At 61.5% G+C, this 112588-nt stretch carries 107 protein-coding genes and 1 other RNA gene (2 of these 108 cut by a window edge); 52 read left to right on the forward strand and 56 right to left on the reverse strand.

Annotated features, from left to right (window positions below; translation table 11 throughout):
• Positions 1-566: the beginning of a dicarboxylate/amino acid:cation symporter gene (locus tag WDB86_RS12085; protein ID WP_339108257.1), read on the reverse strand. Its footprint begins 766 nt before the window's first position; 566 of the gene's 1332 nt are visible here — the first part of the coding sequence; it begins with the start codon at positions 564-566; its stop codon lies off the left edge, out of view.
• A gap of 216 nt (positions 567-782) precedes the next feature.
• Here WDB86_RS12085 and aroC point away from each other — a divergent pair, with 216 nt between their 5' ends.
• The 3 genes from aroC to WDB86_RS12100 all read left to right on the forward strand — a co-directional run bounded on the left by aroC (position 783) and on the right by WDB86_RS12100 (position 4631).
• Positions 783-1886: a chorismate synthase gene (gene aroC / locus WDB86_RS12090; protein WP_406736026.1), complete on the forward strand. Its 1104-nt coding sequence runs from the start codon at positions 783-785 to the stop codon at positions 1884-1886.
• 71 nt (positions 1887-1957) lie between these two features.
• Complete coding sequence (locus WDB86_RS12095; protein ID WP_406736027.1) at positions 1958-3670, forward strand: calcium-binding protein; 1713 nt, start codon at positions 1958-1960, stop codon at positions 3668-3670.
• A 289-nt stretch (positions 3671-3959) separates the two neighbouring features.
• Positions 3960-4631: a TetR/AcrR family transcriptional regulator gene (locus WDB86_RS12100; protein ID WP_406736028.1), complete on the forward strand. Its 672-nt coding sequence runs from the start codon at positions 3960-3962 to the stop codon at positions 4629-4631.
• On the opposite strand, the gene WDB86_RS12105 is transcribed toward WDB86_RS12100, so the two are convergent.
• The 6 genes from WDB86_RS12105 to WDB86_RS12130 all read right to left on the reverse strand — a co-directional run bounded on the left by WDB86_RS12105 (position 4628) and on the right by WDB86_RS12130 (position 9642).
• On the reverse strand, positions 4628-5371 hold the full coding sequence (locus WDB86_RS12105) for an NYN domain-containing protein (protein WP_406736029.1): 744 nt from the start codon (positions 5369-5371) through the stop codon (positions 4628-4630). The two genes, WDB86_RS12100 and WDB86_RS12105, sit on opposite strands and share 4 nt — an antisense overlap.
• A gap of 84 nt (positions 5372-5455) precedes the next feature.
• On the reverse strand, positions 5456-6265 hold the full coding sequence (locus WDB86_RS12110; protein WP_339108252.1) for a cytochrome c1: 810 nt from the start codon (positions 6263-6265) through the stop codon (positions 5456-5458).
• Position 6266: 1 nt separating this feature from the next.
• On the reverse strand, positions 6267-7592 hold the full coding sequence (gene petB, locus WDB86_RS12115; protein WP_339108251.1) for a cytochrome b: 1326 nt from the start codon (positions 7590-7592) through the stop codon (positions 6267-6269).
• Between the two features lie 11 nt (positions 7593-7603).
• Positions 7604-8164, reverse strand: coding sequence for a ubiquinol-cytochrome c reductase iron-sulfur subunit (gene petA, locus WDB86_RS12120; RefSeq protein ID WP_339108250.1), 561 nt, complete (start codon positions 8162-8164; stop codon positions 7604-7606).
• 264 nt (positions 8165-8428) lie between these two features.
• The gene (locus WDB86_RS12125; RefSeq protein ID WP_339108249.1) at positions 8429-9142 is read right to left on the reverse strand and encodes a response regulator transcription factor; all 714 of its coding nucleotides are present in this window, start codon (positions 9140-9142) and stop codon (positions 8429-8431) included.
• Positions 9142-9642 (reverse strand): MarR family transcriptional regulator, encoded by a 501-nt coding sequence (locus WDB86_RS12130; RefSeq protein ID WP_339108248.1) that lies wholly within the window; start codon positions 9640-9642, stop codon positions 9142-9144. The genes WDB86_RS12125 and WDB86_RS12130 overlap by 1 nt, the downstream gene beginning before the upstream one ends.
• Positions 9643-9779: 137 nt before the next feature.
• Between WDB86_RS12130 and WDB86_RS12135 the strand changes: the two genes are divergently transcribed.
• Positions 9780-10649, forward strand: coding sequence for a branched-chain amino acid aminotransferase (locus WDB86_RS12135; RefSeq protein ID WP_406721302.1), 870 nt, complete (start codon positions 9780-9782; stop codon positions 10647-10649).
• A 70-nt stretch (positions 10650-10719) separates the two neighbouring features.
• Here the strand turns inward: WDB86_RS12135 and WDB86_RS12140 are convergent, their stop codons facing one another.
• The 11 genes from WDB86_RS12140 to ffs all read right to left on the reverse strand — a co-directional run bounded on the left by WDB86_RS12140 (position 10720) and on the right by ffs (position 20440).
• Complete coding sequence (locus WDB86_RS12140; RefSeq protein ID WP_339108246.1) at positions 10720-10914, reverse strand: hypothetical protein; 195 nt, start codon at positions 10912-10914, stop codon at positions 10720-10722.
• A gap of 98 nt (positions 10915-11012) precedes the next feature.
• Positions 11013-11954 carry a DMT family transporter gene (locus tag WDB86_RS12145; protein ID WP_339108245.1) on the reverse strand — a complete coding sequence of 314 codons (942 nt, stop codon included), beginning with the start codon at positions 11952-11954 and terminating at the stop codon, positions 11013-11015.
• A gap of 30 nt (positions 11955-11984) precedes the next feature.
• Positions 11985-13055 (reverse strand): tRNA epoxyqueuosine(34) reductase QueG, encoded by a 1071-nt coding sequence (queG, locus tag WDB86_RS12150; protein ID WP_406736030.1) that lies wholly within the window; start codon positions 13053-13055, stop codon positions 11985-11987.
• Positions 13036-13701, reverse strand: coding sequence for a glutathione S-transferase family protein (locus WDB86_RS12155; protein ID WP_339108243.1), 666 nt, complete (start codon positions 13699-13701; stop codon positions 13036-13038). The genes queG and WDB86_RS12155 overlap by 20 nt, the downstream gene beginning before the upstream one ends.
• A gap of 58 nt (positions 13702-13759) precedes the next feature.
• Positions 13760-14110, reverse strand: coding sequence for a TfoX/Sxy family protein (locus WDB86_RS12160; protein ID WP_406736031.1), 351 nt, complete (start codon positions 14108-14110; stop codon positions 13760-13762).
• On the reverse strand, positions 14111-14710 hold the full coding sequence (gene recR, locus WDB86_RS12165; protein ID WP_406736032.1) for a recombination mediator RecR: 600 nt from the start codon (positions 14708-14710) through the stop codon (positions 14111-14113).
• 4 nt (positions 14711-14714) lie between these two features.
• Positions 14715-15059, reverse strand: coding sequence for a YbaB/EbfC family nucleoid-associated protein (locus tag WDB86_RS12170; RefSeq protein WP_339108240.1), 345 nt, complete (start codon positions 15057-15059; stop codon positions 14715-14717).
• Positions 15060-15088: 29 nt separating this feature from the next.
• The gene (locus tag WDB86_RS12175) at positions 15089-16948 is read right to left on the reverse strand and encodes a DNA polymerase III subunit gamma/tau (RefSeq protein WP_406736033.1); all 1860 of its coding nucleotides are present in this window, start codon (positions 16946-16948) and stop codon (positions 15089-15091) included.
• A 62-nt stretch (positions 16949-17010) separates the two neighbouring features.
• A complete protein-coding gene (locus WDB86_RS12180; RefSeq protein ID WP_406721298.1) occupies positions 17011-18945 on the reverse strand; it encodes a MacB family efflux pump subunit in 1935 nt (644 codons plus the stop codon).
• 10 nt (positions 18946-18955) lie between these two features.
• On the reverse strand, positions 18956-20170 hold the full coding sequence (locus tag WDB86_RS12185) for an efflux RND transporter periplasmic adaptor subunit (protein ID WP_339108237.1): 1215 nt from the start codon (positions 20168-20170) through the stop codon (positions 18956-18958).
• Between the two features lie 171 nt (positions 20171-20341).
• Positions 20342-20440: signal recognition particle sRNA small type (gene ffs / locus WDB86_RS12190), an RNA gene on the reverse strand.
• A 178-nt stretch (positions 20441-20618) separates the two neighbouring features.
• On the opposite strand from ffs, the gene WDB86_RS12195 reads away from it, so the two are divergent.
• The 5 genes from WDB86_RS12195 to WDB86_RS12215 all read left to right on the forward strand — a co-directional run bounded on the left by WDB86_RS12195 (position 20619) and on the right by WDB86_RS12215 (position 24448).
• Complete coding sequence (locus WDB86_RS12195; RefSeq protein WP_339108236.1) at positions 20619-21401, forward strand: SDR family oxidoreductase; 783 nt, start codon at positions 20619-20621, stop codon at positions 21399-21401.
• A gap of 62 nt (positions 21402-21463) precedes the next feature.
• Positions 21464-22003 (forward strand): hypothetical protein, encoded by a 540-nt coding sequence (locus tag WDB86_RS12200; RefSeq protein ID WP_406736034.1) that lies wholly within the window; start codon positions 21464-21466, stop codon positions 22001-22003.
• A 131-nt stretch (positions 22004-22134) separates the two neighbouring features.
• Positions 22135-22593, forward strand: coding sequence for a DoxX family protein (locus WDB86_RS12205; RefSeq protein WP_406736035.1), 459 nt, complete (start codon positions 22135-22137; stop codon positions 22591-22593).
• Between the two features lie 72 nt (positions 22594-22665).
• Positions 22666-23481, forward strand: a complete 816-nt coding sequence (locus tag WDB86_RS12210; protein ID WP_406736036.1) for a VOC family protein — start codon at positions 22666-22668, stop codon at positions 23479-23481.
• Positions 23471-24448, forward strand: a complete 978-nt coding sequence (locus WDB86_RS12215; RefSeq protein WP_406736037.1) for a glutathione S-transferase family protein — start codon at positions 23471-23473, stop codon at positions 24446-24448. Before WDB86_RS12210 ends, WDB86_RS12215 begins: the two co-directional genes overlap by 11 nt.
• 26 nt (positions 24449-24474) lie before the next feature.
• Here the strand turns inward: WDB86_RS12215 and WDB86_RS12220 are convergent, their stop codons facing one another.
• On the reverse strand, positions 24475-26664 hold the full coding sequence (locus tag WDB86_RS12220; protein ID WP_406736038.1) for a primosomal protein N': 2190 nt from the start codon (positions 26662-26664) through the stop codon (positions 24475-24477).
• Positions 26665-26814: 150 nt separating this feature from the next.
• On the opposite strand from WDB86_RS12220, the gene fsa reads away from it, so the two are divergent.
• Entirely contained in the window at positions 26815-27468 is a 654-nt protein-coding gene (gene fsa, locus WDB86_RS12225; protein WP_339108230.1) for a fructose-6-phosphate aldolase, read from the forward strand.
• Between the two features lie 92 nt (positions 27469-27560).
• On the opposite strand, the gene WDB86_RS12230 is transcribed toward fsa, so the two are convergent.
• On the reverse strand, positions 27561-27887 hold the full coding sequence (locus WDB86_RS12230) for a hypothetical protein (RefSeq protein ID WP_406736039.1): 327 nt from the start codon (positions 27885-27887) through the stop codon (positions 27561-27563).
• Between the two features lie 192 nt (positions 27888-28079).
• Between WDB86_RS12230 and WDB86_RS12235 the strand changes: the two genes are divergently transcribed.
• The 20 genes from WDB86_RS12235 to WDB86_RS12330 all read left to right on the forward strand — a co-directional run bounded on the left by WDB86_RS12235 (position 28080) and on the right by WDB86_RS12330 (position 47441).
• Complete coding sequence (locus tag WDB86_RS12235; protein ID WP_406736040.1) at positions 28080-28823, forward strand: DUF484 family protein; 744 nt, start codon at positions 28080-28082, stop codon at positions 28821-28823.
• A gap of 12 nt (positions 28824-28835) precedes the next feature.
• Positions 28836-29747 carry a tyrosine recombinase XerC gene (locus tag WDB86_RS12240; RefSeq protein ID WP_406736041.1) on the forward strand — a complete coding sequence of 304 codons (912 nt, stop codon included), beginning with the start codon at positions 28836-28838 and terminating at the stop codon, positions 29745-29747.
• A gap of 166 nt (positions 29748-29913) precedes the next feature.
• A complete protein-coding gene (locus tag WDB86_RS12245) occupies positions 29914-30489 on the forward strand; it encodes a hypothetical protein (protein ID WP_406736042.1) in 576 nt (191 codons plus the stop codon).
• Positions 30490-30652: 163 nt separating this feature from the next.
• Entirely contained in the window at positions 30653-31348 is a 696-nt protein-coding gene (locus tag WDB86_RS12250; protein WP_339109543.1) for a CDP-alcohol phosphatidyltransferase family protein, read from the forward strand.
• A gap of 305 nt (positions 31349-31653) precedes the next feature.
• A complete protein-coding gene (locus tag WDB86_RS12255; protein ID WP_406736043.1) occupies positions 31654-33276 on the forward strand; it encodes a BCCT family transporter in 1623 nt (540 codons plus the stop codon).
• 126 nt (positions 33277-33402) lie between these two features.
• The gene (locus tag WDB86_RS12260) at positions 33403-33960 is read left to right on the forward strand and encodes a DUF924 family protein (protein WP_406736044.1); all 558 of its coding nucleotides are present in this window, start codon (positions 33403-33405) and stop codon (positions 33958-33960) included.
• 92 nt (positions 33961-34052) lie between these two features.
• Positions 34053-34763 carry a hypothetical protein gene (locus WDB86_RS12265; RefSeq protein ID WP_406736045.1) on the forward strand — a complete coding sequence of 237 codons (711 nt, stop codon included), beginning with the start codon at positions 34053-34055 and terminating at the stop codon, positions 34761-34763.
• A gap of 24 nt (positions 34764-34787) precedes the next feature.
• Positions 34788-35189, forward strand: coding sequence for a tol-pal system-associated acyl-CoA thioesterase (gene ybgC, locus WDB86_RS12270; protein WP_406736046.1), 402 nt, complete (start codon positions 34788-34790; stop codon positions 35187-35189).
• A gap of 117 nt (positions 35190-35306) precedes the next feature.
• Positions 35307-36002, forward strand: coding sequence for a protein TolQ (tolQ, locus tag WDB86_RS12275; protein WP_339108221.1), 696 nt, complete (start codon positions 35307-35309; stop codon positions 36000-36002).
• 3 nt (positions 36003-36005) lie between these two features.
• Complete coding sequence (locus tag WDB86_RS12280; protein ID WP_339108220.1) at positions 36006-36476, forward strand: ExbD/TolR family protein; 471 nt, start codon at positions 36006-36008, stop codon at positions 36474-36476.
• Positions 36477-36501: 25 nt separating this feature from the next.
• Positions 36502-37833: a hypothetical protein gene (locus tag WDB86_RS12285; RefSeq protein ID WP_406736047.1), complete on the forward strand. Its 1332-nt coding sequence runs from the start codon at positions 36502-36504 to the stop codon at positions 37831-37833.
• Between the two features lie 146 nt (positions 37834-37979).
• Entirely contained in the window at positions 37980-39308 is a 1329-nt protein-coding gene (gene tolB / locus WDB86_RS12290; protein ID WP_406737046.1) for a Tol-Pal system beta propeller repeat protein TolB, read from the forward strand.
• 66 nt (positions 39309-39374) lie between these two features.
• Complete coding sequence (gene pal, locus WDB86_RS12295) at positions 39375-39908, forward strand: peptidoglycan-associated lipoprotein Pal (RefSeq protein ID WP_339108217.1); 534 nt, start codon at positions 39375-39377, stop codon at positions 39906-39908.
• The gene (gene ybgF, locus WDB86_RS12300; RefSeq protein ID WP_339108216.1) at positions 39908-40750 is read left to right on the forward strand and encodes a tol-pal system protein YbgF; all 843 of its coding nucleotides are present in this window, start codon (positions 39908-39910) and stop codon (positions 40748-40750) included. The genes pal and ybgF overlap by 1 nt, the downstream gene beginning before the upstream one ends.
• A 9-nt stretch (positions 40751-40759) precedes the next feature.
• On the forward strand, positions 40760-42064 hold the full coding sequence (tilS, locus tag WDB86_RS12305) for a tRNA lysidine(34) synthetase TilS (RefSeq protein WP_406736048.1): 1305 nt from the start codon (positions 40760-40762) through the stop codon (positions 42062-42064).
• Positions 42065-42157: 93 nt separating this feature from the next.
• Positions 42158-44071, forward strand: coding sequence for an ATP-dependent zinc metalloprotease FtsH (gene ftsH, locus WDB86_RS12310; RefSeq protein WP_339108214.1), 1914 nt, complete (start codon positions 42158-42160; stop codon positions 44069-44071).
• A 198-nt stretch (positions 44072-44269) separates the two neighbouring features.
• Complete coding sequence (locus tag WDB86_RS12315; protein ID WP_406736049.1) at positions 44270-44857, forward strand: MOSC domain-containing protein; 588 nt, start codon at positions 44270-44272, stop codon at positions 44855-44857.
• 163 nt (positions 44858-45020) lie between these two features.
• Positions 45021-45326, forward strand: coding sequence for a chorismate mutase (locus WDB86_RS12320; protein ID WP_339108212.1), 306 nt, complete (start codon positions 45021-45023; stop codon positions 45324-45326).
• Positions 45323-46225 carry a bifunctional methylenetetrahydrofolate dehydrogenase/methenyltetrahydrofolate cyclohydrolase FolD gene (gene folD, locus WDB86_RS12325; protein WP_406736050.1) on the forward strand — a complete coding sequence of 301 codons (903 nt, stop codon included), beginning with the start codon at positions 45323-45325 and terminating at the stop codon, positions 46223-46225. Before WDB86_RS12320 ends, folD begins: the two co-directional genes overlap by 4 nt.
• Before the next feature lie 214 nt (positions 46226-46439).
• Positions 46440-47441 (forward strand): LytTR family DNA-binding domain-containing protein, encoded by a 1002-nt coding sequence (locus tag WDB86_RS12330; RefSeq protein ID WP_406736051.1) that lies wholly within the window; start codon positions 46440-46442, stop codon positions 47439-47441.
• Here the strand turns inward: WDB86_RS12330 and WDB86_RS12335 are convergent.
• The 13 genes from WDB86_RS12335 to WDB86_RS12395 all read right to left on the reverse strand — a co-directional run bounded on the left by WDB86_RS12335 (position 47438) and on the right by WDB86_RS12395 (position 59480).
• On the reverse strand, positions 47438-48748 hold the full coding sequence (locus tag WDB86_RS12335; protein ID WP_339108209.1) for an ATPase: 1311 nt from the start codon (positions 48746-48748) through the stop codon (positions 47438-47440). The two genes, WDB86_RS12330 and WDB86_RS12335, sit on opposite strands and share 4 nt — an antisense overlap.
• Before the next feature lie 117 nt (positions 48749-48865).
• The gene (locus WDB86_RS12340) at positions 48866-49372 is read right to left on the reverse strand and encodes a prepilin peptidase (protein ID WP_406736052.1); all 507 of its coding nucleotides are present in this window, start codon (positions 49370-49372) and stop codon (positions 48866-48868) included.
• A 1-nt stretch (position 49373) separates the two neighbouring features.
• Complete coding sequence (locus WDB86_RS12345; RefSeq protein WP_406736053.1) at positions 49374-50234, reverse strand: tetratricopeptide repeat protein; 861 nt, start codon at positions 50232-50234, stop codon at positions 49374-49376.
• A 24-nt stretch (positions 50235-50258) separates the two neighbouring features.
• Positions 50259-50819: a tetratricopeptide repeat protein gene (locus WDB86_RS12350; protein WP_406736054.1), complete on the reverse strand. Its 561-nt coding sequence runs from the start codon at positions 50817-50819 to the stop codon at positions 50259-50261.
• A gap of 14 nt (positions 50820-50833) precedes the next feature.
• Entirely contained in the window at positions 50834-51814 is a 981-nt protein-coding gene (locus tag WDB86_RS12355; protein ID WP_406736055.1) for a type II secretion system F family protein, read from the reverse strand.
• A 24-nt stretch (positions 51815-51838) separates the two neighbouring features.
• On the reverse strand, positions 51839-52807 hold the full coding sequence (locus tag WDB86_RS12360) for a type II secretion system F family protein (RefSeq protein ID WP_339108204.1): 969 nt from the start codon (positions 52805-52807) through the stop codon (positions 51839-51841).
• 2 nt (positions 52808-52809) lie between these two features.
• The gene (locus WDB86_RS12365) at positions 52810-54249 is read right to left on the reverse strand and encodes a CpaF family protein (RefSeq protein ID WP_339108203.1); all 1440 of its coding nucleotides are present in this window, start codon (positions 54247-54249) and stop codon (positions 52810-52812) included.
• A gap of 27 nt (positions 54250-54276) precedes the next feature.
• Positions 54277-55545 (reverse strand): AAA family ATPase, encoded by a 1269-nt coding sequence (locus tag WDB86_RS12370; protein WP_339108202.1) that lies wholly within the window; start codon positions 55543-55545, stop codon positions 54277-54279.
• A 218-nt stretch (positions 55546-55763) separates the two neighbouring features.
• Complete coding sequence (locus WDB86_RS12375) at positions 55764-56411, reverse strand: OmpA family protein (RefSeq protein ID WP_406736056.1); 648 nt, start codon at positions 56409-56411, stop codon at positions 55764-55766.
• 3 nt (positions 56412-56414) lie between these two features.
• Complete coding sequence (locus WDB86_RS12380; protein ID WP_406721281.1) at positions 56415-57770, reverse strand: type II and III secretion system protein family protein; 1356 nt, start codon at positions 57768-57770, stop codon at positions 56415-56417.
• Between the two features lie 195 nt (positions 57771-57965).
• Positions 57966-58829, reverse strand: a complete 864-nt coding sequence (cpaB, locus tag WDB86_RS12385) for a Flp pilus assembly protein CpaB (RefSeq protein ID WP_339108199.1) — start codon at positions 58827-58829, stop codon at positions 57966-57968.
• 50 nt (positions 58830-58879) lie between these two features.
• Complete coding sequence (locus WDB86_RS12390) at positions 58880-59122, reverse strand: hypothetical protein (protein ID WP_339108198.1); 243 nt, start codon at positions 59120-59122, stop codon at positions 58880-58882.
• Positions 59123-59255: 133 nt separating this feature from the next.
• Positions 59256-59480, reverse strand: coding sequence for a pilus assembly protein (locus tag WDB86_RS12395; RefSeq protein WP_406736057.1), 225 nt, complete (start codon positions 59478-59480; stop codon positions 59256-59258).
• Positions 59481-59977: 497 nt separating this feature from the next.
• On the opposite strand from WDB86_RS12395, the gene WDB86_RS12400 reads away from it, so the two are divergent.
• Positions 59978-60757 carry a lytic transglycosylase domain-containing protein gene (locus WDB86_RS12400; RefSeq protein WP_406737047.1) on the forward strand — a complete coding sequence of 260 codons (780 nt, stop codon included), beginning with the start codon at positions 59978-59980 and terminating at the stop codon, positions 60755-60757.
• 439 nt (positions 60758-61196) lie between these two features.
• Here WDB86_RS12400 and WDB86_RS12405 read toward each other — a convergent pair whose 3' ends face one another.
• The 5 genes from WDB86_RS12405 to tldD form a co-directional block, all read right to left on the reverse strand.
• Positions 61197-61841, reverse strand: a complete 645-nt coding sequence (locus WDB86_RS12405) for a CoA transferase subunit B (RefSeq protein ID WP_406736058.1) — start codon at positions 61839-61841, stop codon at positions 61197-61199.
• A gap of 3 nt (positions 61842-61844) precedes the next feature.
• On the reverse strand, positions 61845-62546 hold the full coding sequence (locus WDB86_RS12410; RefSeq protein WP_339108195.1) for a CoA transferase subunit A: 702 nt from the start codon (positions 62544-62546) through the stop codon (positions 61845-61847).
• A gap of 124 nt (positions 62547-62670) precedes the next feature.
• A complete protein-coding gene (topA, locus tag WDB86_RS12415) occupies positions 62671-65445 on the reverse strand; it encodes a type I DNA topoisomerase (protein WP_406736059.1) in 2775 nt (924 codons plus the stop codon).
• 113 nt (positions 65446-65558) lie between these two features.
• Positions 65559-66671, reverse strand: a complete 1113-nt coding sequence (dprA, locus tag WDB86_RS12420; protein ID WP_406736060.1) for a DNA-processing protein DprA — start codon at positions 66669-66671, stop codon at positions 65559-65561.
• Positions 66672-66843: 172 nt separating this feature from the next.
• Positions 66844-68265, reverse strand: coding sequence for a metalloprotease TldD (gene tldD / locus WDB86_RS12425; protein WP_406736061.1), 1422 nt, complete (start codon positions 68263-68265; stop codon positions 66844-66846).
• A 407-nt stretch (positions 68266-68672) separates the two neighbouring features.
• Between tldD and cyoE the strand changes: the two genes are divergently transcribed.
• The 6 genes from cyoE to WDB86_RS12455 all read left to right on the forward strand — a co-directional run bounded on the left by cyoE (position 68673) and on the right by WDB86_RS12455 (position 74577).
• Positions 68673-69644, forward strand: a complete 972-nt coding sequence (gene cyoE, locus WDB86_RS12430) for a heme o synthase (protein ID WP_339108191.1) — start codon at positions 68673-68675, stop codon at positions 69642-69644.
• The gene (locus WDB86_RS12435; RefSeq protein ID WP_339108190.1) at positions 69641-69805 is read left to right on the forward strand and encodes a hypothetical protein; all 165 of its coding nucleotides are present in this window, start codon (positions 69641-69643) and stop codon (positions 69803-69805) included. Before cyoE ends, WDB86_RS12435 begins: the two co-directional genes overlap by 4 nt.
• Before the next feature lie 113 nt (positions 69806-69918).
• Positions 69919-71316 carry a threonine synthase gene (gene thrC / locus WDB86_RS12440; protein ID WP_406736062.1) on the forward strand — a complete coding sequence of 466 codons (1398 nt, stop codon included), beginning with the start codon at positions 69919-69921 and terminating at the stop codon, positions 71314-71316.
• Positions 71313-72572, forward strand: a complete 1260-nt coding sequence (locus WDB86_RS12445; RefSeq protein ID WP_406721274.1) for a M16 family metallopeptidase — start codon at positions 71313-71315, stop codon at positions 72570-72572. The genes thrC and WDB86_RS12445 overlap by 4 nt, the downstream gene beginning before the upstream one ends.
• The gene (locus WDB86_RS12450) at positions 72572-73156 is read left to right on the forward strand and encodes a GNAT family N-acetyltransferase (protein ID WP_406736063.1); all 585 of its coding nucleotides are present in this window, start codon (positions 72572-72574) and stop codon (positions 73154-73156) included. Before WDB86_RS12445 ends, WDB86_RS12450 begins: the two co-directional genes overlap by 1 nt.
• A 20-nt stretch (positions 73157-73176) precedes the next feature.
• Positions 73177-74577, forward strand: a complete 1401-nt coding sequence (locus WDB86_RS12455; protein ID WP_406736064.1) for an FAD-binding oxidoreductase — start codon at positions 73177-73179, stop codon at positions 74575-74577.
• 298 nt (positions 74578-74875) lie between these two features.
• Here the strand turns inward: WDB86_RS12455 and WDB86_RS12460 are convergent, their stop codons facing one another.
• From WDB86_RS12460 to WDB86_RS12470, 3 genes are read right to left on the reverse strand one after another with little or no spacing between them, the layout of a single operon-like run.
• Entirely contained in the window at positions 74876-75406 is a 531-nt protein-coding gene (locus WDB86_RS12460; RefSeq protein ID WP_339108185.1) for an adenine phosphoribosyltransferase, read from the reverse strand.
• A 31-nt stretch (positions 75407-75437) separates the two neighbouring features.
• Positions 75438-76304 (reverse strand): S-methyl-5'-thioadenosine phosphorylase, encoded by an 867-nt coding sequence (locus WDB86_RS12465; RefSeq protein ID WP_406736065.1) that lies wholly within the window; start codon positions 76302-76304, stop codon positions 75438-75440.
• Between the two features lie 10 nt (positions 76305-76314).
• Complete coding sequence (locus WDB86_RS12470) at positions 76315-76917, reverse strand: flavin reductase family protein (RefSeq protein WP_406736066.1); 603 nt, start codon at positions 76915-76917, stop codon at positions 76315-76317.
• A gap of 111 nt (positions 76918-77028) precedes the next feature.
• Between WDB86_RS12470 and WDB86_RS12475 the strand changes: the two genes are divergently transcribed.
• Positions 77029-77529 (forward strand): GNAT family N-acetyltransferase, encoded by a 501-nt coding sequence (locus tag WDB86_RS12475; protein ID WP_406721270.1) that lies wholly within the window; start codon positions 77029-77031, stop codon positions 77527-77529.
• 57 nt (positions 77530-77586) lie between these two features.
• Positions 77587-78360, forward strand: coding sequence for an EcsC family protein (locus WDB86_RS12480; RefSeq protein WP_406736067.1), 774 nt, complete (start codon positions 77587-77589; stop codon positions 78358-78360).
• Positions 78361-78458: 98 nt separating this feature from the next.
• Here WDB86_RS12480 and ptsP read toward each other — a convergent pair whose 3' ends face one another.
• Entirely contained in the window at positions 78459-80699 is a 2241-nt protein-coding gene (gene ptsP, locus WDB86_RS12485; protein ID WP_339108180.1) for a phosphoenolpyruvate--protein phosphotransferase, read from the reverse strand.
• Positions 80700-80756: 57 nt separating this feature from the next.
• Positions 80757-82019 (reverse strand): aspartate kinase, encoded by a 1263-nt coding sequence (locus WDB86_RS12490; RefSeq protein ID WP_339108179.1) that lies wholly within the window; start codon positions 82017-82019, stop codon positions 80757-80759.
• Positions 82020-82220: 201 nt separating this feature from the next.
• Here WDB86_RS12490 and WDB86_RS12495 point away from each other — a divergent pair, with 201 nt between their 5' ends.
• The gene (locus tag WDB86_RS12495; protein ID WP_406736068.1) at positions 82221-83744 is read left to right on the forward strand and encodes a pyruvate kinase; all 1524 of its coding nucleotides are present in this window, start codon (positions 82221-82223) and stop codon (positions 83742-83744) included.
• On the opposite strand, the gene WDB86_RS12500 is transcribed toward WDB86_RS12495, so the two are convergent.
• The 3 genes from WDB86_RS12500 to WDB86_RS12510 all read right to left on the reverse strand — a co-directional run bounded on the left by WDB86_RS12500 (position 83741) and on the right by WDB86_RS12510 (position 86160).
• Positions 83741-84193, reverse strand: a complete 453-nt coding sequence (locus WDB86_RS12500; protein ID WP_406736069.1) for a DUF1178 family protein — start codon at positions 84191-84193, stop codon at positions 83741-83743. The two genes, WDB86_RS12495 and WDB86_RS12500, sit on opposite strands and share 4 nt — an antisense overlap.
• 127 nt (positions 84194-84320) lie before the next feature.
• On the reverse strand, positions 84321-84788 hold the full coding sequence (locus tag WDB86_RS12505; RefSeq protein ID WP_406736070.1) for an NUDIX hydrolase: 468 nt from the start codon (positions 84786-84788) through the stop codon (positions 84321-84323).
• 61 nt (positions 84789-84849) lie between these two features.
• Positions 84850-86160: a 3-deoxy-D-manno-octulosonic acid transferase gene (locus WDB86_RS12510; protein ID WP_406736071.1), complete on the reverse strand. Its 1311-nt coding sequence runs from the start codon at positions 86158-86160 to the stop codon at positions 84850-84852.
• A gap of 286 nt (positions 86161-86446) precedes the next feature.
• Between WDB86_RS12510 and WDB86_RS12515 the strand changes: the two genes are divergently transcribed.
• Positions 86447-88060, forward strand: a complete 1614-nt coding sequence (locus WDB86_RS12515) for a GMC family oxidoreductase N-terminal domain-containing protein (RefSeq protein WP_339108174.1) — start codon at positions 86447-86449, stop codon at positions 88058-88060.
• 10 nt (positions 88061-88070) lie between these two features.
• Here WDB86_RS12515 and WDB86_RS12520 read toward each other — a convergent pair whose 3' ends face one another.
• The 4 genes from WDB86_RS12520 to WDB86_RS12535 form a co-directional block, all read right to left on the reverse strand.
• Positions 88071-88235, reverse strand: coding sequence for a hypothetical protein (locus WDB86_RS12520; RefSeq protein ID WP_339108173.1), 165 nt, complete (start codon positions 88233-88235; stop codon positions 88071-88073).
• 162 nt (positions 88236-88397) lie between these two features.
• The gene (locus WDB86_RS12525) at positions 88398-88811 is read right to left on the reverse strand and encodes a hypothetical protein (RefSeq protein WP_339108172.1); all 414 of its coding nucleotides are present in this window, start codon (positions 88809-88811) and stop codon (positions 88398-88400) included.
• A gap of 210 nt (positions 88812-89021) precedes the next feature.
• Positions 89022-92090 (reverse strand): efflux RND transporter permease subunit, encoded by a 3069-nt coding sequence (locus tag WDB86_RS12530; RefSeq protein ID WP_406736072.1) that lies wholly within the window; start codon positions 92088-92090, stop codon positions 89022-89024.
• A 12-nt stretch (positions 92091-92102) separates the two neighbouring features.
• Positions 92103-93242 (reverse strand): efflux RND transporter periplasmic adaptor subunit, encoded by a 1140-nt coding sequence (locus WDB86_RS12535; protein WP_406721265.1) that lies wholly within the window; start codon positions 93240-93242, stop codon positions 92103-92105.
• A gap of 313 nt (positions 93243-93555) precedes the next feature.
• On the opposite strand from WDB86_RS12535, the gene WDB86_RS12540 reads away from it, so the two are divergent.
• The 4 genes from WDB86_RS12540 (at position 93556) to WDB86_RS12555 (ending at position 96214) form a co-directional block, all read left to right on the forward strand.
• Positions 93556-93867, forward strand: a complete 312-nt coding sequence (locus WDB86_RS12540) for an antibiotic ABC transporter (protein ID WP_339108169.1) — start codon at positions 93556-93558, stop codon at positions 93865-93867.
• A 94-nt stretch (positions 93868-93961) separates the two neighbouring features.
• Positions 93962-94951 (forward strand): diacylglycerol/lipid kinase family protein, encoded by a 990-nt coding sequence (locus tag WDB86_RS12545; RefSeq protein WP_406736073.1) that lies wholly within the window; start codon positions 93962-93964, stop codon positions 94949-94951.
• A complete protein-coding gene (locus tag WDB86_RS12550) occupies positions 94948-95802 on the forward strand; it encodes a metallophosphoesterase family protein (RefSeq protein WP_406736074.1) in 855 nt (284 codons plus the stop codon). The genes WDB86_RS12545 and WDB86_RS12550 overlap by 4 nt, the downstream gene beginning before the upstream one ends.
• Before the next feature lie 79 nt (positions 95803-95881).
• Complete coding sequence (locus WDB86_RS12555) at positions 95882-96214, forward strand: hypothetical protein (protein ID WP_339108166.1); 333 nt, start codon at positions 95882-95884, stop codon at positions 96212-96214.
• Positions 96215-96228: 14 nt separating this feature from the next.
• Here WDB86_RS12555 and WDB86_RS12560 read toward each other — a convergent pair whose 3' ends face one another.
• A complete protein-coding gene (locus WDB86_RS12560; RefSeq protein ID WP_406736075.1) occupies positions 96229-96990 on the reverse strand; it encodes an alpha/beta fold hydrolase in 762 nt (253 codons plus the stop codon).
• Between the two features lie 100 nt (positions 96991-97090).
• On the opposite strand from WDB86_RS12560, the gene WDB86_RS12565 reads away from it, so the two are divergent.
• Positions 97091-97462, forward strand: coding sequence for a hypothetical protein (locus WDB86_RS12565; protein ID WP_406736076.1), 372 nt, complete (start codon positions 97091-97093; stop codon positions 97460-97462).
• Positions 97463-97540: 78 nt separating this feature from the next.
• Here WDB86_RS12565 and glyA read toward each other — a convergent pair whose 3' ends face one another.
• The gene (gene glyA / locus WDB86_RS12570; protein ID WP_339108163.1) at positions 97541-98833 is read right to left on the reverse strand and encodes a serine hydroxymethyltransferase; all 1293 of its coding nucleotides are present in this window, start codon (positions 98831-98833) and stop codon (positions 97541-97543) included.
• A gap of 181 nt (positions 98834-99014) precedes the next feature.
• Here glyA and WDB86_RS12575 point away from each other — a divergent pair, with 181 nt between their 5' ends.
• A complete protein-coding gene (locus WDB86_RS12575; protein ID WP_339108162.1) occupies positions 99015-99776 on the forward strand; it encodes an NAD kinase in 762 nt (253 codons plus the stop codon).
• Here WDB86_RS12575 and WDB86_RS12580 read toward each other — a convergent pair.
• The 3 genes from WDB86_RS12580 to WDB86_RS12590 form a co-directional block, all read right to left on the reverse strand.
• Positions 99773-101179: a sigma-54-dependent transcriptional regulator gene (locus WDB86_RS12580; protein WP_406736077.1), complete on the reverse strand. Its 1407-nt coding sequence runs from the start codon at positions 101177-101179 to the stop codon at positions 99773-99775. The two genes, WDB86_RS12575 and WDB86_RS12580, sit on opposite strands and share 4 nt — an antisense overlap.
• Before the next feature lie 821 nt (positions 101180-102000).
• Entirely contained in the window at positions 102001-103896 is a 1896-nt protein-coding gene (locus tag WDB86_RS12585) for a propionyl-CoA synthetase (protein ID WP_406736078.1), read from the reverse strand.
• Between the two features lie 246 nt (positions 103897-104142).
• Positions 104143-106419 (reverse strand): NADP-dependent malic enzyme, encoded by a 2277-nt coding sequence (locus WDB86_RS12590; RefSeq protein WP_339108159.1) that lies wholly within the window; start codon positions 106417-106419, stop codon positions 104143-104145.
• A gap of 249 nt (positions 106420-106668) precedes the next feature.
• Here WDB86_RS12590 and WDB86_RS12595 point away from each other — a divergent pair, with 249 nt between their 5' ends.
• The 5 genes from WDB86_RS12595 to WDB86_RS12615 all read left to right on the forward strand — a co-directional run bounded on the left by WDB86_RS12595 (position 106669) and on the right by WDB86_RS12615 (position 111880).
• Complete coding sequence (locus tag WDB86_RS12595; protein ID WP_339108158.1) at positions 106669-107061, forward strand: cytidine deaminase; 393 nt, start codon at positions 106669-106671, stop codon at positions 107059-107061.
• The gene (locus WDB86_RS12600) at positions 107061-108368 is read left to right on the forward strand and encodes a thymidine phosphorylase (protein ID WP_339108157.1); all 1308 of its coding nucleotides are present in this window, start codon (positions 107061-107063) and stop codon (positions 108366-108368) included. Before WDB86_RS12595 ends, WDB86_RS12600 begins: the two co-directional genes overlap by 1 nt.
• A complete protein-coding gene (locus tag WDB86_RS12605; RefSeq protein ID WP_406736079.1) occupies positions 108368-109606 on the forward strand; it encodes a phosphopentomutase in 1239 nt (412 codons plus the stop codon). The genes WDB86_RS12600 and WDB86_RS12605 overlap by 1 nt, the downstream gene beginning before the upstream one ends.
• A 56-nt stretch (positions 109607-109662) precedes the next feature.
• Entirely contained in the window at positions 109663-110295 is a 633-nt protein-coding gene (upp, locus tag WDB86_RS12610) for a uracil phosphoribosyltransferase (RefSeq protein ID WP_339108155.1), read from the forward strand.
• Positions 110296-110371: 76 nt separating this feature from the next.
• Positions 110372-111880: an SPOR domain-containing protein gene (locus tag WDB86_RS12615; RefSeq protein ID WP_406736080.1), complete on the forward strand. Its 1509-nt coding sequence runs from the start codon at positions 110372-110374 to the stop codon at positions 111878-111880.
• Positions 111881-111990: 110 nt separating this feature from the next.
• On the opposite strand, the gene WDB86_RS12620 is transcribed toward WDB86_RS12615, so the two are convergent.
• On the reverse strand, positions 111991-112588 hold the 3' portion of the coding sequence (locus WDB86_RS12620) for a hypothetical protein (protein ID WP_339108153.1). 422 nt of this gene lie beyond the right edge of the window; 598 of the gene's 1020 nt are visible here — the last part of the coding sequence; its start codon lies beyond the right edge, outside the window; the stop codon is at positions 111991-111993.

A 112588-nucleotide genomic window follows, 5' to 3' on the forward strand; every position in this document is an offset into this window, starting at 1 on the left:
ATCATCACCTCGTTCATATATTCACAGCCCTCGACGAATTTATCCGATTTCTCGCCCAGCATCAGCACTGCCACGCCCAGCACGATGGTATAGAAGATGATCTGCAACATCTCGCCGCTGGCAAAGGCCTGAACCGGATTGGTCGGCACGATCGAGGCGAAGACATCCCAGACCGAAGGGGCCGTTTTGGCACTAATGCCCGAGGTGTCGATGCCCTCCATTGTGAAGCCTTGGCCCGGCCCGACAATCTTGGCGATGAGAATGGCGATCGCGATGGCGATGGCGGTGGTCACGATATAAAGCCCGAAGCTTTTGCCGCCAACACGCCCCAGCACGCGGATATCGCCGATCCCTGTCACGCCGCAGATCAGCGAGAAGAAGACCAGCGGCACCACCAGCATTTTCAGCGCGTTGACAAACATCTTCCCGATCATCGCGAGAAGGCCGCCGGTGATATAGGTCGAAATGAAACCGGATTGGATCTGGTTGAAAATGACCCCCAGAACGATGCCCGCGCCCATCGCAACCATGATCTGCGTCGTCAGTGATACGCGTTTATGAACCATGCAACACTCTCCCCCTTTGTGATGCTTTCAGTCTGCCTATAGGTGATCGGCCCGGGCGAGGCCATTAAAACCCAAGCATGCCCATCATGATATCTTCAGCCCTGATTGCCTAGAGGGGATGCAGTTGCTACATCGGTGCCGGGCTTTTATGCAGGCTGGAATCGACCGCCGCAGGAGCTTTTGCCGGATCTGGCGCGCATAACAGGGAGATGCCTCATGTCGTATAATACCTTCGGACATCTGTTCCGCGTGACCACTTGGGGCGAAAGCCACGGGCCGGCGCTTGGTGCGACGGTGGATGGCTGCCCTCCGGGGATCGAGATCTCGGAAGAGTTCATTCAGGTCTTCCTTGACCGCCGCCGTCCGGGCCAGTCGAAAGAAACCACCCAGCGCAAGGAACCCGATGCGGTGCGTATCCTGTCGGGCGTGTTCGAGGGAAAAACCACCGGCACCCCGATCCAGCTGATGATCGAGAATACCGACCAGCGGTCGAAGGATTACGGCGAGATCGCCCGCCAGTTCCGCCCCGGTCATGCCGATCTGGCCTATTTCCAGAAATACGGCATCCGCGATTACCGTGGCGGCGGACGGTCTTCGGCGCGGGAAACGGCGGCGCGGGTGGCGGCAGGGGGTGTCGCGCAGGCCGTGCTGCGCCAGCTGGTGCCCGATCTGAAGATCACCGGCTATATGGTGCAGATGGGCGTGAAACATATCAACCGCGCGCGGTTCGACGAAGCCCAGATCCTGCAGAACCCCTTCTTCATCCCCGATGCGGATGTGGTCGATGAATGGGCCGATTACCTGCAGGCGATCCGCAAGCAGCATTCCTCGGTCGGCGCCAAGATCGAGGTGGTGGCCACCGGCGTTCCCGCAGGGCTTGGCGCGCCGATCTATGCCAAGATGGATACTGATCTGGCGGCGGCGATGATGTCGATCAATGCCGTGAAAGGCGTCGAGATCGGCGAGGGCATGGATGCCGCCAATCTGACCGGCATCGAGAATGCCGACGAGATCGTCATGGGCGAGAACGGGCCGGAATATCTGACCAACCATGCCGGCGGCATCTTGGGCGGGATCACCACGGGCCAGCCGGTTGTGGTGCGCTTCTCGGTCAAGCCGACCTCGTCGATTCTCACCCCGCGCCGTTCGATCAACCTTGATGGCGAGGCGGTCGAGGTGGTGACCAAGGGCCGTCATGATCCTTGCGTGGGTATTCGGGCCGTGCCTGTTGCCGAAGCGATGACAGCTTGTGTCATTCTGGACCATCTGTTGATGGACCGTGGACAAACGGGCGGGATTCGGGGTGAAGTCGGTAAATAAAACTTTACCGCATCCATAAATATTATAATCCTCGCATTATTACGGGCCTTTGCCTGATTGTGGGGATTATTATGTCTTATATTCTGGGGAGCTCTGCGGCTGACGAGATCACCGCCGGTTTTGTTGATGCGAATGGGGTGACGCTCGATTACACGGGCAGCGCCACTTGGGAAACCTTTCTCAATATCTGGGCAGGTCGTGGCAATGACCGCGTGACCGGTGTGGAGGGGCGCACCATCGTTCACGGTCAGGCCGGAGACGATTATCTCTCGGGCAGCAATCTGGTTGCGACGCCCAGCCTCGACCATTTCTACCCCCAGCTTTTTGGCGATGAGGGCAATGACACGATCGAAGGGTCGGGGAATGTGCTGTTCAACGGCAATGCGGGCAACGATACGATTACCTGGTCCGGTCAGGGCTATGCGTCCTTGTCGGGCGAGTATGGCGATGATGTGATCACCGCCAATATGACGGCAGTGGGGGCCGAGTCTGCGCGGATCTTCACCGGACAGGGTGCGGATACCGTCAATATCACGCTGGGCGATAATGATACGGCCTCGGTGTTTCTGGCTGAAACCGAGGCCGCAGCGGATGTTGTCAATGTTACCTCCGATATCGATGCCGAGACGGGTGGCCTTGTCGATTTGGGCAGCGATTTCGACCCCTCGATGGACACGCTTGTTGTGAATGGTGTGACATATAGCGGCGACGATCTGTCGGCATTGGTGGCCGATCCCGAGAATGCGGAAGGGGTCGATATCAGCAGCGCGACCGAATATTCGGGGAATTTCACCTATCTTGCGTTCTCGGGGAACGATGAAGGGGGGCCGGTGACCATCCGTTTGTCTTCCGACATTTTCGCCGATGAGGAATCGAGCGAGGAGGCCGCGACCGATCCGGGCGCGGGCACTGGTGAAGAGGCGACCCTCTCGGACAATCGTGTCGATGGCACCGAAGAGGCGGATTTCATGCAGGATCTCTATGTCGATGCCGATGGCGATTCGACAGCCGATACGGTGCGGATCAACGGCTTTGGGGGCGATGATTACATCCGTGTCAAAAGTGGTCTGTCGCATGTCATCGGGGGCGGCGAGGGCAATGACAGCCTGTATGCGGTCAGCGGCGAGCATCATCTGGCCGGTGAGGCAGGCGATGACCTGATCGTTGGCGGCAATGACACCTGTCTGCTGGAAGGCGGCAAGGGGGATGACACGCTTGTGGGGTATCTCGATCACGGGGCCGATCACGTGATGCATCTGGGCAAGGGCAATGACGTGGTGGATTTGCGCGGCGCTTCCGATACGGCGACATCCAATGTGACGGTCACGGATTTCCGTTTCGGGGAAGATGTGCTGATGTTTGATGGCGAGGCGGTCGATTTCTCGGCTCTGCCCGATGACGTCTCCGGCGCGGATGACGAGGATGGCAATCTTGTCCTGTCGTTCCATGATGATGATAGCGTGACCCTGCAAGGCCAGTCGGTTGCCTCCATGCAAAGCTATGGTGCAAAGTTGCAGGCCGCCAAGGACGCGCAACTGGCGGATGGCTGGTCCGATGACAACGAGGCCGAAGATGACAGCGCCGCCTGGGCCGAGCTGGAAGACGAGAGCACCGAAGCGCAGGCCGATGCCTCTGACAGCGAGGAGAGCACCGAGGCACTCGATGAGACCACGAGCGAGACCCAGACCGCCGCGGCCGATCTTGCCGATATCCCGACTGTGCCGGTTGCCGAAGATGGCGATACCGAGGACGAAGACGAGGACGAGGCACTTGCGGATGCCTAAACGGCCCGCGTTTTACTGATCGGGAAGGCCGCCCCTCGGGGTGGCCTTTTGAGATGGGTCGCCATGAGATTCGCAGCCTCGCCCGTTGGTGTCCTTCTTTCGGACATGCGGCGGATGCCGTGCCTTGCGGATATCGCCCCTGCGCAGGATGTGGGTCGGGCGGTGGCCTATCGCGCCGGCATGATAGGCTTTGGAGACACGGCGGCGGATGGCTTTTCTTGCCCGTCGAAGGGACCCGCTTCCCCTTCTGAACCGTTCTGTCTATCATGATGGAAAGAAGGGGACCTTGATGACGCATTCTCCGAAACAGCCTGCCATGGAAACATGTATCCGCCGAGGGCGGAAATTCGATCAGGTGCTCGAAGGGGCGCGCAAGGTGTTCTTGCGGGACGGGTTCGAGGGAGCCTCGGTGGATGACATCGCCCGCGAGGCAGGGGGCTCCAAGGCGACCCTTTACAGCTATGTTCCTGACAAGCGCTTGTTATTTATGGTTTTCGCCCAGCAGGAATGTGCCATGCAGGCGCAATCCAGCATGTCTCCGATGGAGGCGATGGACGCGCCGATCGAGGTGGTCCTGACAGGGGCGGCAGAAAAGCTGACAACCTATATTTTCTCTGATTTCGGGCGGGATATCTTCCGGATCTGCGTGGCCGAAGCGGAGCGTTTTCCCGAGGTCGGACGGCAGTTCTACGCCACCGGCCATGTCGTTGTCTGCGACAAGCTAGTGGGCCTGATGCGCCGCGGCGCGGAGCGCGGCGAGTTGAAGATCGAGGATTTCGACTTTGCCGCCGAGCAGTTTCTGGAACTGTGCAAGGCCAATCTGCATGCCAAGATCGTCTTCGGCCTGCCGGAGATGCTGACCGAAGACTGCCGCCAGCGCACCGTCAAGGAGGCCGTGGCGATGTTCATGGCGCGCTATGGCACCAAATGCCATTGCCAGACAGAGGGCGGCGCCTCCTAAGCGCGGTCGCGCACCTGAATGTGGTTCCCTTCGCCCTTGCGCACCTCGAAGCGGCCCGTCTGGCGGATCAGATCCGACAGCTTGGCTGCGCCATAGGTGCGGGTGTCGAAATCGGGATTGGCCTGTGTGATGAACTGACCGATCTGGCCAAGGGAATACCACTCCTCTTCCAGCCCGATCCGTTTGATCGCAGCGGCAATCAACGGAATGGCCTCCTTGGCGCCCAGTTTTTCGACGGGGGCGGGACGGGGGGTGATATCGGTGGGCTCGGGGGATGCGGTCTCGCCCAGATTCTCGACATAGATGAAGCGTTTGCAGGCATTGCGGAAGGCCTCGGGGGTCTTTTTCTCGCCGATGCCGAACACATCCAGCCCCTGTTCGCGGATACGCTGGGCAAGGCGGGTGAAATCGCTATCCGAGGACACCAGCACGAACCCGTCGAACCGCCCCGAATGCAGGAAATCCATCGCGGCAATCACCAGCGCGATATCCGAGGCATTCTTGCCCTTGGTATTGGCAAATTGCTGGTCCGCGACCAGCCCCAGAACATTGGCCTTCTTGGCCCAGCCGCCCAGTCGTTGGGCTGACCAGTCGCCATAGATCCGGCGCACGCTGGCCTCGCCCAGCCCCGAAATCTCTTCAAAAATCGCTTCGGCATGGGCGTGGGGCATATTATCGGCATCGATCAGAACGCAAAGGCGGGCGGTGCGGTGAAGCTCGTGGCGTTGGGTGTCGGGCATGTGATCCTCTTTTGCCCCAAGCTAGCGCATTCTATCGCAAAGGAAAACGCGCCCCGAAGGGCGCGTTTCAAGAAGAGGCCGGTTCTAGTCCGGAATATTCTCTTTGTAGTCATCATGACGGAACCGGTCTTTGAACGGTGCCCAGAGCCGCTTGTTTGTCAGGTAGAGCAGCACGGTCAGCAGCGACAGCAGCAGTACCGCCACAAAGCCCCACTCCTTGCGATCCACCAGCTTGGGTTCGGCGGCCCACATCAGGAAGGCCGCGACATCCTTGGCCATCTGCTGGGTCGTGGCGGGCGTGCCGTCCTCGTATTCGATCAGATCGTCCGAAAGCGGCGGCGGCATTTGCAGATAACCCGTCGAGAAGACGTGGTTTTCATAAAGCACATTGCCGGCGGTTTCGGTTTCTTCTCCGGTATAGCTGGTCAGCAGCGAATAGATATATTCCGGTCCGCCCATACCTTGCACGAATTGTGCGATACCGGTGCCGTAGGGCCCGTGGAACCCCGCCCGTGATTTCGCGATCAGCGACAGATCCGGTGCGCCGGCATCCACCACGGTCGGGAAATGGTCGGTTTCCTTGCGCGGGCGTTCATCGTCGAGTTCGGGGTCGTAGATCGACATTTCGGCGGCATAAGCGCGCACCCAATCGGGGTTCATGCCCAGCCCGTCCTTGTCGGAGAGCGTGCGCAGCGCCACATATTTCAGCCCGTGACAGGCCGAGCAGACCTCGCGATAGACCTGAAACCCGCGACGCAGCTGTTGCTGGTCATATTTGCCGAACGGTCCTTCGAAGCTGAAGGCGATATCGGTGACATGGCCGCCCTCATTGGCATTGGCCGCGCCAAAGCTAAGCCCCAAGGCAGCGATGGCAGAGATCAGAAGGGTTTTCATCTTACAGGCCCCTTTCCGCGGCATCAGGGCCGTAATGGGCGTTGAAGTCATCCTCGATGGTGGCGGGGGGAAGCGTCGTTTTCTCGATACGGCCCAGCACCGGAAGGATCACGAGGAAATAGGCAAACCAGTAGGTGGCCCCGATGAGCGAGATATAGGGGTAGATCCCGTCGGTCGGCATTGCCCCCACCCAAGTCAGCACCACGAAGTCGATGGCCAGCAGCCAGAACCAGAATTTGAAGGCGGGCCGGAACATGCCCGAGCGCATCTTCGAGGTATCGAGCCACGGCGCCAGCACCATCACGATGATCGAGCCGAACATGGCGATCACCCCGAAGAACTTGGCGTCGATGAAGCCCATGGTCAGCCAGTTCACCAGCATCACCACCCAGACATCGGCGGTGAAGGCGCGCAGGATGGCGTAGAAGGGCAGGAAATACCATTCGGGCACGATATGGGCGGGCGTCGCCAGCGCATTGGCCTCGATATAGTTATCGGGGTGGCCCAGATAGTTCGGCATAAACGCGACAACCGCGAAGAAAATCAGCAGAACCAGTGCCAGCGCGAAGAGATCCTTGATCACGAAATAGGGCCAGAAGGGCAGGGTGTCTTTCTTGGCGTCTTCTTTCGAGGTGCGGCGCACTTCGACCCCGGTGGGATTGTTGTTGCCGGTGGTATGGAAGGCCCAGATATGCAGCGCGACAAGGGCGGCAATCACGAAGGGCAGCAGATAGTGCAGCGAGAAGAAGCGGTTGAGCGTCGCATTATCGACCGCCGGTCCGCCAAGCAGCCATTCCTGGATGGACGGGCCGATCCCGGGGATCGCGCCGAAGAGGCCGGTGATCACCGTGGCCCCCCAGAAGGACATCTGCCCCCAGGGCAGCACATAGCCCATGAAGGCCGTGCCCATCATGCACAGATAGATGATCATGCCAATGATCCACGTCACCTCGCGGGGCGCTTTGTAGGACCCGTAATAGAGGCCGCGGAAGATATGCAGATAGACCGCGAAGAAGAAGAGCGAGGCACCGTTGGCATGCAGATAGCGGATGAAATAGCCGCCATTCACATCGCGCATGATATGTTCCACGCTGGCGAAAGCGAGGCTGATATGCGGCGTGTAATGCATCGCCAGAATAATGCCGGTCACAATCTGCAGCACCAGACAGAAGGCCAGAACAATCCCCCAGATCCACCACCAGTTCAGGTTCTTGGGGGTGGGAATCATGATGGTGTCATAGACCAGTCCAACGATGGGCAGGCGAGAATGTAACCATTTCTCGAACCCCGATTTGGGTTCGTAATGATCATGGGGAATGCCGGACATAGGTTCCTCCCTCAGCCCAGTTGAATGGTTGTGTCATCGGTGAACTTGGCCACCGGAATATCGAGATTGCGCGGGGCGGGGCCTTTGCGGATACGGCCTGCGGTATCGTAATGCGAGCCGTGGCAGGGGCAGTACCAACCGCCGAAATCGCCCGAGGCATTGCCGATCGGAACGCAGCCCAGATGGGTGCACACGCCCATCATCACCAGCCATTCTCCGGCCTCATCTAGCGTGCGGTTCTCATCTGCCGCATCGGCACCGGGTTTATTGGCGTTTTCGGCAGAATGGTCGATCAGGTCGTTCAACGGCACAGCGCGACCCGCCGAGATCTCGTCTGCCGTGCGGCGGCGGATGAAAACCGGTTTGCCCCGCCATTTCACCGTGATCTGGGTGCCCTGTTCGACCCCCGAGATATCGACGAAAATCGAGGACATGGCCTGCACATCCGCCGAGGGGTTCATCTGGTTGATCAATGGCCAAGCCGCCGCACCGGCGGCCACTGCCCCCGTACTGGCGGTTGCAAAATAAAGGAAGTCCCTCCGGGTACCTTTTTGTTCGTCTGAGTGGGACACGCGTTCCTCTCCCTTGCCTAGACTGTGCTGTGCCTGCTTTCTGCCTGTCCGCCGACCCGACCGGAAGAAGAAAGGCGCAAGCGCCCGATCCTTTCCTGTCATGCGGACACGGGAAAACAGACCGATGCCCTTAGACTGGAACATAAAGTTCCGCCTTATAGCATCCGATACACAGGCAAGGGAGCGGGCCGCATTGATATAGGTCAAGCAAATGTGAAGACCGTGTCGGGCACGGTTTTGCGGTCACAGCCGGACGGGCCGCGTCTAGTCGGGCGTCAGCATATAGCCCAGGCCGCGCACGGTTTGTAGATAGCGTGGCTCTTTCGGGTCGCGTTCCAGCTTGCGGCGCAGGCGGGTGATCTGCACGTCAATGGCACGGTCGCCCGAGGTCTCGTCCGAGGCGGGACGGTCGCGCGACAGCTCGTCAATCAGATCCGCGCGCGAGACAACATCGCCCGGATGGGCGGCAAAGATTTTCATCAGGGCCATCTCGGTGGCTGTCAGGCGGACGATTTCCTCGCCATCCCACAGCTCGCCACGGTCCTGATCATAGCGCAGCCCGCCCAGATGCAGGAATTTCGGCCCTGCCGAGGTCTCTGCCGGCACCCGCCGCAAGATCGCATTGATCCGTAACAGCAATTCGCGCGGCTCGAACGGTTTGGCCAGATAGTCATCGGCCCCCGCCTCCAGCCCCTCGATGCGGTCGCGCGTCTCGCTGCGCGCTGTCAGCAGCAGAACCGGAGTGCGGATCTTTTTGTGCAGGTCGATCGTCAGGCTGATCCCGTCTTCGCCGGGCATCATGACATCCAGCACGATCAGGTTGAACTCCAGCCCGTCCAGCAGCCTGCGCGCATGCGCGGCATCGCGTGCCGTAGTCACGATAAACCCGTTCCGCATCAGGAACTTGCGCAGCAGAGAGCGGATGCGCTCGTCATCATCGACGATCAGAAGATGCGGGGCTGCGGGATCATAGGCCATCAGCTATTGTCTTTCATGGTCTGGAACTGCTTTTGCAAGTCGTGATCCATCATCGCCTCTAGTACCTGCCGGAACCCCTGCACAGCCTGAGGCCCTGCCTGCCGGTAGGCGGCGCGCATTCGGGTGCGCTGCGCATCCGAAATCTCGCGTTCCAGAGCCGAGCCTGTGTCGGTCAGGTACAGATGCCGCTCGCGCTTGTCCTTGCGGCCCACGCGGTTATCGACAAGCCCGTCCTCGATCAGGGTGCGCAGCACACGGTTGAGCGATTGTTTGGTCACCCCCAGAACCGACAGCAGCGCGGTCACCGTCAGGCCCGGCTGGCGGTTGATGAAATGCAGCGCACGGTGATGGGCGCGGCCATAGCCATGTTTGTCCAGAATCCGGTCGGGATCTGCCGTGAAGGCACGATAGGCGAAAAACATCGCCTCGATCCCTTTGCGCAATTGCTCGTCGGTCAGAAACAGCAGGGTCTCGCCGCCCTGAGATCCGATTTCCGCCATGTCTCACCTCATTTTTGACGAGTTTACGTCAACGATGTTGACTTTCCAAGAATCGATTGCTAGCGAATTCTCATCATTTCTGTAATTTTGTGGCTGATTTGGGCCTAATTTTGCAATATTCAAAAAAGAAGGCTGGTGTGGCTGCTGCATATGATGATCGCGATGGCAAGATTTGGGTAGACGGCCAGCTGGTCGAGTGGCGCGAGGCGAAGGTGCATATCCTGAGCCACGCCATGCATTATGCCTCTTCGGTTTTCGAAGGGGAGCGCTGTTATAACGGCAAGATCTTCAAATGCCGCGAACATTCGGAACGGCTGATCCAGTCGGGCCGCCTGATCGATATGGAGATCCCCTATACGCCCGAAGAAATCGACGCGGCCAAATATGCCGTGCTTGCGGCCAATGGCTGGAGCGATGCTTACGTGCGGGCGGTGGCCTTTCGGGGCGCGGGTCTGGATATGGGCGTGTCGGCGGCCCGTAATCCGGTGCAACTGGCGGTGATCGCGTGGGAATGGGGCAGCTATTACGGCGAGGCCAAATGGGACGGCGCCAGGCTCGATATCGCGAAATGGGCGCGTCCCGACCCGCGGACCATTCCGGTGCAGGCCAAAGCCTCGGGGCTTTATATGATCTGCACCATGTCCAAACATGCCGCCGAGGCGAAGGGCTGTTCGGATGCGTTGTTTCTCGACTGGCGCGGCAATGTGGCCGAAGCCACCGGGGCCAATATCTTTTTCGTCAGGAATGGCGAGATCCACACGCCGCTGGCCGATTGCTTCCTCAACGGGCTGACCCGTCAGACCATTATCGGGATGGCGCGCGAGAAGGGGATTGTGGTGCATGAGCGCCGGATCAATCCGCTGGAGCTTGCCTCGTTCGAGGAATGTTTCCTGACGGGCACGGCGGCAGAGGTCACGCCGGTGGCGCAGATCGGCGATATTACCTTTACCGTCGGCCCGATGGCGCGGGCGCTGTCGGAGGGCTACGAGGCTTTGGTGCGCCGCTAGGGTCTGCGGGGCATAACAGAAAAGGCGCACTCTGGCAGTGCGCCTTTTGGCTTTGTTCGGCGGCAGCGGCTTAGACAGACCCGAGGCCTTCATGTTCGATCCGCAGGAAGTGGCTCAGCCTTGGCTGGTCGCTGGATTTGCGCGGGCGTTGCAGCAGGGCGCGGGTATTGCGTGCCATCTGGCCATCATGGTCGATTTTCAGAAACCGGCGGTAACGGCTGTCATCGCTCCGGTTCGGAGCGCGGTCAAGAATATGCTTTGTCATGTGAGGGTCCTCCTTCCCCGACAAGAGCATAGCATGGAATAGGTCCGCACCGGAATTATTTTTAATCTTGCTTGATCAGAGGGAAACCATCTTTGACCTTATCCCTGCGGGGTCTGGGCCTTGCGCTGGCGGTCGCGTTGTAGCCCCAGCTGCCGTTCGCGCCAGATGATGAGGATACCGGCAAAGATGATCACGGCGGCTCCGGCCAGTGTCAGGGTGGTCGGAATTTCGGCAAAGAACACAAAGCCGATGATCAGCGCGAAGAGCATCGAGGCATAATCGAAAGGTGCCACAATAGAGGCGGGCGCAAAACGGTAGGCCGAGGTCAGCAGGATCTGCCCCACACCGCCCAGAAGCCCCGCCACGATCAGCAGCGCGGTATTGGTGGGGCTGGGTATGACCCAGCCAAAGGGCAGGGTGATCAGGGAAAGCAGCGTCGAGGTGATGGTGAACCAGAAGACGATGGCCGAGGTGCGCTCGGTATGCACGATCTTGCGGATGAACACTTGCGCGAGGGCGGCGCAGAGTGCCCCCGTCAGCGCCATCATCGCCCCGAGCGCCTGCCTGTCGGAGGTGTCTCCCACATGGCCCAGATTGGGATAAAGCACGATCAGCACCCCCACCAGCCCCAGCCCGACCGTGCTCAGGCGGAACAGCCGGACCTCTTCCCCCAGAAACATCGCGGCCAGAATGACCACCAGAAGCGGGGTTGCATAGGTGATGGCGGTCAGTTCGGGAAGGGGCAGAAGGCCAAGCCCCGCAAAGTTCAGCGCCATGGCGGCGGTGCCCGCGATCCCGCGCCAGAAATGGCCCATCGGGCTGGCGACCTGAAAGCCCACGCGCAACTGCCCGCGTAGCGCCAGCCAGCCGACGATCACCGGAATCGCGAAGAACGACCGGAAGAAGACCGTTTCACCGGCGGGCACCTCATCGGCGGCGGCCTTGATCAGCGAGGACATCACGATGAAGGCCAGCACCGATCCGAGCTTCAACAAGATCCCCGTCAGGGCGGAGGGCGGCGCGTCAGGTGTGTCGGGCATGGAGATCTGTCCTTCGGATGCTAAGCTTGGCTAGCATGGCTTGGTAAGCCGCTCCAATGCCCAACTGGCCGCATCCGCCACAGTTTCATCGGGGTCCTGCGTCAGGGCGCTGGCTTGCCTAATAAATGTGCTCTGGCCGGAGTTTCCCATTGCGTAAAGCACATTGCGCACCATCCGGTTGCGCCCGATCCTTTTGATGGGCGAGCCCGAGAACCGTTCGCGGAAGGCTGCATCATCAAGGGCCGCCAGTTCTGCCAGATCAGGGGCGCGATGGGAGCCATGATAGCGCATCTCGCGCGCGTCTGCCGCGAATTTGTTCCACGGGCAGGCGGCAAGGCAGTCGTCGCAGCCATAGATCCGGTTGCCCATCATGGCGCGCAGGTCTTCCGGCACGGGGCCTTTATGCTCAATCGTCAGATAGGACACGCAGCGCCGCGCATCCAGTTGGTAGGGCGCGGGAAAGGCCTTTGTCGGGCAGGCATCCAGACAGGCGCGGCAAGACCCGCAATGGCTGCTGTCAGGCGCATCGGGTGCAAGGGGGATCGTGGTGAAGATCGCCCCCAGAAAGAACCACGACCCCAGATCGCGCCCCAGAAGATTGGTATGTTTGCCCTGCCAGCCCAGACCCGCCGCCTGCGCCAAGGGTTTCTCCATCACGGGAGCCGTATCGACGAAGACCTTGATCTGCGGATCGATGCCCTGCTTTGCCGCCTCATCCATCAGCCAGCGCCCCACGCGCTTGAGCCGCTTTTTCACCAGATCATGGTAATCCTTGCCCTGCGCATAGACGGAAATCCCGCCCTGTTCGGGGTGGTTCAAGACCTCCAGCGGGTCGTGATCGGGGGTATAGGTCTCGGCCAGCATGATGACCGATTGCGCCTCGGGCCAAAGCGCATCGGGCGCACCGCGCCACTGCATGCGCTCTTCCATCCAGCCCATATCGCCGTGATAGCCCGCCTCGACAAAGGCGCGCAGGCGGCTCATGGCCTCGGGGATGGCATCGGGGCGGGTGACGCCCATCTTGGAAAACCCCTCGGCCAGCGCCTGTGCGTTCAGGCGCGCCTTGAGGGCAACGAGAGGATCAGAAGTCAAGCTCGGCATATTGCGGGCTGGGCCGCATCCCCGGAAGCTGATCGGCCAGAAGCGAGCGGAAGGCAGGGCGCGATTTGATCTTCGCGTACCAGTCCTTCACATTGCGCGAGCGGTTCCAATCCACATCCGAGATATAGTCCAGACAGCTCAGATGGGCGGCGGCGGTGAAATCGGCCAGAGACATCATATCGCCAGCCAGCCAGCGGCGCTCGTTCAGAAGCCAGTCCATGTAATCGATATGATATTTGATCGCGGCCAAGCCCCCCTTGACCGTGCGGCTGTCGGGATAGCCTTCCTTGCGGACCTTCTTCCAGACGCGCTCGTTCATGATCGGCCCGCTGACCTCTTCGTTGAACTTGTCGTCGAACCAACTGCACAACCGGCGCACTTCATAGCGCCCCATCGGGTCTTGCGGCAGCAGGCGCGGCTCGGGGGCGATTTCGTCAAGGAACTCGCAGATGGCCTGGCTCTCGGTCATCAGCATGCCCTCATAGCGCAGGATCGGCACTTTGCCAGCAGGGTTGCGGCGCATGAATTCGGGCGATTTCTCCCAATAGCGCTCTTCGACCAGCTCGACCTCCATGCGCTTTTCCGCAAGCGTCAGGCGCACCTTGCGGCAATAGGGCGATAGCGTCATGTGATAGAGCCGGTTCATCTTCACCTCTTGTGGCGGTTGGGGGCAGATCCGGTGATACGCGGGAATGCGGGGCGGTTCAATCCTTGCCTGATTCGCGGCGCGTCTTCTTGGGTTTGGGGGCGGGGATCACCTCATGGGCGGTGCGGATCAGCCCCATCAGCCAGTCGCCATCCTCCCATAGGTCGGGGTCGATCCGGTAATAGCTTTTCGCGCCCTTCACCGGACCATCCATGACAAGATCATGCCCCGTGCCCTCGATATAGGCGCGGATTTCAGGCAGCGGGCGCAGGAACAGCGCGTCATTGAGTAAAAACGCCACGCATTTCACATCCGTATAGACGCCATAGCCGCCAAACATCCGCTTCGTATGGACGCGGCCCTCAAGCTGTTCGCGCAGGAACAGCTCGATATCGGGCGAGACCGGCATCTAGAACTTCCGCCGTGCGCGCAGGGCCGCGCCGATGGTGCCATCGTCAAGGTAATCAAGCTCGCCGCCAATCGGCACCCCTTGGGCCAGAGTACTGACGTTGATCTCCTGCGCCTCAAGCGCCTCGGCGATGTAATGGGCGGTGGTCTGCCCCTCGATTGTGGCATTGAGCGCCAGGATCACCTCGGTCACACCCTCGGCGCCGGTGCGGTCGATCAGCTTGGGGATGCCCAATTCCTCGGGGCCGATACTATCCAGCGCCGAAAGGGTGCCGCCCAGCACATGATAGCGGCCCTTGAAGGCCTGACCGCGTTCCATCGCCCAAAGATCGGCCACGCTTTCCACGACGCAGATCTCGCCCGTGGCGCGGCGGGGATCAGTGCAGATCTCGCAGATCTCGGCCGTTCCGATATTGCCGCAGACAGAGCATTCGCGGGCATGGGCGGCCACCTCGCCCATCGCGCGCGCCAAAGGGGCCATCAGCCCCTCGCGCCGCGTGAGCATATGCAGCACCGCACGCCGCGCAGACCGCGGCCCCAACCCCGGCAGGCGGGACATCAGCGCAATCAGCGCCTCGATTTCGTCGCGGGGTCCGGCCATCAGGTCAGATCGGCAGGTTCATATCGGCCGGAAGACCCATATCCTGCAGCATCTTCTTCTGCTCTTCCTGAGCGCGGGCCTTGGCGCGCGATTGCGCATCCTTGATCGCGGCAAGGATCAGATCCTCGACGACTTCTTTCTCCGAGGCGACAAGGATCGAGGGGTCGATATCCAGCCCCAGCAGATCGCCCGAGACCGCCGCACGCGCCTTCACCAGACCCATGCCGGATTCGCCGGTGACCTCGATCTTCTGCATCTCTTCTTGCAGGCCCTGAACGCGTTCCTGCATTTCCTTCGCCTGTTTCATCATCTTGGCCATATCGCCAAGACCGCCCAAACCTTTGAACATAGGGTAATCTCCTGAAGTGATCTCGGGGATCAATGATCCTCGAAAGGGTCCCATTCGTCTTCGACCTCGTGCAGGACGGTGTCTTCCATCTCCTGCGCGATTTCTTCCGACGAGATGATTTTCTCGAATTTCACGCCCTCGAATGTGGCAAAGATCGCCTGCACAAGGGGGTTATCCATTGCGGCCTTCTCGGCGATGCGCCGGTCGGCGTCGCGCATCTCGGCGATGGTTTCCCCGCCGCCCTCATTGACGACCGACACACCCCAGCGCTGGCCCGTCCAGTTCTGCAGCCGCTGCGCCAGATGGGCGGCCAGCGATTTCGGCGCGCGCTCGGCGGGCTGGAACTCGATCAGGCCGGGACGGTAGCGCACAAGGCGCAGCCCGGTTTCGACATCCATCAAAAGCGTCATGTCGCGCATGCGGCGGATGAGGTCCACGACCTTCTCGAAGCTGTCAAACCGCGCCAGCGCCTCTTCTGCCGAGGGCTGTTGTGCTACGGCCAGATTGCCCGCCGCGACGATGGGCTGACCAAAGCGCGCGCGCATCGTGGTGGCATAGGGGTGGATCGCCATGACCTGACCCTCGCCCGACATGATGGGGCCATGCACGGGGCCTCCCGCGGGGGCAGGGCCACCCATGCCACCCGTGCTGCCAGAGGGGCCACCCGCAGGCGCACCGCCGCCACCGCTGGGGGGCGTCACACCCGGCCCATCCTGAATGCGCCGCAACAGTGCCTCGGGGTCGGGGAGGTCGGCCACATGGGTCACACGGATCACCGCCATCTCGGCGGCCATCATCGCATTGGGCGCGGAAGAGACCTCTTCGATGGCCTTCAGCAGCATCTGCCACAGGCGGGTCAGCACCCGCATCGGGATCTTCTCGGCCATGCCCATGCCGCGGTCACGTTCGTCCGGCGGGATGGTCGGGTCTTCGGCGGCATCGGGCGTGATCTTGATGACCGAGACCCAATGGGTGATCTCGGCCAGATCGCGCAGAATGGCCATCGGGTCGGCACCATCGGCATATTGGCCCGCGATCTCGGTCAGCGCGCCCGCGGCATCGCCCTTCAGGATCATGTCGAAGAGATCAAGCACGCGGCCACGGTCGGCCAGACCCAGCATCGCGCGGACCTGATCGGCGGTGGTCTCGCCCGCCCCATGCGAGATGGCCTGATCCATCAGCGACATCGCATCCCGCGCCGAGCCCTCTGCCGCCCGCGCAATCAGCGCCAGCGCGTCGGCATTGATCTGGGCGTTCTCCTTGGCCGCGACCTTGGAGAGATAGTCGATCATCACCTCTGGCTCGATCCGGCGCAGGTCAAACCGCTGGCAGCGCGAGAGGACTGTCACCGGAACCTTACGGATTTCGGTGGTGGCAAAGATGAATTTCACATGGGCAGGCGGCTCTTCCAGCGTCTTCAACAGCGCGTTGAAGGCATTGGTGGACAGCATGTGCACTTCGTCGATGATATAGACTTTGTAGCGGGCCGAGGCCGCGCGGTAGTGGACGCTTTCGATGATCTCGCGGATATCATCGACGCCGGTGCGGGACGCTGCGTCCATCTCCATGACATCAACATGGCGGCCTTCCGCGATGGCGCGGCAATGCTCGCAGACCCCGCAAGGCTCGGTCGTAGGGCCGCCCTTGCCATCCGGCCCGATACAGTTGAGCCCCTTGGCGATGATCCGCGCGGTGGTGGTTTTGCCCACACCCCGGATGCCCGTCATGACGAAAGCATGCGCGATCCGGTCCGCCGCAAAGGCATTCTTGAGGGTGCGCACCATCGCCTCCTGACCGATCAGATCGGCAAAGGTGGCGGGGCGGTATTTGCGGGCCAGAACCTGATAGCCGCCTTTCTCGGGGGCGTCGGTTCCCATCGCGTCTGTCATGGCCTCTCCTTTGGTTGGCGCCAATCTAGGGATTGGGCCGCCCGCGGGCAAGGTGTGATCACTCACTCTCGGGCAAGCGCCACCACCGGATCCAGCCGCGAGGCCGAGCGGGCAGGCAGGTAGCCGAAGATGATCCCGATCAGCGTGGCCGAAGTGAAGGCCGCAGCAATGGTCGTGCCCGAATAGACCAGCCGCGTGCTGGGTGAGAGAATGCCGATAACTTCGCCAATGGCAAAGGCCAGCCCGACCCCCAGCGCCCCGCCTAATATGCAGACCATCACCGCTTCGATCAGAAATTGCGCGGTAATATCGGACCGTCGCGCGCCCACCGCTTTACGGATGCCGATCTCCTTGGTGCGCTCGGTGACCGAGACCAGCATGATGTTCATCACCCCGATCCCGCCCACGATCAGCGAGATCACCGCGATGGCCGAGATCAGATAGGTCAGCGTCTTCGAGGTGGATTGGATCGTTTCGCGGATCGTGTCCGAGTTGGTCAGGAAGAAGTCCACCGTGCCGTGGCGCTGTTCCAGAAGGTTGCTGATCTCGGTTTCGGCCTGATCCATATCGTAGCCGTCATTGACCTGAACGGTGATCGAATCCACCGTGTCGGCGCCGGTCACCCGCACCATCATTGTGGTGTAGGGGGTGAAGATCTTGATCGATTGCGGTCCGAAACTTGCGCCCGAACTTTCCACCACACCGATCACCTGCAGCGGGATGCGCCCGATCAGCACGCGCTGGCCGATGGGGTTGTCGGTGCCAAAGAAGGTCTCGGCGGCGTCCGTGTCCAGCACCGCGACCTGCGTGCGGTTGGTGACATCGCTTTCGTCAAACACCGCCCCCTTGGTCACCTTATAGGCGCCCAAGTCGAAATAGCCCGCCGTTACCCCGTTGACCGAGGCGGAGGCCGTCACATTGCCATGCAGGACATTGGCCGTTTCCGAAACTTCCGGCGATACGCTTTGCGCCAGCGACAGGCTTTCCAGCGCCGTGGCATCGCCGCCCACCAGTGTTTCCACCCGATTGGCACGCCTGTCGCCAAAGCCCGTGCCCGGACGGATCGAGATGGTCGAGGTGCCGATAGAGGCGATGTTTTCCAGCACCTTCTGTTGCGAGCCATTGCCCAAAGCCACCACCGAGACCACCGAGGTGATGCCGATGATGATGCCCAGCATGGTCAGGAAGGACCGCAGCTTATGGGCGGCGATGGATTTCATCGCCATGCGGGCGGCCTCGCGCAGCCGGTCGAGCCAGACGCCGATGCCGCCTGCGCCCTCATGCGGCGGTGTCATCCTTGTGCTTTGGCGCAGCGGGGCCTTGCGGGTGTCGTCGATGATGCACCCGTCACGGATTTCGATCACCCGCTCGGTCTGGGCCGCGATTTCGGGATCGTGGGTCACGATGATGACGGTATGGCCCTCGGCATGCAGTTCCTGCAAGAGCGCCATCAGGTCCTTGCCGGACTGGCTGTCTAGGGCGCCGGTCGGTTCGTCAGCAAGGATCACCTCGCCGCCATTCATCAGGGCGCGGGCCACCGAGACCCGTTGTTGCTGTCCGCCCGACAGTGCGCCGGGGCGGTTGCCAAGCCTGTCGCCAAGCCCCAGCCGTGTCAGCAGATCCTGTGCCCGCTGGCGCCGTGCGCCACGTGACATGCCACGGTAAACAGCGGGGATCTCGGCATTTTCCACGGCATCCAGTTCGGGCATCAACTGGTAGCGCTGGAAGATGAAGCCGAAATGCGCGCGGCGAAGTTCGGCCAGTTCCTCATCCGACATCTGGCCGACTTCGGCACCGTCAAACCGATAGCTGCCGCCATTCGGACGGTCGAGGCAGCCCAGAATGTTCATCAGGGTCGATTTCCCCGAGCCGGACTGCCCGATGATCGCCACCATTTCGCCCGCCTCGATGCTGAGGTCGATATCATGCAGAACGGTCACTTCCTGATCGCCTGCCGCAAAGGCGCGGCGGATATTGGAAATTTCGATCAATGCCATGGTCTGTGCCTCACATGCCCATCATCGGCGGGCCACCGCCCGGACCGCCGCGCCGCTGCGAATTGTCCGAAGGGGGCGGGCCGGTGGGCGCGGTCATCTGCACGACCTTGTCCCCTTCGGAGAGGCCGTCGGTGATGGCCGCCGTGGTCGAGTTCTCCAGCCCGACCGTGATCGCGCGCATCTCGTGCTTGTCATTCGCGCCAATGACCTGCACGCGGTATTTGCCATCCGGCCCTTTTGGCGGCAGGGCGGAAACCGGCAGGGTCAGCGCGTCATCGGCTTCGTCAATGATGATCGTGACATTGGCCGACATGCCGATCCGCAGCAGACCGTCGGGATTGTCGACGGTGAAAAGGGCATCGTAATAGATCGCGCTATCGGTATCGATATCGTCGTCATCCTCGATCGACGAGGGGGCCGGTTCGACCTTGTCGAGCGTGGCCGAATAGGTTTTGTCCGGATCGCCCAGCAGCGAGAACTCGACCTTCTGGCCCGCTTTGACATTGATCACATCGGCTTCGGAGATCTCGGCCTTGATCTGCATCTTGTCGAGCTTGGCCAGCTTGACGATTGTCGGCGCATCCTGACTGGCATTCACCGTGGTGCCCTCGCCATTGACGATGGCGACCACCGTTCCGTCAATCGGCGCGGTGATCTTGGTGCGGTCCAGATCCAGTTCGGCAGAGGAGACCTCGATCACCGCACGGGCGCGTTGTGCCTGCAACGAGACCAGCCCCGCCTTGGCCATATCCAGCGTGGCCTGCGCGGTTTCCAGATCGGAGGTGGCCGAGAGCTTTTGCGAATTCAGCCCCGTCTGGCGCGTGACATCCAGTTGCGCCACCTTGATCTCGGCTTCCTTCGAGGTGATCTCTGCATCGATCTCGTCCAGATCGGCCTTGGCCTGCGCCACCGTGTTCTGCTGTTCGAGACTGTCGATCTGGGCGATCAGATCACCGGACTTGACTGTATCGCCGATCTCCACCGCCAGCGTCTCGATCTGCCCTGAGGTCCGCGCCCCGACCGAAACCAGATCATCCGCTTCGATAAGCCCCGTCGCCAGAACCGTCTTCTGCACATTGGCGCGCGCGACGGTCACGGTCTGCACCTCGCTCTCCTGAGCGGCATTGCTATGGCTGTGGAACCACGCAAAAACGCCTGCCGCGATCAGGAGGATACCTGCAAGAGATATCAGCTTCGCGCGAGTGATTTTCAGTCTTTGCGTCATACGGCCCGGTCCACTAACTTATTCGTCTTGTTATGCTTCAACGGCGGACGGGCTATATTCTGTCTGATAAATTTGCGCCTTCACGCAAATATCAGCTGATCCTTGCGCCGCCGACATCTGGCGGCACCTTCGGTGATGGACCTGAAGAGAAACTGAAGCTGTGGGGGAATGAGGTGAGAGGCTGGACAGCGACCCAAGCGGGGCTCGTTGCGGCTGCTTCCTTCCGGACCTGACCGGGTTGGCGAGGCGCTCGCCCGCGCCAACCTCTCAAGGGGGCATATAGAAAATCTTCGCCTCTTTCGCAAGCCTTGTTTTCGAGGTCATTGCCACGCGCCCTCGCTACGTATTCTTGCGGGCGGCCTCGCGGGCGCGTGATCGGCTCTCTTGGAACAGTGGGCGGGGGCGGGGGCGTTGGCCTGTCGACAGTATTCAATCAGGAGAATTGCACATGGATCTGCACATCAGGGGACGGCGCGCGCTGATTACCGGAGCATCGGGGGGCATGGGGCACGAGACCGCCAAGCTTCTGGCCGAGGAAAAGGTCGATCTTGTCCTGACCGATCTCGATCAGAAAAAGCTTGATGCCGTGGCCGAGCCGCTGGGGGCGAAGGCCGTGGCTGCCGATCTTTCGACACCCGAAGGGGTGGACACGCTGATCGACACAATCGGCACCGATTTCGACATCTGGGTTCATGCGACCGGTGTGACGGGGGCCAAGGGCGATCCGTTACAGATGACGGAAGAGGATTGGGCCGAGGCGCTGAATATCGACTTCCTGTCTGCCGTGCGTCTGGCCCGCCATATCGGGCCCGCGATGATCAGGGGCGGTTGGGGACGGATGGTCTTTGTGACCTCGGAGAATGTCGCCCAGCCCTATGCGGATGAAACCGTTTATAACTGTGCGAAATCGGCGCTGCTGAGCTTCTCGAAATCCATTGCGCTGGCGCATTCCTCCAAGGGGGTGATGGCGAATTGTGTGGCCCCTGCTTTCATCGAAACCCCGATGACCGACGGGATGATGGAGAAACGTTCGAAAGAGCTTGGCGTGTCGAAGGACGAGGCGATCCAGAGCTTCCTGAAGGAAGAACGTCCCTTCCTGAAGCTGGGGCGTCGCGGTAAGCCCGAAGAGGTCGCTCCCGTGATCGCGCTTCTGTGCTCGGAAAGGGCGAGCTTTGTCACCGGAGCGAACTGGCGGGTCGATGGTGGCTCGGTGGGCTCGATCGAGGTGTAACCGCCGCTTGAATCCGGTGTTCCGTTGTGGATTGTAACATACAATCCGCAGCGGAGATTCATATGATTATCGATGACATTCTTCCCGAGTTCCATTTTCAGGAAACCCATTCGGTTTCCATTCCGGCCCCTGCCGAGCGGATACTGGCAGAGGCACTGGCCTATGATCCCCGACAGGACGGTTTCATTCGTGGGGCCATCACCCTCAGGGAGTTGCCCGCACGGCTGATCGGGCGCCTGCGAGGCAAGCCCGTGGCGCAAAAGCCGTTCGATCTGACGCATTTCACGCCCTTGGCTCAGGGCCCCGACGAGGCGGTTTTCGGGATGGTCGGACGGTTCTGGCAGGCGCGCTACGGTCAGGACCCGCTGCCCGATCTGGCCGCCCTTCACGCCTATGACCGGGCCGGTTCCGTCAAGCTGGTGATGCATTTCCATGTTGAGGGCGACAATCGCCCCCGCCTGACCACCCGCACGCGTATCTACTGTCTGGATGGTGCGGCCAAGGTGCGGTTGACGCCCTATTGGTATCTGATCCGGCCGGTCAGCGGTCTGATCCGCAAAAGGATGCTGGCTGCGATCAAACGGAGTTGTTTAAGAACATAATAGCGATAGTGTTTCCTTTTATAGATCATTTTATTGGCAAATGATCGACGTCATAGTGTCTTCATCGAAAGGGCCAGCACGGGAGGCCCGCAATACTTCCGGCGGATCTGCCGGATGATGGAGAGAAGACAATGGCACATATCGCACTCGATAACGCAGCCGCTCCGGCCAAGCCTGACACCACCAGCCGCCTTGCTCCGCTGGGCATTCTGGGGCTTCGCCTGACGACGGGGGCTTTGTTCGTGACCCACGGGCTGATCAAATATTTCATCTTCACCCCCGCAGGCACCGCCGGCTACTTCCAGAGCCTCGGCCTGCCGGGCTGGGTAGGTCTGCTGACCATGACGGCGGAGTTCTTTGGTGGTCTGGCCCTGATTTTCGGCCTGTTGCCGCGTCTCGTTTCGGCGCTCTTCGTGCCGCTGCTTCTTGGGGCTGCGATGGCCGCCCATATCGCCAATGGCTTCACCTTCTCCAATGCCGGTGGCGGCTGGGAATATCCGGTAATGTGGGCCGCCGTCATGGGCATGATGGCCCTGCTGGGGGATGGCGCGGCTGCCGTGTTCCCGACGCATCGCCTGTTCCGTCGCTGATAGCTTGGACTGCGGGGCGGGGAGGAGGCTTCCCGCATCCTGTAACGCCACGCGGGTGGCAGGAGGTTTGAAATGGCAACGAGTGATGCACCGATCGAGGTCGGCCATGTCACCCTCACGGTCCACGACCTGAAATCCGTGGGCGCATTCTATGAAAACGTGCTGGGTCTGGCGCGTCTGTCATCGGATGGCACGGTGGCCCGCTATGGCGCAGATGGGCGCGTGCTGGTCGAGTTGCGGGCGGATCGTGCGGCCCGCAAGGCCAGCCACCGCGAGGCGGGGCTGTTCCACACGGCCTTCCTGATGCCCTCGCGCCGTGCGCTGGCCGATTGGCTGGATCATGCGGTGGCGCGTCGGGCTCCTTTGCAGGGCGCATCCGACCATTCGGTATCCGAGGCGATCTATCTGGCCGATCCCGAGGGCAATGGCGTCGAGGTCTATGTCGACCGCCCGCGCGACCAGTGGATCCGCATGGGCGACCAGATCCATATGGTGACCGAGCCGCTGGATCTGCAGGATCTGCACAACCAGCGTTCGGGCAAATGGTTTGGCGCCCCCAAGGGGATGACCATTGGCCATGTGCATCTGCAGGTGGGTGGGCTTGCGCCCGCGATGGAGTTCTATGGCAAGCGTTTGGGGCTTTCGGTGATGAACGACTATCCGGGAGCGAAGTTCTTCGGTTGGGGCGGCTATCACCACCATATCGCCACCAACATCTGGAATTCGCGGGGCGCAGGGGCTGTTTCGCGCCCCGCCACCGGCCTGTCGGGGCTGACCCTGCGCGGTGAGGCCAAAGCCTTGGCGGCGCTGGGCGGTGCTGCCACACTGGTGGACCCTTGGGGGCTGCCGGTGACACTGAAAGCCAAGGAGATGGCCAATGCTCGTTGATGGCACATGGACCGAAGACTGGCAGCCGGTGCAGAAATCCGATGATAAAGGACGCTTCGTGCGACAGGTCTCGGGGTTTCGCAACTGGATCACGCCGGACGGGTCGGCCGGTCCCACGGGGCAGGGCGGCTATAAGGCCGAAGCCGGGCGCTACCGTCTGTATGTGGCCTATATCTGCCCTTGGGCCTCGCGCACATTGATGGCCCGTAAGCTGAAGAAGCTGGAGGCGTTCATCGAGGTGACTGTTGTCAATCCGCGCTTGGGCGATCAGGGCTGGGAATTTGGCGGCTTCCAGCGGGCGGAGGCCGATCCGCTGCATGGCGCGACCTATCTGCACGAGCTCTACACCCGCGCCGATCCGCATTACACAGGCCGCGCGACGGTTCCGGTGCTGTGGGACATGAAGACCGATAGCCTCGTGAATAACGAGAGCGCCGATATCGTCCGTATGTTCGACGCAGCCTTCGAAGGGCTTGCCCCCGAGACCCCGTGCCTGCGCCCCAAGGATATTGAGACAGAGATCTCCAAGGCGTCTGCCCGCATTTATGACGCCTATAATAACGGGGTCTATAAGGCGGGGTTTGCCAGCTCTCAGGCGGCCTATGACGAGGCCGTGGCCGGTGTCTTTGCCGAGATGGACCGGATGGAAGCCGTGTTGTCGGATGGCCGCCCGTGGTTTCACGGCGACCGCCTGACCGAGACCGATATCCGGATCTTCGTCACCTCGATCCGCTTTGACGTGGCCTATCACGGGCTCTTCAAGACCAACCTGAAGATGCTGCGCGACTACCCTGCGCTTTACGCCCATATGGTGCGGATGCTGAACCAGCCGGGCGTGGCCGGGACGGTCGATCTGGATCACATCAAGGCGGGCTATTACGCGATCAAACGGCTTAACCCGCCGCGTATCGTGCCGAAGGGGCCAGAAGACAGCTATCGCTTGCTGGCCGAGACGCGCGGGCGCTAAGGGACCGTTTCACATGAAACTCTGCGTCACATGAAGCTTTGCGGGTCGATGTCGATCGCAAGGCGCACATTATTGGGCAGGCGCACCTGTGCCACCCAACGCGCAAGGGCCGCTTGCAAAGGTGCCCGCTTGTCGGCCTTCACCAGCAACCGCACGCGGTGCCGCCCGCGCACGCGTGCTACAGGGGCGGGGGCAGGGCCATAGACGGTGGCCTCGATCTCGCGCAAAGGCCCCGACTGGCGCGAAAGCGCCTCGCCAATGTCAAACAGCGGCTTCAGATCCGGCCCCGACAGGATAATCCCCGCCATACGCCCATAGGGCGGCACATGCTGCGCCTGACGCTGGGCGGCCTCGGCGCGCCAGAAGGCTTCCTCATCGCCGCCCAGAATCGCACGGATCACCGGATGCTCGGGCTGATAGGTCTGCAAAAGCGCCAGCCCCTCGGTCTCGGCGCGGCCCGCACGGCCTGCCACCTGCCGCATAAGCTGGAAGGTGCGCTCGGCGGCGCGCAGGTCGGACCCCTGCAGCCCCAGATCGGCATCAATCACCCCCACGAGCGAGAGCTTGGGGAAGTTATGCCCCTTGGCCACGATCTGCGTGCCGATGATGATATCCGCCCCGCCATTGGCAATGTCAGAGATCGCCTCCTTCAGCGCCCGCGCGGTGGTGAACAGATCAGACGACAGCACTGCCATCCGGCTGTCGGGAAAACGTTCGCGCACCTCCTCGGCCAGACGTTCGACACCGGGGCCAACGGGTGCCAGCTTGCCTTCGACCTTGCAATTAGGACATTGCGTGGGGATCGGTTTCGTCTCGCCGCATTGGTGGCAGACCAACTGCTTCATGAAGCGGTGCTCCACCATCCGCGCATCGCAATGGTCACAGCCGATCTGATGCCCGCAGGCCCGACAGATCGTCACCGGGGCATAGCCGCGACGGTTGAGAAACAGCATCGCCTGCTCGCCGCGGCGCACACGGTCGATTACCGCGCCCACCAACGTCGGGCCGATCCAGTGCTGGCTCTCGATCGTCTCGTTGCGCATATCGATGGGCCGCATCTCGGGCAGCTTGGAGGCCCCGAAACGCGCCCCTAAATCCACCCGCGCATATTTGCCGGCCTCGGCATTGGCCCAAGTCTCAAGCGAGGGCGTGGCCGAAGCCAGAACCACCTGCGCCCCACAGAGGGATGCCCGCAATACCGCCATATCGCGGGCATTATATAAGACACCCTCCTCCTGCTTGTAGGAGGTGTCATGCTCCTCATCCACCACGATCAGCCCCAAGTCGCGGAAGGGCAGAAATAGCGCCGAACGCGCCCCCGCCACCATCTGCACCTCGCCCGAGGCCGTGGCCTTCCACAACCGTCGCCGCTCGGTCTGGGTCACGCCCGAATGCCACTCGCCCGGTTTCGCGCCAAACCGCGCCTCCACCCGGGCGAGAAACTCCGATGACAAGGCAATCTCTGGCAAAAGCACCAAAGCCTGCCGCCCCTGCCGCAGACAATCGGCCACCGCTTCCAGATAAACTTCCGTCTTGCCCGAGCCCGTCACACCCTTCAGCAAAACCGGCGCAAACCCACCAGACCCATCCTCCAGCCGCGCCACAGCGGCCCTTTGCGCCTCGGATAGCACCTTGCCCGGCAAAGACGGATCAAGCCGTTCAAAGGGCGCATCGCGCGGCACATCAGCCTCCACCACCGCGCCAGAGGTCAGCATCCCTTTCACCACGGATGTCGTCACCCCCGCCAAAGCGGCCAGTTCTCCCAACTGAAAGCCCGCCCCGCCATGGTCGCGCAAAACCTCCAACACCCGCGCCCGCGCATCGGTCATCCGCGACGGCTCGCCCGACCCAAGACGGTAGATCTTGCGCAGCCCCGGCGCATCAAACAGCCCCGGCGCACGGGTGGCCAGCCGCAAAACCTGCGGCAGGGGCGTCATCGTATAGCTCGCCATCTTCATCAGGAACTGCCGCATCTCCACCTTCATCGGCGGCACATCCATCACCTGTAAAACGCGCCGCAACTTGGCCGCGGCAAAATCCCCATCGCCTGCCCCCCAGACAACGCCCAAGACCTTGCGCGGCCCCAAAGGCACCATGACAAAGGCGCCCGCCCAGCAGCCCCCTTCAGGCGCCAGATAATCCAGTGGCCGCCCGACCGGCTCCGCCGTCAGAACCGAGACCCGTGCCCCGTCCGTAAACCAGTCCTGCCCGCTCATGCGGCCCCCCTTTCCAGCTGCCCCAAATATCCCGGGGGGAATTGGCCGCAGGCCAAGGGGGGCAGAGCCCCCCGAATGCGCGACAACCACCCTTTCGCGGCCAGAGGTTTTGCGCTATCAGTGCCGCACCTGCCCATCTGGAGGAAACTCATGAAATTCTTCGTCGATACGGCCGATGTGGCCGCCATCAAGGAACTCAACGACCTCGGCATGGTCGATGGCGTGACCACCAACCCCTCGCTGATCATGAAATCGGGGCGCGATATCCTCGAAGTGACCAAAGAGATCTGCGACATGGTCACCGGTCCGGTCTCGGCAGAGGTGGTTGCCACCGAAGCCAAGGACATGATCGAAGAAGGTCTGAAACTTGCCAAGATTGCCCCCAATATCGCGATCAAGGTTCCGCTGACCTGGGACGGTCTGACCGCGTGTAAGGCTTTCGCATCCGAAGGCCATATGGTCAATGTCACGCTGTGCTTTACTGCCGCACAGGCGATCCTTGCCGCCAAAGCGGGCGCGACCTTCATCTCGCCCTTCATCGGGCGTCTGGACGACATCAACCTTGATGGTCTGGAGCTGATCGAAGACATCCGCACCGTCTATGACAATTACGAGTTCAAGACCGAGATCCTCGCGGCCTCGATCCGTTCGGTCAACCATATCACCGATTGTGCGAAAATCGGGGCCGATGTGATCACCGCGCCGCCGGCCGTGATCAAGGGGATGGTCAAGCATCCTCTGACCGATAAAGGGCTCGAGCAGTTCATGGCGGACTGGGCGAAAACCGGCCAGAAAATCATCTGATCCTCCAAGAGGAAGATCGGTGGGAAGGGGGCCGGAAGGCCCCTTTTTCCTGCGCCGGTATGTGCGAAAGACCGGAACAGGGGCGGGCGGTTTCAGGCCAGATCCTGCGGCAAGGCGGGGTCGCCGAGCAATGTCATCAGCGCGTGGCGGCGGTTCGGGTGTGTCTGGGCCAGACGCAGCAGCGTTTCCGCCTCGTCATCGATATGCACACCGAACAGTATATAAGGCAGGTTCAGCCCGTTGGTATGGCAGATTTCGGTCAGGCTGCTGATGGTCGGATCGTTTCCATCCTTGAGCACGGAATGGAGATATCCCGGTGATTTTCCAGCCCTGATAGAGGCCTGCCGCATGGAAACCCCGATCCGCCGAAGCTGCTCCTGCAAGCGGAGCCGGATATCTGCAATAGAATAACTAAGCATGATTGTTTTATGTAACTCGTTATTTGGAAGAGAGTAACCCCAAAATATCATTTGCCGTTCTGGATTCGGGTTAAATAACCAATTTTGGTGATATATGATAATATTCCTGAAACAGTCTTGCACGGTCCCCTTGGGAAAATAGCAAGAACTTGATATATTCGCCTAAGGTCTTGAAATCTGGGGATGCTTGCGATGACACAGGCCGGTTTGGCGCAAATTCTACGCGAGAAAATTCTGTCCGAGCCAGACCTTGTTCTGGATGATCCCGCCGTGATGCAGGTGCTTGTCGGGGCGGGCGGAGCCGCGCGGGATGATAGGGTTGTCGACCTGCGATCGGTGGCGCTGCGGCGGCTCGAGATGCGGCTCGACCGGCTCGAGGATACCCATCGCTCGGTCATCGCTGCCGCCTATGACAACCTTGCCGGCACCACTCAGGTGCATCGTGCGGTGCTGGCGCTTCTGGGGCCGCTCGATCGGGTCCCCTCCCATCCGGAGCCCTCCGGTTTTCGCGGGTTTCTGGAGGCGCTGCATGGCGAGGTGACAGAGATTCTGGAGGTCGACACCCTCCGGCTGGTGCTGGAAACCCATCATTCCGAGGCTGATCCGGCGTTACGGCATCTGGGGAATGTCCTGTGTCTGGCCGAACCGGGCTTTGCCGGTGAATATATGCGCGCCGCAGGAATGGCTGTGCCCGAGCGTGTCGTGCTGCGCAGGGTCGTTCCGGCGGGAAGCCCTGTTCATGCCTGTGGATCGGGCAGGGTCGGGGAGATCCTCTCGGAGGCGGTGATCGCGCTGGATCTGGGCAGAGGGCGGTTGCCGGCCATGCTGGTGCTGGGATCTGTCGATCCCCAGCGGTTCAGGCTGTCACAGGGGACGGAGCTTCTTGGGTTTTTCGGTGCCGTTTTCGAACGTATGATGCAACGGTTTCTGGGGTAGGAAATGCTTGGAATGTCGGACGCCCTGCGGGATGCGATGCAGCGCTGGCTTGCGCATTTGCGCGGGCTTGAGGGCGCATCAGAGCAGACGATTCTCGCGTATGGCAGTGATCTGCGGGGGTTTTTGACCTTTCTGCATGTCCATCAGGGCGAGTCGCTCGGGGTGGCACGTCTTGCACGGCTGAGCACGGCCGATATGCGCGCATGGATGGCGCATGAGCGGGGGCGGGGACTGTCGGCACGCTCGCTGGCGCGGGCGCTGTCTTCGGTCAAAAGCTTTGTCCGCTGGCTGTCCGATCGCGAGGGGTTCGATGCGACGGCACCGCTTTCGGTGCGTCCGCCACGGTTCCAGCGCAAATTGCCGCGCCCCTTGGCCGAGGATGCGGCGGTCGCGATGATCGCGCAGGTGGATCTTCAGGCGCAGGACCCGTGGGTGGCCGCGCGCGATGTTGCCGTGCTGACCCTGCTCTATGGCTGTGGTCTGCGGATCTCCGAGGCGCTGTCGCTGACCGGGGCCGATCTGCCTTTGGGTGATAGTCTGCGGATCATGGGGAAGGGGCGCAAGGAACGGATGGTGCCGCTTTTGCCTGCTGCCCGCGCGGCGGTGGAAAGCTATCTGCGGCTCTGTCCCTATCCGGTCGCGGCCGATCTGCCCCTTTTCCGCGGGAAGCGGGGCGGAGCGCTGAACGGACGGCTGATTGCCAAGGCGATGGAGCAGGCGCGGATGGCCTTGGGCTTGCCTGCAACGGCGACGCCACATGCCATGCGGCACAGTTTCGCCACCCATCTGCTGAGTGCGGGGGGCGATCTGCGGGCCATTCAGGAGCTGCTGGGTCATGCCAGCCTTGCCACCACGCAGGTCTATACCGCCGTTGATCAGGCGCGCCTGATGGAGGTCTACCGCGCCGCCCATCCGAGGCGCTGATAGGAACGCGCTGTTTGGGCGTCCTTCCGTTATCGTTAGGTCAAGTTTTAATTGTAAACCGGCTTCCGATCAGGAAAGTCGATGGGTTAACCATGTTCTGGAAAGGTTTCATTCATTTTGCGGGCGCAGACCTAGGATACGTTTCATGTTCAGAAAGGAACGCATTATGGACGTATCAACCCTTGCCGGTAGTGTAGGCGTTGCGTCGAGTTTGCAGGTTTTACAGGCCGGCACGACGACAACGGAAGACGACGATAGCACAACCGTAGAGGAAACGCAGGCTTCTGCGGCTCCTCCTCCGGCGCCTCCCGCCTCGTCTGGCAGTGGCGCTGATACCGAATCCCTCTTTGTTTCCCTGTTTGGCGATACGAGCGAGACCTCGTCCTCGTCCTCCACGACAAGCTCCACCACGCTGACCAGCGACGAAGAGGTCTTCGATCTTGATGGCGATGGTGAGCTGTCGACCATGGAGCAGGCGGCCTATGATGCCTCGATCAGTGGCGAGACCGTTTCGGGAACCGAAGAGAGCACAAGCAGCGTTGCCAGCATGATGGGCCCACCACCGGGCCCGCCACCTTCCGATGATGAAGACGGCGTTTCGACTGCGCAATCTTTGGTCGAATCTCTGGCAGAGTCAGCCAATGAGGATGCCGAGACGGCGGATGTGCAGGATGACATGCGTCGTGTTCAGCAGTTCGAGCAACTTCTGGCAGAAACGCTGGGAGACGTGTCGCAGGGCTGAGGTCTGGCCCGATAGACATGGCTTGAACGGGAGGGGCGGCTCTGCCGCCCTTCTTTATCCGCTGGCGTGACGGTCGGCGCGATTGCGCCACAGTTTCAGGAAGAGACTTGGGTTTCTATGTCTTTGCTTGATCGAACGGGGCGTTTGCGGCATGACCCGAATTATGATGTTACGCACCAAAGCTCTCTCCGTTCACTTTCTCACTGCAACCGGAGCGGTCTTTTCGCTTCTGGCTCTTGATGCAGCCGTCGAGCGAAACTGGAGCGTCATGTTCTTGTGGCTGGTTGTGGCGCTTGTTGTGGATGGCATCGACGGCCCCCTTGCGCGGCGCTATGATGTCAAACGGAACGCGCCGGTCTATGACGGGGTCCTGATGGATCTGATCATCGACTATCTGACCTATGTCTTCATTCCCGCCTATGCGCTGTTCAAATCCGACCTGCTTCCGGGGTGGCCGGGCTGGCTTGTGGTGGTGGCTATCACCTATTTCAGCGTTGTGTACTTTTCGGATACACGCATGAAAACAAAAGATAATTCCTTTTCCGGCTTTCCGGGCTGCTGGAATATGGTGGCGCTGGTCGTGTTTGCTGTGGCGCCGACCCCGCCGGTTATTCTGGTGCTGGTGCTGATCTGTACGGTGGCGATGTTCCTGCCGTTGAAATTCATCCATCCGGTCAGGACAGAGCGTTGGCGCGCGCTGTCATTGCCGATCGCGCTGGCCTGGGTGGTCTTCGCGGCCATTGCGGCATGGACCAATTTCCATTCGCCTGCATGGGTGCATTTCGGGCTGATCCTCAGTTCGCTCTATCTGCTCTTCGTCGGGATCGTGCAGCAAGTGGTGCCCCTGCGAAGCCGCTGACACGCCGCTTTTCCGATAGAATCCGCATATTTCTGTCCTCCGCCGGGAACCCGGCGGATTTTTGCTTGTTTCAGTGGTGGAGTTTTGGGACGCAATGTCTCATAAGCGACACTTCGCGTCGCTTTTGGCGCTTACGGGTCGCGTCGGGCTGTCATCTTGGCCTTTACACGCAAAGCCGCACACGCACGGCATTGCGCTCTTGCCGTATCTGGGGGCCCGCGCACCCGATCCGGCCTCGGGGTCTTGGGGCAGGTCCGCAACTGACCGCGCCGGAGCGACAAAGGAAACAGGACAGGAGACGCTGCATGGCAGAGACAATCGATCAGGACGAGGATTTGGGCGTGCCCGCCCCCGAGGGCGACGCCGCCCCGATCGACACCGACTATTCCGTCGGACAGGATAATATCGAAGGCAGTGTCGGCAGACTGGATTTCGATATCCACAATCCGGTCTTCGCCATCTCTGCTGTGGCTGTCGTGTTATTCGTGCTGTTTACGCTGGTCTTCCCCCAGACGGCCCAGTCCCTGTTCAGCTGGCTCTTTTCGTCGGTCACGGGCGGGTTCGACTGGTTCTTCCTTTCGGCGGGCGACATTTTCGTGCTGTTCAGTCTGTTCCTGATTGTCTCGCCTTGGGGCAAGGTGCGGCTGGGCGGGTCGGAGGCCACGCCGGATTTCGGCTATCCGGCATGGTTTGCGATGCTCTTTGCCGCCGGTATGGGCATCGGTCTGATGTTCTATGGTGTGGGGGAGCCACTGACCCATTTCTCGACCTCGTTCGCAGGGGCGGCTGGCGCACCGCTGGGCGGGGCGCAAGGCGATACCGAGGCCGCCTTCAAGCTGGGCATGGCCGCGACCATCTACCATTGGGCCTTGCATCCTTGGGCCATCTACGCGGTGCTGGCGCTCGCTCTGGCGCTGTTCTCCTATAACAAGGGGCTGCCGCTGACGATCCGTTCGGCCTTCTATCCGATCCTGGGCGAGCGGATCTGGGGCTGGCCGGGCCATATCATTGATATTCTGGCGGTCTTTGCCACGCTCTTCGGTCTGGCAACCTCGCTGGGGCTGGGGGCCACGCAGGCCAATGCCGGTCTGCATGCCGTGCTGGGCATTCCGATCTCGACGACGGTGCAGGTGATCCTGATCATCTGTATTACCGCTGTGGCGCTTGTCTCGGTGCTGCGCGGGCTGGAGGGGGGCGTGCAGAAACTGTCGGAAATCAACATGATCCTCGCGCTGGTTCTGCTGCTTTTCGTGCTGTTCACCGGCCCGACGCTGACCCTTCTGGGCGATATCGGCACCGGCCTTGGTGCCTACCTGACCGAGCTTCCGGCGCTGTCGAACCCGTTCGGGCGTGAAGATACCCGCTTCGTGCAGGGCTGGACCTCGTATTACTGGGCATGGTGGATCAGCTGGTCGCCGTTTGTGGGCATGTTCATCGCGCGTGTCTCGCGCGGGCGGACGGTGCGTGAATTCGTGGTCTGTGTGCTGCTGATCCCGTCGCTGGCCTGTGTGGTCTGGATGTCGATCTTCGGGGGCGTCGCGTTGCAGCAGGTCATTCAGGACGGCTATCAGGCCGCCGTGGATGCCGATATCTCGGTGAAACTGTTCCGCGTGCTGGAGGTGCTGCCGCTGTCGCAGATCACCTCGGTTGTGGGGGTGATCCTTGTGATCGTGTTCTTCGTGACCTCCTCGGATTCGGGCTCGCTGGTGATCGACACCATCACCGCAGGTGGCAAGGTCAATGCCCCCGTTCCGCAGCGGGTGTTCTGGGCGACCTTCGAGGGCGTGGTCGCGATTGTGCTGCTGCTGGGGGGCGGGCTTTCGGCCCTGCAATCCATGGTGATCTCGACAGGGCTGCCCTTTACCGTGGTTCTGCTGGTGATGTGCTATTCCATCGTCAAAGGTCTACAGGCCGAAAAGAACGCCTGAGCCGGTTTCGGGCCGGAGCGTCCAACGGGCACCCGTCGCGGTGCCCGTTATTTTTTGCGCCTTGTATTGGGGCTGTCGTCGCTTCGGCCTATCTATAGGCTCCACCCGTAGCCAAAGGAGGCCAACATGGCACCATCACGCGCGCAGGATGTTCTGGAATTCTGGTTCGCACCGGAAAATCGCGAGAAATGGTTTGTCAAAGACGAGCGGTTCGACGGCGAAATCCGCGACCGTTTCTCCGCCTTGCAGGCCGATGCGGCGCAGGGCGCGCTGGCGGATTGGCAGCAGGCCGCGCAGTCGGCGCTGGCACTGGTGATCTTGCTCGACCAGTTTCCGCGCAACATGTTCCGCGGGACCGGCCATGCCTTTGCCAGCGATGCCAAGGCGCGGGCGGTGGCGGATGCGGCGCTGTCGCAAGGCTTCGATGCGGCTGTCGCGAAAGAGGTGGATCCGGCAGCGGCTGCCTTTTTCTACCTGCCCTTCATGCATTCCGAGGAACTGGCCGATCAGGACCGCGCGCTCGCGCTTTATACGGCGGCGCAGAATGCGGAAGGGCAGCGCTTTGCCGAAGCCCATCGCGACATCATTGCGCGTTTTGGCCGGTTTCCGCATCGCAATGCCGCGCTCAGGCGCGAAAGCACCAAGCCCGAACTGGCCTTTCTGGAAACCCATGCCGGTTTCTAGCCATAGGGGCTGCGTTGGGCGACAGGGGCGAATGACGCCTTTTGCTCGCCCGCGCGACGCCCTATGATCGCGATCAAGAGACGAGGACCATCATGACCGAAGCCTGTAGCCTGACGCCCGAAGAGATTACCGCCCTGTTTACCCGAACGGATGGGCATTACCATTTCGCGCGCTGGGGCAGGCCGATCGTGCCGATCGTCTTCGGCGTGCAGGAAGAGACGCTGCAGATCATGAAAGGCGCTTTGGAGGCGGTCGTGGCGCTGTCGGGCCATAAGCTGGCCGAGACCGATCCGGAGCTCGGGGCCAATCTGATGATCTTCTTCTTCCGTGACTGGCAGGAACTCCTGGAGGTTCCGAACCTCGATCATATGCTGCCGGGTCTGCAGGATCTGGTTGTGCGTCTGGATGATGCGGGGGCGACCCATTACCGCACCTTCCGCTTCGATGATCAGGGGGCCATTCGGGCCTGTTTCAGTTTCGTACGGATGGATGAGGCTATGGCCGAGGTGCCTGCCGAGACGATCGCGCTGGGGCAGGCGGTGCAGATGATTCTCGCATGGGGAAGCGAGGCATGGGCCGCGCAGTCTCCGCTGGGGCTGGCGCGCGGGGCCGCTGTGCTGCGCCCCGAGGTGGCGGCGCTTATTGCCGCCAGCTATGATCCGGTCATGCCGCCCGTGGCCGACGAGGCCGCCCATGCGCTGCGCCTTTTTGCCCGTGCCAATCTGATGCGCGAGAAAGCCGAGGCCGCCAGCGCCCGCATGGTGCAGGATATGGCCGAGGCGAAACTGGCCCCGAAAAACTAACGGATTCATAAGTAAGGTCTTGAGATGGCTTTTGAATTTCCGATCCGCGTCTATTACGAAGATACCGATCTGGCGGGGATCGTCTATTATGCCAACTACCTGAAATTCATCGAGCGCGGGCGCAGCGAATGGGTCCGGTCGCTTGGTGTGGATCAGGCGCGGATGAGGGCGGAGACCGGCACGGTGTTCGCCGTGCGCCGTGTCGAGGCCGAGTATCTCAAGCCTGCCCGATATGATGACGAGTTGATTGTCTCGACCACGCTGCTGGCCGAAACAGGCGCGCGGATCCAGCTTGCGCAGGAGGTCAAACGCGCGGGAGAGGTGCTTTTTGCCGCGCAGGTCACCCTTGTATGCCTGAACGAGGCAGGGGCGGCGCAGCGGATATCTGCCGAAATACGCCGGAAGTTGGCTCCGAGCCTGCATTAGGTGCGCAATTTGGCCCTAGGTGACGTAGATGTTATGGCGTAGCCCCTTTATGTGCGCTAAAATCGCTGCCAATCAACCCGCGACAAACGCGGCCCCTATTTGACGAGCAGTAGACTGATGGAAACAGACGTGCTTGGCGCGGCGCAGCAGATGGATTTCTCGCTGCTTGCCCTTTTTGCCCGTGCCTCCCTAACCGTAAAACTCGTGGTGATCCTGCTGATGCTGTCCAGCTTCTGGTCTTGGGCGATCATCATCCGTAAATTCATCTCGTTCCGCGCGGCCCGCCGCGAGGCCGAGACTTTCGATCAGGCCTTCTGGTCGGGCGAGCCGCTGGACGAGCTGTTCGAGCAGATCGGCACCCGCCCCGATGGCGCGAGCGAGAAGATCTTTGCCGCCGGTATGCTGGAATGGCGTCGCAGCCACCGTCAGGACGGCAATCTGATCGCCGGTGCGCAATCGCGGATCGAGCGTTCGATGGATGTGGCGATCACCAAGGAAAGCGAGAAGCTCAATAACGGGCTGCCCTTCCTTGCAACGGTCGGTTCCACCGCGCCGTTCGTGGGTCTGTTCGGGACGGTCTGGGGGATCAAGGTGGCGTTCGAGGAAATCGCGATTTCGCAGAACACCTCGCTGGCCGTTGTGGCTCCCGGTATCTCCGAGGCACTGGTGGCCACGGCCCTGGGTCTGCTTGCGGCGATTCCTGCCGTGATCTTCTACAACAAGCTTTCGGGCGATGCCGACCGTATCGTTGGCGGCTACGAGGCGTTTTCCGACGAGTTCTCCACCATCCTGTCGCGCCAGCTGGACGCCTGATCCATGAGCGGCGGTGTGATGAAAAATTCCAGCCGGAGAGGGCGGCGCGGGCGCGGCAAGCATCAGGCGATGGCCGAGATCAACGTCACGCCGATGGTCGATGTGATGATGGTGCTGCTGGTCATCTTCATGGTGGCCGCGCCGATGATGACCGTGGGTGTGCCGCTGGAATTGCCGAAGACCTCGGCCAAGGCGGTGCCGACCGAACAGGAAGAGCCGCTGACCATTTCGCTGCAGCTTGATGGCACGGTGTCGCTGATGAACTCGACCGTGCCGGAAGACGAGCTTGTGGGCCGTTTGCAGGCGATCGCCGCCGAGCGGGACAGCAACAAGATCTACCTGCGCGCCGATGGCGGTATCAACTATGCCCGTGTGGTCGAAGTCATGGGCGCCCTGAATGGCGCGGGCTTCAACAATATCACTCTGGTGACCGAATCCGGTGGTCCGTCGCTGACGGGACCGGCGAAACAGTAAGCGCAAGGCACGCAACTTTATGCGGATGGAACGGGCAGATAAGATCGGCACTTGGGTGTCAGGGGTGGTCCATGCGGGGATCATCCTCTGGGCTGTCGTGGGGGATCTCCTGATCAAACGCGATCCGGTCGAGCCGATACAGATGACGCAGGTTTCGGTGATCTCGGATGCCGAATTCCAAGCGATGCAGGCGGCAGCTCCCAAAGCGGGCGAGGTGCAGGACACCGCGCCCGAAGCGATTGCCGCCCCGCAGCAGGACAGCTCTCCGGCAGAGGATGTGCCTGCCCCCGACGAGGCCCCCGATCCGGCCCCACAGGCGGCTCTGGCCGAGCCGGTTGCCAAGCCCGAAGCCAAGCCCGATCTGTCGGAGGTCCAGACACCTGCCGAGCCGACAGAGGTGACGGAAGTCCCGCCCTCGATGATGCCGGACGTCGAAGTGCCGCAAGACACCTCGACCCCCGAATTCAGCCCGCGTCCGGTGCCCAAGCCCGCGCGGCGTGTGGCCCCCGATCCGCTGCCCACCCCCGCGCCCGAAGCCAAGGTGGCCGAGGTGCCGAAAGAGGCCACGCAAGAGGCCGAGGCGCCGAAGCCTGAAGAGCCGAAGGAAGAGGCGCAGGAGGCCGCGGCCCCCGAGGAGGCGGGCACCGAGATCGAGACCGAAGCCTCGAAGCCGGTGGAAGAGGCCAAGACATCGGCTCCGCCGGTCAGCCCCAAGCCGCGTACGAAGCCCGCTCCGCCGAAGAAAGAAGAGCCGAAGCCGGTGGAAACCGCAGCGGCTGACACGCCCAAAGCCGACACGCCGAAGCCGGTCGAGAAGAAAGCCGAGAAACCGGCCGACAAGCCTGCAGCCAAGCCGGTCGAGAAAAAGGCGGACAAGCCTGCGGCCAAACCCGCCGAGAAGAAGACCGAAAAACCTGCTGCTGCTGCGAAACCCGCAGCCCCTTCGCCCAATACCGAGAAGGCGGTGCAGGATGCGCTTGCGCAGGCTCTGGGCGGTGAGGGCACGGGCGGCACCGGCAATGCGCCGATGGGCCCCCCGATCACCCGCGGCGAGAAAGAGGCGCTGGTTGTCGATGTGAAGCAATGCTGGAACGTGGGCGCGCTGTCCTCGGAGGCGCTGCGCACCACGGTGACGGTTTCGGTGCAGATGAACCAGAACGGCACGCCGATCATTTCGACGATCAAGATGATCGGGTCGTCGGGCGGGTCGGATGCGGCTGCCAAGCAGGCCTTCGAGGCGGCACGCCGCGCGATCGTGCGCTGTGGCTCGGATGGCTTCCCGCTTCCGGCGGAAAAATACGGGCGCTGGAAAACCATCGAGATGGATTTCAACCCCGATAGCATGAGGATGCGTTGATGCGGTTTTCAAGGAAATCGTCCGATCATCGCGAAATGTCGTGCGGATGTGATGCGCCCTGCGTCCATTCCGCGCTACAACCGACAAAACCTGCCCGTTCTGACCAGACGGGAACGGACCAGACAAGGAGTGTTTCGATGCTGCGTATGATGTTGGCCGGAGTGGCCGCCGCAAGTGTGATGACGGCGGGGCTGGTTGCGGCTCCGGCGATGGCGCAGGATGGCGAACCTCTGCATGTCGAGATTACCGATGGTGTGATCGAGCCGCTGCCCTTTGCCATGCCGACCTTCATCGCCGAAACCGGCGATGCCTCGAAGATTGCGCAGGATATCTCTAGCGTGATCCGTTCGGATCTGACCGGCACGGGCCTGTTCCGCGAGATCCCGCAAAACGCCCATATCCAGCGCTTCTCCAGCTTCGGCACGCAGGTGAACTATGCCGACTGGACCGCGATCAACGCGCAGGCGCTGATTGTGGGCGCTGTCTCGATGCAGGGCGGCAAGGCAGTCGTGAAATTCCGTCTTTTCGATATCTATTCGGGGGCCGAGATGGGGGAGGGCCAGCAACTGGCGGCCAGCCCGCAAAGCTGGCGGCGTCTGGCGCATAAGGTGGCCGATACCATCTATTCGCGCATCACCGGCGAGGGTGGCTATTTCGACAGCCGTGTGGCCTTCGTGTCCGAAAGCGGCCCGAAAAATGCCCGTCAGAAACGTCTGGCGATCATGGATTATGATGGCGCGAACGTGAATTATCTCACCGATTCCAGCACCATCGTTCTGGCGCCGCGCTTCTCGGCGGACGGGTCCAAGCTGATCTATACCACGTTCGAAACCGGCTTCCCGCGGATCAAGATGATGAATGTGGGCAATGTCAGTTCGCAGCTTCTGCCCGAGACCCCCGGCACGATGACCTTCTCGCCGCGCTTCTCGCCCGATGGCGGCTCGATCCTCTATTCGATGGAGCAGGGCGGCAATACCGACCTTTACCGGATGGGCATCAATGGCGGCGCACCGCAGCGCCTGACCAATAGCCCCGCCATCGAGACCGCGCCCTCTTACAGCCCTGACGGGTCGAAGATCGTGTTCGAATCCGACCGCTCCGGCACGCAGCAGCTTTATGTCATGAGCGCAAGCGGCGGCGAGCCCACCCGTATTTCCTTTGGCGAAGGGCGCTATTCGACGCCGGTCTGGTCGCCGCGCGGCGATATGATCGCCTTCACCAAGCAGCATGCGGGGCGCTTCCATATTGGCGTCATGCGCACCGATGGTTCGGAAGAACGCCTGCTGACCGCTTCCTTCCTTGACGAGGGTCCGACTTGGTCGCCCAATGGCCGTGTGATCATGTTCACCCGCGAAAGCCCCGGCGCGAACGGCGGTGCAAGCCTGTGGTCGGTGGATATTTCCGGCCGCAACCTGAAGCAGGTGCCGACGCCCGGCGCCGCCTCTGATGTGACGTGGTCACCGCTTCTGCAGTGACATTTCCAAGCCCGAAGAATACTGTTACCCTGCTCATGACGAGCACCTGATATGATGGAACGATCTATGAAAACCGCATTCAAAGCCGCCCTGCTGCTGAGCGCATTGGGCCTTGCCGCGTGTAACAATCCCGACCGCTTCGGCGATGGCTCGGGCGTGAATGATCCGGGCGGTGCCTATGGCAGCGGCTATGGGGACGGCTCGGTCAGCCAAGGCGATATCAACGACCCCAACTCGCCCGCCTATTTCCAGAAGAAAATCGGTGACATGGTGCATTTCATGGTCGACCAGTCGACCCTGTCGCCCGAAGCCACCCAGATCCTGACCCAACAGGCGCAATGGCTGAATGCCCACCCGAATTACACTGCCGTGATCGAAGGCCATGCCGACGAACAGGGCACGCGCGAATACAACCTTGCGCTGGGGGCACGCCGTGCAAGCGCGGCACAGGCCTTCCTGATCAGCCAAGGTGTCAGCGGCAACCGTCTGCGCACCGTGTCCTATGGTAAAGAGCGCCCGATCGCGGTCTGCTCGGCACCGGAATGCTACCAGCAGAACCGTCGCGCCGTGACGGTGATCGCACAAGGCGCGGGTTCCTGATGATGCGTGCGCTGAAGGGGGCGGTCTGTGGTTTGGCAATGATGGCGGGCCTGCCCGCCTTCGCGCAGGACCAGCAGTCTCTGGCCGATATCCGCTCGGAACTGGCGCAGCTCTCGGCGCAGGTGCAAGGCCTGCGTCAGGAGCTGGTGTCTTCCGGCTCTTCGGGACTTCAGGCGGCGGGCGGAGCCTCGGCGCTTGCACGGATGGATACGATGGAGGCGTCGCTGTCGCGGCTGACCTCGCAGACCGAAGAATTGCAGAACAAGATCAATCGGGTGGTCAGTGATGGCACCAACCGGATCGGGGATCTGGAATTCCGTGTCTGCGAGATGGAGCAGGGTTGCGACATCTCCTCGATTGGTAAAACCGCGCCTTTGGGCGGGGCAGATAGCAGTGCTGCAGCGGCTCCGACGCCGGCAGCGTCCTCGAACGGGTCCGGCCAGTCCAGTGCCGATCTGGCGATGAATGAACAGTCGGACTTCGATCGGGCCAAGGGGGTGCTCGATCAGGGTGACTTTCCTCGCGCCGCGAAAGAGCTTGCGGCCTTTGCCCAATCCTACACGGGTGGCCCGCTAAGCGACGACGCGCTCTATTATCAGGGCGAGGCCTTGCAGAAATCCGGCGATACCGCAGGGGCGGCAAGGGCCTGGCTGAACGCTTTCTCGACCTATCCTGACGGGGATAAAGCACCGGAAAGCCTGACGAAGCTGGGCTGGGCTCTGGGTCAGCTTGGCCAGCGCAGCGAAGCCTGCACGGCCTTGGGACAGGTGGGGCAACGCTATCCGCAGGCGCAGGCCGTGTCCGAGGCCCGCGCGGAGATGTCGAAGCTCGGCTGTATGTGAGGCCCTTGCGTGTCCGGTCATGACAAGACCCCGACTGCCGCGCCCTGTCGCGGCAGTTTGCCATTCGGGCCGCCCGTGCCCGAGGCGTTTGTGGCGGCCATGCAGGGCCGCCGCGTGGGGCTGGCGGTTTCGGGGGGCGGTGATTCGATGGCGATGCTGCATCTGCTGGCGGGGCGGCTGGATCTGGCGGTGGTGACCGTCGATCACGGGCTGCGTCCCGAGGCGGCCGATGAGGCGCGCATGGTGGGGCAGGTGGCCCGAAGCCTTGGCCTGCCGCATTGGACCCTACGCTGGCAGGCGCCGTCGGGGGGTAATCTGATGGATCTCGCGCGGCGGGCGCGGATGGAACTGATGGGGGCTTGGGCACGCCAGCAGGGGGTCTCCCATATCGCGATGGCCCATACCGCCGATGACCAGATGGAAACCTTTTTCATGCGTCTTGCACGGGCCTCGGGGGTGCAGGGGCTGTCGGGCATGCGTCAGGCTTGGGTCGAGAACGGCGTCACGTGGCACCGTCCCTTGCTGGATCTCGGGCGTGAGGACCTGCGCGCCTATCTGCGCGGGATCGGTGCGCAATGGGCCGAGGACCCGTCAAACGACAACCCGAAATATGACCGCGTGAAGGTGCGCCAAGCGGCCCCGCATCTGGCGGCGCTCGGGATTACGCCCAAGGAGATCTGCCAGACGGTATCGCATCTGGCCCGCGCCGAAGAGGCTTTGTCGACCGCTTTGGCCGCGATGGTCGCGCGCCATGTGCAGATCGACCGTGGCGATGTGGTGGTCAGTCTCGAAGGGCTGGAGGGCGAAGTGCAGGGCGAATTCCGCCGCCGTCTCTTCGCGGTGATTCTCGGCTGGATCGGGGGCGGGGCCTATGCGCCGCGGGGCCCCAAGCTGGAGACCTTCTGCCGCGATCTCGCCCAGACCAGAACGCTGGCCGGTGTGCAGCGCAGCCAGAAGGGTGGCTCCGTGCGCTTTACCCGCGAACTGGCGGCGGTGGCGCAACAGGTTGTGGCTGTGTCATCGGCGCAGATCACGCAATGGGACCGCTGGCGCGTCGGGCGTGATGGGCCAGAGGCACAGGGAGAGACGGGGGCTTACGCATGCAGGGGGCTGACCATCGCCGCTTTGGGAAAGGAAGGGCTTGCGCAATGCCCCGACTGGCGCGCGACAGGGGTGCCGCGGGCCTCGCTTCTGGCGAGTCCGGCGGTTTGGGACGGTCCGACACTGCTTGCGGCGCCCTTGGCAGGGCTTCCGAATGGCTGGAATGCAGAAATTGCGACCCCGTTCACCCGCTCAATGCTATTCACCCGTTGAACCCTGAGCCTAAATCCCTATTTTCAGATCAACGGCTTCCTGCCCGCTCATCCGGGCGTCGCAAGGATGTCAAAATGAATTGGAGGTTTTTCCTTGGGTAATGCGCGCAATCTAGCCTTTTGGGCCGTGCTGTTCGTGCTGATCCTCGCCCTGTTCAACCTGTTTGGGGATGGACAGAACGCGATGAATTCGCAGCAAGTCGACTATTCCGAATTTATTACGGCAGTCGATAAGGGCAATGTCAGCAATGTTCAGATCGATGGGGAGGATGTGCGCTATCAGCTCAAAGACGGCACGTCGACTTATTCCACCGTCAAACCTCTGACCGATCCGATCGCCGAGCGTCTGATCTCGCAAGGGGTGCAGGTCAAAGTGGTGAAGCAGGAGCAGTCGGGCTTCATGTCGCTCTTGGGCGTCTGGCTGCCCTTCCTCGTGCTGATCGGCATCTGGATCTTCTTCATGAACCGGATGCAGGGCGGCGGCAAAGGCGGCGCGATGGGCTTTGGCAAATCGAAAGCCAAACTGCTGACCGAAAAGCAGGGCCGCGTGACCTTTGACGATGTCGCAGGCATCGACGAGGCCAAGGAAGAGCTGGAAGAGATCGTGGAATTCCTGCGCAACCCGCAGAAATTCAGCCGCCTTGGTGGCAAGATCCCGAAAGGCGCGCTGCTGGTTGGCCCTCCGGGCACCGGTAAGACGCTTCTGGCGCGTGCGATTGCGGGCGAGGCAGGCGTGCCCTTCTTCACCATCTCGGGCTCCGACTTTGTGGAAATGTTCGTGGGTGTCGGTGCAAGCCGCGTCCGTGACATGTTCGAACAAGCCAAGAAGAACGCGCCCTGTATCGTCTTCATCGACGAGATCGACGCTGTGGGCCGCGCCCGTGGTGTCGGCATCGGCGGCGGCAATGACGAGCGTGAACAGACCCTCAACCAGCTGCTGGTCGAGATGGACGGCTTCGAGGCGAATGAGGGCATCATTATCGTTGCCGCGACCAACCGCCGCGACGTGCTGGACCCCGCGCTCCTGCGTCCGGGCCGTTTCGACCGCCAGATCCATGTGCCGAATCCCGATATCAAGGGCCGTGAGAAGATTCTGACCGTCCATGCCCGCAAGGTGCCGGTTGGTCCCGATGTCGATCTGCGCACTATCGCGCGCGGCACGCCGGGCTTCTCGGGGGCCGATCTGATGAACCTCGTCAACGAGGCGGCGCTGATGGCCGCGCGTGTGGGGCGTCGTTTCGTCACCATGGAAGATTTCGAGCAGGCCAAGGATAAGGTCATGCTGGGGGTCGAGCGCCGCTCGATGGTGCTGACGCCCGAGCAGAAGGAAATGACCGCCTATCACGAAGCCGGTCACGCGATTGTCGGCCTTGCGCTGCCCAAATGCGATCCGGTCTATAAGGCCACGATCATTCCGCGCGGTCAGGCCCTTGGTATGGTGGTCTCGCTGCCCGAGATGGACAAGCTGAACTACCATAAGGACGAGGCCAAGCAGAAGATCGCCATGACGATGGCGGGCAAGGCGGCCGAGATCAAGAAATGGGGCCCCGACCATGTGTCGAACGGTCCGGCCGGCGATATCCAGCAGGCATCGGCCATTGCACGGGCGATGGTGATGCGCTGGGGCATGTCCGACAAGGTCGGCAATATCGACTATTCCGAAGCGCATGAGGGCTATTCCGGCAATACCGCAGGCTTCTCTGTCTCGACCGCGACCAAACAGCTGATCGAGGACGAGGTGCGCGAGTTGATCGAGGAGGGCTATCGCGAGGCGGTCCGCATCATCAACGAGCGCGAAGAGGAATGGGAACGTCTTGCGCAGGGCCTCTTGGAATACGAGACCCTCACCGGCGAGGAAATCAAGAAGGTCATCCGGGGCGAGACGCTGGGCGGGGACGATGATACCCCCTTGGGCGGCCTGCCGACCGTCAACTCGATCTCCAAGACCAAGCCCGAGACCTCCGGCGAGACCGCTCCGGAGACGGGCGAGACCGATCCCAAAGCGTGATGCCTTCGGCAGATTCTACAAAAGGCCGTCCTTCGGGGCGGCCTTTTTTGCAAAGGGGCCGGATGTTGCGGCCAAGGTATCGCCCAGACTCTTCGTGTCAGGGCAAAGCTGCGAACGTAACGACGGATCTTGACCTTTCCGCTATGCGGTCCAAGCATGGGTCTGCTGCGTGCTTGCGGTGATTTGACAGGATTATTCATGCCCGCCTTGAAGCCGACGGGGTATCGTGCCGAGATTGTCTGGCTTGGGGTCGTGCCCGAGGGGCAGATGGAGTCGGTGGCGCGGACCGAGCTTGAACTGGATTTCGACGGCCCGCTGGGGGAGGCCCATCGCGGTCGCACACGGCCTGCCTGCTCGCGGGTCAGTGCGCAATTTGCCAAGGGCACGATTATCGCCAATACCCGCCAGATGACGCTGCTTTCTGCCGAGGAAATGGCCGAGACCGCGTTTGCCATGCGCATTCCCGAGCTGCGTCCCGAATGGGTGGGGGCGTCGGTCGTGCTGCGCGGGTTGCCGGATTTTTCCCATATTCCGCCATCGTCACGTCTGCAAAGCGAAGAGGGTGTGGCGCTGGTGGTGGATATGGAGAACCGGCCCTGCGTGCTGCCCGGCACCATCATCGAGGCGGTGCATCCCGGGAAGGGCAAGGCCTATAAGCCTGCGGCCACGGGGCGGCGCGGTGTGACGGTCTGGGTGCAGCGTCCGGGACGGCTGGCACTGGGGCAGAGCTTGCAGCTTTGGGTGCCGGACCAACGCGCATGGTCGAAACTTCAGCACGATTGGTAGGATCAGGCCTTTATCGCGATCTTTCATGGGGCAAGGGCGCAATATCGACATGACCTGTCGATCGCGGGCTTGTCCGCCTGTGCTGGGGATGTAATAGGTAGCGCCATCAATGTAAGCGGCGTCAATCTTTGTGCCGCCGGATAGATAAGCAGTGGATTGTCCTATGAAAGATCCGAAGACCATTCCCTCGATGAAAGAGCTGCGCGAGCAGATCGACTGGCTCGACCGCCAGATTGTCGAGCATCTTGCCTATCGTCTGACATTGATTGATCGCGCAATCGATCTGAAGCCGGAAGAGGATATGCCGGCACGGATCGAAGAGCGGGTCGAGGATGTTGTCGCCAAGGTCAAAGCGCATGCCGCGCAATGTAACGGCGATGTTGAACTTTTCGAGCAGCTTTATCGCATCATGATCGAGGCGTCGATCCAGCGCGAAGAGCGTGTTCTTGGCACGGGAGACTTTGAATGACTGCGACGATCATTGACGGCAAGGCCTTCGCGGCCTCGGTGCGCGAGGAGGTGGCCGCTCAGGTCAGCCGCCTGAAAGCCGATCACGGTATTACGCCCGGTCTGGCTGTGGTGCTGGTGGGGGAAGACCCCGCATCGGAAGTCTATGTGCGCAACAAGGGCAAGCAGACTGTCGAGGTCGGCATGAATTCCTACGAGCACAAGCTGCCTGCCGAGACCTCCGAGGGGGAATTGCTGGAGCTGATCGCGCGTCTCAATGCCGATCCTGCCGTGCATGGTATTCTGGTCCAGCTGCCGCTGCCCAAACATCTCAACGAGGATCTGGTCATCAATTCGATCGATCCGGCCAAGGATGTCGACGGCTTCCATATCTCCAATGTCGGGCTTCTGGCGACGGGGCAGAAATCCATGGTGCCCTGCACGCCGCTGGGCTGTCTGATGATGCTACGCGATCATCATGGCGCGCTTTCGGGGCTGAATGCCGTTGTGGTGGGGCGGTCGAATATCGTGGGCAAGCCGATGGCTCAGCTTCTGCTGCGCGATAGCTGCACGGTGACGGTGGCGCATTCGCGCACTAAGGATATCGAAGAGATCTGCCGCCGCGCGGATATTCTGGTGGCCGCTGTTGGCCGTCCTGAAATGATCAAGGGCGATTGGGTCAAACCGGGTGCCACGGTGATTGACGTTGGTATCAACCGCATTCCGGCCCCCGAAAAGGGCGAGGGCAAGCACCGTCTGGTCGGGGATGTCGACTTTGCATCGGCGGCAGAGGTGGCAGGGGCCATCACGCCGGTTCCCGGAGGGGTTGGGCCGATGACCATCGCCTGCCTGCTGGCCAATACCCTGACCGCCTGCGCCCGCGCCAATAACCTGCCCGAACCGGAGGGGCTGACGGCCTGAGCCGCCAAGGGGCAGGGGGCGAATCAACCGTAAATTGAACCTTTGACAAACGCCGGAAAATACCCCCGGCGTTTGTCTCGTTTTTGCGACGTTCGTAAAGGTGCAATTATTTTTGTTTATTCTGGAGCGCAGAACAGGAATTACTCTGGGCTCATGACAAAGGCATTCGCTTTAGCGGGTGGGACAGGGCACGCCAAGCAAGAGGTCCCTTACGATGTGGAGCACCTATCTTCATTCACTGAGCGTGCCGACGCTGCTTCTGACTTGGGGCGCCGCGTCGGTGTTCGGGATATTGGGCGGGCCGTTTGGCACATTCGAATGGCTGACTTTCGGTGAAAGGCTGGTCTACTGGCCGTCGCTCTGGGCCTTCGGTATTCTGATCGGCTGCGGGTTCCGGCTGCTTTACGAGACGGTTCTGGGGGTCCGGCAGTTCTGGCGTTATGTGCTGCTGGAATCGGTCAGCGTTGGCGTCATCATGGCGTTTCCCTATCTGGCGCTGCTGTCCTATTTCGCGGATACGGCGCGTGCAAACCTGCCCAGCTTGCTGGAACTCGGGGCCTATAATTTTGCGATGACATTCTTTTGTGTCACATTGCGGCGCGTGTTCTACCCGCAAGAGCAAGAGCAAGAGCAAGAGCAAGAGCAAGAGCAAGAGCAAGAGCAAGAGCAGGCAGATCTGCCGTCATCGCAGGGCGATCTGTCCCCTGAGGACCCGCCTTCTGTCGGGGGGGCACCTGCGCAGATACGGTGTCAGCCGGTAAACGTCCGCCCGCCGCAAACCGGCCCGTCCGACATTCTGCCTGCCGAACATGCCCCTGTGCCATTTGCACCGGCTCCGAGGCCGCAGCCTGCCCACCGCCCACGCCTGCTGGAGCGGTTGCCGGAGGAATATCATGGCGATATCTGGCATCTGCAAAGCCGCGACCATTATGTGCATGTCACCACCTCGCAGGGGTCGCATCAGGTTTTGATCCGGCTGGCTGACGCCATCACCGAACTGGACGGTGTGGAAGGGCTGCAGGTGCACCGGTCGCATTGGGTGGCCGAAGATGCGGTGACAGAGGCCCGCAAAATGACCTCCAAGGCAAAGCTGACCCTGCGCAACGGGGCTGTGGTGCCGGTGTCGCGCACCTATCTGTCCGATGTCGAGGATGCCGGTCTTTTCGACCTGCCCCTGCCGCCCGCAGAGCCGTCGCCGCAGATGCGTGTGTCCTAATGTAGGATCTCTTCGTCACGCACGAACATATTGGCCCATGCGCGGTCGATCAGCTCGGGCGACATCTGCCGCGGAAGGCCTTCGAATTTACAGATCTCGATCATCTGGTCGATCAGGAAGATCGGCTGATAATTCGCGTAGATATTGTTGATACTGGGGTATTTCACCTTCAGCAGATGGAGCAGGGCAGCTTCGTTCAACGGCATCTGGCGTTTATTCGCGACGAGTTTGAAGATCTTGAGGAAATCCCGCTGATTAGGGCCGTCGATCTTGATCTTGAAGAAGATACGCCGCAGCGCGGCCTTGTCGAAGATGGCATTGGGGTGGAAGTTGGTGGAAAAAATCGCCAATGTATCGAAAGGCACCTCGAATTTCTCGCCCGATTGCAGCGCGAGGATATCACGGCTTTCCTCAAGCGGCACGATCCAGCGGTTCACCAGCTTCTGTGGTGGCTCGGACTGGCGGCCAAGGTCGTCCACGATGAAGACACCGCCCGAGGCTTTCAACTGGAGGGGCGCGGTATAGGTGCGCGCCGTCGGGTTGAATTTGAGATCCAGCATATCCAGCGTCAATTCGCCCCCTGTGATGACGGTCGGGCGTGCGCAGAGCACATAGCGGCGGTCAAAACGTGGCCCTGCGCGGCGCAGCGCTGTCGGGTCTTCTTCGGGGATCGGGGCCTCGGTATGGATGATGGGGTCGAAGACGGTGATGATCTGCCCCGAATATTCAATGGCGCGGGGGATATAGATCTGGTCGCCGAGCGCGTCGCGGATCCCGTTGGAAATCGAGGATTTCCCGTTGCCGGGCGGGCCATACATCAGGATCGAGCGCCCCGAGCCGACCGCAGGCCCGAGCTGGTCGATCAGATCCGGCGGCAGGACAAGGTGCCCCATCGCCTGCAACAGCGCCTCGCGGGTCAGTTGGATATTGCGGATGGACTGGCGTTTGACCTGCTCGCGATACTGCACCAGCGGCACGGGAAGCGCGCCGTAATATTCCGACTGCGCCAGCGCGTCCAGCGCGCGGGCGCGACCGGCATCCGAAAGCTGGAAGGCCATCTCGTTGCCGGAATTGGCATGCAGCGTTCCCATCGCCTCGACAAGGCGCTGCTCGCGGGCCAGATCGATCAGCTCTTGCAGCAAGGTGGTTGGCAGGCACATCAGGGCGCCCAATGCGGTCAATGTGGTCTGATTGGTGCGGAACATCGTCTTCAAAAGAAGGTCGCGCATCATCACAAGGCTAAGCCCCGTCTCCGACAGGCTGCGCGGTGTCTGCGGGGCCGTAATCGGGCGGAGCATCATATTCATGGCAGAAACCTTTTCCTCACACATGGTCACCGGAACGACAGACATACAGATGCGTCTGGGCAGAAGGTGACGCCGCATTATGGCCGAATTCGGGAAAAATGCGGGCGTGGGGTGGTCTTATCCTGCCGCCAGAACGGCAAGGGCCAGATAGATCCAGAGGGCCAACGCCAGCCCGACGCCAGCGGGGGTGCGTTTGGCAGTCCAGCTGCGCCAGCCGGAGGTCGCACGGGTCAGGGCGGGCAGGCGTTTGAGCAGTTGATGCAACCCCAGCCCCGCCAGCAAACCGACCGAGAGGCAGATCATCGCCAGCGAGATCTGCCCCGGCTCATGCGAGACAAAGAGCGCGGCGACCGACACGAATTTCACGTCCCCCGCGCCAAAGCCTGCAAAGGCAAAAAGCGCGAAACCGATGGCCAAAACCACGGCAAAATTGACCCACCGCCATGCCCAGACCTCGGGAGGCAGCACCGCCAGCCCCAGAAAAACAAAGATCCCCGCCGTGGTATAGACCGCGACATTGCGGATTTTCATGTCCCGCAGGTCGGTGGCGGCCACCCAGAGGCAGACCGGTGTCATCGCCAGCAGGAAAAGGCAGGCTGCTGCAAACGGGGGCGCGGCAAACATGTCAGGCCTTGACCTTATTGGCGTCAAGCGCGGCCAAGGCACGGGCGGCTTCTTCGAAATATTGGGGGTTGGTGTCAACAGCCTCCTGCAGGAGGCTGCGTCCGGTATTCACATCGCCCTGCTTGATGGCCGAAAGCGCCGCCGTATACAGCAACTGGGCCCGCTCGGTCTGGGTCATGTCGACCACCGGCAGGTCATATTTGCGTTGCGCGGCACGGGCCAGAACGAGGTTGTTCTTGGTGGTGAAGCTGGACGGGTCATAGGTCAGCGCTTCAGCAAAAAGCTTTTCGGCGGATTTGGCATCGCCACGGGTCAGTTTCGAGAAGCCCCAGTTGTTCAGCACACCGGCGGGGCGGGTTGTCAGCCCGACAGCCGTATCATAGAAACTATCGGCCTTTTTCCACTGCTTGCTGCTATCGGCCACCATCGCTTCCAGCCGGTAACGGTCATAGGTCTCGTAGGTGGGCGGCACCGTGTTGAGCGTGGCCTTCGCGCCCGCCCAGTCATTGCTGCGGATCTGGGCATCGGCAAGACCGACCTTGTCGGCATCCGTGGCACCGGGCATGGCCAGCACCGCCTGCCAGACCTTCACGGCCTGATCATGCTGTTTGGCCCGCACCAGAGACTTCGCCAGCCCCCGCTTGAGGTCGATCCGGTCGGGGTTTTCGTTGGCAGAGCGCTGGAAATATTTCACAGCCTCCTTCGGGTCGCTGACAGTCAGCATGATATCCGACAGGTTCGTTTCGTCGATCGCATTGACGGTCTTGAAGGCCTCGGCCTCCTTGGCACTGTCGCTGGCACCGCAGGCGGCAAGCATCAGCGCGCCTCCCAGCAGGGCGGTCATCACAATAATCTGGCGCATGGTGTTGCGTCCTCTCGCTCGGCCTCAATGCTTGGTCAGCAGCAGGTATTCACCATGCCCGCGCCGCACCAGCTTGAATGTCTGTTCTTGCGGAGAATCATATACCGGTTTGTCGATTTTTGCGAGCGCGCGCATAAGGTTTTCTCGGATCGCGTCAGATTCGCCATTATCAAGACCATAGGCGATGCGGAAGGTCCGCGCGGCCTCGGCGACCTTGCCCTCTTCCATCAGCACGACGCCCAGATTGTTCCAGGCGGGCACGAATTTCGCGTCTTTTTCGGTGGCACGGCGCAGGATCTGTTCCGCCTGTCCCAAGCGCCCGAGTTTGAGATTGGCCGAACCGATGGCCGACAGCGTGTCCACTGTGGCCCCGTGTTCGGCCATCGCGCGGTAATAGGCCTTGAGCGCCAGATCATATTCGCCCGCTGCCATCAGACGATGCCCGACGATCAGCCCGTCCACCCCGTCGCCATCCGCATAGCCCGGTGCATAGGGCGATTGCGAGGTGCCGAAGGACAGCGGCACGCAGCCCGCGAGCGCGGCAGACAGACAGGCAAGGGCAATCAGGCGTCGGGTGGCGGGCATCGGGCTCTAGAGCGTCAGAAGTTGCTGAAGCTGTTTATCATATCATAGACCGAAGGCCCAACAAGGATGATGAGAAGCGGCGGCACGGTGAACGCCATTGTGCCCAAGGTCATTTTTGTCGGGATCTTGTTGGCCGCTTCCTCGGCGCGCATGATCCGTTTGTCGCGCATGTCGGCGGCATAGATGCGCAGGGCCTCGGCGATAGAGGTGCCGAATGTCTGCGACTGGATCATGACGGTGGCGAAGCTCTGGATGTCGCTCACGCCCGAGCGTTCCCCGAAATTGCGCATCACGGTGGCTTTGTCCTTGCCCGCCTTGATCTCGTAGGCGATCAGACCGAATTCCTCGGAAATGGCGGGGCAGGAAGTGGCCAGTTCGCGGGCCACGCGGATGATGCCCTGATTGAGCGACTGTCCGGCCTCGACACAGACCAGCAGCATGTCCAGCGCATCGGGAAAGCCGTTCTGCAATTCGGCGGTGCGGGCTGCGACACGGCTGTTGACCCATTGTTTCGGACCAAAATATCCCACAACGCCCGGTCCCATGATCAGGCCGATCATCGCCGCAGGTTCCAGCGGGTCGGTATTGGTGAGGGTGAGATAGACCGTGATCAGCGCCCCCAGCGCAAGCCCGCCAATCGCCGCCGAGGCTTGGGCTGCGTGGAAGCTGCGCACGGCATTCGGGCCGCGATAGCCCGCGCTTTGCAACCATTTCTTGGCGGCCGACATTTCCTTTTCGTTTTGCGGTTCCAGAAAACCGGCAAACCGTTCCAGCGCGTCATTGCCGCTGCCTTCGCGCAGTTTTGCGGGGCTTCTTGTGGCCGTTACCGGCTGCGAATTGCGCCGCTGTTGGGCGATCTTGTCCAGCGGATCGCTGCGCCGTTTGAGCAGAAAGGGCAGGGTGGCAAGGATCAGCCCGCCCGCCAGCACCAGAAGCGCGATCATCGGTCCTAGCGGGCCAAGGGATTGGGTCAGGAATTGGGAGAGCGCGCTCATGGGGGTCTCTTTGAAAAGCGGGGCTTAGACTTTGATATTGGTCATGATGCGCATGAACAGCACATTCATGCCCAGCAGGACGAAGACGGCAATGGCCAGAGGCAGGAACATATCGGAATCCTTGACCTTGTCGTAATAGGTGGGCGAGACGATCAGGATGCCCGCCAGCACCACCAGCGGAAAGCCCGAGAGGAACATGCCCGACCATTTCGGCTCGGCGGTAATGGCTTTCACGCGACGGAACAGACGGAACCTTGCGCGGATCACTTTGGACAGCCCGTCGAGCACCTCGGCAAGGTTGCCGCCCGATTGCTGCTGGATCGATACCGCCACGGCGAGGAAGCGCAGATCCTGCATGTCCAGCCGCTGGGCCAGATCGCGCAGGGCATCGGCCACGGGGCGGCCATAGGCGGCCTCGTCCGCGATCATCCCGAATTCGGTGCCCAGCGGGTCGGGGATTTCTTTGGCCACGGCTTGGATGGCCGAGGAAAGCGGATGCCCCACCCGCAGGCTGCGCACCATCAGTTCGATGGCATCCGAAAGTTGTTCTTCGGCCAGGGCCATGCGTTTCTTCGCCTTGCCAGAGACCCACAGGAACACCGCGCCGCACCCCATCGCCACCGAAAGCAGCAGACGTGTAGGCAGATCCACCGTCAGCCCGACCGAGAGGCCCGCAAAGACCACAAGGCTCATGGCCGCCATGACCCCCATCAGCGCCTGCGGGCTGAAGGCGATATTGGCCTTTTGCGCCTTGTCGGCCAGCAGCGAATAGAAGGGGATGTTGCGCCCCTTCTCGTGCTGCGTCACCTCTTTGCGCAGCTGTTCCAGCACTTCTTCGCGGCGACCGCCCTTTTCCAGCATATCGATGCGGCGGTTGACGCGCCGCGACAGCGAGATCGACTTGCCGAAGACCAGCAGATAGATGCCCTCGACCAGCAAGAGCACCGCGATGAAGATCACCGCATAGATGGCAACGGTGGAAATCGCGCCCATGCTCAGCCCTCCACGGGTTCATAGATCGAGGCAGGCAGGTCATAGCCCCATTGGCGGAACCGGTCGGAGAAATGCGACCGCACGCCCGTTGCGGTGAACCGCCCGATGATCTTGCCCTCCGGTGTCAGGCCGAGGCGCTCGTAGCGGAACAGTTCCTGCATCGAGATCACATCGCCCTCCATGCCGGTGATCTCCGAGATCGAGGTCATCCGGCGCGAGCCGTCCTGCAGACGCGAGGCCTGCACCACAAGGTTCACAGCCGAGGCGATCTGGGCGCGCATCGCCTTGATCGGCATCTCGATCCCTGCCATCGCGATCATGTTCTCCAGCCGCGACATCGCATCGCGGGCCGAGTTCGCGTGGATCGTGGTCATGGACCCGTCATGGCCGGTGTTCATCGCCTGCAGCATGTCGATGACCTCCTCGCCGCGGGTCTCGCCCACGATGATCCGGTCGGGGCGCATCCGGAGCGCGTTCTTCAGACAGTCGCGCGGCGTCACCGCCCCACGCCCTTCGACATTGGGCGGGCGGCTTTCCATCCGGCCCACATGGGTCTGTTGCAGCTGGAGTTCGGCGGTATCCTCGATGGTCAGGATACGCTCGGAATTGTCGATGAAAGACGACAGCGCATTGAGCGTGGTGGTCTTGCCCGAGCCGGTCCCGCCCGAGACGATGACATTCAGCCGTGTCGAGACGGCGGCCTGCAGATAGGCGGCCATCTCCTCGGTAAAGGCGCCGAACCCGACCAGATCGTCAATGCCCAGCTTGTCTTTCTTGAATTTCCGGATGGAAACCAGCGAGCCATCCACCGCAATCGGCGGCACCATCGCGTTGAAGCGCGACCCATCGGCCAGACGGGCATCGACATAGGGGTTGGATTCATCGACACGGCGCCCCACGGCCGACACGATCTTGTCGATGATCCGCATCAGGTGGCGTTCGTCCTTGAAAACGGTGTCGGTCAGCTCCAGCTTGCCGCCGCGTTCCACAAAAACCTGTTGCGGGCCATTGACCAGAATATCGGACACCGTCTCGTCTTTGAGTAGCGGTTCGAGAGGTCCAAGCCCCATCACCTCGTCATAAAGCTCGCCGATCAGTGTCGTGCGCTCGCTTGCGGTCAGGGCGATACCGGCATCTTGCAGGACTTCGGACCCGATCGCGGAAATTTCCGAGCGCAGATCGGATTCGCGCGCCGTTTCCAGCGCCGCCAGATTGAGGTCTTCGAGCAGGCGGGTATGGATTTCGGTTTTCAGCTCGCCCAGCTTCTGGCGACGACGGCGGTCCTTGTCCTGCGGCTCTGCCTGCGCGGGCGCTGCGGGCGCTATGCGGCGGGTGACCAGCGGGGCTTTCTCCACCACGGGTTCGACCGTCGGGGCCTTGTCGACCGCAGCGGCGGGGGGCGGGGCAGGCTGGGCGGTTGGCTTTTTGTAACGCGAGAACATATCTGTCCTTTCCGATCCCGTCCGGGATCAGCCCTGTGCAGCCTTCGCAGCGTGGTTACGGTCGTAGACGCTGCGCGCCAGCTTCTGATATTCGCGCCGTAACGGCGCTTTGGCGGCCGTTTCGGCAAGGGGCTGGCCGTGATCATTGGCCTGCGTGATGGCGCGGCCCCCATCGGGCAAGTGCAGCTCGATCGTGATATCAAGGCTTTCGGCCAGACGTTTGACGCGCGACTTGCCGGCCAGATCGGTGAATTTCGGTGCGCGGTTCAACACGTAGCGCAGCTTCTCGACCGGCAGATCCTCGGCCTGAAGCGCACGGATCATCCGCAGCAGGTTCTGGGCCGAGCGCATATCCAGTTCCAGCATGGCGAAATACAGATCGGAGGCCGACAGCACCGTTTCGGTCCATTGCACGACGGTTGACGGCATGTCGATGATCACGAAGTCGAACTGGCTCTGTGCCATCTTGATCAGCCGCGAGATGTCCTCGGTGCTCGGCAGATCCAGTGGCAGCATGTCCGCAGGGGCCGTGAACACATGCAGCTTGTCCTGATAGACCTGAAGCGCCTGATGGAACAGCTCGGCATCCATCTGCGCGGTGTTGCTGAGCGTGTCGAAAATGATCTCGCGGCGCGGCAGGTCCAGATAGGTGGAAATCGTGCCGTATTGCAGATCCAGATCGATCACGCAGACACGCGGAGCTTCGGGGAGCGCGGTGCGTTTCTTGCCGCTTGCGCCGGGATTGCAGGCCAGCTCCCATGCCAGATTGACGGCAAAGGTCGATGCGCCCACGCCGCCTGCCATGCCATGAACGGCCAACACCGCGCCGTTGCGATCCTGACTGGTTTTGCGTGGCTGGGCGGGGGCGAAATCCTCGACGGTATCCTGGGCATGGCCCAGCCGGTGGATGGCCTCGTGCAGCGCGCCTTCGGGCAGAGGATAGGGGACGAAATCATCCGCCCCCAGACGCAGCAGCTGGTGCAGCGCGATCGGCGAAAGCTCTTCGGCGATCAGAATGATCCGCAGCCCTTTTTCCTTGGCGGTCGTGATGATGCGCGTGATGCGGTCAAGATTGATCTCGTCATCCTCGTCCACGGCAATCGCCAGAAATTCCAGCGTTTCGGCATCGGGCTGGTTGAGAAACAAAAGCGTGTCATCAAAGCCGAGATCGCCCCAGCTTTCGCCAAGTTCGGCTTCCATATCCTCGATCAGCAGATTGAAGTTCGACACATCACGCGACACGGTGCAGGCCACCAGCGGCGCCGGCTCCGGGCTTAGTATAGGTGCTGCACTCATCTGCCTGACGTCCCTTCCGTTTTCGGTCATCGGAGTGACCATAGGGTGACCCGCCGCGACTCGGTCGCAGGGGCCTCGCTTTGGCTCAAGATCATGCCGAATCTTGGCAAGATTGCGGCCAGACTGTTTCAATTGTGGGGATATAGGCGACGATCATGATAACAGGCGGCCCTTGTTTCCACGGACCACCTGCTGCAAGACATTCGTAACTATGCTTCTTATTTCGCGCCTGTGACCGTTCCGACCGATGTAGACTCACCGCCCGTAAGTTGTGTGGGGGGCTGCGCGCTTGTCACGTAATCACGGAAAACGATCTGCGCGTATTTCCCGTTCATCACCATCGGATTGCTTTCCACAAAGCCCGAGACTTCGGTGACGGTGCGGCGGTTCTGTTCGTTCGGGGCATTGGTCAGAACCAGCGGCTGTGTTTTGCCATAGCTTACGATGGCTTCCAGTCTTGATCTGGAAATCCCTTGCGATGTCAGGTAGTTGACCGCAGCTTTCGCGCGTCGCAGACCAAGTGCCTTATTATAGGCGTTCGATCCGACAAGGTCGGTGTGACCATAGACACGGAAGCGCACCTCGGGGAACTGGCGGATAAACTTGGCCTGCTGGGCCAGAATCGCACGGGCTTCCGGTGTCAGCACGGCCGAATTGAAGGCGAAGTTGATCGTTGTGGGGACGCTGGCATTGAACTTGCTGTTCAGGTTGACCGCAAAATCCTGAGGATTGGTCATAACCTGAAGGTTGTGCGCCGTGGCAGACCCGTAGCCGGTACTTCCCAGAGAATTCCCGATCTCCTGGGTACATCCCGCAAGGGTCAGCGCCGCTGCGCAAAGCGTAAGTGTGAAAGCCGAACCGTGCATCTGTTATTCCATCATATAACCGTAAGAGCCGGAATAATCCTGCTTGGCGACTTCGGCGGCAGCCCCGCTGACCGGACGCCCCGTGGTCTTGCCAAAGAGGAACATATCCGATTCCGACGGGAGCTTCACCCGATCCGTCGGCAGGGCATAGGCCATGCCTTTGGTCGGTGTGACAAGATGCGGGGTGACGATGATCACCAGTTCGGACTGCTTGCGCTCGTATTCGCTTGAACGGAACAGCGCGCCCAGAACCGGCACGTCGCCCAGCCACGGCACCTGATCGTTCAACCCGTTGAAATCATCTTGCAAAATACCCGCGATAGAGAAGCTTTCTCCGTCCCGCATCTCGACCGTCGTAGAGGTTTCGCGCCGCTTGAAGGCATTCACCGAGAAGCCGCCCGATTCCATCGTCACGCTGGTATCGATGGCCGATACCGCAGCCTTCATTTCCAGATTGATGACACCGTCATCGATGACGCGGGGAATAAAGGTCAGCTCGACGCCGAAGGGCTTGTATTCGATAGCGATGCCATCATCGTCGACCACCGGAATCGGGTATTCGCCACCGGCAAGGAAATGCGCTTCCTGTCCGGACAAGGCGGTCAGGTTCGGTTCGGCCAATGTGCGCACGACGCCCTTGGATTCCAGCGCCTCAAGCAGCACGTTCATTTCGAAGGTGCCACGGGTCAGGCTGAGCCCGAACTGCCCGCCTTCACCACTATTGGTCGCATTGGTCAAAGAGGTGCTGGCATTGCCACGGGTTAGGCCCAAGCCAATGGAAGCGTTCAGGTTTTTTGCCACCGAACGCTGCATTTCGGCAAAGCGGACCTGCAGCATCACCTGCTGGGTGCCGCCCACGGTCATCAGGTTTGACACGCGGTCGGGTGCGTAGCGGTTGGCCAGATCCAGCGCCCGATCCAGCTTGCCGGTCGAAGAGACGGTGCCCGAGAGCACGATACCATCATTGGCCGTGCGGACTTCGATATTCTCGCCGGGCAGGATCTGTTTCAGCCGCTCCTTGAACTCGGCGATATCCGGTGTGACCTGCACTTCGACATTCGAGATGAGTTTACCATCCGCGCCCAGAATGGTCATTGTCGTGCGCCCGGGAAGCTTGCCCAGTACATAGATCGTGCGGTCGGACAGCGTGGTGATATCGGCAATACCGGGATTGGCGATGGATAATTCGGTGAAAGGCTGGTCGCTCTCCACCACCACAGCACGGTTCATCGGCACGGCCAGCGGTGCGGATGAGGCACCGGACATAACGCGCAATGTTTCGGCATTGGCGGCGCAAACCACGCCGAGGCCGCAAGACAAAGCCAAAAGCCCTGCCGTGAAGAAAGTCTTTAGGTTCATTGTGATCCTGCCTCTCCGATCACATCGTAAATCTTACGGCTCTGGCGTCCGCTTGGCGATCATTAACTGCGTTCAAAGGAGCATGACCGAAACAGGGACATTTGGCAATAATTTGCTTATAACCGCCCTTGCGGTTTGTGCCGTTGAGGTCACATGCAGGTTTTACCGTCCATCTGTTGCCGGGTTGGGGGTGGCTTAATTGGTGCAGGGGATCGGAGTTTCGATCACTTCGGAACCTTTGCGGGTTTTGATCGTGCAGACTTTGGGGGCAGGGGCTGCGGCAACTTCGGGGGTGCCAAGAAGCTGGTCGCGATCAATCTCGATCGGGCCCATTGCGCTGGTATCAAGCGTATTTCCCACCAGTGCCAGCATGATCTGTCCCGTGCTTTGCGCAAGGGTCAGGGCCGCCACCTGTTCGGGGCTGACCTCTGCGGTGACGGTGCGTGCTATCACGGCCTCGGCGACGCGATCGGCATCGGCATTCTGATCGACCGCGATCAGCTTGAGATTGGTCTGGATCAGCTTGGTCACATCACGATTGTTGATGCGACCATACCAGTAGACATCCACGTGGTCGCCCGGGCGCAGGAAACCGGACACGCCGGATGCGGCGTTCACTCCGATGGTGAAAGCCCGCATATCTGCCGCCAGTCGGGCCGTAATGCCGGCATCGATGCCGGGTTTGGTGATCTTTGATGCAAGCAAGGGCTCGTTGGCCTCGTACGACCGTAGGGCCGCGCGGGGGCGGGTTTCTCCGTCAAGGAAGGCTGCTTTTGTGGCCTCGTCTCCCTGAGCCGCGCTAATGGCCGAGAACGCGCCTTCGGGCAGCTTGCCCTGCTGGACCTTGATGACCTCGAGATCGGCTTGCGTGAAACGTTCCCCATATTTCAGGGCATGTTTCACCACGACCATATTGGCCATCTGCGTCATGGACTGCCGCTCTTTCAGCAGGTAATCACGCTGGGCCTGAAATTCGGCAATCTTGCCTTGGGTCATATACACGGCCATGCCGGCCAGTGCGACGCCCAGAATAAAGACCAGTCCAAAGATGAGACGCATCGTGTTTCCCTTTCTGAGAGTACTTTGCGGCGTGAAACCCTAGTTTCGGGTTAAAAATCGTCCTGAATCTCGACGGATTCGAGATAGTCTGCGATTTTTGTGGAGGCGGATAGGGCACCTGCGCCGATGACCTTAGTCACGGCGAGTGCGAGGGCGGCAACAACGGCGGTGAGCACGATCCATTCGGTCGATACTGCGCCGTTTTCGCTTTTGCGAAACAGCCGGAGCTTTTGTAGGACCGATGTGGTCTGATCCGAATTTTTACAAGACGGCATGGTGGAACGCGCGGTCATTTTACATGTATCCTCATATGCATACCTGAACAGCAATAGAGCTTTCTCTGGACGTGAGGTGTTGGCATGCGAAAGCCGCCCCGAAGGCGGCTTTCGGCGAATAGACAGTCACCAAGCGTTTTAGCCGCTTCTATTAGCCATCGGTGCCGGTCGTGTCCGAGCTATCGAACAGGGTAAGGCCTTTGGTCACCTGCGAGGTTGCATCAACACTGCCTGCTGCAGAAATCATTTTCTGGCCCACAATGGTCACAACAGCAACGCCGAGGCCTACGATGGCGGCGGTCAGCACAACCCAGTCAACGGTCACAGCGCCGTCTTCTTCGTTGCGGAATTTCTTGGTCAGACGAAACAGTTTCATGGCAGCTCTCCAGTGTTAAACTCTCACTCTTTCCGCGGTTCTGGTCATTCACCCTTGTCCCTATGCCCCGCGGCATGAGGAGAATTTGTCGTTGGTTCGTGGCTAGAATGGGGCAGCTTATCGGCCTTTCAGCGACCAAGAGCAGAATCTTTAGCTTTTATTGACCTTTCACGGGGCGCTTGCCACTTTGGGGCGAGTGATGGGGGCCAATATGTGCAGACGTGCGTTCATGCGCGCGCGAATCCGGTCCTGGCGGGGGATTGCGGCAACGGTTTCGTATGAAAACGGGCCTCTGACGCGGACATCAAGGCGAATCGCTGGCGCTTGCGGCGGGATTCGGGATTTATGACATACAGAGGGCGAAGCCCCGGTTCGAGCAGGATGAGCTTATGAAAGTAAGACAGACCGTCCGTCTGGGCGCTGGCATGGCCCTTGTGATGGCCGCCGCGCCGATGACTTGGGCGCAATCGGTGATCACGACGCCCACCGTGCGCACAATGGCCATGCAGCATCAGGCCCCGACGGTGAACCGTTATTCGCCGAAAACAGTGACGCCGCCCGCGCCGGGGACGAAAAAGCGTATCAATATCCAGATCAACCCCGATGAGCAGCGCGCAGCACTGGCTGCGCGGGCCGCTATGCCCTTCACGCCGGTGATGCCGAAATCGGCAAGCGCACCTGCTGCCAGTTCCAGCTACACCTGGTACTGGGATCGGGTCTCGCCCGGTCTGGGAGATCGGGCGGGCCGCTTTGACGCCGCGATCGCGGCGCTGTCGCAAGGGTCGGGGGGCAAATCGGTACGCGCACCGCGGCTGGCCGATCTGAAAGCCATTGCCGACCGGCATGGCTCGCAGATTCTGGCGGCGACGATCGGCACACAGGTTTCCCCTGCTTTGGTACTGGCGATGATCTCGACGGAATCTGCCGGACGTCATGATGCGGTGTCCCATGCGGGGGCGGTGGGGCTGATGCAGCTGATTCCCGCCACAGCGGAGCGTTTCGATGTGGAGGACAGCAAGGATCCGGCCCAGAATATCAAAGGCGGCGTGGCCTATCTGGATTGGCTGATGACCGAGTTCGACCGTGATCCGCTGATGGTGATCGCGGCCTATAATGCGGGGGAAAACGCGGTGAAACGCAATAATGGCGTGCCGCCCTTTGCCGAAACCCGCGATTATGTGCCCAAGGTGCTGGCCGCATGGTCGGTGGCGCGCGGGCTGTGCCTGACGCCGCCCGAGCTGGTGACAGATGGCTGTGTCTTTGCCGATCGTGGCTGACGTCCAGCCCCCCCGATTCCATGCCCAATGAAGAAAAGGCACCCGCCTGCCAGCGGATGCCTTTTTGATCTGTCATGCATCCTCATGCGGTCGGGCCGCCGGACGATGCGTGAATGAGGGCCTGTATGTCGATCCCGTGCCATGTCGTCACCCGAGGTGTGTTGGGGTGATGCGGAAGACGATATGTTGACGGGTCTGCTTGCCTCAGTCTTGTTGTTATCTGCTCGTTTTTAATGGCGTTCTTGGCTTCACCCGCTGCCACAGGATCAAGCGCTGCGCCGATAAAGGCAAACTGAAGGCTAATTGGGGCAAGAATAAGGCATCGTTTCCAAATTCGTGTCGAATACCGGAATCGGGCTGAAATTGTTCGGGCCAATGGGGCGTTGCCCATGAAAAAAGGGCGGAAATTCCGCCCCTTCGCTTTGGCTGTTGGATGGGCTTAGTTGACCAGCGTCGCTTCGGTTGCGGCGCGAAGCTCGTCTTCGCTGATGCCATCGGCCAGCTCCACAAGCTTCAGGCCGCCTTCGACCACATCCAGAACGCCCAGATTCGTGATGATGCGATCCACAACGCCGGTGCCGGTCAGCGGCAGGGTGCAGGCCTTGAGCACCTTCGACTCGCCCGCCTTGTTCTGGTGGTCCATTACCACAACGACCTTCTTCACGCCCGCAACCAGATCCATCGCGCCGCCCATGCCTTTCACCAGCTTGCCGGGGATCATCCAATTCGCCAGATCGCCGTTTTCGGCCACTTCCATCGCACCAAGGATCGCCGCTGCAATCTTGCCGCCGCGGATCATGCCAAAGCTGGTGGCACTGTCGAAATAGGCGGTATTGGGGACTTCGGTAATGGTCTGCTTGCCCGCATTGATCAGATCGGGGTCTTCCTCGCCCTCATAGGGGAAGGGACCCATGCCCAACATGCCGTTTTCCGATTGCAGCGTCACATTCACGCCCTCGGGGATGAAATTGGGCACAAGCGTCGGAATGCCGATCCCGAGGTTCACATAGGTGCCATCCTCAAGCTCTTTTGCCGCGCGCGCCGCCATCTGGTTGCGGTCCCAACCCTTTTTCACATCAGACATGGATCAGGCCTCCTTCGGGCGCGTGGTGACTTTTTCGATGCGCTTCTCGTGCTGGCCCTGGATCAGGCGGTGCACATAGATGCCGGGCAGGTGGATATGATCGGGGTCCAGCGTCCCGACAGGCACGATCTCCTCGACCTCCATCACGCAGACCTTGCCGCACATCGCCGCCGGAGGGTTGAAGTTGCGCGCGGTCTTGCGGAAAATCGCATTGCCGGTTTCATCGGCTTTCCAGGCTTTCACAATGGCCAGATCGGCAAAGATGCCTTCCTCCAGAATGTAATCCTCGCCCTTGAACTGCTTGACCTCCTTGCCCTCGGCCACCTGCGTGCCAACGCCGGTCTTGGTGTAGAACCCGGGGATGCCCGCGCCGCCTGCACGCATACGCTCGGCCAGCGTGCCCTGCGGATTGAATTCCAGCTCAAGCTCGCCCGAGAGATACTGCCGCATGAATTCGGCATTCTCGCCGACATAGGAGGACATCATCTTCTTGATCTGGCGGGTCTCCAGCAGTTTGCCCAGACCAAAGCCGTCGACGCCCGCGTTATTGGACGCAACCGTCAGATCCTTGACGCCGCTTTTGACAATCGCGTCGATCAGAAGCTCGGGGATGCCGCAAAGGCCGAAGCCTCCTGCGGCGATCAGCATGCCGTCCGACAAAAGCCCGTCCAGAGCCTCGGTCGCGGAGCCGTAAATCTTCTGCATGAATACTCCTCCAAGTGTTTCAGCCAATAAGGCGCTATCGTTCAGAGCAAGTCAATGCTGCGCTGCGGCGCAGGGTAAGCAGGGCGTAAAAAAGGCAGGCCACTTGCGCGCCTGCCTTTCTGTCTTAGTCTTCGGTCCCCGCGCCGTCATCCTGATCGGTTTCCGGAGCGGCGGTCTTCTTGGGGGCCGCTTTCTTGGCCGCAGGCTTTTTCGCTGCGGTTTTCGGGGTGGCCGCCTTTTTGGCGGGGGCCTTCTTGGCCGCAGGCTTTTTGGCGGCGGTTTTCTTGGCGGCAGGCTTTTTCGCCGCGGCCTTCTTCTTCGGCGATTTGGCGGCCTTTTCGGCCAGCCATTCCACCGCTTGCTCCATGGTCACCTGCTCGGGCTCGACCTCTTTGGGAATCGTCGCATTGACCTTTTCCCATTTCACATAAGGCCCATAGCGTCCGGGCATCACCGAGACCGCGCCGCCATCGGGGTGCTCGCCCAACTCCTTCAGCGGTTTGGCGGCAGCGCCACGGCCACCGCGCGCCGCCTTCTGCGCCAGCAGTTCCACCGCGTGGTTCATCCCCACGGTGAACACATCCTCGACCGAGGGCAGATTCGCATAGGTCTTGAGGTGCTTCACATAAGGACCGAACCGGCCAATAGCGGATTCGATCATCTCGCCATCTTCGGGGTGGGGGCCGATCTCGCGGGGCAGGTTCAGCAAAAGCATCGCCTTATCAAGGTCGAGATCTTCCAGCGACCATGTCTTCGGGATCGAGGCGCGCGGTGGTTTCGGCACATCCTCGGTGACCTCGCCCTTCTGCACATAGGGGCCAAAGCGCCCCACACGCAGCGTCACCTGCATCCCCTCGTCATAGCCCAGCAGTTTGCCGTCCAGCGCCTGCGCCGCGTCATCCCCATCGGGGGCAGAGAGCGGGCGGGTATAGCGGCATTCGGGGTAATTGCCGCAACCGATAAAGGCCCCACCCGAGCGGGCGGTCTTCAGATGCAGCTGGCCATTGCCACACACAGGGCAGATGCGCGGGTTCGAGCCGTCCTCGCGCGGCGGGTAGATATGGGGGGCCAGAACCTCGTCGATCTTGTCAAGCACCTCGGTGATGCGTAACTCCGAGGTTTCCTCAAGCGCGGCCGAGAAATCCCGCCAGAAGCGCGAGAGCACTTCCTTATAATCGCGCTCCCCCGCCGAGACATCATCCAGCTGGTTTTCCAGCCCCGCCGTGAAGTCATATTCCACATAGCGGCGGAAGTAATTCTCAAGGAAGACCGTGACCAGACGGCCCTTATCCTCGGGGAACAGACGGTTCTTATCCTTGCGCACATAGCCACGGTCCTGAATGGTCGTGACGATCGAGGCATAGGTCGAGGGCCGCCCGATGCCGAGCTCTTCCATCCGTTTGACCAGCGTCGCTTCCGTATAGCGGGCGGGGGGCTGGGTATGGTGCTGCGCGCCGAGGATCGCGGCATTCTCGCTCATGACAGCGGCGGGGCAACGACGGATGCCGGGCTTGTCATCCTCGACCAGCGTGTCCTCGCCCTGCGCCTTGCTGAAGGCCTCTTCATAGGCAGGCGCAAGTTTCAGCGCCTCGCCCTGCATGACCTGCGGCAGGCGGTTGCTATCCTCGTCATCATCATCATCGCGGCCTTGGTCATAGACCTTCAGGAAGCCGTCAAAGGTGACAACCGACCCCGTGGCGCGCAGTTCGACCTGTTGGTCCTTCGAGCCAATCAGCACGGTCGTACGCTCGAACCGCGCGGCTTCCATCTGGCTGGCAATCGTGCGCTTCCAGATCAGATCATAGATCTTGCGCTGGTCATCGGCAGAAATTTTCAGCTTGTCGGGCGAGACAAACATATCCGTCGGGCGGATACATTCGTGGGCTTCCTGCGCGTTCTTGGCCTTGTTCTTATACATGCGCGGCGATTTGGGGACGTAACTTTCGCCGAATTTCGCCTTGATCGCATCGCGCGCCTGCATCACGGCCTCGGGGGCCATATCGATGCCATCGGTCCGCATATAGGTGATATAGCCCGCCTCATAGAGACGTTGTGCCGCCGACATCGTGGCCTTGGCGCCCATGCCGAATTTGCGCGAGGCTTCCTGCTGCAGGGTCGAGGTCATGAAGGGCGCATAGGGGTTGCGGCTGGCGGGCTTGGCCTCGACCGAATTGACCATCAGCGCACGCGAGGACACCGCCTGCACGGCCATTTCGGCATCGGTCTGGTTGGCGAGGTCGTATTTATCCAGCTTCTTGCCGCCCATCATGGTCAGGCGCGCTTCAAAAGTCTGGCCGCGCGGGGTCTCCATCTGGGCCACGACCGACCAGTATTCACGCGGGTTGAAGGCCTCGATCTCCATCTCGCGCTCGACGATCAGCCGCAGACAGACCGATTGCACACGGCCCGCCGATTTCGCACCGGGCAGCTTGCGCCAGAGCACGGGCGAGAGGTTGAAGCCCACCAGATAGTCCAGCGCGCGCCGCGCCAGATAGGCCTCGACCAGGGCGGTATCCACCTGACGCGGGGATTTCATCGCCTCCAAGATCGCATTCTTGGTGATCGCGTTGAAGGTCACACGGCTGACATTCTTTCCCTTGAGCTTCTTTTCCAGCGCCTGCTCAAGGTGCCACGAAATCGCTTCCCCCTCGCGATCAGGGTCAGTCGCAAGGATCAATGTGTCATCATCTTTTAGCGCATCGGTGATCGCCTTGATGTGCTTTTTCGAATCGGACGCAATCTCCCATTTCATGTCGAAATCATGCTCGGGATCGACCGAACCATCTTTCGGAGGCAGGTCGCGAACATGCCCGAAAGAGGCGAGGACGGTGTAATCGGAACCAAGATATTTGTTAATTGTCTTGGCCTTGGCTGGTGATTCGACGACGACAACCGCCATGTGGACCTCGCAGGTAGAGCTATTCTTGAGTCGGGCGGAAGATGTGGGGTTTATTCGGGGAATGTCAATGTAAAGCCTGATCTTCCGGTTTTATGGCCTTTTCCGGCAGGGGCTCATGCAAGGCTGATCCGGCTTCCGGGGTGGCGCAAGACCATACCTTCCAGTTCCAGATCGGTCAGAAGCTGGGCGAATGTGGCCGCATCGGTTTGCAGATCGCGGATCACATGGTCTTCCAGAACGGGGCTGGGCCCCAGAAGCTCCAGAAGGGCCTGCGCAAGATCATCCGGCACGGCGCTTTGTGGCAGGGGGGGCGTGTGCGACGGCTGTGGCGGGGCAGGGCCCAACGCCTCGGCAATATCGGCAAAATCGCGGATCAGGGTCGCGCCGTCGCGGATCAGCAGGTTGCAGCCACCCACCCGCCCGTCCATTGGGTGGCCCGGAACGGCCATGACCTCGCGCCCCTGGTCCAGCGCGTTACGCGCTGTCAGCAGGCTGCCCGATTTCGCGGCGGCCTCGATCACGATCGTCGCCCGTGCCAGCCCCGAGATAATGCGGTTGCGCTGCGGAAAATGGCGCGCCTGCGGCTGCATTCCGGGCGGGTTTTCGGAAAGCCGCAGGCCCTGTCGCGACAAGGTGTCATGCAGTCCTGCGTTTTCCTTGGGGTAGATCACATCGATCCCGCCCCCTTGCACGCCAATGGTGCCCGTGGGAAGCGCGGCCTGATGCGCCTCGGCATCAATCCCGCGGGCAAGCCCCGAGACAATCACATAGCCGGCCTCTCCGGCCTCCTGCGCAAGCCCTGCCGCCATGCGCCGCCCCAGAGACGAGGCGCTACGCGCGCCCACAAAGGCCAGAGCAGGGCGTTGGAGAAGGCTGGTATCGCCCAGAGCCCAAAGCACGGGGGGCGCGTCGGGCAGGTCCAGCAGGGCCTGCGGGTAATCGGGCCCACCAAACACCAAAAGCCGCGCGCCTGCCTTGCGGCCCGCCTTCATTTCGGCCAGCGCGGTCGCCTCGTTACAGGGGGAATAGTCCGGCACACCGGCAGCGCGGGCGATCTCGGGCAGGGCCGCAAGTGCTGCCGTCGCCGATCCGTGTTCCATAATGATCCGGTGAAAGGTCGTGGCCCCGACACGACGAGAGCGAAAGAGACGGAGAACCAGCAGTTCATTTTCTTCCGTGGTGGGTGGGGTGAAGGGGGTGGGGTAAGAAAACAAGCCTGTTTTCATCCGGTCCTCCGCCTCAATCGCAAGACCAAATTGCGAGATTAAGATTAACGAATGGTTACCAAACGCTGCGCTGCGAAAATTTTGCTAAAAATTTATTTGATCTCTTGATAGAAAAACCGCCCCAAGGGGCGGATTTTCTAGGTTTCATAAAGGGTTAGTTCGCAAAAGGCGCTCAGGCAGCAGAGCCGCCCACCGTCAGCCCGCCAATCATCAGGCTGGGCTGGCCGACCCCTACGGGTACCCATTGCCCCTGTTTGCCGCAATTTCCGATTCCCGGATCAAGGGCCATATCATTGCCAATGGCACGAATCTGACGCATCGCGGTCGGTCCATCGCCCACCAGCGTGGCCCCTTTCACCGGAGCCCCCACGACGCCGTTTTTCACGCGGTAGGCCTCGGTGCAGTTGAAGACGAATTTGCCGTTGGTGATATCCACCTGACCGCCTCCGAAGCCCACGGCATAGATGCCATCTTTCAGATCGGCAAGAATGGAGGCCGGATCAGCCTCGCCGCCCATCATATAGGTGTTGGTCATACGCGGCATCGGGCAATGGGCAAAACTCTCGCGGCGGCCGTTGCCGGTGGGGGTGACCCCCATCAGCCGCGCGTTCTGGCGGTCCTGCATATAGCCTACCAGAATCCCGTCCTCGATCAGCACATTCTTGCCCGAAGGCGTGCCCTCGTCGTCAATGGTGATCGACCCGCGACGGTCGGGGATGGTGCCATCATCCAGCACGGTCACGCCCTTGGCGGCCACCTGTTGCCCCATCAGCCCCGCAAAGGCCGAGGATTTCTTGCGGTTGAAGTCGCCCTCCAGCCCGTGGCCTACCGCCTCATGCAGCAGCACGCCCGGCCAGCCCGGACCAAGCACCACATCCATCTGCCCCGCAGGCGCCGCCTCGGCACGCAGATTGACCAGCGCGATCCGCAGAGCCTCGCGCACGGCGGGTTGCCATGTGTCGGGGCTGATCAGCCCTGCCAGACCATAGCGGCCACCGCCACCATGACTGCCCGACTCGCGGCGACCGTTTTCCTCGACGATGACCGACACATTGATCCGCGCCATCGGGCGAATGTCAGAGACCAGCCCGCCTTCGGGTCGCAGGATGAAGACCTCTTGCAAAGAGGCCGCCATCGAGGCCGAAACCTGCACCACGCGTTTGTCCAGATCGCGGGCGAAAGCGTCGATCTCCTTGAGGATGTCGATCTTGGTGGCAAAAGTGGCATCGCTCATCGGGTCGGTGTCGGAATAGAGCCGCAGATTGGTGCCCTGTGGCGGGGGCGCCATCGTGCCGCCTCCGGCCCCCACGGCCAGACGGGCGGTCTCGGCGGCGCGTTTCAGCGCGCTTTCGGTCAGCTCGGTGGAATGCGCATAGCCCGAAACCTCGCCGCGCACAGCCCGCAGACCAAAGCCCTCGGCGGCGTCATAGCTGGCATTCTTCACGCGGCCATCATCGAAGACCAGCGCCTCGGAGCGGCGGCGCTCAAGGAACAGCTCGCCATCATCGGCCCCAGAGGTCGCCTCACGCAAAACAGCAAGGGCGCGCTCTTCATCCAGCTGGGTCTCAAAAGGGGCGAAGCGGGTATCGCTCATCCGGTGTCCTTCCTTCGTTGCGCGCCTATGGTCGCGGTTCTTCCCAACGGATATGTCCTGTCATGCGCGCTGATACAAGTTTTGTCGGCAATTCCTGTGCGATCCGCGTGCAAATTCCGGCGCGGCGGGCGATGCGGACCGCGCTGGGAAAATGTAAAGATATAGCGCAGTATCAATATTAGGTGTATCCGGCCGGTAGACCTGTGATCCGCTTGCGGCTAATCAGGCGCTGTTTCAGCCGGATCAGGCAGATCCGTCCCGCTATTTTCCGGCTCTTTGTGCCGGCGAGGTGTCTGGGCGCGGCAGGGGATCTGCGGATAGGGCTGGACAACGACAATAGCTGCACGGCGGGGCCATGCCAGAGGCTGCGGCGCACAGTTTCAGGAAAGACGAACCGGAAGGCACGTATGAGCGATATCAGCTATGTGAAACCGCAAGGCCAAGATGCGCAGTTCAACGATTTCGTGGCGCTGCTAAAGCCGCGTGTGATGTCTTTGGTTGTCTTTACCGCCTTCGTGGGGCTGGTTGTGGCACCCGTGCCGGTGCACCCTCTGGTTGGATTTATATCCATTCTTTTCATCGCCTTGGGGGGTGGTGCCTCGGGGGCGCTGAACATGTGGTATGATGCCGATATCGACCGCATCATGAAGCGCACCCAAAGCCGCCCGATCCCCGCAGGCCGTCTCAGCGAAACCGAGGCTTTGGGCTTCGGTCTGGCGCTTTCGGTGATCTCCTGTGTCATGCTGGCGCTGGCCTCGAATGTGTTTTCGGGGCTGTTTCTGGCCTTCACGATCTTCTTCTATGTCATCGTCTATACGATGTGGCTGAAACGCTCGACGCCGCAGAATATCGTGATCGGCGGGGCGGCGGGGGCCTTCCCGCCCATGATCGGCTGGGCTGTGGCTACAGGGGGCGTTTCTGTCGAATCAGTGGCGATGTTCCTGCTGATCTTCCTGTGGACGCCGCCGCATTTCTGGGCGCTCGCACTGTTCATGAAAAGCGACTATTCGGCGGCGAAAGTGCCGATGCTGACCGTGACACATGGTCGCAAGGTGACCCGCCGCCATATTCTTGCCTATGCGCTGATCCTTGCGCCGGTGGCCATCGGGCTGGGCGTGACCTCGATTGGCGGGCCGGTCTATCTGGCCACGGCGCTGGTGCTGAATGCGGTCTTCATCCACGGCGGCTGGGTGATCTGGCGCCGTGCCGAAGAGACTGCCGAGGCCGAGAAGTACCGTTTTGAAAAACGCTACTTCTATTTCTCGCTGCTGTATCTGGCGCTGCATTTCGGGGCGCTCTTGGTGGAAAAGGCGCTGCATCTTTGGCCCGCCTATGCCAGCTTCGCGCAGAGCTTCGATCTGGGCTTCCTGTGGTCATGAGCCGTCGCATCTATCCTATGCATCTGGCCCGTGCCTCGCGCAATAAGGGGCTGGGGCTGACATTGGCCGTGTTCTGCCTGCTTGTCTTCGGGCTGACCGTGGTCAAGCTTTCCGCCCAGACAGAGGCTGCAAACGCCCCCATCTCTGCCCAGACACGCTAGACCTTCGGGCTTTTCTGCCGCAGGTTATGCCGATTTCTGGGGGAGATGCGTTGTCAGGGATGACACCGCCCCGGCATTGGCGTATCAGACCCCGACGAACCGAAGGACCGACCATGCGTTATATTTCGACCCGGGGACAGGCCCCGGCTCTGAGCTTTGGCGAAGCAATGTTGACGGGTCTGGCCCGTGACGGCGGGCTCTATGTGCCCGAGACGGTGCCGCAATTCACGCAAGACGAGATCGCCGCGATGGCCGGTCTGTCTTATGAGGAAGTCGCCTTCCGCGTGATGAAGCCCTTCACCGCCGAGACCTTCTCCGACGAAGAGCTGAAGGGGGCCATCACCCGCGCCTATGCCGGTTTCGGCCATGTGGCCCGCGCGCCGCTCAAACAGCTGGCGCCGAACCATTTCCTCTTGGAACTGTTCCACGGCCCGACGCTCGCGTTCAAGGATTTCGCGATGCAGGTGATCGGCCAGCTGTTCCAGATCGAGCTGGCGAAACAGAACCGCAAGGTCACCATCGTGGGCGCAACCTCGGGCGATACCGGATCGGCCGCGATCGAGGCCTTCCGCGGGCTGGAGAATGTGGATGTCTTCATCCTCTTCCCGCATGGCCGCGTGTCCGAGGTGCAGCGCCGCCAGATGACCACGCCCATCGAAGGCAATGTCCATGCGCTGGCGCTTGAAGGTGATTTTGACGATTGCCAAGCCAAGCTGAAGGATATGTTCAACGATTTCACCTTCCGCGACGAGGTTGGCCTTGCCGGTGTGAATTCGATCAACTTCGCCCGTGTTCTGGCGCAGATCGTCTATTACTTCACCTCGGCCGTGGCTGTGGGGGCGCCGCATCGCAAGGTGTCCTTCACCGTGCCCACCGGCAATTTCGGTGATATTTTCGCAGGCTTTCTTGCCAAGGAAATGGGTCTGCCGATCGAGCGTCTGGTGATCGCCACCAACCAGAACGACATTCTCGACCGCTGCATCAAGGCAGGCGATTACACCAAGCGCGGTGTGAAGCCCTCGATGAGCCCGTCGATGGATATCGAGGTATCGTCGAATTTCGAGCGTGCGCTGTTCTGGGCCTATGGCCGTGACGGGGCGGCTGTTTCGGCGCTGATGGACGAGCTGAAGACCCAAGGCTCCTTCACCGTGTCGAAAAACGCGATGGGCGCATTGCTCGAGCATTACGACAGCGGCTCGGTCGGCGAAGGCCGCACGCTGGAAATCATCGCCAAGACGCTGAAGACCACGGGCGAGCTGTTGTGCCCGCATTCCGCCGTGGGCGTGGGTGTGGCGATGGAGGCGATCGAGCGCGATCCGGCAACGCCGATGATCACGCTGGCCACTGCGCATCCGGCGAAATTCCCTGCTGCTGTGAACGAGGCGTCTGGTGTGCATCCCGAACTGCCGCCGCGCATGGCCGATCTGTTCGAGCGCGAAGAGCGCGTGACCCGTGTCCCGAATGATCTGGCCGAACTTGAGGCCCTGATCCGCAAAGAGCGCCGCGTATGATCCAGTTTTCGACCCTTTCCAACGGCCTGCGTGTCGTGACCGAGCGGATGCCCTCGATGGCCTCTGCCTCTATCGGCATCTGGGTCAATGCGGGCGGGCGTCACGAACGCCCCGAACAGAATGGCATCGCGCATTTCCTTGAACATATGGCGTTCAAGGGCACCAAGACGCGCAGTGCGCTACAGATTGCCGAGGCGATCGAGGATGTGGGCGGCTATATCAACGCCTATACCTCGCGTGAGGTGACCGCCTATTACGCGCGCGTTCTGGGCAATGATGTGCCGCTGGCCCTTGATGTCATCGGGGATATCCTGATGAACCCCGTCTTCGACCAGCGCGAGATCGAGGTCGAGCGCGGTGTGATCTTGCAGGAAATCGGGCAGTCGCTCGATACGCCCGATGATATCATCTTCGACTGGCTGCAAGAGGCCGCCTATCCCGATCAGGCCATCGGTCGCACCATCCTTGGTCCGGCAGAAAAGGTTGCGGGCTTCGGGCAAAGCGACCTTGCTGGCTTTGTTGCCGAACATTATGGTCCGGGCCAGATGATCCTGTCGGCGGCGGGCGATGTGGATCATGACACGATCGTCAAACAGGCCGAGGGAATCTTTGGCCATATGGTCCCGCGCACGGATGCGCTGATTCAGCCTGCAAGCTGGAAAGGGGCAGAGCACCGCAAGACCAAAGACCTCGAACAGGCGCATTTCGCACTGGCCTTTGAAGGCCCGAGCTACCGCTCGAGCGATCTTTACGCAGCGCAGGTCTATGCGACGGCGCTTGGCGGCGGCATGTCCTCGCGCCTGTTCCAGAAGATCCGCGAAGAGAAGGGGCTGTGCTACACGATCTTCTCGCAGGCCGGTGCCTATGAGGATACGGGCATGATGACCATCTATGCCGGCACTTCGGCTGAAGAGGTCGCGCAGCTTTCCACCCTGACGGTGGATGAGTTGAAACGCGCCGCCGAGGATATGTCGGAAGTCGAGGTCGCCCGTGCGCGTGCCCAGATCAAGGCGGGGATGCTGATGGGTCTGGAAAGCCCCTCCAGCCGTGCCGAGCGTATGGCGCGTAATCTGTCGGTCTGGGGCCGCGTGCCGGATCTGGAAGAAACGGCGGCGCGGATTGATGCGGTAACGGTCGAGGCGGTGCGCGCCTATGCGGGCAAGCTGATCGAGGCCCCCAATTCGGCGCTGGCCCTTTATGGTCCGGTCGAGAAAGCCCCCAATCTTGAGGAATTGCGGCGGAGGCTTGCCGCCTGATGTTGACGCGTCGCCGGAAACCGAAGGTGGAAACCGATCGGCTGACGCTTCGCCTGCCGCAACATTCCGACTATCGCGATTGGGCCAGCCTGCGCGAGGAAAGCCGCGAGTTCCTGACCCAATGGGAGCCGCTGTGGTCGCAAGACCATCTCTCGCGCAAGGCCTTTGCCAATCGGGTTTACTGGTCGGCGCGGGCCGAGGCGGCAGGCACGGCCTTGCCCTTTTTCCTTATCCGGCACGGCGACGAGCGGGTGGTGGGGGCAATCACCCTCGACAATATCCGCCGTGGCCCCGCGCAGTCGGGGACCATCGGCTATTGGGTGGGCGAACGCTATGCCCGCCAAGGCTATATGCGCGAAGCGATCAATGGTGTGGTCGATTATGCCTTCGCCATCCTTGACCTCAGCCGGATCGAGGCGGCCTGTCTGCCGGAAAACGCGGCCTCGCGCGGGGTGCTGGAAAAATCCGGTTTCAAATATGAAGGCGTGGCGCAGGCCTATTTGCAAATCAACGGGCGCTGGCGCAATCATGTGCTCTATTCCAACCTGCGGCCCGACCGTCGGGGCCGCACGGATGTAGGCTGACATTCTATAAAGGAAATTCCATGCGTTCTGCCGATGATGCCTTCCGCCAAGAGCTGTCCGACCTGCTGCCGGATCTTGCGCTATCCGAGGCCGAACCGCGCTATCTGGAAGAACCTCGCGGACGCTGGTTCGGGCAGGGCGGTCTTCTGGCGCGTCCCGAAAGCACCGAAGCTGTCTCGCAGATCCTGAAACTCTGCCATCAAGAGGGGGTGCCGGTGGTGCCTTATGGCGGCGGCACGGGGCTGGTGTCAGGCCAGATCATGCCCGGCGAGACCCGCCCGCTGATCCTCAGCCTCGAGAAGATGACCCGTATCCGCGATGCCGATGCCCATACGATGATCGTCGAGGCAGGGCTGACGCTGGCGCAGGTGCAGGAGGCGGCCGAAGAGCGCGGGCGGCTGTTCCCTCTGTCGCTGGCCTCGCAGGGGACGGCCCGTATCGGCGGCTGTCTGGCGACCAATGCGGGCGGGGTCAATGTGCTGCGCTATGGCAATACGCGTGAACTCTGTCTGGGGGTCGAGGCCGTGCTGGCCGATGGCACCGTGGTGTCTGGCCTGAAACGTCTGCGCAAGGATAACACGGGCTATGATATCAAGGACATGATGATCGGCTCGGAAGGCAGTCTGGGTGTAATCACCGCGGCCAGCCTGCGTCTGTTCCCGCGCCCCTCCGAGGTCGGCACCGCGTTTTTCGTGGTGCCCAGCCCCGAGGCCGCTTTGGAGCTTCTGGAACTGGCCGAGGCGCGGATGGCGGGCTGTGTCTCTGCCTTTGAGCTGATCGGGCGGCAGGGGCTGGAGTTTCTGGCGCAGGTCGGCCCCGAGGTCCATATGCCGTTCCCCGAGGCCCCCGACTGGATGGTGCTCTGCGAGATCGGCTTGCCTTCCGGCATGGAGGCCGAAGAGGCGCTTGCGGGGCTGTTCGAGGCGGCAGGCGATCTGGTCAGCGACGGGGTGATCGCGCAATCGGGCCAGCAACGTATGGATATGTGGGCGCTGCGCGAGAATATTCCCGAGGCGAACAAGCGGATCGGCTCGATCTCCAGCCATGATGTCTCGGTGCCGCTGCCCTCGCTTCCGGCCTTTATCAAGGCGGCGGGCGAGGCTCTGGCCGAGCTGGGCGATGTCCGTGTGAACTGCTTTGGCCATGTGGGTGATGGCAACCTGCATTACAACGCGTTTCCGGCGGCGGGGAAAACCCGCGCCGATTACGAGAGCATGAAAACGGCGGTAAAGGATTGCGTCTACGAGGTGGTCAACCGCTTCGGCGGCTCGGTTTCTGCCGAGCACGGGATAGGGCGGATCAAAACCGGCGATCTGGAACGTTATGGCGATGCGGGCAAGCTGGCTGTGATGCGGGCGGTCAAAGCGGCGCTGGACCCGAAGGGCATCATGAATCCCGGTGCGGTGCTCCCCGCCAACTGAGGCAAGGCCAAAAGAAAGCGCCTCGCCCTTGGGGTGGAGGCGAGGCGCTGTGCAACGGTTCACGTGTTTGCAAGCAGCAGAACCAGTCTGCGCCTTGGTTCTAGCATATGGAATCCTGCCAAAAGGTTAGCGGATATCCGGCAGCGGCGCAGGGTTCCATTGTTTGTTGTGTCCGGTATGGCATCTGGCCATAAGGCTTTGTTTGCGTTCCGGTGTCATCCCTGTGGCCCATATGGGCCACAGGGCAGGAGGGCTTCGCACCGGCTCCGAAAGGGGCTGGTCCGAAAGGGCGCAGGTGTCAGAGCCCCTCGAACTCGCAGAGCACCTGAACGTTCTGGCCCATCGCTTCCAGCTTCTTGCGCCCGCCCAGTTCGGGCAGGTCCACGATGAACGAGCAGCCGACAATCTTGCCGCCCAGTTTCTCGACCAGCTTGAGTCCGGCTTCGCAGGTGCCACCCGTCGCCAGAAGGTCATCGACGATCAACACACGCTCGCCCGGCTGGATGGCGTCTTCGTGCATTTCCATGATCGCCTCGCCATATTCCAGCTTATAGGCCTGCGAAATCGTCTGCCCCGGCAGCTTGCCTTTCTTGCGGATCGGCACGAACCCTTTCGACAGCTGATGCGCGATAGCCCCGCCCAGAATGAAGCCGCGCGCCTCAAGCCCCACCACCTTGTCGATGGGTTGGCCCGCCCAAGGGTGCAGAAGCTGGTCGATGGCCATGCGGAAGCCGCGCGGGTCGGCAAAAAGGGTGGTGACATCGCGGAACAGGATCCCCTCATGCGGGAAATCGGCGATGGTGCGGATGTAATCCTTGACGGTTTTCATGGCTGTCTCCCTGCGGGCGCTGCGCGGGCGGTCACAGGACGCGACCGGCCACGCATGTCAGTTTCTCTATCATCTCGGGGTCGCGACGGTCGGGGGCCGTCATGATCGCCCCGTCCAATGCACGGTTGCAGCCCGAAGCGCAATCCGTTTGCGGCCCTTTCAGGCGGGCGGGCAGGGCCGCGACCAGAGCGCGTGCCCGTTCGGCATTGGCATGCGCTGTGGCCACCACCTGCGCCACATCCACTGCGTCATGGTCCGGATGCCAGCAGTCGTAATCGGTGATCATCGCCACACAGGCATAGCAGATCTCGGCCTCGCGGGCCAGCTTTGCCTCTGGCATGCCGGTCATGCCGATCACATCCGCGCCCCAGCTGCGATACAGGCGGCTTTCGGCCAGCGTGGAAAATTGCGGCCCCTCCATCGCCACATAGGTGCCGCCCATATGCAGGGTGCCGCCGACCTCCTGCCCCGCCGTAAGGCAGATCTCCGACAGGCGCGGACAGGTCGGATGCGCAAAGGGCACATGCCCCACAAGCCCCGTGCCGAAAAAGCTCTTCTCGCGCGCGAAGGTGCGGTCGATATATTGGTCCACAACCAGAAAGTCGCCCGGCGCATAGGCTTCTTTCAACGAGCCGACCGCAGACATCGCCACCAGATCGGTCACGCCCATCATCTTCATCGCGGCAATATTCGCGCGGTAATTCACCGTGCTTGGCAAATGCCGATGGCCACGCCCGTGGCGGGGCAGAAACACCATCTTCACCCCGTCCAGCCATCCGGTCAGCAGCGCGTCCGAGGGGGCACCAAAGGGCGTGTCCATGCTCTGCCATTGACGGTCTTCCAATCCGGCAATGTCATAAAGCCCCGACCCGCCAATGACCCCGATCACCTTGTCCATATGTTTCCCCTCAGTCCAGTTTCGGGCGTAGCAGTTCCCATGTGTCGGTCACCGTGGCATAGGTGCCGCGGTAGCCCAGACGGCTGACCCATCCCGGCGGGCGGTACAAGCCTTCATGCAGGCAGTCCTCCCGAAGATGGATGCCGATCACCTCGGCATGGACCAGCGTGTTTCTGGCTCCCAGAAGCGGGATCTCCTGCACCAGACGACATTCCAGCGCCGCAGGGGCCAGAGCCACACGGGGGCAGTCGATTTCGCAACATTCGGCCTTGTCCACACCGCAGGCGGTGAACTCGTCCACCCCCGCCGGATAGTCGGCGCAACTGCCATTCATGCCCTCGACAAGGGCAGGATCGACCAGATTGACACAGAACACGCCGGTCTCGCGGATGTGCGCCAGACTGTCTTTCGTCCCGTCGCGGTCGGGCTTTGCCCCCTGCGAGGAAAACACCACCTGTGGCGGCACATAGGCCGCTGCCGTGAAAAACGAATAGGGGGCCAGATTGTCGCCCATCGTTCCGCGGGTGGAAATCCAGCCGATCGGTCTGGGGGCGATGATCGCGTTGAACGGATCATGCGGAAGATCATGGCCTTCCGCAGGGCGATAAAACATTCTCGGGCCTCCTATGGTTTGAACCTGACAGTGCCGCGTGCTAGGCGGAAAGAAAAGCCCCACCGCACGCCTTTCGATACGCGGCGGGGGTGATAGGACAGGGCATTGCAGATGTATCAGCTCGATGAAGAAACCGATGCGGACTGGTGGGAAGTCGAGGCGCTTTACGACCTCTGTTTCGCCCCCGGTCGAACGGCACTTTCCTCCTATCGCCTGCGCGACGGGGTCTCGCCGGTGCGCCCGCTTTGCCTGACCCTGCGACAGGACGGAATTCTGGCGGCGGTCATCCGCTACTGGCCGATCCTTGTCAGCGGCGCACGCTGCCTGCTGCTGGGACCGGTGGCCGTCCACCCGACCCGTCAGGGCGAAGGATTGGGCGGTATCCTCATGCATGAAAGCCTTAACGAGGCCCGCCGCCTCGGCTGGGAACGCGTGCTTCTGGTCGGGGACGAACCCTATTACCGCCGCTTCGGTTTCTGGAAAATCGACGGGGTCGACATGCCGCCGCCCACCAATCCCGACCGCGTTCTGGCACTGGAGCTGGTGCCGGGGGCGTGGGAGGGCATTACCGGACCGGTCGAGAAATCCCCCTCGGACCCGCCCGCGGCCTGAGCTGGCCCTTGCAGTCCCCAGGCCGCGCTCCATATCTAGAGGCAAAGGGAGATACCCATGCCACAGACCGCAACCCCCGAGATTTTCGAGCCGCTGACCGATCATCGCGTCCTGCAAGAGCTGGAGGCTCTGGCACGGCGCTACCGCTCGGCCTCGGGGCCGGGAATGCAGTTGCTATCCTATCTGGGCGGCTCCGCGGAAACGCTGCTGGAAAAACTGCCCAGCCCGCTGCGCAATGGCCTCGAAGGGATCACCTCGCGGGCGCTCCAGACAGCCTTGGCTGCGGCAGGTCGCTCGCGCGGGGTCATCGAGGACAAACCCGACTGGCTCAATAGGGCGCTCACCACGGCGATGGGGGCGGCTGGAGGCTTCGCCGGATTGCCCGGGGCTGCAGCCGAACTGCCGCTGACCATCACGATGCTGCTGCGCTCCATTCAGGGCATCGCTGCCGAACACGGGTTCGATCCGGCCTCCGACGAGGTAAAACAGGAATGCCTGCGTATCTTCGCATCGGCAGGCCCGCTGGAAGAGGATGACGGCACCGATATCGGCCTTATCGCCACCCGTGTCACGCTCACCGGCTCCTCGATGCAGGGCATGATCGCAAAGGTCGCGCCCCGCCTCTCGGCAGTGCTGGGCCAGAAACTCGCCGCACAGGCCGCCCCTCTGCTGGGGGCTGTGGCGGGGGCTGCGGTCAATTATACCTTTACCAGCTATTATCAGGATGTCGCTCGGGTGCATTTCGGCCTCAAACGTCTCGCCCGCGAGGCGATGCTGGATGAAGGTCTGCTACGCGAAGAGCTGGTCGCGCGGATCACACGCAAACGCTGATCTTCCAGCTGCCCTAAATATCCCGGGGTGAATTGGGGCCGTCAGGCCCCAAGAGGGGCAGAGCCCCTCTGCCTGCTGCCGTCCTGCCGGAGGCCCGCCTAGAGATGGGCCAGATAGGTGGTTACCGCATTGCGCACCGACTGCTGGCCCTCGTTGCGGGCCCGCTGAACAATCTGGCGTAGCTCGGCCAGATCTGCGCGGCGGATCAGGTGCTTGATTGGCCCGATAGAGGCCGGACGCATCGAAAGTGTCCGCAATCCCAATGCCGCGAAGGTCAGCGCCTCGACAGGGCGTCCGGCATCCTCGCCGCAGAAGCTCAGCACCGTATTGGTGGCCTGACAGCGCACGATGATCCGTTCGAGGAAGGTCAGGAAGCTGACATCCAGCGTATCGTAACGGCGGCGCACACGCTCGTTCTCGCGGTCGGCGGCAAAGAAGAACTGCTTGAGATCATTGCCGCCAATCGAGATGAAATCGCAGGTCTGGTAGAAGCTGTCGGGCGCAAACCCCAATGACGGCGTCTCCAGCATCGCCCCGATTTTCAGGCATTCCGGCACGGGGCGCCCCAAGGCGGCCTCGCGGTCGCGCTGGCGCAAAAGCGCATCGCGACCGGCATGGAACTCGGAGGGGCAGGCGATAAAGGGGAACATCACCTCCAGCGGGCGGCCATTGGCCGCACGGATCAGGGCCTGCAGCTGCATCCGCAGCACGCCGGGTTTGTCCAGCCCCACGCGGATCGCGCGCCAGCCCATCGCGGGGTTCGGTTCGTCCTGCGGCTTCATATAGGGCAGGACCTTGTCCGAGCCGATATCGAGCGTGCGGAATTTCACCGGCTTGCCCTGGGCGGCATCCATCACCCGCTTGTACAGCTGGGCCAGCTCGTCGCGGCGCGGAACACGCGAACGGGTAAGAAACTGCAACTCGGTGCGGAACAGCCCCACGCCTTCGGCGCCGCTATTTTGCAGCGAGGGCAGGTCGGCCAGAAGGCCCGCATTCATCACCAGCGAAATGCGCGTGCCATTGCGGTCCTCGGCAGGCAGATCCCGCAGATCGGCATAGCGTTTCTGCGCCTCTGCCTGCATCGCGATCTTGTCGCGGAACGCATTGGCCACGGTGTCCTCGGGGCGCAGATGCACCACCCCCTGATCGCCATCCACCAGAATCGGGTCGCCGTTCAGCGCCTCGGTGGTGATCCGCTTGGCATGGATCACCAGCGGAATCGCCAGGGCACGGGCCACAACCGCGGCATGGCTGCCCACGGACCCTTCCTCAAGCACCACGCCCTTGAGGCTGCGCCCGTAATCCAGCAGCTCTGCGGGGCCGATATTCTTGGCCACCAGCACGGGGTTGTCGGGCAGTTCGGCACCGGTATTGGCGCCCTGTCCCGTCAGCAGGCGCAGCAGGCGGTTCGAGAGGTCGTCCAGATCGGACAGCCTTTCGCGCAGATAGGGATCACCGGCCTGTTCCAGACGGGCGCGGTTTTGCGACTGTTCTTTCTCGACGGCCGCTTCGGCGGACAGCCCCAGCGCGATATCCTCGGTCATCCGGCGCATCCAGCCGCGCGAATTGGCCAGCATGCGGTAGGTTTCCAGCACCTGCCGGTGGTCCATATCCATGTCGACCGAGCCGGAGATCATGTCATTGACCTGCGCTTGCAACACCTCAACGGCGCTTTGCAGCCTGTCGCGTTCGTGATCGGGGTCATCCCCCACGGGGTTGGTCACCACGACGCGCGGCTCGTGCAGCCAGACACGCCCCTCGCAGGCGCCTTCCTGACCGGAAGATCCGCGGAACATGACGGGGAAGCGGTGGCTATGGCCGATCCCCTCGCCATCGCCCACGAACGCGCCCAGCTCGGTCATCTCGGCCAGCACCATCGCCACGACCTCGAGGCCGTAGACGTCGTCTTCCTTGTAATCGCGCGCCTCTTTCGACTGCACGACCAAGACGCCCAGTTTCTCGCCCACGCGCTGGATCGGAACACCAAGGAAGCTCGAATAGATTTCCTCGCCGGTTTCGGGCATGTAGCGGAAACCGGGTTCGGCGGGGGCGTCATGCGTGTTGATCGGGTTGCCCAGACGGGCCACGCGGCCCACCAACCCCTCGCCAAGACGCATACGGGTCTGGTGGACGGATTCCGGTCTCAGACCTTCGGTTGCGCAAAGTTCCAGCGTCTCGGGGTCGCGGAACAGGTAGATCGAACACACCTCTGTGCCCATAGAAGAGGCAATCAGCGAGGTGATCCGGTCCAGCCTGTCCTGACCATTTCCGGGCTCGGCCAATACGTCGCGCAAACGGCGCAACAGATTGCGACTGTCGCTATCACTGCGTTCCGCCATGTGAAAAGGCCGATCCTTTGCTCAACTCTTACGCCCAAAACCGGACGCGAAGGCGCTTCAGCCTTCCTGATCCAGTTCAAACGCATCATGGAGCGCCTGAACCGCCAGTTCCATATATTTCCGGTCGATCAGCACAGAAATTTTGATTTCCGAGGTGGAGATGACCTTGATGTTGATGTTTTCGGCAGAAAGCGCCTGGAACATCTTGGCGGCAACACCTGCATGGCTGCGCATGCCGATGCCGACAACCGAGACCTTGGCGACCTCGGTATCGATGATCAGCTGGTCATAGTTGATCTTGCCTTCGGCTTTCGCCTCTTCCATCGCCTTTTGCGCACGCGCGACCTGATTGATCGGCAGCGAGAAGGTCATGTCGGTCACGGCACCGGCATAGGTCTCGTCGTAATCTTTTTCCGAGATGTTCTGCACGATCATATCGACATTCACACCGGCATCGGCCAGCGGGCCGAAGATGGCCTGCGCCACGCCCGGACGGTCGTGAATGGTGAACAGCGTGATTTTTGCCTCGTCGCGCGAGAAGGCGACACCAGAGACGACTTTCGATTCCATGATTTCTTCCTCGCCGCAGACCAGGGTTCCGGAGTTTTCGTCGGTATCCTCGAAGGAGGACAGCACCCGCAGGCGCACATTGTAACGCATTGCCAGCTCGACCGAGCGGGTTTGCAGCACCTTCGCGCCCAAGGAGGCCAGTTCCAGCATTTCCTCGAAGGCGATGCGGTCCAGCTTGCGGGCCTTGCCCGAGACGCGCGGATCGGTGGTGTAGATGCCATCGACATCGGTGTAGATGTCGCAGCGTTCCGCATCAAAGGCCGCCGCAAAGGCCACGGCCGTGGTGTCGGACCCGCCACGGCCCAGCGTGGTGATTCGACCCTCTTCCGAGAGGCCCTGGAAGCCGGCGACTACGGCGACCTTCATGCCTTCGGCGAATTTCGCGTCGATATTGGCGCGCGGGATCGATTTGAAGCGCGCGGCACTATGGGCCGAGGTCGTGTTGATCGGCACCTGCCAGCCCTGCCAGCTACGGGCGGGCACGCCCATTTCCTGCAGGCGCAGCGCCATCAGACCGGCGGTGATATTCTCACCCGAAGCCACGACGGCGTCATATTCGCGCGCGTCGTAAAGGGGCGCGGTCTTTTCGACCCACCCCACAAGCTCGTTGGTCTTGCCGGACATGGCCGACACGATCACGATGACGTCATAGCCCCGCTCCACTTCGCGTTGGACCTTCGCGGCCGCATTGGCAATGCGGTCGAGATCGGCCACCGAAGTGCCGCCGAATTTCATGACGAGAAGCGGCATATCTTCCCCCTCGCTTCGCTGCCCGGTCCCTGCGCCGGGAGTTCCGGTTCCGGTTAAAGCAACGTGTATCGCTGCGCAAGAGTGGCGATATGGTCATTACATCCTTCTGTCATAAGAATGTCGTTCTAGACCAGTAGCGAGCGCGCAAAGGCTTTGCTAGATCTGGACACTCAAGGCCAGAGCCATCGGGAGGAGGTGCCCATGACCTTGTATGAACGCGAGACAAGGGAACGTCACGCACAGGCTGCGGGGCTGCGGGCATCGCTTGCAGATCTGCGCGCCATGATGGACCGGCGCGCACAGGCGCAGATGGACCTCTGGGAGAGCTGGATCACGCGGCCCGAATTCTACCCCTCGGCGCGCAATCTTGCCGATTATCTTTCCTTGGGTCCCGGAGAGCTTGCGCCCTTCGAGGCGCCGTTTGCCTCGTTCGGGATTTCCTCGCTCAACCGCGCCGAGCCGCATCTGCGGGCCTCGATCGATGCGGTGCTGGCCTCGCTGTCGCTGATTGCGGGGCAGGGGCCGGCAGAATATCCGCCCACCGAGATATTTGCCGCAGGGCCTGCGCGGCTGGCGGCGCGGCGCGCGATGCTGTTCGGTGCGCGTCGCAGCGGGACCCATGCGCGGATCATGGGCAGCATCGGTATCAGCTGTCTGGCCGTGCGGGATGCCGACGCGCCGCCACGCTCGGCGGAAAGCCATCTGCGGGCCATGATCGGGGCGGGGGCGGATGCGATCCGGATCGATACCGGCGAAGGGCTGACCGAAGATTGGGTCGGGCTTTCGCAGGTGGTGCGCAATCTGGCGCAGGATATGGGGCTGCGCATTCCGGTGCAGATCGACCTTCCGGGGCCGCAATGCACCGTGGCGCGGGTGATCGGTGCGCATGGTCGCTTGCGGGTCGGGGACCGCTTCGAGATCGTCTCGAAACTGGTCAAAGGGGATTTCCCGCGTATGACGTTAAGCCAGCCTGCGCAATGGGCGGCGTTGACCGAAGGGGCCGCGCTCAGCATCAATGGCGGCAAGCTGCAGGGGCAGGTGATCCGCCTGTCGAAAGGCGTGGCGCGTGTCGAGGTGACCGCGACGCCTGCGCGCGGGGCAAGGCTCAAGCCCGGAATGGTGCTGGCGGTACCGGGAGTGGAGCTGGACCTTCCGCCGCTTGGAGAGGCCGATCTGGCCGTGCTGGATCTGGCCCTGACACATGCCGACAATATCAGCGTGGCGTTGCAGAGCGTGAGTGATCTGGAAACGGTGTTTGGGGCGATTGACAGGTTGCGGGGCGGGGCCGCCGCTCTGCCTGCGCTGATTTTGCGTATCGAAACCGCGAAGGCCCTGCATAACCTGCCGGATCTGATCGTGGCGGCAGGGGGGCGGACGACGGTGGGGGTGATGATCTCCCGACCGGAACTGGCGCAGGAATTGGGCTATGCCCGCCTGACCGAGTTGCAGGACATGATCTTCTGGCTCTGTCGGGCCGCAGAGGTGCCGGTGCTTTGGGCGCCGAACCTGATGGAGCGTCTGGTGCAGGAGGGGCGGCAGAGCCGTGCCGAGCTGAACGAGGCCGCATTGAGCCATCCCGCCGATTGCGTGCTGATCGGGCATGGGCCACAGACGATCGAGGCCCTGGAGGTGTTGTCCGATACGGTGCTACGTGCCGAACGCTATATGTCCAGAAGCAGCGCCCGTCTGGGCGGCTTCGGGGATTGGCTGATGGCCGAGGGCTAGTTGGTTTTGCGCCCGCTGCGGAAGGGCAGGGGCAGGATGCCGATCCCGTCTTCCATCAGCGCGCGGGCCTCTTCCAGATTGGCCTCGCCGTGGATGGCGCGTTCGGGCGCCTCGCCATCATGCATGGCGCGGGCCTCGCGGGCGAAATCCTCGCCGACATAATCGGAATTTTTCTCGATATGGGCGCGCAGCTTAGCCATTGCGGCCTCGACCTCGTTTGCCGGAGAGGTCAGGGCTGGCGGGGCGGGCGGGCTTTCGCCGCCTTGGGGGGGCTCTGCCTTGCGGGTGGATTGCACCGAAGGCGCCATCAGGGATTTCGTGACCGCGTTCGAGCCGCAGATCGCGCAGGCAACCAGCCCCTTGGCACATTGTGTGTCAAAGGCCTCGCCAGAGGCAAACCAGCCATCAAACTGGTGTCCATTTGCGCATTTCAGCGTGTAGCGGATCATCGATCTATCCCAAAAGCAAATTATCCCTGAAACCGGTCGCGGTCGCAGGGGGCGCAGTCTTCTGCCAAGCCGCAGGATGTCATGCGCGACCGGCATTACTTAAGCATGATTGCAGTAAACGCAAGATTTATAGATGCGCAAGCTGCTTGGGAAGCAGGCGCAGGATCTTGGCCAGATCGCGCTCCAGCACCGATTTGGCCGCCTTGGAGGTGGTCATCCATTTGCGGCGGCGCTGGCCCTTTTCGGGGAATTTCGGCGCAAGGCCGTGGACATGGATCGCATAAAGCGCCACGCGGCAGTCGCGGGCGGCGCCATCCTGAAAGATCTTCGGGTAGGTGTAATGGCCGATGCTGTCCTCCTGCGCGAGGCTGCCCGAGACCCCGGCCTCTTCCCACGCCTCGCATAGGGCGGTCTCGCCGGGATTGCAGTCTTTCATCAGCCATCCCTTGGGGAGCACCCAGCGTCCGGTGTCGCGCGAGGTGATCAGGAGCACCTGCATTTTCCCCGCCTTGCGACGAAAGCAGAGCGCGGCTTCCTGTGCGGTTTTGCCGGACGTGTTTGGCGCCGTCAGGCTGAGCTTGCGGTCGAGTTTCATCGCGAAGAAGGGCCGCCTGTCTGGAGGATGCGCGCTGCGCCGGAGAACGAAAGTTAGACCATTATGATGACGTGGCAATGACATCTGGATGAAGTTTTGCATCCGGAGGTGGCAGAAGCGGGGCAAGCCTTGCCAGAAGATCCTGCAGATAGGCCGGATCGGTTTCGGGCAGGCCCGCCTGTGCGGCCTGTGTCATGCGGGTGAAATCGGCCTGGGTCGAGGACACCATCGCCTGTGCCAGAGCCTCGGGGGTGGGCAGACAGCGCGCCCCGCCGCAGTGATCGAGCGCGGCATAGGGCTCACGGGCATTCTCGACATGCGGGCCATGAAATAGGGCGCAGTGATAGACCAGCGGCTCGAACGGGGTATGTCCGCCCTTGGGCACGAAGGAACCACCGGTAAAACAGGCGGCTGCCGCGCGATACCAATGGCCCATCTCGCCCAGGGTATCGGCCAGATAGACCGGACCGGAGGGCTGGTCTTGGTTCGAGCGTCGGGCCAGTGCAAACCCCTTGGCGCGGATCATCCGCGCGATCTCCGCCCCGCGCCGCGGGTGACGGGGGGCAAGGATGAGACGCAATTCGGGGCGCTGCATACGGGCCTTGGCAAAAGCCTCAAGGATCAGTTCTTCCTCGCCCTCATGGGTCGAGGCGGCAAGCCATGTATGACGGCGCGGCCAGTCTTCGGGCCAGCGGGCGAGCGGCGGCAGCACTTGCGGGCTGGCAGCGGTTTTCAGGTTGATGCGCGGCAGAAGATGCGAGGCTGGCAGCCCGAGCGCAAGGAACCGCGCCTGAGAGGCGGCATCTTGTGCCGAAACCGCCGTCAGCCCGGCCAGCAGCGGGCCCAGAGACAGCCTGTGCCAGAAGCGGGCGGAGCCTGCCGAAAGCCGTGCGCCCAGCATCAGGCAGGGGTGGCCCGCCTGCGCCATCATGGCAAAACGGTTGGGCCAGATCTCGTTCTCGATGACGATCAGCGCGGCGGGCCGATAGTGTCGCAAGAAGCGCCGCAGCACCCAGCGGGTATCCAGCGGGGCAAGCGCCACGCAGGTTTCGGGTGGCAGGTCCGCCGCTGCGATCCAGCGTCGTGCCAGATCTTGTGCGGTGGTGGAATTGGTGGTGATCAGGAGCCGGTCGCCGCGCGCCACCAGCCAGTCGATCACGAGACGCGCCGAGGCAAGCTCGCCATTGGAGGCCGCATGCAGCCAGACCGGTGCGCGCGGATCGGGGGGGAGGGGCGTGCTCGGGCCGGGCGGCAGGCCGCCCAGCCGCTCGACAAGCCCCTGGCGGCTTTGCCGCCCGCGCATATATCCCCATAGCAGATGCGCCAGCATCAGCGGCAGGGCGATAGACAGGAGCAGACGGTAGCGCAGCACTGGGGAGATCCTTGGATTGGCGGGGCAGGCAATAGGGCAGGCGATAAAGGCAGGGCCACCGGTCAGGCCCCCGTTTGCGGCATCAAAACCGTGCCTGTGCCCGAGATGCAAGCCCGCATGCGGTTGCCATGCATGCGAGAGGAGGCAGGCCGTAAAGGAGTTTGCGTTTTTGCAGGGCATGGAGATTGTGAACAGGCTTGCTATTTCCTCGCCCCGTTGCAAACCTCTTGCGGGGGATGGAGAGGCACTTTCGGGTGCCGCCTGATTTTGCAGGGAGGACTATTCTATGGACCATTTCGATTATGTGATTATCGGGGCGGGCTCCGCGGGATGCGTGCTGGCCAACCGGCTGAGCGCCGATCCGCGCAATCGTGTGCTGCTGTTGGAAGCGGGAGGCAAGGACAATTATCACTGGGTGCATATTCCGGTGGGATATCTGTATTGCATCGGCAATCCGCGCACGGATTGGGGATATAAGACTGCCGCCGATCCGGGGCTGAACGGGCGCGAACTTCTGTATCCGCGCGGGCGTATTCTGGGCGGGTGCTCCTCGATCAACGGGATGATCTATATGCGCGGTCAGGCGCAGGATTATGACGGCTGGCGGCAGATGGGCTGTACCGGATGGGGCTGGGAGGATGTCTTGCCGCTGTTCATGGAGCAGGAGGATTTCTACCGTGGTGCATCGGACCGGCATGGCTCTGGCGGGCCGCTACGGGTGGAGAAGGCGCGGGTGCGCTGGGATGTGCTGGATGCGTTCCTTGAGGCGGCCGAGCAGGCAGGCTTCCCGCGCACGGAGGATTTCAACCGGGGCAGCAATGAAGGGGGCGGGTATTTCCATGTGACCCAGCGCAGCGGATGGCGCTGGTCTGCCGCGCGTGCCTTCCTGAACCCTGTGAAATCACGACCTAATCTGGAAATCCGCACCGGCGCGCAGGTCGAGAAGCTGGTGCTGGACGGGCGGCGGGTGACGGGGGTGCGCTACACCCGTGACGGGCGGTCGGTCGAGGTCGGAGCGCATGAGGTGATCCTGTCGGCGGGGGCTGTCGGCTCTGTGCAGGTGCTGGAGCTTTCGGGCATCGGGCGGGCCGAGACGCTGGCCCATATGGGTGTCTCGCCACGGATCGAGAATGCTGCGGTGGGCGAAAACCTGCAGGACCATCTTCAACTGCGTCTGGTCTATAAGGTGCGGGGGGTGAAAAGCCTGAACACGATGGCCTCCAGCCTGTGGGGGAAGGCGATGATTGGCGCGGAATACGCGTTGAAACGCTCCGGCCCGATGGCGATGGCCCCCAGTCAGGTGGGGGTGTTCACGCGCTCGTCACCCGAAAAAGCCTCGCCGGATCTGGAATATCACGTGCAGCCTGTCAGTCTGGACAAGTTCGGTGATGCGGTGCATCCCTTTCCCGGCATGACGGCGAGTGTGTGCAATCTGCGCCCCGAAAGCCGTGGTTCGATCCATATCCGTTCAGCAGATTTCCGCGATCATCCGGTGATCGCGCCGAATTATCTTTCGACCGAAGGGGACAGGCAGGTGGCGATGCGGGCCATCCGGCAGGTGCGGCATGTGGCCAGCCAGCCCGCCTTTGCCAAATTCCACCCCGAAGAATACAAACCCGGTCCCTCCTATCAGAGCGATGAGGATCTGATCAAAGCCGCAGGGGATATCGGCACGACGATCTTCCACCCTGTGGGCACCTGCCGGATGGGGGCCGACACGGATTCGGTGGTGGACCCACGTCTGCGGGTGCGGGGTGTTCAGGGGCTGCGTATTGCCGATGCGTCGGTGATGCCGACCATTACATCGGGCAACACGAATGCGCCGACGATGATGATCGCGGAAAAAGCCGCGCGCATGATCTTGGAAGACGCGCGCGCGGGCGTAGTGGCCGCAGAGTAAGAGAAAGGGCTTACTTCTCGTCGGTCTTTTTGGTGGCCGCTTTCATGCGGGCCAGAAGGGCGGCCTTGTCGGATTTGCCGCCGAAGGGGTTTTTATCGGTCCCTTTGGCGTTGTGTTCGGCATGGCGGGGGGTGTTTTTGGGGGCTTTGGCGCCACCGGATTTGCTGTAATCCATATTCGGGTCTCCTGAATTGTCTTGTCCCTGCCAGAGCGCGGGCCTTGCGACAAGCCCGTTTCTCATAGCATCTTTCCGATGCTTGGCGAAGACGGACAAAAAAGCCCCCGAGACCGGCTCGGGGGCTTTGGGTGTGACGGGCGCAGACAGCGCAGGCGTGCCTTAGCGACGACCGGTGCCGATATAAGGCGTGGCGATCGGGGCGACCGAATTGCGGGACGTGCCGTTCAGAACGAAATCGGCGTTCTGGATGTTGTTGTCGCGGCGGTCGCTATCGATGGTGACAAGTTCTGCCAGCGTATAGTCAGAAGCGTTCACCCCCAGCTGTGCGGCAAGCTGGGCTTTGCCCTGACCATTGTGCGCGGCGGTCGTGCGGTTCTCGTGATTGAGGTAGTAATTGGCTTTGGCAACATCGCCATCGCGGCGGGCTTCGTTGATATTGTTCAGCTCGGCCGTGGTGAACTGTGCGCCATTGACCTGCAGCAGAGCCGCCAACTGGGCGTCATTGCTTTGTGCGGAGGCGATCCCTGCGGTTGCGGCGAAAAGGATGGCGGCGGTGGTCAGAACGGTTTTCATTGTCATTATCTCCAGTGATATGCCGGATCAGTGACATCCGGCGTTTGTTATGAGACATATCTAGCAATGTGCGATGAAATGCGTAATTCTAAAAAATAAGCCATTATATGTGCGTAAATACATATATCGCCCCTCTTGAAAGTGAACCGTAAAGTTCAAAAGGCCCCGGTGCGTGGACACCGGAGCCTTGGAGATCAGATTGTCTTCTGTTCAGCCGGCCGCGATCTTGTGCTCTTTTGCCGCCCGCCATGCCTTATCCGAGGGCGAGATGAAGGTGTAGAACATTGGCACCACGAAGAGGGTGAACAGTGTGCCGATGATCAGGCCCGAGAACATCACCACCCCCATCGCCTGACGGGCCGCAGCCCCTGCGCCTTCGGCGATGACCAGCGGAATCACCGCCAGCGCCATGGCGGCGGTGGTCATCAGGATCGGTCGCAGACGGGTGCGGGCGGCGGCGATGATCGCCTCGCGCCGTGACAGCCCGTGGTCCTCGCGCTGCTGGTTGGCAAATTCCACCATCAGGATGCCGTGCTTGGTGATCAGCCCGACAAGGGTGATCAGCCCGACCTGAGAATAGATGTTGAGCGTGCCGAGGCCCAGATTGAGTGGCAGGAGCGCCCCGAAGACCGTCATCGGCACCGTCATCAGGATGATGAAGGGGTCGCGGAAGCTTTCGAATTGCGCCGCCAGCACCAGATAGATCACCAGAACGGCGGCTGCAAAGGCGATGACGATGGTATTGCCCTGCGTGACCTCCAGCCGCGACTGGCCGGAATAGTCGATGAAGAAACCGTCGGGGATGGTCTCATTCGCGATCTTCTGGATCTCGGCCAGCCCCTCGCCGGTGGAGACCGTGGGCAGGGGCAGGGCGGTGATGGTCGAGGAATTCAACTGGTTGAACTGCTCGATTGCGGCAGAGCGCACGCCGCCTTCGATCTTCACGAGGGCCGATAGGGGCACCATCTCGCCGGTCGAGGCGCGCACGAAGTAATTGCCCAGCTCTTCGGGGTTTTCGCGGAAGCTGCGCGGCACCTGTGTGATGATGTCATAGCTGTTCGAGTCGCGGTCGAATTGCGCCACCGACCCGCCGCCAACAAGCAGGCCCAGCGTCTGGCCGATCTGGCTGATCGGCACATTCAGCGAGGCCGCGCGGTCGCGGTCGATGGTGACCTGCACTTCGGGCGCGTCGAAGCTTAGAGAGTTCTGCACGATGATGAACTTGCCCGATTGCATCGCTTTCTGGGTGATCTCTGCCGAGACCTCTGCCACGCGCGACGAGCTGTTCACGGATTGCAAGATTACCGAAATCGGCAAGCCACCGCCCGTGCCGGGCAGGGTGGGCGGAGCAAAGGCAAAGCCCTGCAACCCCGGTGATTTGTCCAGCCCCGCCTGAATGTCCTGCTGCACCTGAGCCTGTGACCGGTCACGGTCGGCCCAGTCCTTCAGTTGCCAGATTTCGATGCCTTGACCGTCATCCCCGCCAAACCCTGCAATCGAGAAGCTCTGCCGCACTTCGGGGATGTCTTTCGTATTGTCATCCACCTGCTTGATATAGGCCGAGGTATAGCGGTCGGTGGCGTATTTCGGCCCTTTCATGATGGCGAAAAGCGCGCCCTGGTCTTCGTCGGGGGCAAGTTCGCCCGAGGTTTTGGTGAACATGAACCCCGTGGTGCCCATGAGCACCCCCACGATCAGCAGCGTGACCCAGCGCAGGTTCAGCGACCCTGTCACGCGGCGCTCGTAAAAGCCCGCAAGTTTTTCGAAAACGCGGTCCACAAAGCCCTGAAACCCGCCGGCATGGCCCGATTTGAGGATGCGCCCCGACATCATCGGCGTGATGGTCAGCGCGATGATCCCCGACAGGATCACCGATCCGGCCAGCGTGAAGGCGAATTCGGTAAACAGCGCCCCTGTCAGCCCGCCGGTGAAGGCCAGAGGTGCCAGAACGGCGGCCAGAGTGATGGTCATGGCGATGACGGGGCCGGTGATCTCCTGCATGCCTTTGACGGCGGCGGGGATCGGCTTCATCCCGTCCTCGATATGGCGGTGGATGTTTTCCACCACCACGATGGCGTCATCCACCACAAGCCCGATGGCCAGAACCATCGCCAGCAGCGTCAGCAGGTTGATCGAATATCCCAGCGCCAGCAGAACCGCCATTACCCCCACCAGCGACAGCGGGATGGTGACGATGGGCATCAGCACCGAGCGCACAGAACCCAAGAACAGCAAGATCACCAGCACCACGATGATCACCGCTTCGGCAATCGTGTGGAAGACCTCTTCGATAGAGGCCGAGATGGTCTCGGTGGAATCATAGACGTTCTGGATTTCCATCCCCTCGGGCAAAGAGGCATTGATCGCGGGCAGCGCATCATGCACGGCCTGCGCGGTATCCAGCGGGTTGGCGGCAGGCGTCGGCATCACGCCGATAAAGGTGCCTGACTGACCGTTGAAGCTGACGATCTCGCCCGATTCATCCGAGGCCAGCTCGATCCGCGCCACATCGCGCAGACGGATCACACTATCGCCTTCCCCACGCAGGGGCAGGGCACCAAAGGCGTCGGGCGAAGACAGCGTGGATTTCAGCGTGATCGACTGGGTGTAGAAGTCGTTTTCGGTGGCCCCCGGTGCCGAAAGGAAGTTCGAGGCCTGAATCGCCGCAAGCACCTCGGCGGCGGTCACATTGCGCGCGGCCAGCTTCTTCGGGTCGATCCAGACGCGCATCGCATAGGTAGAGCCGCCGATGATCTGGATCTCGGCCACGCCCTGAATGGTCGACATGCGCGGACGGATCACGCGGTCCAGATATTCGGTCAGCTGCTCTTGCGTCATATTGGGGTTGGTCGCGGCCAGATACATCAGCGCGAAGGTCATCCCCGTGCCCTTGACGATCTGCGGGTCCTCCGCGCCATCAGGCAGATCCGAGCGTACCTGCTGCACCTTGGCCAGCACCTCGGTCAGCGCGACATCAGGGTCGGCGCCCAGTTTCATATTGACCGAGACGGTCGATACCGAAGGCCGCGACGACGAGGTCACGAAGTCGATATTCTCGGTGGTGGCCACGGCAGCAGCAATCGGCGCGGTGATAAAGCCCTGAATGAGGTCCGGCGCGGCCCCGGGATAGGTAGTGGTGACGGTCACCACCGTCTCATCCACCTCCGGATATTCGCGCACAGGCAGATTGAAGAAGGCCTGCGCCCCGATCAGCAGCATGAAGGCGCCGATGACCATCGACAGCACCGGCCGCCGGATGAAGATTTCGGTGAAATGCATGATCCGTCGTCCTTATTTCGAGGCTTCGGGTGCGATATCGCGGCCCGGATCGGCGGGGAGGGTCACCGAGTTGTCGATCGTGACGGGGGCGCCGGGGGTCAGGCGGTTCTGGCCGGCATTGACGACCTGATCACCGCTTTTCACGCCTTCGGTGATTTCCACCATGTCTCCCGAACGACGCCCCAGTTTGACGAAGACCTGACTGGCGATCTGGCGGGTCTCGCCGTCTTTGTCCTCGTCGCGCACGACATAGACGGAATCGCCATAAAGGCTGGAGGTCACGACCGTTTGCGGCAGGGCGATCACACCGGCTTGCGTGGGCAGGATAACCCGCACCTGCAGGAACTGGCCGGGTGTCAAAGCGCGGTCGTCATTGGAAATTTCGGCGCGCAGCCCGACCAGACGGGAGTTCGCGTCGATTTTGGGTTCGATCCCGATAATTTTTCCCGCTTTGGTGATGCCGCCCACTTCCGAGGTCACCTCGACATCCTGTCCGACAGAGACATTGCGCACCTGCTGTTCGGATAGCGTAAAATCGACATGCATCCTGGAGGCGTTCTGGAGCGTTGCATAGGGGGTGCCCACCGTTGCATATTCGCCCAGATCCACTTGCGGGATGCCGATCGTGCCGTCAAACGGTGCCAGAAGGCGTTTTGTCTCCAATGCGGCTTTCAGTTTCTGCACGGTGGATTGTGCGGTGGTCGCATCGGCGATGGCGCTATCGAGGGTGGACACCGCCGACACGCCACGCTCGTTCAGTTTCTGCGCCCGCTCCAGCGAGGTCTGCGCCAGTTCCAGCGAGGCTTCTGCGGCTGCCAGATCCGCCTTTTCCTGACGGTCGTCGATCTGCACCAGAAGCTGGCCTTTCTTGACGGTATCATTGGCCGCAAAGGTGATCTCGCGCACGATGCCCGCCGCTTCGATGGCAAGATCGGTGCCTTCTGCCGCATTGGCTGTGCCAATGGCTTCGATCCCCGGGGTCCATGTCACCGGCACGACCTTGGTCACCGATACAACGGCTGCGGGCTGCTGCATCGTGGCGAAGAACTGGCCGATCATTTTTTCGCGGAACAGGTTGAAACCGATAATACCGCCCGCAATGACTGCCAGCAAAAGGAGGGCAATAGCGGCGACGAGGAGTCTCTTGAACATGGTGGCTCCGATACGGCACAGGCGTGCACTAGACGAGAAGAGGTGAACTGTTCGGTTTAGTTAGGGTAACTTATTCCGATCACGTTTCGCTGAGCAAGCTTAAAATTGATCGGATGGGAGCACGCCGATTTTATGTGGCAAAAGTTGTCTCAGCCTGTCTTGCGTGCGCGGGCTTCATATTTCGTCAGCTTCTTAGTGCCAAAGTCGTGTAGTAACCTGCGTCACAAATGCATTAATGGACCATTGAGGCCATCTATGCGATGCTGCAGGTGCAGCATCGTTTAGGTCGCATCTAGTATTGGAAAGGTGCCCCATGTTTTTCGACCCTTTGGCTTCGGCTTCTTTGCCCATCGAGACGGCTTGGCTTAGCTGGGAGGCTCAAGCCGTGATCGCGATGCGTCTCGCCGGTATGGCAGGGCTCTGGCATGCCGCCCCCGACGAGATGACCCGTATGGTCACCGAAAAAATCGACGCGGGATTCGAGGCGACGGAGGCGGCCACCCGCACCGTTTTCTCCGGCGGCACCATGGATCAGGCTATGCGCGCTGTGGTGCGGGAATTCAGTCGCCATACTGCTGATAACGTGCAGCGACTGTCCAAGCTTGGCCCCGCACAGGTTTTCTGACCACGCGCAGCGCGCGAGCCAGACGTTTTTGAACGGTCCATGAAACCCATGGGCCGTTTTTGCGTTCTGCCTGTAATCACAGGAGATCGCTTGAATGTCAGTTACATTTGCCCAGACAGAGACACCTGAGGATGAGGCGCGGCATGGGGCGAACCTTGCTGCGACGCGGGTGCCCTTCCGCCGTATCTATGTGGTCGCCAACCCGAATTCGGGGCAGAATTCGCGCACGCGGGAGCCGATCGAAGCCGCGCTGAATGTGTTCGGGGACGAGGCGAAACTCTATCGTTGGGAGCCGGATCACGAAGTTTCCGAGACGGTAGATCGCGCCATTGCCGATGGGGCAGAGTTGATCGTTGCGGCAGGGGGGGACGGGACAGTGATGGCCGTCGCACAAGCCATGCTTGGAAAGGGTGTGCCGATGGCGGTGCTTCCTCTTGGCACGTTCAACTTCTATGCGCGGGGGCTACGGTTTTCGGAAGACGCGACGGAAGCTGCGCAACAGATCCTCAAAGGCGAGACGCGGGAGATCCAGGTTGGTTCTGTTGATGGGCGGGTGTTCCTGAACAATGCTTCTTTAGGGATCTATCCGAAAATCCTGAAAGCGCGCGAGGCGATCTATGCCCGTTGGGGGCGGCACCGGATGGTGGCCTATTGGTCTGTAATCAGGACTTTCCTGAAATTCCAGAAACCTATGAAAGTGGATTTTCAGACGGAAGATCTAGCCGATACGCGCGCGACGCCGCTGATTTTCGTCGCGCGTTCGGCCTACCAGTTGGATTTCTTCGGGTTGCGGGGGGCGCGCGCGATCACCGATGACAAATTCGCGGTCTTGATTGCCAAGGGGGAAAACCGGATGCAGCTGTTCCGCCTTGCATGGCGTCTGGTGACGCGGCAGGTCCGCGAAGGGCGGGACTATGATGTGCTGCGCTGTCGCGAATTCACGGTCGGTCTGCGGGGGAAACGTCGTGCGCTTCTGGCTTTCGATGGGGAAAAGGCGCGGATGGAATCGCCATTTGCGTTCCGCATGCATCCGGACCTGTTGACCATCGTGCTACCGGAGGAGAAAGAGCAGGAGGCGGCATGAGACGCATTCTGCATCTGTCGGATCTGCATTTCGGTAAAATCGACCCGCGGCTGGAGCACCCTTTGTTGCGCAAGATCGCGGAGCTGGAGCCCGATCTGGTGATCGTCTCGGGCGATTTTACCCAGCGGGCGAGGCGTCGGCAATTTGCGCAAGCGCGGGCCTTTCTGAACCGGATCAAGGCACCGGTTCTGGCTGTGCCGGGCAATCATGACACGCCGCTGGATAATATCTTTGTCCGCTTCGTGACGCCGTGGAGACGCTACCGGCAGGCCATTGACCGCGAGCTGGAACCCGAATGGCGTGACGCCAAGATACATGTGATCGGGGTGAATACCGTGAACCGCTTCAAATGGCAGCGTGGCCGGATTTCGTCGCATACGATCCGGCGGGTCTGTTCCCGTTTTTCTTCCGTCTCGCGGGAGGTACTGCGCATTGTCGTCATGCATCATCCGTTGGAACACGGGCGGGAAACCGACAAGAAACTGATGGAGGGGGCGTCAAAGGCGCTGAAACGGTTGTCCCGATGCGGGGCGGATATTGTTCTGTCAGGGCATTTGCATGAGGGGTCTGCCGCCCCCTTTCATGCCGCCCCCGGGCTGCTGTTCGTACAGGCCGGAACGGGGCTGTCGACCCGGTTGCGCGGAACTCCCAACATGTTCAATATGCTGGACTATTACATGACGGGGGAGGTCTCGATCACCCGCTTTTTCTCCGGCGCGGATGGCCAGTTTGTGGCGCAGGATCGGCGGCATTTCCGTAAAAACGGATCGGACTGGGCCGAGCTTGCACGCCCGAGTGCTGCGGAGACCCCGTCCTATCAGCTGATCCGCTCTGTCGCCTGCGAGCTTTAAGCTTTCCGGTTTTGGTTTAACCTCGTGTTAACCATCTGCGATCCAAACTGGAAACCTCCGTCAGATCTGGGAGGGCACCATGCAACGCGGCCGGAAGTCTCTTGTTTTTGCAGGACTGTGTCTGGCCCTCGCGGGGTGTGGTGCCCAACCTGCGCCGCAGTTCTTCGGGGCCGAGCGTCACGATATCACGCTGGAGGGAATCCGTTTTGTCGTATTCGATCGGGGGGGCGATGCCGAAGTCATCCGGCTTGGCTATCTGCGCTTGCGCGAAAGGGACAGGGTTCCGGCCCTGATGCGGCAGGCGGTCGAGGTGAGCACGGGGTGCAAGGTCGCGGGCCCCTCGACGGGGCCCTTGCGTTCGCCCTCATTGCCCGGAGATACCGGTGAGGCCCGTTTCCGCCTGCAATGCTAGTGGGTTCAGGCCGTTCAGGCGATGAAATCGCGCACGATCTGCTCGAATTCGCGCGGTTTCTCGGCATGAAGCCAATGCCCCACACCGTCAATCTTGGCCATCGTGTTATGCGGGAACAGCCTGTCGATTGTCGGCTGATAGCTAGGCTGCACGTAATCGGACGCCCCGCCATAGACAAACAGCGTCTCGCCGGTGAAAGCGCCGGATAACTCGGGGAAGCCCACGATCTTGCCCATCTCCGCTTCCAGCACGTCCAGATTGAGCTTCCAGTGCGGCGGTGTCGATTTCAGGTCCAGAGATTGCAGCAGAAAAGCCCGAACCGCCTCGCTTCCGACGGTGTGCGACAAGCGCCGATTGGCTTCGGAGCGGAGCGTCAGCCCGTCCAGATCCAGCCCTTTCATGGCCTGAATGAGCGAATCCTGCGAGTGCTGATAGGCAATCGGCGCCACATCCGCCACGATCAGCCGGTTGACCAGATCGGGGCGGGTCAGGGCCAGTACCATAACCGCCTTGCCCCCCATCGAATGGCCGAGCACATCCATTTTGCCGCCATTGGCCTCGATCACTTTGGCGATATCTTCGGCCATGTCGAAATAGCTCTGGCTGTCCTGCCAGGGACTGTCACCATGATTGCGTTGGTCAACGGCAAAGACTTCCCGAGCGTCTGACAGACGCTTTTGGATCACGCCCCAGTTACGGGCGGAACCGAAGAGGCCATGAACGATCAGAAGCGGGGGCTGCCCCGTGGGGCTGCCTTGAGAAAGCGTGTTTAACATGCGCATATAGCTAGCGCGCGGATTGCCGCTGCGCCAGCGGTTTCATCGCTTGTTCCTGCACAGTCAGGGGGCTAGCTTGCGCAGATAAAGGAGGCCTGCGATGAACCCTGCCGATTTCCAGAGTAAGCTGGACCATGTGTCAAAGCTCCTGGCCACGCGCCTTGGGGCGAAGGGCGCCACCCTGAGCGACCGGATCAACCATCGCGCCCGTGCGCTGCCGCGTCGTGTGCGGGTGGCTGCGCGCGAGTTGGCCGCGTCGGAGGTGCTGATGGGAGCCCCCAAACTGATGCGGCAGGTTGACGAGAAGGCGACCGAGCGGAACTATCGGCTATGCGTCAAATATCTCGAGCCGCTCGGTTCCGAGCAACGTCTGGTGCAAGGGGTGATGAAGGTCGTGACGGGGGTGGTGTTTGTCATCGTCATGACGGGCGGTGCGATGTTGGCTTGGGCGGTTGCGCACGGAAACCTCTGACCTGCCCTGCGTATGAAAACCCTATGCATGAAAAAGGCCTCGGAAAAACCGAGGCCTTTTCTATTGTGCCAAACCGGATCAGAGGTTCGGATAGAGCGGGAATTTGGCGCACAGAGCCGCCACTTCCTCGCGGACAGCCGCTTCCACGGCCTCGTTGTTCTCTTCGCCATTGGCGGCCAGACCATCGACGACCTTCACGATCATGCGGGCGATCTGACGGAACTCTTCTTCCTTGAAGCCGCGGGTGGTGCCTGCGGGGGTGCCCAGACGAACGCCCGAGGTCACGGTCGGCTTTTCGGGGTCGAACGGCACGCCGTTCTTGTTGCAGGTGATATGCGAACGGCCCAAGGCTTTGTCGGTCGCATTGCCCTTTACGCCTTTCGGGCGCAGGTCAACCAGCACGACATGGGTGTCGGTGCCGCCGGTGACGATGTTCAGGCCACCTTTCATCAGCTCGTCCGACAGCGCTTGCGCGTTCTTCACGACCTGCTCGGCATAGACCTTGAATTCGGGGCGCAGAGCTTCACCGAAGGCAACCGCTTTCGCCGCGATGACATGCATCAGCGGGCCACCCTGAATGCCCGGGAAAATGGCCGAGTTGATCTTCTTGGCGATCGCCTCGTCATTGGTCAGGATCATGCCGCCGCGCGGGCCGCGCAGGGTTTTGTGGGTCGTGGTGGTCGCCACATCGGCATAGGGGAAGGGCGAGGGGTGCTGACCGCCGGCCACGAGGCCTGCGAAGTGGGCCATATCGACCATCAGCAGCGCGCCCACGGAATCGGCGATCTCGCGCATTTTCGCAAAATCGACCTGACGCGGAATGGCCGAACCACCGGCGATGATCAGCTTCGGCTTATGCTCGTTGGCCAGTTCCTGGATCTGGTCATAGTCGATGCGCTCGTCCTGACGGCGCACGCCATACTGGATCGCGTTGAACCATTTGCCCGACTGGTTGGGCTTGGCGCCGTGGGTCAGGTGGCCGCCTGCATCCAGCGACATGCCCAGAATGGTGTCGCCCGGTTGCAGCAGCGCGGTGAACACGCCCTGGTTGGCCTGGCTGCCCGAATTCGGCTGCACGTTGGCGAATTCACAGCCGAACAGCTGCTTGGCGCGCTCGATGGCGAGGTTTTCGGCCACATCGACGAATTCGCAGCCGCCATAATAGCGCTTACCCGGATAGCCTTCGGCATATTTGTTGGTCAGAACGGAGCCTTGGGCTTCCATCACGGCTGCCGAGACGATGTTCTCGGAGGCGATCAGTTCGATCTCGTCGCGCTGGCGGCCAAGCTCGTTGCGGATCGAGCCAAACAGCTCGGGGTCACGGGTTTCGAGGCTCTCGGTGAAGAAGCCTGCATCACGCTGTTCGGTCATCTCTCGGATCTCCCGGGTAAGGAATTTTCGTGCATCGTTTATCGCAGAAAATCTCCGGCGGAAAGCGCTATAGGCGACAAATATGCGACGAATGGCGGCAGGTGCGGGCTTTGTTCGGGGATTGTCTTGTCTTTCCTTTTGGAGCTTGATCTATCTTCCGACCGAATAGAGGAGAGGGCAGGTGGGCGTTCGAGACAAAATCCATTTCACGGCTTCCCGTGGGGAGGTCGCCCAGTCGGCTCTCAAGATGCTGCTTGATGTCTATGGGCAGACCCCGATTGCAGAGGCCAATGTGATTGTGGCTCTGGGGGGGGACGGGTTCATGCTGCAGACGCTGCATGAGGGGTTGAACCTGCCGGTCTATGGGATGAATCGCGGCACGGTCGGCTTTTTGATGAACCAGTTCTCGGCCGAGGATCTGAACGACAGGCTTGCGCTGGCCGAAGAGGCGGTGATCCATCCGTTGTCGATGACGGCGCAGACTGCCGATGGCGAAATCCACAAAGCTTTGGCAATCAACGAGGTTTCGCTTTTGCGTGCAGGGCCGCAGGCCGCGAAATTGCGGATTTCGGTCAATGGTCGCGTGCGGATGAACGAGTTGATCTGCGACGGGGCGATCCTGTCGACGCCTGCCGGTTCGACCGCCTATAACTATTCCGCGCATGGTCCGATCCTGCCGATCGGGGCGGGGGTGCTGGCCCTGACAGGGATTGCCTCCTTCCGTCCGCGTCGATGGCGCGGGGCGATTTTGCCCGATGCGGCCAAGGTGCGGTTCGAGGTGCTGGAACCGATGAAACGCCCCGTGATGGCGGATGCCGATTCACGTTCGGTGCAGCCCGTCAAATGGGTCGAGGTCGAACTGGAAAACCGCGTGTCGCACCGGATTCTTTTCGATCCGGGGCATGGGTTGGAAGAGCGGTTGATGAACGAGCAATTCGCCTAAGTCGGCTCTTCGCCGGTGGTCTTCCAGGCCTCGAGCTTCCGGTAGAGGGTCGAGGGCGCAATATGCAGCCCCCGTGCGACCTGCGGTACGGAATGGTCATTCTGGCTCAGGCGGTATTCGATGATTCTCCGCTCGATCTCCGCAAGGCTTTGCCCGTCGAACATCGACAGCTCATTGCCGCCCGACATATCACCCATATGCGTTCCGTCAGATGTCGAGAGCATATCCGCTGTCAGATCCGGTCCGCAATTCAGAATAACCGCCGAGCGGATCATGTTCATCAGTTCCCGCACATTGCCGGACCAATATGCCGATTTCAGCCGTTGCAGGGCCTGCGGCGTGATGCGCGTGAAGTTGCGTTGCTCCTGCGCGGAGAATTCTGTCAGGAAGTGCTCTGCCAAAGCAGGGATGTCTTCCGACCGGTTGCGCAGGGGTGGAATATGGATGGCCACCACGCAGAGCCTGTAAAACAGATCAGAGCGTAGCTTGCCCTGTTCCACCGCCTCTTGCGGCGGAATATCCGAGGCGCTGATGATCCTGAGGTCAACTTTCCGCTCTTCGGCAGCGCCTACGGGCCGTACCCTCTGGGTCTGGAGAAACCGCAGCAACTTGCCCTGCAAGGCGGGGTCCAGTTCGGTCAGCTTGTCCAGAAACAATGTGCCGCCATCGGCGCGCATGGCGGCCCCTGCATGGTCGGTAATCGCGCCCGGCAAGGCCCCGCGCATATGGCCGAACAGTTCGGAATCGAAACGGTCCTGACGTATGGCCGAACAGTCGAAGACCACAAACGGATTGCTCGCACGGGGCGATAGAAGATGGATGGCTTCAGCGCAGATTTCCTTGCCGGTCCCTGATTCTCCGACGATAAACACCGATGCATCGGACGCCGCCGTCTGCCGGATACGGTCATAGAGCTTAAGCATTTCCGGCGCATGGCCGATAAAGGCCCCCACCGCGCCGGAATGTGCCGCATCGCGTGTCAGCGGCCTGATCTCGCGGGCATGGGACAAGGCGCGCGACACAACCGATTGCAGTCGCGCTTCACTGACCGGTTTGGTGAGATAGTCAAACGCTCCGGCACGCATCGCGGTTACGGCGCGTTCGGGCGAACGTTCTGCGGTGATGACAATGATCTGGGTATTGGGCGCCAGCCGCAGCAGACGATCAATCAACTCCATGCCGTCGCCGTCGGGCAGCATCAGATCCAGCAGCACAATCGAGAACGGTTTCTGGGTAAAAAGCGACAGTGCCTGCTTGGCGGTATCAACGATATGCGCTGTCAGCCCCATTTTCTGCACATGCGAGGCGTACACGAGTTGGAGGCTTGAAATATCCTCGACAATCAGGACTTCAGCAGCATCGAAAAATGGCTTTGATGAGGGCGTGGGCACAATGGGCATCATTCCAATTTTTCTTCTGTTTGCTTGTATTTGTGGCGGTCAATTATTTCGTATAGCGCAACAATCTGTTTCCGCATATCTCTGATTTCCCTAGGGACACCCATAGCGGGGATTTCCGCCACCCGAAGCTCAATTTCTTGTGCAATCTCATGGCTCTCTGCCAAATCGGGCCGCAGTTTCCGTATGTGGGCCTTACAAAAAAGGCTCCGGACTGCGGGGAAAAGAAATGCGGTCCGCGCGTCCGGCCGATCTGCCGGACCGCAGGGACAGTCTGTTGCAGGGGAAGTTGCCGCATATCGGGGCTGTTCGGAGGGCGGCATATCTGTCGTGAGATGCCGAGTCGACGCGGCAGGGGCCGCTTTCCCGACATGGTTCAGCGCGGGCTGCGTAAAACGAGGGCGACTGGAAAGGGGCCGTTGCAGGTGAAGCCGTTGGTCGAACACGGCTGCGTCCATCCCGTCTGCTTCATAATGACACCCCAAGGTTTTGTAATTGGTTCTATATTTCAAACGCTGCAAGCGCCGCTTTCCGGCGGCCCGATGGTGTTTTTGCGTATGGGGAATGCCATGCCACATCCGTTGCGAGCCGTGCTTGGCACGGTTCGCGGCCTGATTCCCGCGCAGGCCTTGCGGCTGCGGCAAAGAGGGGGGGCAAGGAAGCGTTTCTGAACTGGCTCGATGTGTCATCTGTGTGCGAACAAAAGAATCTGTTCTACACGTCGTAACGGAAAGGTCTTTGAAAACAGTTACTAATCAAGGAAGCTGAATATTTTCGCCAAGGCGAGGGGCTTTGGCGCAGGGCGCGCCAAAGCCGGTTTGTCCGTATCAGGCCGATTTCGGCAGCCCCAAGACGTGCAGCGCCTCGGCAATTTCGGTCAGCACCGAAGGGTCGTCGATGGTGGCAGGCACATTATAGGGCATGCCATCGGCAATCTTGACCATCGTGGCCCGCAAGATCTTGCCGGAGCGCGTCTTCGGCAGCCGGTCCACCACGCAGGCGGTCTTGAAGGCGGCAACGGGGCCGATCTTGTCCCGCACCAGACCGAGACATTCGCGGATGATCTCGCTATGGGGGCGCGTGCACCCCGCGTTCAGGCACAAAAAGCCCAGCGGCATCTGGCCCTTCAGCGCATCCGATACCCCGACCACCGCACATTCCGCCACGTCGGGATGGGAGGCAAGAACCTCTTCCATCGCACCGGTGGACAAACGGTGGCCCGCCACGTTGATCACGTCATCCGTGCGCGCCATGATATAGACATAGCCGTCCTCGTCGATATAGCCCGCATCGCCGGTTTCGTAATAGCCGGGGAAGTGGTCCAGATAGCTCTTGCGGAAACGTTCTTCGGCATTCCAAAGCGTGGGCAATGTTCCGGGCGGCAGCGGCAGCTTGATTGCGATCGCGCCCAGCTCGCCTTGCGGCAGCGGGTTGCCCTCGTCATCCAGAATATGGATGTCATAGCCCGGCATCGGGACCGAGGGGCTGCCCAGTTTGGTCGGCAGAGTCTCGATCCCGATCGGATTCGCGGCAATCGCCCAGCCGGTTTCGGTCTGCCACCAGTGATCGACCACCGGCACGCCAAGATGTTTCTGCGCCCATTCCACCGTGGCCGGATCGGCACGTTCGCCCGCAAGGAACAGGGCTTGCAGGTCATGCAGTTTGTAGCGGCGGATCCATTCCCCATCGGGGTCTTCGCGGCGAATGGCCCGCAAGGCCGTCGGGGCGGTGAAGAAGCTCTTGATGCGCTGGTTCTGGATGATGCGCCAGAATACGCCCGGATGCGGGGTGCCCACCGGCTTGCCCTCGAAGACCACCGTGGTGGCGCCCGCCAGAAGCGGCCCGTAGCAGATATAGCTGTGGCCCACGACCCAGCCCACATCGGACGCCGCCCAGAAACGGTCGCCTGCTTCGATGTTGTAGATGTTTTTCATCGTCCATTGCAGGGCGACAAGATGGCCGCCCGTTGCACGGATAACCCCTTTGGGTTGGCCGGTCGTGCCGGAGGTATAGAGGATATAGGCGGGGTGGTTGCCCTCCACCGGAACGCATTCCGCCGGCTTGGCACCATACTGGAAACCGTGCCAGTTGAAATCGCGCCCTTCGATCAGCTTGGCGACCTCTTGTTCGCGTTGCAAGATGACACAGAATTCCGGCTTATGGGTCGCCTGCTCGATCGCCTGATCCAGAAGCGGTTTGTAATGGACCACGCGATTGGGTTCGAGGCCGCAGCTTGCCGCGATGATCGCCTTGGGGGTGCAGTCATCAATCCGGACGGCCAGTTCGTTGGCGGCAAACCCGCCAAACACGACCGAGTGGATCGCGCCCAGACGGGCCACCGCCAGCATCGCCACAAGGGCTTCGGGGATCATCGGCATATAGATGATGACGCGGTCGCCCTTTTCGACACCACGCATGCGCAGCGCGCCGGCAAGTGACGCGACGCGGTTCTGGAGTTCTTTATAGGTAATGCCTTTGGTGGAATGGGTGATCGGGCTTTCATGCTGGATCGCAATCTGGTCTCCCCGACCGGCTTCGACATGGCGGTCGACCGCGTTCCAGCAGGTGTTCACCATGCCGTCGTTGAACCACTCGTAAATCGGAGCTTTCTCGTCAAAAAGTGCTTTGCTGGGGCGTTTGTCCCAATCGATTGCCTGAGCGGCCTGCATCCAGAACGTATCCGGATTCGCTTTCCAGCCGTCATAGACATCTTTGTAGTTCATGATTTCCTCCTCCTACCTTAGTCTTTGTTAGGGTGAGGAATGAAATCGGGCAATATTGTTACCGCTGAAGCTGCCGGAATGCCGAAAAAATTTGCATATTTTAGCGCATCAATGGGGCAATAGTTTGCAAATGCAGCCTCGCGGTAGGGTTTAATCGCAGAATTTGAATAAGTTTGCAAAAATCTGGCAAAAAATAAGCGGGGAGTCTTGCGACACCCCGCTCTATGGTCTGGCTTGACAAGGTGCCTAGCTGTAATGCGCCACCGGTGTTCCCGCGATGGCCGACATGTTCAACAGGCCGCGCGTGGTGATGGATGGCGTGACGATATGGGCCTTGTTGCCCATCCCCATCAGAAGCGGGCCGACTTCAAGGCCATTCGCTTTCATTTTAAGGATGTTGCGCACACCCGATGCGGCATCGGTATTGGCGAAGACCAGAATATTCGCCGAGCCTTTCAGCCGCGAACCGGGCAGAAGGCGGTCGCGGACGGTTTCGTCCAGTGCCGCATCCACATGCATTTCGCCTTCGAAGCAGAAGTCCACTTCGCGCGCTTCCAGCAGGTTCATCGCCTCGCGCATGCGCTGCCCCGAGTCGGTGTCGAGATTGCCGAACTGGCTATGCGAGCACAGGGCGATCTTGGGCTCCAGACCGAAGCGCCGCACGTGACGGGCCGCGCCAATCGCGGTTTCCATGATCTGCATCGGCGTCGGCATGTGGTGCACATGGGTGTCGGCAATGAACAGCGGCTCGTCCTCGAGGATCATCAGCGACAACGCCCCGACCGGATGCAGCCCCCCGCGCGCCAGAATCTCGCGCACATATTTCAGGTGCCAGCCGAACTGGCCGAAGGTGCCGCAGATCATCGAGTCGGCTTCGTTGCGATGCACCATCACCCCCGCAATCGCGGTGGTATTGGTGCGCATGATGGCCCGTGCCAGATCGGGGGTGATGCCGCGCCGCGCCATGATATCGTGATAGGTGCCCCAGTAATCGCGGTAACGCGGGTCGTTTTCGGGGTTCACGATCTCGGTCTGGTTGAGATCCAGCGTCAGCCCTGCGCGCTCGCAGCGCATCTGCATCACATCCGGACGCCCGATCAGGATCGGCGTATCGGTGGTTTCCTCGATCATCGCCTGAGCGGCGCGCAGCACGCGCTCGTCCTCGCCCTCGGCAAAGACGATCCGGCGCGAGGCCTGTGCGGCGGCCTCGAAGACCGGACGCATCAGCAGGGCGGATTTGAAGACCGACCCGTCGAGCTTTTGCTTATAGGCTTTGATGTCGGGCAGCGGGCGCTCGGCGACGCCGGTTTCCATCGCGGCACCGGCCACGGCGGTGGCAACGATCCCCATCAGGCGCGGATCGAACGGTTTCGGGATCAGGTAATCCGGCCCGAAGGTCAGTTTTTCCCCCTGATAGGCGGCTGCCGCCTCGGCAGAGGTGGTGATGCGCGCCAGTTCCGCGATGCCTTCGACACAGGCGATCTTCATCGCGTCATTGATCTCGGTCGCCCCCACATCCAGCGCACCGCGGAAGATGAAGGGGAAACAGAGCACGTTATTGACCTGATTGGGATAATCCGACCGGCCCGTGGCCATGATCGCATCGGGCGCCACGTCGCGCACCTCTTCGGGCATGATCTCGGGGGTCGGGTTGGCCAGCGCAAGGATGATCGGCTGCTTGGTCATGCGGCTGACCATTTCGGCCTTGAGAACGCCCGGACCGGAAAGCCCAAGGAACAGATCCGCCCCGTCGATCACCTGATCCAGCGTGCGCAGATCGGAGGCCTGCGCATAGGCCGCCTTATGCGGGTTCATGTCTTCCTGACGGCCTTCATAGACCAGCCCGTTCAGGTCGCAGAGCCAGACATTCTCTCGCTTCACGCCAAGCTTGAGCAGCATGTTCAGGCAGGCGATCCCCGCTGCACCGCCGCCGGTCGAGACGATCTTGATGTCTTCGAATTTCTTGCCCGCAATTTTCAGCGCGTTGGTCACGGCAGCCCCGACCACGATCGCCGTGCCGTGCTGGTCGTCGTGGAAGACCGGAATATTCATCCGCTCGCGGCAGATTTTTTCGACGATGAAACAGTCGGGGGCCTTGATGTCTTCAAGGTTGATCGCGCCGAAGGTGGGCTCCATCGCGCAGACGATATCGGCCAGTTTCTCGGGATCGGATTCGTTCAGTTCGATATCGAAACAGTCGATATTGGCGAATTTCTTGAACAGGACGGCCTTGCCTTCCATCACCGGTTTCGAGGCAAGCGCCCCGATATTGCCCAACCCCAGCACGGCGGTGCCGTTCGAGACCACCGCCACGAGGTTGCCGCGTGCGGTATAGCGCGCGGCGTCACGCGGTTCGGCCTTGATTTCAAGGCAGGCCTCTGCCACGCCGGGGCTATAGGCGCGGCTGAGGTCGCGACCGTTCGCCATCGGCTTGGTCGCGCGGATCTCCAGCTTACCGGGTTTGGGGAATTCGTGATAGTCGAGCGCCGGATGGCGCGGCTTGTCGGACCGGATGTCTTCCATTCTTGCCTCCGATGAGAGTTGGTTTGGTATTAAACTATTTCTTTTGCGGTGGAAATGGCTGCAATGCTCCTTTGTCGGGCTTATACTCGGCTGTCTATCACTTCGCTGTGCGTCGCGTGATGGCATAGGGGGAGGGTGCAGGGGGAAGATGCGGGCCGAAACGCCAGCCCTTGCATCGCTGCCACGCTCGGCGCAGACTCCGTGAAACGATGCCCCTGAACGATGCCTGCCTGAGCCGGAGATTATACCATGTCGCTCCTTGATGCTGCCCGTAATGTCCGGGAAAATGCCTATGCTCCCTATTCCAGATTCAAGGTCGGGGCGGCAATCCGCTCGGTCTCGGGGGCCGTCTATGTTGGGGCGAATGTCGAGAATGTCGCCTATCCCGAAGGCACCTGCGCCGAGGCGGGCGCGATTGCGGCCATGATCGCGGCAGGCGAGACGGAGCTGGCCGAGGTCGCGGTAATCGCCGACAGCCCGACACCGGTGCCGCCCTGTGGCGGCTGTCGTCAGAAACTGGCCGAATTCGGCAGCATGACCACACCTGTCACGCTTGCGACCCTGTCCGGCAAAGAACTGCGGACCACGATTGGCGAACTGCTGCCGGGCCAATTCGACAAGAGCCATATGGACAACGCCTGATGGATGCGCGGCGGGTGATCGAGGCCGTTCGCGATGGCGAGGGTCTGAGCGTGGAAATGGCCGAGTGGTTCACGCGCGGGCTGGTCGATGGGTCGGTCGGGGATGCGCAGGCCGGAGCCTTCGCGATGGCGGTGCTGTGTCGCGGGGTCGGGGAGGCAGGGCGCGTGGCGCTGACCGAGGCGATGCGTGACAGTGGCAAGGTCATGCGCTGGGATCTGGGCGGGCCGGTGGTGGACAAACATTCGACCGGTGGCGTGGGCGATTGCACCTCGCTGCTCTTGGCGCCCGCGCTGGCGGCCTGCGGGGCCTATGTGCCGATGATCTCGGGGCGGGGGCTGGGTCATACGGGGGGCACGCTGGACAAGCTGGAAGCCATTCCGGGCTATAGCGTCAATCCCGACGAGGAAAGCTTCCGCGATCTGGTGGCCGCAGTGGGATGTGCTATCGTGGGGGCCAATGACCGGATCGCCCCTGCCGACAAGCGGCTTTACGCGATCCGCGATATTTCCGGAACTGTGGAGAGTATCGATCTGATCACAGCCTCGATCCTGTCGAAGAAACTTGCGGTGGGTCTGGATGCGCTGGTGCTGGATGTGAAGACCGGCTCGGGGGCGTTTATGGCGGGGCAGGATCAGGCCGTGGCGCTGGCGCGGGCCTTGGTGGATACGGCCAATGGGGCAGGGTGCAAGACCTCGGCGCTGATCACCGATATGAACCAGCCGCTCTGTTTTGCGGCGGGCAACGCGCTCGAGATCATCGAAGTCATGCAGACCCTGACCGGCTCGCAGGTCAACGAGGCGCTCTGGGATGTGGTCTCGGCGCTCGGGGGCGAGGCGCTGATGCTTGCGGGGCTTGCCCGCACCGCCGAGGATGGCGCGGCGCGGATCGATCAGGCGCTGGAAAGCGGGCGTGCGGCAGAGGTATTTGGCCGGATGGTGGCAGGGCTTGGCGGGCCGATTGATTTTGTCGAGCATTATCTCGACCGTCTGCCCTCCGTGCCTGTCATGCGCCCCGTGCCCGCGCCGAGGCGTGGATATGTGGCAGCGATCGACACACGGGCCTTGGGCGAGGTCGTGGTGCATCTGGGCGGTGGGCGGTTGCGCGCCGGTGACAGGATCAATCCCGGTGTCGGGCTGTCCAGTCTTGCAATGATCGGCGAGGACCGCGAACCGAACGAGCCGCTGGCGATGGTCCATGCCCTGAATGCCGAGGCCGCCGAGCGTGCGATTGCCCGTGTGCAGGCGGCCTATCACCTTGCGGAGGGCGCGCCCGAAGAGCCGCCCCTGATCCATGAGAGGATCGTCTGATGTCACGTGCGTTTCTGATTGTCATGGACAGTGTCGGCATTGGCGGTGCACGCGATGCCGCGTCCTTCTTCAATGACGGTCGGCCCGATACGGGCGCCAATACCGTGGCCCATATCGCGCAGGCCTGCGCCGAGGGCCGTGCCGAAGAGGGGCGCAGCGGTTTTCTGCATATGCCCGCGTTGGACCGCTTGGGGCTCGGGGCGGCGGTGCGTCTGGCCTCGGGCGCGGCGACGCCGGGGCTGGAGGCGGTGCCAGAAGGGGCGTGGGGGGCGGCCAACGAGGTCTCGAAGGGCAAGGATACGCCCTCGGGCCATTGGGAGCTTGCCGGTGTGCCCGTGCCGTGGGACTGGGGATATTTCCCCGACAGGCAGAACAGCTTTCCCCCCGATCTGGTCGCATTCGTGGCGCAGGCTGCGGGCACGGACGGTCTTTTGGGAAACTGCCATGCCTCGGGGACCAATATCATCGAGGAATTGGGGGATGCGCATATCCGCAGCGGCTGGCCGATTTGCTATACATCCGTGGATAGCGTGTTCCAGATCGCCGCGCATGAGACACATTTCGGGCTCGACCGGCTGTTGCAGCTGTGTCAGGACATCGCCCCCCGCCTGCATGCGATGAAAATCGGGCGGGTCATCGCGCGCCCCTTCACGGGCGAGAACGGGCAGTTCCTCCGGACCCCGAACCGGCGTGATTTCGCGATCGAACCGCCCGCGCCCACGCTTCTGGACTGGGCCTATGAGGCAGGGCGCGTGACCCATGCCATCGGCAAGATCGGCGATATCTTCAGCCATCGCGGCATTACCCATCTGCATAAGGGCAAGGGGGATGCCGATCTGATGGAGCATCTCCTGCGGCTGGGGGCGGAGGCCGAAGACGGCAGCCTGACCTTTGCCAATTTCGTCGAGTTTGACAGCCTTTGGGGGCATCGCCGCAATGTGTCGGGCTATGCGCGTGCGCTGGAATGGTTCGACCAGGGGGCCGCGCGTTTTCTCAAGACGCTGCGTCCAGGTGATCTGGCGATTTTCACCGCCGATCATGGCAATGATCCGACATGGGCCGGCACGGACCACACCCGCGAACGGGTGCCGGTGCTGGCCGCCGGTCTGGGGGCGGCACGGCTGGGACAGTTGGCCTTTGTCGACGTGGCCGCCACGCTTGCCGCGCATCTGGGCGTTCCTGCGCAAGGGGCGGGGCGGAGTTTTCTAACTCAAACCGGCCTGAAGGCCGTGCTGTAGCCGCACGCTGGGCCGCCGATATCATCCACAGGGAACACCATAAGAAGGAGAGGCCAATGGGCCAGCATCTCACCATCGTTGATCATCCGCTTGTCAAACACAAGCTGACGCTCATGCGGAAGGTCGACACCTCGACCGCATCCTTTCGCCAGCTCCTGCGCGAGATCAGCCTGCTTCTGGCCTATGAGGTCACGCGCGATCTGGAACTGACCTCGGTCACCATCCAGACACCGCTGCAGCCGATGGAGGCCCCGATCCTCGAGGGCAAGAAGCTGGCGCTTGTGTCGATCCTGCGGGCGGGTAACGGGCTGCTGGATGGCATCCTCGAACTGATCCCCGCCGCGCGTGTGGGCTTTGTGGGCATGTATCGCGACCCCGAAACGCTACAGCCGGTGGAATATTACTCGAAGCTGCCCAATCTTCTGGAAGAGCGGATGACCATCGTGGTCGATCCGATGCTGGCCACGGGGAATTCCTCGGTGGCCGCTATCGATCTGGTCAAGAAAAAGGGCGCTAAAAACATCATTTTCCTGTGCCTTCTGGCCGCCCCCGAAGGGGTTGCGCGGATGAAAGAGGCCCATCCCGACGTGCCGATTGTCACAGCCGCGCTGGACGAGTGCCTGAACGATCATGGCTATATCGTGCCGGGGCTAGGGGATGCGGGTGACCGTATCTTTGGCACCAAATAAGCCATTTGGGTGCTTTACTTGCGGCGCGTCCTGATTCATCTTTAGGTAACTTCTATTCCGGGGATGGTATATGCGTATGGGCCGCTGGTTAACGAGCACTCTGATCCTTGCGGTTCTGGGGACAACCGGAGCCGCTTTCGCACAGGATGGCGCCCCTTCGGAACTGCCGCCTGCCTCGTTCAAGGGGCGGCAATATGTGGACAGTCAGGGCTGTGTCTTCGTGCGGGGGGGCTTTGGCAATGCGGTGCGCTGGGTGCCGCGGGTCAACCGTGACCGTACGCCGGTATGCAATTACAAACCCACATTCGGCGGCAGCGAGAAGGTGCTGGATATCGCCAAATCCGTGCCGGAAGCCCCGAGCGCGCCCGCAGTCCCTGTCGCGCCTGTCCTGCCCAAGGCCAGCGTTGTTGCCGCGGCCCCCAAACCCAGCCCGAAAGCCGATGCGCTTGCAGGCTATTCTGACGGGAATGCGCTGCATCGGGCTTTGACCGGCGCTCCGATGCGGACCATCGCCCTGACCACGACGCCGCCGAAAATCGGCCTGTCGGCGGCCAAGGTCCAGACCATTCCGACAGCCGGTGCCGTGCGCACGGCCCCTGTGGCGATGCCGGTCGCACCGGTTGTGCCAAGCACGGCAGTGGCGGCGCAGGGCTATGTCTCGCCCTATATGGTGGAGGGAGCGCCCGCGGCTGTGACGATTGCCAGCACCGAAATTCTGTCCGGTCAGGCGACGAACTGCCCCAATCGCCCCGCACAGGCGACGCGCTACCGTCTGAGCGACGGGCGCAGTGTCCTACGGTGCGGTGCGCCTGCACAGGATCCGGCGGCGTTTATCAATACCGCCAATATCGGCAATCTGACGATCCGGCCCGCCGCGTCGACGGGCGGCTACCAGTCACCCTATGTGGCAGGCGGTGTGGCGCCGGCGCCGGTTTCGGTGGCAGGCAATGGTCGGGCCAGGGTCAACCATAACGTCACCCGACTGCCTGCGGCGATGCCTGTGGCGGCACCCGTGACGGTTTCGCCACAGCAGGCCTATGCGGCCAGCTCGCCCTATGCCATCCCGCGGGAAGTCTATGTGAAAACGCCCAATGCGCCTGTCAGCCTTGCGCCGGTGGCCATAGCAACGTCCAATTCCAACGGCTACGCGCCGGCCTTCGATGATGGACGCCTGAACCCGTTCCGTGGGCCGCGCAGTCGCAGCGGGGACGCGCAGATGCAGCAGCTTTGGGACGATTCCGTGCCTGCCAAGCTGATCCGCTATCCCGCAAGTGGGGCTGCCGTGCCCGCGCAGACGGTTCAGGTCTCGGTCTCGTCGAAATCGCCGTCTGCGCAGGCCTCTGCCCCCGCCTCTTCGCGGGCGGTGGCGCCGTCGGGCCGGTTCGTTCAGGTGGGCACCTATGCCGAGGCCTCGAATGCGGAGGCTGCCAAGGCCCGCCTGCGCGCGCGTGGTCTGCCGGTGGCGGCCAGCCGGACGGCGAAAGGTCTGGTTGTGGTCTATGCCGGACCCTTCGACAGGGCGGCCCTTGCGGGGGCTTTGGGAACGGCGCGCCGTGCGGGCTTTGCCGACGCCTATATCCGCTAGGCACCGGACACCCGTTTCAGGACGTCCAGAGCCGGTCCGGAGAAGGGCCGGCTTCTTTTATGGCGGAGAGGCCCGGTCAGGGGGACGCGATCAGGGGGGCGCGGTCAGGGTTACTCGGTGGTGCAGATGTCCTGCAACGCGACCCATTGGCCGTCCTCCAGAAGGGGCGCCGGTGCGGGCGCGCCCTTGAACGGATCGGCTTCGATCAATGGCAGGACCTTCTCGCCCGAAGGGTCAACCGCATAGGCATAAGGGGTCGAAGAGACGCCGACGCTTTCGAATTCTTTCAGAAGCGGAGGGATCTGGGGCAAGGGTTGCGACTGCTCAAGGATCACTCCGTCATATCCGGTGAGGTCATCCTTATCCAGAGCTCCCGTGGTCAGCAGGCGGAAGGCGGCACGAATGCCCGCCCAGTCCAGCAGGCTGCGCAGCGGATCATGTTCCTGTGCATAGACCTTCGCGGCCAGCACAGAGCCTACCGCCACTTCGGGTGTGTCATAATTGTTGAGCATATCCTGCCCCATCACGACGATACCACCCGGCAACCATCGCACCCCGTTGATGCCTTTGGGCAGAACGGCAATGCCCGAAACACCCGGAATGCGCGCGCTCAGGCGGCGCAGCGCGTCATTGCCTGCCTCACCGCCGCAGGGTGCCCCCGTTTTGCGGACCAGATCGCGCAGGATATGCTGGCCGATCTCGTGGCGG

This window comes from Thioclava sp. GXIMD4215 (genome assembly GCF_045291555.1).
Lineage (GTDB): Bacteria > Pseudomonadota > Alphaproteobacteria > Rhodobacterales > Rhodobacteraceae > Thioclava > Thioclava litoralis.

What these genes read in the sequence shown, in the direction of transcription:
- aroC (WP_406736026.1), top strand. Translation starts at nt 783, where the DNA reads ATGTCGTATAATACCTTCGGACATCTGTTCCGCGTGACCACTTGGGGC.
- WDB86_RS12095 (WP_406736027.1), top strand. Translation starts at nt 1,958, where the DNA reads ATGTCTTATATTCTGGGGAGCTCTGCGGCTGACGAGATCACCGCCGGT.
- WDB86_RS12100 (WP_406736028.1), top strand. Translation starts at nt 3,960, where the DNA reads ATGACGCATTCTCCGAAACAGCCTGCCATGGAAACATGTATCCGCCGA.
- WDB86_RS12105 (WP_406736029.1), bottom strand. Translation starts at nt 5,371, where the DNA reads ATGCCCGACACCCAACGCCACGAGCTTCACCGCACCGCCCGCCTTTGC.
- WDB86_RS12110 (WP_339108252.1), bottom strand. Translation starts at nt 6,265, where the DNA reads ATGAAAACCCTTCTGATCTCTGCCATCGCTGCCTTGGGGCTTAGCTTT.
- petB (WP_339108251.1), bottom strand. Translation starts at nt 7,592, where the DNA reads ATGTCCGGCATTCCCCATGATCATTACGAACCCAAATCGGGGTTCGAG.
- WDB86_RS12125 (WP_339108249.1), bottom strand. Translation starts at nt 9,142, where the DNA reads ATGGCCTATGATCCCGCAGCCCCGCATCTTCTGATCGTCGATGATGAC.
- WDB86_RS12130 (WP_339108248.1), bottom strand. Translation starts at nt 9,642, where the DNA reads ATGGCGGAAATCGGATCTCAGGGCGGCGAGACCCTGCTGTTTCTGACC.
- WDB86_RS12140 (WP_339108246.1), bottom strand. Translation starts at nt 10,914, where the DNA reads ATGACAAAGCATATTCTTGACCGCGCTCCGAACCGGAGCGATGACAGC.
- WDB86_RS12145 (WP_339108245.1), bottom strand. Translation starts at nt 11,954, where the DNA reads ATGCCCGACACACCTGACGCGCCGCCCTCCGCCCTGACGGGGATCTTG.
- queG (WP_406736030.1), bottom strand. Translation starts at nt 13,055, where the DNA reads ATGCCGAGCTTGACTTCTGATCCTCTCGTTGCCCTCAAGGCGCGCCTG.
- WDB86_RS12155 (WP_339108243.1), bottom strand. Translation starts at nt 13,701, where the DNA reads ATGAACCGGCTCTATCACATGACGCTATCGCCCTATTGCCGCAAGGTG.
- WDB86_RS12160 (WP_406736031.1), bottom strand. Translation starts at nt 14,110, where the DNA reads ATGCCGGTCTCGCCCGATATCGAGCTGTTCCTGCGCGAACAGCTTGAG.
- recR (WP_406736032.1), bottom strand. Translation starts at nt 14,710, where the DNA reads ATGGCCGGACCCCGCGACGAAATCGAGGCGCTGATTGCGCTGATGTCC.
- WDB86_RS12170 (WP_339108240.1), bottom strand. Translation starts at nt 15,059, where the DNA reads ATGTTCAAAGGTTTGGGCGGTCTTGGCGATATGGCCAAGATGATGAAA.
- WDB86_RS12175 (WP_406736033.1), bottom strand. Translation starts at nt 16,948, where the DNA reads ATGACAGACGCGATGGGAACCGACGCCCCCGAGAAAGGCGGCTATCAG.
- WDB86_RS12180 (WP_406721298.1), bottom strand. Translation starts at nt 18,945, where the DNA reads ATGGCATTGATCGAAATTTCCAATATCCGCCGCGCCTTTGCGGCAGGC.
- WDB86_RS12185 (WP_339108237.1), bottom strand. Translation starts at nt 20,170, where the DNA reads ATGACGCAAAGACTGAAAATCACTCGCGCGAAGCTGATATCTCTTGCA.
- WDB86_RS12195 (WP_339108236.1), top strand. Translation starts at nt 20,619, where the DNA reads ATGGATCTGCACATCAGGGGACGGCGCGCGCTGATTACCGGAGCATCG.
- WDB86_RS12200 (WP_406736034.1), top strand. Translation starts at nt 21,464, where the DNA reads ATGATTATCGATGACATTCTTCCCGAGTTCCATTTTCAGGAAACCCAT.
- WDB86_RS12205 (WP_406736035.1), top strand. Translation starts at nt 22,135, where the DNA reads ATGGCACATATCGCACTCGATAACGCAGCCGCTCCGGCCAAGCCTGAC.
- WDB86_RS12210 (WP_406736036.1), top strand. Translation starts at nt 22,666, where the DNA reads ATGGCAACGAGTGATGCACCGATCGAGGTCGGCCATGTCACCCTCACG.
- WDB86_RS12215 (WP_406736037.1), top strand. Translation starts at nt 23,471, where the DNA reads ATGCTCGTTGATGGCACATGGACCGAAGACTGGCAGCCGGTGCAGAAA.
- WDB86_RS12220 (WP_406736038.1), bottom strand. Translation starts at nt 26,664, where the DNA reads ATGAGCGGGCAGGACTGGTTTACGGACGGGGCACGGGTCTCGGTTCTG.
- fsa (WP_339108230.1), top strand. Translation starts at nt 26,815, where the DNA reads ATGAAATTCTTCGTCGATACGGCCGATGTGGCCGCCATCAAGGAACTC.
- WDB86_RS12230 (WP_406736039.1), bottom strand. Translation starts at nt 27,887, where the DNA reads ATGCTTAGTTATTCTATTGCAGATATCCGGCTCCGCTTGCAGGAGCAG.
- WDB86_RS12235 (WP_406736040.1), top strand. Translation starts at nt 28,080, where the DNA reads ATGACACAGGCCGGTTTGGCGCAAATTCTACGCGAGAAAATTCTGTCC.
- WDB86_RS12240 (WP_406736041.1), top strand. Translation starts at nt 28,836, where the DNA reads ATGTCGGACGCCCTGCGGGATGCGATGCAGCGCTGGCTTGCGCATTTG.
- WDB86_RS12245 (WP_406736042.1), top strand. Translation starts at nt 29,914, where the DNA reads ATGGACGTATCAACCCTTGCCGGTAGTGTAGGCGTTGCGTCGAGTTTG.
- WDB86_RS12250 (WP_339109543.1), top strand. Translation starts at nt 30,653, where the DNA reads ATGATGTTACGCACCAAAGCTCTCTCCGTTCACTTTCTCACTGCAACC.
- WDB86_RS12255 (WP_406736043.1), top strand. Translation starts at nt 31,654, where the DNA reads ATGGCAGAGACAATCGATCAGGACGAGGATTTGGGCGTGCCCGCCCCC.
- WDB86_RS12260 (WP_406736044.1), top strand. Translation starts at nt 33,403, where the DNA reads ATGGCACCATCACGCGCGCAGGATGTTCTGGAATTCTGGTTCGCACCG.
- WDB86_RS12265 (WP_406736045.1), top strand. Translation starts at nt 34,053, where the DNA reads ATGACCGAAGCCTGTAGCCTGACGCCCGAAGAGATTACCGCCCTGTTT.
- ybgC (WP_406736046.1), top strand. Translation starts at nt 34,788, where the DNA reads ATGGCTTTTGAATTTCCGATCCGCGTCTATTACGAAGATACCGATCTG.
- tolQ (WP_339108221.1), top strand. Translation starts at nt 35,307, where the DNA reads ATGGAAACAGACGTGCTTGGCGCGGCGCAGCAGATGGATTTCTCGCTG.
- WDB86_RS12280 (WP_339108220.1), top strand. Translation starts at nt 36,006, where the DNA reads ATGAGCGGCGGTGTGATGAAAAATTCCAGCCGGAGAGGGCGGCGCGGG.
- WDB86_RS12285 (WP_406736047.1), top strand. Translation starts at nt 36,502, where the DNA reads ATGGAACGGGCAGATAAGATCGGCACTTGGGTGTCAGGGGTGGTCCAT.
- tolB (WP_406737046.1), top strand. Translation starts at nt 37,980, where the DNA reads ATGATGTTGGCCGGAGTGGCCGCCGCAAGTGTGATGACGGCGGGGCTG.
- pal (WP_339108217.1), top strand. Translation starts at nt 39,375, where the DNA reads ATGAAAACCGCATTCAAAGCCGCCCTGCTGCTGAGCGCATTGGGCCTT.
- ybgF (WP_339108216.1), top strand. Translation starts at nt 39,908, where the DNA reads ATGATGCGTGCGCTGAAGGGGGCGGTCTGTGGTTTGGCAATGATGGCG.
- WDB86_RS12315 (WP_406736049.1), top strand. Translation starts at nt 44,270, where the DNA reads ATGCCCGCCTTGAAGCCGACGGGGTATCGTGCCGAGATTGTCTGGCTT.
- WDB86_RS12320 (WP_339108212.1), top strand. Translation starts at nt 45,021, where the DNA reads ATGAAAGATCCGAAGACCATTCCCTCGATGAAAGAGCTGCGCGAGCAG.
- folD (WP_406736050.1), top strand. Translation starts at nt 45,323, where the DNA reads ATGACTGCGACGATCATTGACGGCAAGGCCTTCGCGGCCTCGGTGCGC.
- WDB86_RS12330 (WP_406736051.1), top strand. Translation starts at nt 46,440, where the DNA reads ATGTGGAGCACCTATCTTCATTCACTGAGCGTGCCGACGCTGCTTCTG.
- WDB86_RS12335 (WP_339108209.1), bottom strand. Translation starts at nt 48,748, where the DNA reads ATGAATATGATGCTCCGCCCGATTACGGCCCCGCAGACACCGCGCAGC.
- WDB86_RS12340 (WP_406736052.1), bottom strand. Translation starts at nt 49,372, where the DNA reads ATGTTTGCCGCGCCCCCGTTTGCAGCAGCCTGCCTTTTCCTGCTGGCG.
- WDB86_RS12345 (WP_406736053.1), bottom strand. Translation starts at nt 50,234, where the DNA reads ATGCGCCAGATTATTGTGATGACCGCCCTGCTGGGAGGCGCGCTGATG.
- WDB86_RS12350 (WP_406736054.1), bottom strand. Translation starts at nt 50,819, where the DNA reads ATGCCCGCCACCCGACGCCTGATTGCCCTTGCCTGTCTGTCTGCCGCG.
- WDB86_RS12355 (WP_406736055.1), bottom strand. Translation starts at nt 51,814, where the DNA reads ATGAGCGCGCTCTCCCAATTCCTGACCCAATCCCTTGGCCCGCTAGGA.
- WDB86_RS12360 (WP_339108204.1), bottom strand. Translation starts at nt 52,807, where the DNA reads ATGGGCGCGATTTCCACCGTTGCCATCTATGCGGTGATCTTCATCGCG.
- WDB86_RS12365 (WP_339108203.1), bottom strand. Translation starts at nt 54,249, where the DNA reads ATGTTCTCGCGTTACAAAAAGCCAACCGCCCAGCCTGCCCCGCCCCCC.
- WDB86_RS12370 (WP_339108202.1), bottom strand. Translation starts at nt 55,545, where the DNA reads ATGAGTGCAGCACCTATACTAAGCCCGGAGCCGGCGCCGCTGGTGGCC.
- WDB86_RS12375 (WP_406736056.1), bottom strand. Translation starts at nt 56,411, where the DNA reads ATGCACGGTTCGGCTTTCACACTTACGCTTTGCGCAGCGGCGCTGACC.
- WDB86_RS12380 (WP_406721281.1), bottom strand. Translation starts at nt 57,770, where the DNA reads ATGAACCTAAAGACTTTCTTCACGGCAGGGCTTTTGGCTTTGTCTTGC.
- cpaB (WP_339108199.1), bottom strand. Translation starts at nt 58,829, where the DNA reads ATGCGTCTCATCTTTGGACTGGTCTTTATTCTGGGCGTCGCACTGGCC.
- WDB86_RS12390 (WP_339108198.1), bottom strand. Translation starts at nt 59,122, where the DNA reads ATGACCGCGCGTTCCACCATGCCGTCTTGTAAAAATTCGGATCAGACC.
- WDB86_RS12395 (WP_406736057.1), bottom strand. Translation starts at nt 59,480, where the DNA reads ATGAAACTGTTTCGTCTGACCAAGAAATTCCGCAACGAAGAAGACGGC.
- WDB86_RS12400 (WP_406737047.1), top strand. Translation starts at nt 59,978, where the DNA reads ATGGCCATGCAGCATCAGGCCCCGACGGTGAACCGTTATTCGCCGAAA.
- WDB86_RS12405 (WP_406736058.1), bottom strand. Translation starts at nt 61,841, where the DNA reads ATGTCTGATGTGAAAAAGGGTTGGGACCGCAACCAGATGGCGGCGCGC.
- WDB86_RS12410 (WP_339108195.1), bottom strand. Translation starts at nt 62,546, where the DNA reads ATGCAGAAGATTTACGGCTCCGCGACCGAGGCTCTGGACGGGCTTTTG.
- topA (WP_406736059.1), bottom strand. Translation starts at nt 65,445, where the DNA reads ATGGCGGTTGTCGTCGTCGAATCACCAGCCAAGGCCAAGACAATTAAC.
- dprA (WP_406736060.1), bottom strand. Translation starts at nt 66,671, where the DNA reads ATGAAAACAGGCTTGTTTTCTTACCCCACCCCCTTCACCCCACCCACC.
- tldD (WP_406736061.1), bottom strand. Translation starts at nt 68,265, where the DNA reads ATGAGCGATACCCGCTTCGCCCCTTTTGAGACCCAGCTGGATGAAGAG.
- cyoE (WP_339108191.1), top strand. Translation starts at nt 68,673, where the DNA reads ATGAGCGATATCAGCTATGTGAAACCGCAAGGCCAAGATGCGCAGTTC.
- WDB86_RS12435 (WP_339108190.1), top strand. Translation starts at nt 69,641, where the DNA reads ATGAGCCGTCGCATCTATCCTATGCATCTGGCCCGTGCCTCGCGCAAT.
- thrC (WP_406736062.1), top strand. Translation starts at nt 69,919, where the DNA reads ATGCGTTATATTTCGACCCGGGGACAGGCCCCGGCTCTGAGCTTTGGC.
- WDB86_RS12445 (WP_406721274.1), top strand. Translation starts at nt 71,313, where the DNA reads ATGATCCAGTTTTCGACCCTTTCCAACGGCCTGCGTGTCGTGACCGAG.
- WDB86_RS12450 (WP_406736063.1), top strand. Translation starts at nt 72,572, where the DNA reads ATGTTGACGCGTCGCCGGAAACCGAAGGTGGAAACCGATCGGCTGACG.
- WDB86_RS12455 (WP_406736064.1), top strand. Translation starts at nt 73,177, where the DNA reads ATGCGTTCTGCCGATGATGCCTTCCGCCAAGAGCTGTCCGACCTGCTG.
- WDB86_RS12460 (WP_339108185.1), bottom strand. Translation starts at nt 75,406, where the DNA reads ATGAAAACCGTCAAGGATTACATCCGCACCATCGCCGATTTCCCGCAT.
- WDB86_RS12465 (WP_406736065.1), bottom strand. Translation starts at nt 76,304, where the DNA reads ATGGACAAGGTGATCGGGGTCATTGGCGGGTCGGGGCTTTATGACATT.
- WDB86_RS12470 (WP_406736066.1), bottom strand. Translation starts at nt 76,917, where the DNA reads ATGTTTTATCGCCCTGCGGAAGGCCATGATCTTCCGCATGATCCGTTC.
- WDB86_RS12475 (WP_406721270.1), top strand. Translation starts at nt 77,029, where the DNA reads ATGTATCAGCTCGATGAAGAAACCGATGCGGACTGGTGGGAAGTCGAG.
- WDB86_RS12480 (WP_406736067.1), top strand. Translation starts at nt 77,587, where the DNA reads ATGCCACAGACCGCAACCCCCGAGATTTTCGAGCCGCTGACCGATCAT.
- ptsP (WP_339108180.1), bottom strand. Translation starts at nt 80,699, where the DNA reads ATGGCGGAACGCAGTGATAGCGACAGTCGCAATCTGTTGCGCCGTTTG.
- WDB86_RS12490 (WP_339108179.1), bottom strand. Translation starts at nt 82,019, where the DNA reads ATGCCGCTTCTCGTCATGAAATTCGGCGGCACTTCGGTGGCCGATCTC.
- WDB86_RS12495 (WP_406736068.1), top strand. Translation starts at nt 82,221, where the DNA reads ATGACCTTGTATGAACGCGAGACAAGGGAACGTCACGCACAGGCTGCG.
- WDB86_RS12500 (WP_406736069.1), bottom strand. Translation starts at nt 84,193, where the DNA reads ATGATCCGCTACACGCTGAAATGCGCAAATGGACACCAGTTTGATGGC.
- WDB86_RS12505 (WP_406736070.1), bottom strand. Translation starts at nt 84,788, where the DNA reads ATGAAACTCGACCGCAAGCTCAGCCTGACGGCGCCAAACACGTCCGGC.
- WDB86_RS12515 (WP_339108174.1), top strand. Translation starts at nt 86,447, where the DNA reads ATGGACCATTTCGATTATGTGATTATCGGGGCGGGCTCCGCGGGATGC.
- WDB86_RS12520 (WP_339108173.1), bottom strand. Translation starts at nt 88,235, where the DNA reads ATGGATTACAGCAAATCCGGTGGCGCCAAAGCCCCCAAAAACACCCCC.
- WDB86_RS12525 (WP_339108172.1), bottom strand. Translation starts at nt 88,811, where the DNA reads ATGAAAACCGTTCTGACCACCGCCGCCATCCTTTTCGCCGCAACCGCA.
- WDB86_RS12530 (WP_406736072.1), bottom strand. Translation starts at nt 92,090, where the DNA reads ATGCATTTCACCGAAATCTTCATCCGGCGGCCGGTGCTGTCGATGGTC.
- WDB86_RS12535 (WP_406721265.1), bottom strand. Translation starts at nt 93,242, where the DNA reads ATGTTCAAGAGACTCCTCGTCGCCGCTATTGCCCTCCTTTTGCTGGCA.
- WDB86_RS12540 (WP_339108169.1), top strand. Translation starts at nt 93,556, where the DNA reads ATGTTTTTCGACCCTTTGGCTTCGGCTTCTTTGCCCATCGAGACGGCT.
- WDB86_RS12545 (WP_406736073.1), top strand. Translation starts at nt 93,962, where the DNA reads ATGTCAGTTACATTTGCCCAGACAGAGACACCTGAGGATGAGGCGCGG.
- WDB86_RS12550 (WP_406736074.1), top strand. Translation starts at nt 94,948, where the DNA reads ATGAGACGCATTCTGCATCTGTCGGATCTGCATTTCGGTAAAATCGAC.
- WDB86_RS12555 (WP_339108166.1), top strand. Translation starts at nt 95,882, where the DNA reads ATGCAACGCGGCCGGAAGTCTCTTGTTTTTGCAGGACTGTGTCTGGCC.
- WDB86_RS12560 (WP_406736075.1), bottom strand. Translation starts at nt 96,990, where the DNA reads ATGTTAAACACGCTTTCTCAAGGCAGCCCCACGGGGCAGCCCCCGCTT.
- WDB86_RS12565 (WP_406736076.1), top strand. Translation starts at nt 97,091, where the DNA reads ATGAACCCTGCCGATTTCCAGAGTAAGCTGGACCATGTGTCAAAGCTC.
- glyA (WP_339108163.1), bottom strand. Translation starts at nt 98,833, where the DNA reads ATGACCGAACAGCGTGATGCAGGCTTCTTCACCGAGAGCCTCGAAACC.
- WDB86_RS12580 (WP_406736077.1), bottom strand. Translation starts at nt 101,179, where the DNA reads ATGATGCCCATTGTGCCCACGCCCTCATCAAAGCCATTTTTCGATGCT.
- WDB86_RS12585 (WP_406736078.1), bottom strand. Translation starts at nt 103,896, where the DNA reads ATGAACTACAAAGATGTCTATGACGGCTGGAAAGCGAATCCGGATACG.
- WDB86_RS12590 (WP_339108159.1), bottom strand. Translation starts at nt 106,419, where the DNA reads ATGGAAGACATCCGGTCCGACAAGCCGCGCCATCCGGCGCTCGACTAT.
- WDB86_RS12595 (WP_339108158.1), top strand. Translation starts at nt 106,669, where the DNA reads ATGTCGCTCCTTGATGCTGCCCGTAATGTCCGGGAAAATGCCTATGCT.
- WDB86_RS12600 (WP_339108157.1), top strand. Translation starts at nt 107,061, where the DNA reads ATGGATGCGCGGCGGGTGATCGAGGCCGTTCGCGATGGCGAGGGTCTG.
- WDB86_RS12605 (WP_406736079.1), top strand. Translation starts at nt 108,368, where the DNA reads ATGTCACGTGCGTTTCTGATTGTCATGGACAGTGTCGGCATTGGCGGT.
- upp (WP_339108155.1), top strand. Translation starts at nt 109,663, where the DNA reads ATGGGCCAGCATCTCACCATCGTTGATCATCCGCTTGTCAAACACAAG.
- WDB86_RS12615 (WP_406736080.1), top strand. Translation starts at nt 110,372, where the DNA reads ATGGGCCGCTGGTTAACGAGCACTCTGATCCTTGCGGTTCTGGGGACA.